Below are 115,343 nucleotides of genomic sequence, written 5' to 3'. Positions count from 1 at the left end.
CATGGCCTCAACCAGCCTGTGAGCACGGTATCCGGCCCTCTCCCCCGGCTGCTCCCCCACCCCACGGCGAGATTCGTAGACCAGTCCGGAGACTGCGGCTGCCAGTTCGGCGGGCTCCAGATCATTGAGGATGCCCCGATCAAGGATCTCTGCAAGACTCAGATCCTGCTCGCTGTAAATGCGCCGGAGCAGCTGGCCCTTCCGGGTCAGTCGGCAGACGTCTGGGTCCATAGGCCGGGTGTAGCACAGGTCAGCCAGAATCTGGCAGATCCTGTCGAACTGTCGTGAGACTGACCCTGTTTTGGACTCGTACTGTTCCCGGGTGCGCTGCAGCTCCTTATCCATGCGGATCCATCGGTTCCCCCAGCGCAGATGCTTGGGCAGGTCAGGGCACTGGCGGCAGGGATGGTTGCGCTCCTGCTCACGCAGCTGGTCGATATGCCGGTCAAGGTTGCAGAATGCCCGGTCGCGGGCCTTCTCGCTGGTGAATCGTTGCCGTTTCAGTCGGCGGCGATCGTTTTTCTGGGCCGAAGAGAGGGCCGCACGGATACGCATGAACTCGATCAGATCGCCACGGTTGCATTGAGCAGCTTTCCGGTAGTCCTCCAGGCCGCTGGTCAGGGTCTCGATGCGCTCCTCCAGCTCGGAGGCTGATCGGTTGGCCTCCCACTGGGCAAAGGAGTGGTCCAGGGTGTCCCGGGCACGCGTGTAGCTGGATGAGTTGAGCAGGTTGACGGCCATGTTGAAGGTGGGCCGGAAGCTGGAGTGCAGCGGGTAGACCCTCCGGCTGGACAGCGCACCCATGGTCTTGGGGCTGAAGTCCCGGTGGTCGACCACCACTACATGACCAATGTCGTCGATGCCGCGCCGGCCGGCTCGACCGGTCAGCTGGGTGAACTCGCCAGGCGTAAGAGCTACATGGCCTGTCCCGTCGAATTTCTCCAGCTTCTCGACCACCACGCAACGGGCGGGCATATTGATGCCCAAGGCCAGGGTCTCGGTGGCGAAGACCACCTTGAGAAGTCCTAACTCGAACAAGTGTTCGACTATCTGCCGAAAGAGAGTGACGACGCCGGCATGATGGGCGGCGAAGCCCTGCTCCAGAGCGAAGCGGAACTGGGCGAATCCCAGCGCTTTGAGATCCTCCTTGCTGAGCTGGCCGGCTGCCATGGAGTCCACGATGTGCCGTATGCGGCGGGCTTCCTCATCGGTGGTCAGCTGCAGCCCTGCTCGGATGCACTGCTGGACGGCCTGGTCGCAGCCGGTGCGCGAGAAGATGAAGTAGATGCCGGGCAGCATATCCATGAAGTCCAGCTCATCGACCACATCGGCCCGGCTTGGTCGATACCGCTCCCCCGTTCGCCGCTCCGGTCTGCCGCCCCGGCCATGACGGTGGTGGTGCCCCTGGTCGCGGGCCTGGGCGCGCTCCTGCCCAGCCTTGTCCAGCTGGGCCAGCCTGGAGACCAGACGCGGGTTGATCTTTGGGGTCTGCCGTCCTGAACCGTCATGCCGATACAAGTCCAAGATCTCGGGCTCGGTGTGCCTGTCGGCCTGGACCAGGACATGCTGTTCCAGCGGTACGGGCCGTCGCTCGGAGACCACCAGATGGGTGCGTCCGCGCACTGAGGAGATCCAGTCGGAGAACTCCTCCACGTTGGACACGGTGGCCGACAACCCCACGATTCGGGTTGAAGCCGGAAGATGGATGATGACCTCTTCCCAGACGGGCCCCCGGAAACGGTCGGCCAGATAGTGGACCTCATCCAGGATCACGTATTTCAGGGCCATCAGGGTAGAGGACTGCTCGTAGAGCATGTTGCGCAGGACCTCGGTGGTCATGACCACGATGTCCGCCTCGGAGTTGATGGAGGTGTCGCCGGTCAGCAGCCCCACCCGGTCCTCGCCGTATCGGTCGACCAGGTCATGGTATTTCTGGTTGCTCAGCGCCTTGATGGGGGTGGTGTAGAAGGTCTTGACGTTCTGTTCCTGGGCCAAAAATACTGCGAAGTCAGCCACGATGGTCTTGCCGGCGCCGGTCGGAGCGGCCACCAGGACGTTGTCGCCATCCTCAAGAGCGGTGATGGCCTCCAGCTGGAAGTCATCCAGGGGGAAGGGCAGCTTGGACTGAAAGCGTGCGGGAGCCCCGGTCATGCGCTTGCGGTGACGACTGAAACGGGCGTAGCGTTCCGCCGGCCCCGGTTCGGATGCTGTTGAATCCTGTCCGTGGTGACGATGACCTGACATGTTCCTCCAAGAACTACTTATTGAACTGCTTCCACCGCCGCCAGGTGCGGCCGTGGTTCCTCCTGCGCTGCTCCTTGCGCTGCAGGACCAGAGCATGGGCCTGGCTGTATCGCTCGGTTGACTGCGACAGGGGCAGGGCGAAGGCCGGACCCTCGGTCCTATCCGTTGCTTGGGACCGCCCTGCTGCCGGGGGTTGCGGCATGTGACGGTTCAGATCGTCCGAGACCCGCCCTATGGAGCGGCTGGCTGCCATGGCGTGGCGGATGGCGTAGACGGCTCCCCCGATCAGCATGGCCAGCATGAAGATCACCAAAGGGATCCAGATCCATCCAGGCATGTGACTCCTCTCCGACCGGGGCTAGTGCCGGTCCTGCTCCTTGTCGTGGGCGTCACTGATGGTGATCTCGCGTTGGGCGCGGGCCAGGATCATGGTGCGCAGGGTCTTGGGCGCCACTGCGGTGATGTGCTTGGCGTGGGCGATGCAGAAGGCTACGAACCAGGAGTCCGAGGAGACAGTCAGGTGGACTTTCTGCCCGGATCCGCAGGGCTCCACCGAGGCGCCCGGCAGCGACTTGATGTAGGGCAGATCCGGCCGGTCGGTAATGAAGACCGCAGCCGTGCCGTTGTCGAAGGACCACTTGCGTAGCTCGCCGACCGGCACATCCGGGAACTCCACCTTGTGGCTGGGCTTGACGATGGTCGCATGTTCGATTCTGGCTATTCGCAGAACCTGCCACTGCCGGTTGCGCCCGGTGCCCTGCTTGAGGTGACGGCTGGAATCCGAGGGAGCGTCTGCAGCCTCGGTGCCCTCTGCTGCATCGCCGATATCGGTCCAGGCGGCGACATAGTAGACGCCCTCATCCACAAAGATCTTGGCAGGGGCCACAACCTTGCGGCGGGTCCTGCCGGCAGCGTCCGTGTACTCCATGTCCAACAGGGACTCGGTCTTGATCGCCCGGCGGACCACCGAGAAACTCTTGGGTTCGGTCTCATACCCGGTAAGGGAGAGCCAGGGTGTCTCGCCTGGTCCAACATGCGTGCGCAGACGCTGATAGAGCGACTCGGCCTGGCTGCGGGACTGCTCGGGCAACAGGGGCGAATGGGCCAGGTAGTTGAGCGAGGCGGTCAGCATGCTCAGGTATTGGGGTGAAATGCCGGCCAGTCGCTCCAAGCCTAGTGAGTTGGTGGCCGAAACGATGCCGCTATCGTCCAGCAGGGACCAATCGATGTCGAAGAACTGGCTACCAGCCATCTCACCGTCGTCCGAGACCGTGGTCAGAGTGTTGATGTCCTTGTGGATGGTGTTGACATACTTGCGCAACTCTTCCTTGCTGTTGGGGTGGCCGATGAAGCGCTCAGCCAACTCGGCCAGGGAGAACTCCTCGCCCAGGTGTGCGGACAGGAAGAGCATGAGCCGCAGGCGGCGGTCCACCTCAGACCCGGTCTGGAAGGAGGATGCGCTGGCTCGGCGGGCGTGACGAAGGTCGGTATCGTCGTCGCTTAGGTCGGTGGCGAAATGCTCAACGCTGGTCCGAGCAATCTCCGGGGAGATGACCGTCGCCGCGCCGGGGCTCTGCGACTCGTCGGCCAGCTTGAAGCGGGCGGCTGCATCCAGACGGCGCCGGAAGGCATCTGCGGCCTCCTGCGGGCTGACAATGGAGGCATCGGGGTGCTCCAGGACGAACATGGCCAAATCGTCAGAATCGGCATAGGCTACATTCAGGTTCTCTCCGTCCACGTCCACCGTGGCGGCGAAGCGTCGCGAATCGATGACCTTGACCAAATCGTCGGGAATGCGCTGGGTACCCAGTCCCGGAGCTATGGAGTCCAGACCCAAGCCAGGGATGGGCACTTGCGGCACGCGGGGCGTGGTGCGTGAGACCGGTCGGGTCGGCTCCTCACAGGCCTCCTGGGACATGGCAATGGATCGCGCAAGGTAGTTGGCCGCGGCCAACACCGGCATGTCCTCCTGGTTGAAGTGCATGCGGATGCGCGGTTCATCCCCCAGCTGCAGACGGTAGGAGGCGAAATCCTGCCCCTCGGACTTGGAGGAATACTCCGGCTGCCGGGATTCGATGGCTATGCCCATGGCCGCCAGCTTGGCCCGGTCACGCTGGAACTGCTTGGCAAACGCGGCCTTGGCAGCCTGATCTGCCAGCTCGCCATAGGAGTCGGCATAGGCCTTGACCCGCTGTGCTATCTGTCGTGAGGTAAGCCATTGCGGAAAAGCGGACGATAAGACGGCTAGGACATCAAGTTCATGCTTGCCCCACTTATCCGAAAAACGCCGTCTTCCGTTCGTGCCTTCTGCCATCAGTCCTCGCGTATCGTTAAAATTTTGCATATCAGTGCGCCTAACGCACATCTAACTATCATAGATTGATTTTGGGGGCTGTGGGAGCCAAACATCCAAATACGGTACCATTTCTTGACAGGCTGAACGCTGCTGCACCTGGCCCTAGATCCACTCGTCGGGTTCGATCCCCTGAGGCCCCACATACTGGCCGTTGGGCACGTATGATGAGCGTCCCTGGTCGCGCAGATGGGCATCCGCATACAAGGCCACATCCCTGCCAAAGGTCCAGTCCCCTTCGATGGTGACCGAGTTGGCAGCCGCCAGGCTGGGAACCCCGTAGGGGAATCGTTCGTCGAAGTCGGCGATGTACTTGTAATAGCGCTCATCCAGCTGGACGTTGGGGAAGTCGTAGTTGCCGTCCTCCATCTCGTAGGAGTCGGTCAGATGGAAACGGTCGGAGCGCATGATGAACAGGTCGTCAGTGGTCTTGACCGGCAGGAAGCGCATGCGGTCCACCTGCACGCAGATGGCTCCTTCGAAGAGCGAGGCGGCAGAGCCCATGGCAGTTTCCAACTGCACCACGGGACGGGTGGAAGGATCGGTGGGATCGACGGTCTTGCGGTTCTCAATGATGGGCAGGGGCAGCACGCCCTTGTATTGGGCCAGCTTGTCGCGAAGGGCGTCGACCCTGACCCAGATGCTGTTGGTGTTGAAGTAGGGGTGTTTGCGGATGGACATGGCCGAGCTGCGGTCATGTGGATCCACCTGGGACATCTCCCGTAGGATGAGGTGCCCAGTAGCCTTGTCGATGACGATGTGGCCGCCTTTACGGTCGGCGTCGGTCCGCTTGGCTACCTCGATCATGAAGGGCGCTCCAGACTGTGCGAAATAGCCGGCCAGGGTCCTTGAAGGCCGGGCGCCTAGGTTGTCAGAGTTGGAGATGAACAGGTAGTCGATCCCCTGCTCCTTGAGTATGTCCAGCAGTCCGGTCTCCCAGATGGTCGAGAAGATGTCGCCGTGGCCGGGAGGGCACCATTCCAGATCGGGCTTGGCTGGGAAGTCGACCGGGCGGCCGGTGTCGGCGTCGATCTTGGGCTCGATGTGCTGAATGATCTCCATGGGCACATCATTCTGGACGAAGCGGCGGTCCTGCCTGACGACCCGCATAGTGTCTCGCGAGGTGCGGAAGGAGTTCATGAAAATCAGCGGCAGCGGCACCCCCAGGCGTTTTCGGGCCGTCAGCACCTGGCCCATGATGATGTCCAGGAAGCGCATCCGACGGGCCTTGTGGCGGCGGATGGGCAGCAGGGACTTGGCCTTCTCCAGGCCCATAGAGGTGCCCAGCCCACCGTTGAGCTTGATGAAAGCGGTGCGGGAGAACGCGTCCAAGGCCATGTCCATGTCCATGGAGTCGTGGATATCTTTGGTGCGGGGCACGTCCTTGAGCGGGGCGACGTCCTTCTCGCGCACACAGGCCTTGGCATCTCCCCGTTCCCAGGTTTCGTAGAGGTGCTGGAACTGGCTGATGGAGACTTCGCTCATGCCCCTCTCGCGCATCTTCGCGGCCGAAAGGTCGAAAACGTCTGTGCTCATGAAACCCCTTCCGGGCTGGGACGACTTGCGGCCGACGCGGGTTGCGCCGACCGTCCAAGATCATGATAGCAAGTTGATCATGTGGCCTGGCTTGTCTGGACTCGTCTGCCGGGACTCGCCGGACCGTTGTCGACCCCGCTACCCTGTGCTACTATCTCTACTCGGTGCTGATGCACCGTCGGGCCGTAGCGCAGTTTGGTAGCGCACTTGACTGGGGGTCAAGGGGTCGCGGGTTCAAATCCCGCCGGCCCGACGAGATAGCAACAATTCCAAGGCTTTCGGGCATTGGAATTTTTTGTATGCCCCCAATCGGGCACATTTCGGGCACATCGTATTGGTCTTATGTGCCCGACGGGCTCATTGCGGCCTCACCATGTTGGTCTCGATTAGGGCCAATACATCCTCCTGCCGGTACCTCACCAGACGCCCTATCCGCACATATGGAAGCTCGATTCTCTGCGCCCTCCAGGCGTTCAGGGTGCTCACCGGAATCACCAGAATCTCCGCTGCCTCGGCCGGCGTCAACAGCTTGGCCGGCACCGGGACCGGATTCCCGCCCGTCATCTCCGTCATTTCGCTCATACCTGCTCCTATGCGTCAGCGCGGGCCGCCGTGAGCCTGTGCTGGTCAGTACTAATCGGAACGAGTTGTTATGCGACGCATAGAGGTTGATATGGCAAAGGCATGGATACACGATAGATGGCTGAAAAGCGCGCAGGTCGCCATCACGGAAGGTCATCACACGAAGGTCGAACCGCCTTCGTCGGCGAAGCATTCTCTGGCTATGCACGCCGACTAACCCGACAAGGCGAAAGTGCCCGAAAGATTCAAATCGAAGGACTTCGGGAAGGGGGCGCGCTGGGAGGTGCGCTGGCGGGCCGACGGCGCCGGGAGGCGCAAGCTGTTCGGTTACCGGTCCGACGCGGAGGCGTTCATGGCCGAGATCGAGGACCGGATACGCTCGAACCGGTACATGGACCCCAAGGACTCCTGCAGACCCTTACGGCAGGCGGCCGACCTCTGGCAGCAGGGCTTGGCAGGCACAATCAAGGGCTCGACCGAGGGGCGTTACAGGCGTGAGCTGCGCGTCTGGGTCCTGCCTCAATGGGGGGACGTGGCCTTGAAGGACATCACCACGGTGCGGATCCAGCACTGGTATGTCAGCCTGGCGGAGGGTAAAGCGCCTTACGGCGGTGAACGGGGCTGCGGCTCCGCGCTGTCCGCCTCCTCGATCCGTTCGGTGGGCAAGATCGTGTTGGGCTCGATTCTGGATGTGGCGGTGGAGAACCGCTGGATTGACGCGAATCCGGTGGCGAAGGCCAAGGTGCCGCACAACAGGGCGGTTCAACGGAGGATATATCTGGCCCCTCAGGAGATCAAGGTCATCGCGGGGCAGATGGACGAGGCCAGCGCCACGGCCGTCTACCTGCTCGCGTACACGGGGCTGCGAATCGGCGAGGCCCTGGCCTTGCGGTGCGGGGACGTGGACCTGAGCAGGAACAGGATCAACGTCCTGCGCACGCAGTCGGTGGATGCAGGTTCACGCTTGGTCGAGACGTTGCCGAAGGGCAACAGGACCCGTGTCGCGCCTATTCCCAGCCAACTGCTGCCCAGAGTCAAGACCTTGTTGGAAGACCATGGCCCGGAGGACTACCTGCTGCGAGGACCGCGCGGCGGCAGGCAGAGCACCACCAACTGGAGGAACCGGGTGTGGGCACCGGCCCTGCGGGATGCTGGCACGCAGGATATCGAGGGCCTGGTCATCCACTCCCTACGCCACACCTATGCCTCGCTGACCATCAAGGCCGGGGCGGATGTGAAGACCCTGCAGGCTGTCCTGGGCCACGCCTCGGCCACCGAGACCCTGGACACCTACGCGGATCTGTGGCCCAACCGCACCGGCGAAGTGGCGGAAGTCATCGGCCAGGATATCCAAATCTGACCGGATGCGCATTTTGTCTTTGCTACGCACATTCTGGTAGACAGCCTGTCTTCAAAAGGCACCAAAACCCAGATGGTGCTTGTGCTCTTTACTCAGTATAAGCGCCATCTGAGTTACGGTTCGTCAGGCATCAGGCAAACTGGAAAAGCGCCCAGGAGGGCCTGATCTGAATAATCCAGAGGGACGATGATAGCTGGAGGTTGAGAAGAACTGCTGTCAGCTGACCCTAACTCCTGGCAACGCCGGCGTGTTCTATGTGCGGACTGCTACGAGCCGAAACAGGTACATTAGTGTATCAATGTGCCCGAAATGTGCCCGATTGAATCGGTAAAAAGAGTCCGGTCTTCGAATTGTTTACCTAATCCCTCGATATTGACAGGCACGTTGAGTCTTTCCTTGTTGGACCGCGCGTTTCCTCCGTATTAGTTTGTACAGCAGATGCCCCATAGCCAGCACCAGTGGCTTGGGATGCATCTTCTTCCGGGCGCACCAATTCAGTCAAATCAATTTTACTGGTGGGCTGGTTTGTTGGGCTGATTTTTCCCTATTTGTTTCACTCCCCTCATCTTTATCGCTAAAAAGGTGAGCAACTTGCTCAACTGAAAGGGAGCCTTGCAATCTTGTGGGTATGCGGCTGGAACACGTAGTGACTTCATCTAAGACCTGGAGGAACACCGCCTTATCTGGCTTGCTCGAAGATTCGGTCCTCCTGGCCCATTCCAGCATAAGTTCAATGGCAAGCTCCACCATGCTTGTGGAGGACAGGATCGCGTTCAAAGATTCGGGCTGCTCAAATACTGCATGCCGAAGAGTGCTCGACCATGTGGGTATTTTTGCGTAGAGAGCGTGAAGCAGGGTCTCGTTCTCCAGTATCAGATGCAGTCGTTGGACGATGGTCCCAACGTCTTCGATTGTGGCCATATCTGTAAGACCGGTGATTGCACGCGAGAAAAAGGCAATCGGCTCTGCTTCCGTATTCGCTGCATCAAGCAGCTGAGCTGCGAAAAGATCCCATGCCTGTATGTCACGAGGCAAACGCAAGATGATATCTTCTTTTTGTGGGAAATAGCGAAAAAGAGTGATGGGTGTCACTCCGGCTTTATCAGCGATTTGTTTGACTGTAACCTCGTCATATCCATACTCCGCAAAGAGCTTCAATGCACATTCACGGATATAACGGCGGGTCGATGCCTTTTTGGATACCTGCCATTTCTTCCGAGCTATAACTGCTGCCGTCGAAATGCCTCGCATGTCAGTTTCCGTCACCAATTCCTCCAACTCATTTTTTGTCTCATACCGGCATTTTATCCGCTTGCGAGGTGAACACGGCCGCGCCTCCCCTTGGCGGCTGCCGATGAGAAAAGTGGTCCAGCATTGACCCTATAGTTCATATGTAGTTGTGTTACATTTTAATTTTAGCAGATACCTTGCACATCAGGAGCGACAAGCAAGAAAACCTGTTACAGGAAATCAAACGGATTCTGGGTATAACCGCGGAACCGAGAGAGGTGCAAACATGGAGATTTTTCAGGTAATCTGTGACGGAATCGGCGACGATAAGAAATTTCTGCCGGTGCATACAGGTCGGGGAGAGGACTTGTCCCCAGGTTTCCATTTGTCGTCTCTGCCTCAAGGTACTGAGACCCTTGCGATTGTATTGAGGGATGAGAGCCATCCACTCTTCGGATCCATGACGCATTGGCTGATCTGGGATTTGCCAGCTAGCTGCGACATTGAAATGAACATTCCTAAAAAGGGCAATCCAGGCAGAGGAGAAGCAAGGCAAGGGATCGCCTATGGGTGGCATCGGTATCGTGGGCCTAAACCACCAAGGGGAACAACCCATAAGTATATCTTCACTGTATTTGCGGTGTCACAGAAGCTTGATTTAGGTGGGCTGACAACATATAAACGGCTTCTTGAATCCCTGCAAGACAAGGTGCTAGGCAAAGGCAGTGTCGAGGGTTTCTACGAATGAGTGACGCAGAGGAGGCATCTCCCACTGCCCTCCATGCTGCGTCACAGTTGTTTGCAATTCTGCCAATTCTCCCGCGATTGGCATTGATGTGGAACTCAATGAACGGCTTCCATGTGAAGCATTGGAACTTACTGGTTCTCAAAAAACGAGATGAGATGAGTCGCCAGTTCAGCGGGACCGGAACCCATGCCCCTGATGAATCAGCTTAGTTGGGATTGCACGTACCTATTCAGGACCGATGGAGATAATTGTAAAAGTAGAGGTGTGAAGTGAAAAAACTCAATAAGGAATGGCTGATGCTTGTCGGCCTCTATGTAACTGAAGCCGTATTGTTTGTCAACACGACTGCATTCAACCTAGCTCTTCCCTCAGTAGCGAGATCATTTAATGCGTCCACTGCCGAGCAGCAATGGGTTGTATCTGTTTATCCATTATGCTTCGTGGCGGTGCTGCTTATCGCTGGTTTCTTTGGTGACCTAATCGGGTACAGACATGTTCTCCTAACAGGATTGACTTTAAACGCTGCTGCTTCAGTTCTGGGAGTCGTGGCCGCCAATATGGCAATGCTCATCGCTGCGCGAGCCTTGCTCGGTGTAGCTGCTGGAATGTTCATACCCATGGGCCTTGCTTTGATTACCACCTCATTCTCTGCGAACAATAGGAGCAGGGCGGTGACGATTTGGACGGTGGCTGGGACACTTGGCATTCCCCTGGGGCCGATCATCGGTGGCGGGATGACCCTTGTCATGGGGTGGAAAGGTTTGTTCATCTTTGACGTCATAGCCATGGTAGTTGCGTTAGTGCTCAACTGGACCTTTCTGCCCAAAAATCGGTCTCAGGGACGGGCTAAGACTAAATTCCCTCTGCTTCAATCTTTGCTTATGATCGCGGGAGTCAGCTTATTGTCAGCGGGACTTATCAATGCGCAAAAGGTGCTGTTGTCGTGGACGACGTTGCTGCCATTTCTCTTCGGCCTTACTCTCGCAGCGCTTTTTGTATTTGTCGTTGGCCGCTCGGATACGCAGCTCACAGATTTAAGTCTTATTTAAGTCTTATGCAGTTCACCTCATTTAAAGTCAGTTCCGCTGCTTTGCTGCTATCACCAGCGACTACCAGTGGTCGTCGCTGCCCCAGCTGCGACATTTCAGAGCCACGTATTCCGATCCCCTGCCGCCCATCTGGATGCTGGTGGACTGCCTGTCCTACGGCGATTTCAAGAAGATCTTCTACAAGGGCGTCGACCCCTCAATCAAACGGTAGTTGGCATTGCAGCTGGGCATCATGTCCAACAAGCCCGGCGTCAGCAACGAGAAACTGCTGCGCGATTGGCTTGAGAACATTCGGATCGCCCGCAACAAGACCGCCCATTACGACCGCTTCTGGAACTGCATCGACCCCAAGATGACACCCATCAAGCCCAAGCTCTACCCTAACGACGCCACCTGGTGGGGCAACCAATGGGAGCCCTTCCGCCGGCCGGAGTCAAAAGGTCCGGCGGGATTCCTGACCATTGAGCACTACCTGCTGAACCAGCTGGGCATCACCTACTGGCGCAACAACTTCGTGGGACTGATGAACCGTTACCCCAGCATCCCTCTGAAACACATGGGCTTCCCGGACAACTGGCAGACACTGCCCATCTGGCAATAACGCTACACCCTTTTCACCCAACAATACTGCGACTAGAACAGGCAGGCAGTTTTGGCGCATAGCCTTATTCCAGGCTCGTATTGAGGGGCAAGCTGTTTGCGGTTGCGCAGCGATCGCAAACAGTGCGGCAGCGGAATGGTCGAGCTGATCCAGCTCGGCGGGGTTTCGGGGCGGCATCCCCAATACAAGCTTTGCTGCCCACACAAGTCAGATAGCTTTCTCACAGAAAGCAAGACATACCCGAACCACAAGATCGCAGGCCCCCACCATTTGGGCAGCGCACGATTCCATAGTGTTATCCCTGGCCACGTCTCAATAATGCAAGATTCACCGATACTCATCTCAAAGAAGATTCCATCAGAACCTCAACCAGTCTCCAACTCCTCTGCTCGTTCTCATGTCTGGCTCGTCAAGGCTCTCCCCTGCCGAGCAAACCACCAACCCTGCGATGTGCGACCGCTTCACCAGGCTTGGCCTCGACTCCGTGCTGTCCGATTAGAATGACGAGGAAGACTCCCGACATGAAAAGAAGCCCTCCGACTTTTCCCTGTATGCGCCGGAGACCTCTGATTCCAAGGCAATAACATGAAACAACTCGCTGTCAGTTCTTGTATTTGACGAGAACAAAACACTGTCCCAGATTATCTCCATGACTATGTGCCTGTCGAAGTGTCCGAGGTTTTCAGAGACTTCCTACACGGGAAACTCGGTTGCATATGCGACAATTGTCTTAAGTCTTTGGACTCTCAGACAATTGGTCTGAGCCCTTGAGTACCACGCATCAGACATTAGGGATTGCCATAAATCAGATAGAGACCTTGCACCTGAACGGTGTCGATCAGCGGTATTGCGTTCTTGGCGAGAAGCCCGAGAACCCCGTCCTACTCTATCTGCATGGCGGGCCTGGAGACTCCTGCCTGCCACTTGTCAAAAAGTACAACTCGGCTCTTGCCCGGCACTTCAATCTGGTGGTCTGGGATCAGCGGGGTGCGGGACTCTCCTACTATCCCTTCACCGAAGAGAACCATCCCAGCATCGACACCTACGTCGAAGACACTTACCAGCTGAGCCGGTATCTGCTGGAACGCTTCCACCAGGACAAGCTCTACCTGATGGGCCATTCCTGGGGCAGTGCCTTGGGGGTCAAGTTCATCCAGGTGCATCCGGAGCTCGTGCATCACTACATAGACAGCGGCCAGGTGGTCAATATGCAGGCCATCACCAGGGAACAGATCGCCTTCGTGCGCTCCCATACCAGCGATGCCAAGGCCCTGGCCTTCCTGGACAGCTACTCGGAAGCAATCGCAGGGCAGGACTGGGTGAAGGCCCTGCTGAAACTCACCAAGCTGGTGGTCAAGCACGGCGGCTCCCTCTACGGCCGCTCCAATATGAGCAACCTGATCTGGCCCTTCCTCACCTCCGGCCGTTACTCCATCAAGGAGCTGTTGAATCGCCAGAAGGGCTCCATGCAGTCCGTCACCTATCTCTGGCATGAACTGATGGACACGGATTTCACCGACATCCACCACTTCGAGGTGCCGGTCACTTTCTGTGAGGGCAGACAGGACCACCACGTCTCCTCCGCCATCGCCCACGACTGGTACGTGGCAATCGACAGTCCCAAAAGCTGGTACTGGTTCGACCACTCCGGCCACTTCCCCAAATGGGAGGAACCCGACCATTTCCTGGGATGTGTGTTGCAAGACTTAAGTCGATAACTGATCGCAAAACCAGAATCCTTTTTCTTGCCAGTAAAGCACTTCCGCAATATGCTTTACTGCTGCTCTACTACAAGCTGTCAGCTACTGTAAACTCGTCTATATGCTCCAAGTAATTACAGGCAACCCCATGGAAGATACGGGCGCAGTACAATACCGTCAGCCGGTGAGGGTGGGACACAAACGACTGAATGTCGCGGTGTTCGGGGACACGCATGGTAGCGTCCTGAAACTGGTGCTGCTTTCAGGGTGTGGGACCCTTCCCCTCTGTATGACTTCAAGGCTCTCATTACTGAACTGCAAAACTCATACTGTCTGATTGTTGTGGAGAAGTCCGGGTATGGGTTGAGTGACTGATCTCGGGATCCCAGGGATATCGACACGATGTTGGACGAGACCAAGGCGGCGCTGCAGGGGGCTGGAGTGACTGGGCCTTATGTGTTTTTCCCGCTCAGTGTCTGGGCTTGAAGCACTTTATTGGGCCAAAGCAGTACCCTGACGAGGTGGAGGCCATCATCGGATTGGATATCCATGCCACAGGCTTATGAGACGCGCAATCTGGTGCCTCCCGCCACAGCCACGGCACTGTTGGGTGCCCTTTGCCGGACAGGACTTCCCTGTCTCCTGCTCAGATTGACTGCGAACCAGTCACCCGCCATCAAAGCAGGAAGTTTGTTTGCTGGAGATAAGGCGGCCTACCGTACCCTCTTCTTCAAGAACTTTGTAGATCCGGACATTCAGCGAGAAATCAACACGGTCAAACGCCAACGCCCGCAAGGTCATGGGAGTTGGATTGCCGCAGGTCAGGATGCTGCAATTGGTTTCCAACGGGAAAGGCACTGGCTTCCGCAAGGATGAGTGGCGTTCGATGCAGGAATCCTTCAAAGCGCAGCAAGGTAACTCACAGATACGGTATTTCGATGCCCCCTGATTACCCACGACTATGTGCCTGAACAATTGTCCGGGGCCATCAGGGACTTTATAGGCGGAAAAGCTGACCGATTCAGCAAGGTTATCCGGCATACACTTACATCTAATCCCTGAACCAGTTCCAAGCAATCTCATTTTATATAGTCAGACGATTTCTGTGCCAATGTCAGCATACGGCTCCTCCGGGCTAATCCAATCGGGTACATTTCTGGATATATGCATGAAGCGGACCGCTGTATTGCGGTCCGCTTCCCATCCCGATACAGCTTTCAGGGGAACAAGACTGAATGTCTAGGCTTTCTGGGCAACCAGGAACTGCTCTGCAATCTGCCGCCACATCTCCGAGGGCTTGATTCCCCTCTGCCGTGCCTGCCGCTCAACGCCCTCCTTCAAGGCAGGAGGGGCAACGAAGCGCACCACCGGCGACCTTCCATGCTTTTCCTCTCCCACACGAGGCCGCCCAAGGGCAATGCGTTGGGCCTCTTCAACCGTTGCCGTTCCAGTCGCCTTCATCAGGTACCGCGCACCGCCTCCAGGACGACGGTTGGGGCGTCCGCTGCCCTTCACTTCACCTGCCGTGACCTTACGGTCCAGTTCCTCAAGCTCCGTCAGCTGCTTCTGCGTCAATTCGCTCATGATTCCTCCTCGTCATCTTCATACAGCAAATACCGCCAGTTGTCGGTCAAAGGCATGGCATGGAACACCACCACATTCTGTGGGTACTCCCGGCATCCCACCTCCAGCCAATCGTCATCCAGCGCTCCGGCATGTGGATGACCGACGAACATGGTCACGTCGGGGTCATCCCCCTGCTGGTCGTCGCCGACAGAATGGGCGATCGCATAGATCGCCTCTTCTGTCGTGACTCCATGCTTGAACGCCGACGGCGCGAATTTCATCCCCATACGTTTAGTGTAGCATAAATATGTGGCATTGATAATGTGGCAACTAATAATGCGATGACCGATACCTTTATGTCACCTCTGCTCATGGGCACATTCCTGCGTATTTGAGAAAGCGTTTAGCCATCGAGCCGACGAGCCAGGTCAGACGGGATTGGCCTTCATCCCTTTGGCGCCAACCCCGAAAGACAGCATTAGAGGCAAGCTGTTTCCGGTCGCCACGCGACCGGAAACAGTGCGGCAGCAGGATGGTCGAGCTGATCCAGCTCGGCGGAGTTCGGGGCGGCAGCCCCGTAAGAACAGCCAAGGTCAAAAAGGTCATGCTATGGATGCCTGGCTAGCGTCAAAACTCATCCTCCCATCAATATAAGAGTACGTTGATTTTTAGACGGATTTTGGAACACCTAACTCGACGAAACGACTCCCGGAATCCACATCTCGCAGCCCGTGTCAAAAACGACCGTTTAGGAAACATACGTTAGATGCCTTCACCAAGCAGAATTGCACATCATTGCTACTCCTCACAACTCCACTTTACCGTGCGCCTGAGCCTCTATTAATCTCCTGTAGTACTCACAACGATTCAAAAGATCCGAATGCTTACCCTTATCGAGCACTACGCCATTTTTAATAACTACAATCCAATCGGCTTCAAGGATGAGGGAGAGTCGGTGAGCGGAATAAACAACGGTTGTATCTTGGAACCTGTTTCGTATGAGTTCAGCCACTTCTTCTTCAGCGAGACCGTCTAAATTAGATGTTGGTTCATCCATCAGCAATAGCTTAGGATCTCTAATCAGAGCTCGCGCAAGAGCTATTCGCTGTTTTTGCCCACCAGACAATGATAAGCCTGACTCCCCCACATAGAGATCCAGCAGATTCTCTTGTCCGATACCGGTAATGGATAAACCGACCTGAGTCAGCACGAATATCATGTCATCATCTGTCGCTGTTTTCCTTCCTAACTTTAGGTTATCTCTGATGGTGCCGGTGAGAATGCATGGCTCTTGCTCAACGAACGCAACTCGTTCTCGTAACTCTGAAATATCAAGGTCAGAAAGATTGTGTCCATCGATAGTGATTTTCCCACCAATAGGCATAAAGAATCGTTCCATCAGGCCAAGGCATGTCGTTTTCCCTCCGCCAGATTCTCCGACAAGTGCGGTAATTTTCTTTGCTGGCACAGCAAAACTCACTTCAGACAAAGAGTGTTTTTGCTCAGGTGGATATTGATGATACACCTCATCAAAAACAACAACCGGAGCGTCTGCGAGCTTCAGAACTCCCGTTTTCTCCGCGTTTTCCTCCTCTGGCACCGCCATGAATTCGTCAATTCTCTGTACTCCAACCAAAGCCTGCTGAAATTGACCTACTGCAGAGGCTATCGCTGTAGTTGCTGACGAAAAATAGGAGAAGTACATCAAAAACATGACAAGGGCAGTAAATTCCATATTGCCGAGAGCGACCTGATATGCACCGTAAAGAATGGCGAGGATATTGCCAACTTGCGACAGAATTTGAGTAATCGATCCTAAACCACTGTAGAGATAGATTAATTTTTTCCCAGATTGGAATGCCCGCGATATCACATTATAAAGTTTCCTTTTTTCTCCGTCTATAGCGTTATATGCTTTTAGTACTCTCATTGCAGAGGCAGACTCTTGTACGCTTAGAGTCATCCCCATCGATGCATCCTGAATTTCATTTTGCCATTTCTTAATGGGTCTAGACACAGCCATTACAAACAAAATTGAGATGATCGATGGAACGATTACTATGACAAAAAACAGCAGATTTATCCTGATTAAGGCCACTCCAGACCCTACTAGTAGAATCGCAGCCTGTACAAGACCGAGAAACTGCGTGGGAATTGACTTTATCAATGTAGCATCACCGGTAATTCTCTGGGAATACCAAGCAGGAGGATTGGCTTCACGATCCAGTACTCCCATACGGAAGAACTTTTCCACCATTCGATGTCGAATTGAATATACCTTTTGTTCCCCTATTTTACCGATTAAAGCCTGCTGAATGGCAGTTAACACCGCCCCTAAAATAACGAGGACTCCCAGCATCACTGTAATACGTGTTACCGGAGACTTCTGTTGCACCCCAGCAATCAGATCTCCACTTAGCCTGGGCTGCATAAGTGTCACAGCTTGAGTCAACACACCCAAAATCAAAGAGACAGCATATACACCTGTGTGACCTTTAAGGTATTGCCATATAAATTGATGCTGCTTCAATACATGCTCCTGATGCTAATGTCTCATATTCCAGCGAGAACATAATGTCGTAACCGATATACACCCCATGATATCTAGTACCCGTATCTTATGTAAACCACGCATATGTTCATTTTTTCTATCGAGATTTTGTTCAGTTCTATAAGAAGTCACAGCCCATAAACTGCAACATAACTTGCGCATGCAACTGAAACCAAAAGATGAACAATTTCATTCTTCTCATGAAGTGTTACACCTACTGCATTAAGCCCAAATTGTTATAGCCAAGAACGTCTCGATCCAGGCGAAGACAGTCATTTAGAACTCATAAACGTTTTGCTTACCACATGGCACTTCTTCAACTGACAGCATACAATGGCACATAGGTTTATACGCTCAAGAACAAGGTGGTTTAGCTCGATGAAATTAAAAGTCCAAGATGATAAAAATCTCAACCGTAAGATGCCGGAGAGTGTCGATCAGGACACCTTAACCGACAGAAACAGACGAACGTTATGGATTTTCCGTATTATTATGTGGAGCATTTCAATTTTTGTGATTGCGATTGCTGCGATCATTGCCCCAATGATGCCGGACACTATTCCAATTCATTTCGATATTCACGGCCACGCAGATAGATGGGGCAGTGGATCTAATGTTTTTCTGATACCTTTCGAAACGAATATTACATTCGCAGGAATATGGTTCCTTATGGAGCTATTTGTAAGACGATTCCATGGAATCGGAAATGACTCTAACATGTCTCTGTACACATCCCTAAAGATTTTATTGATAGGAGGCATTTGGGTGCAATTCCTCCTATCTCTAATTACCGCTGATTTATTGTACGGAGGGTTTAAGCAAATATCATCTTTTTCAGACAATGACATAATTATTCGGCTTTCAGGAGTAGCCATAGGAGTTTGCTCTTGTATCGCAGGAATGGCGATGCCTTTGGTGAAAGGAATGCATATTAGTGGACTCCCTAAAGATTCTAAGCCCTGGAAAGTATTGCAATATCAAGGTTCAGCAGTTTTTCTCGCAACTGGGGTGCTAATGCTTCTGCTGAGTGTATTGTTGCGCGGAATATGGATTATTTGGGGTTTCTTTTTTGCAGCGTCAATAGAAGCTGCGGTTCTTACCCTGTTATCGTTTAGGGCCCGAAGAATGCAATATACAAAAAAAGAAAACTGAGAGGTTTTATATGCTCGATTTTACAAATTCTGTAAGCGCTATTGCATCTTCAAAAGAGCGTCAAAGGCATTATATTAAAGCTTTATCCGAATTGCGATATTGAGGTAACTAGGATATTGTAATTATAGAGTTACAAATATTGTAAGGAAGCAATAACAATTGGAGTGTGAAGAAATGAATAACTGCATCCAGAGAGAGTCGCTACATGCATTGATGCTTTTCCGTAAAGATCTCCAGGACAATCTTGTATTGAGAGAAAAATTCGAAAAAGATCCACAATCTGTATTACCCACTGAGTGTAAGCTCATTACCATAGGCACAGATAATCAAAATGGAATGACCTTTTCAGAGAGCCTTAAAGACACCCCGCTAGGCTTGAGATATGTAACGTTAGACAGATTAGTCAGAGTCATTGCAGCCCAGGCGGATATCAAGATTGACGATGCTGAAGCAGTGCCATTTGTGGTCTGGGCCGGTTTTAATGCTCTTGTTGCATACAATGGGGCAGCAATAGGCACCGTGGTCATTTACCACGACGGGGCGGTAAACACAGAAGCCTTCATCAATGCGGTCGTGAGATTCAATGTTAAATTAAAAGGGAACAGTGGCTCAACTCTTCAGTCAGTAAAAACAGAATTAATCAACAAGCCACATGTCATTTTGAGCAACACTTATTTGAATTCGGGCACTCATGATTTCCTTGTTAAATCTGGCATTAGTGCAATAAGAGAGAAAATGTTACTAAGAACAATTTTGAACGAAAAAATGACCAACACTGACAGACCCTCAAAACTCACTAAAGACTACACGTACAACGGTGTCAATTTCACTGTAGACTACCAGGCACATGGCAAGGATTACAAAGTTTCTGATTCTTCTCTGCTTTGACTACTCATCTTTAACGTAAACGGAGAGAATCATGTACGAAGAAATAACTGTTGACAAATACCTGCAAGATAAAGATATCCGTGAAATTGCGATCGTCACGACGGATCGCTGCGAGGCGCGATGTGCCCATTGCCTTATGGAATCTTCGCCTGACCGCACAGAACAGTTGTCTGTAAAACAGATAACCGATTACATAGATTACTTCTCTGCAAAGGAAGAACTGCAGCTGGTCTGTTTTACTGGCGGTGAGTCAACTTTACTCGGAGATGATCTGCTCGAAGCGATCGCATATTGTTCCGAGCATGATATACCGACACGACTTGTCACTAATGCAACATGGGCCGACAATGAAGTTTCTGCACAAAAAACGGTATCAGCGTTATGCGAAGTAGGGCTTACAGAAATTAACATTTCAACCGATGATTTTCATGCTGTTTGGATTCCACTTGAAAACGTAAAGACCGCTTGGGGAGCTTGTAAAGGAAAAGGGTTTAAAACTGTTCTAATAGCAACATGCAGCGGACCAAGAAGCAAGGTAACCCCTACATCAGTTAGGGACTTTATAGGGGAGCCTGAAGTAAAAATCTACAAAGACATTGAATTGCGAGGTGACTTACCGTCTGCGTCCGATGGAACTTTCTACGGGATATCCGATAATAATATAACTAGCCTAGGCCGAGCAACCCATCTGAGAAAGGACTATTTTCGCAAGGTGAATTCAACCACGGTAGGTGGAGAGGTTTATGGGGCATGCCCCGCTCAGTACCGTCCATTAACAATAACTGCAGATGGATCTATTGGCATATGCTGTGGCGTGAATTGTGAGTATAGCAAGATTCTCTCACTTGGCCCCTTGAGGGATAACGATGGAAATCCCAAAATTATTGGACGTTTCCAGCAACTAATGATTGATGCTATTTCCATATTGGGTCCTGCAGCACTGTACAGTTTAGCTTCTGAAGGTAGCTCTGCAGTAGAAGCTTTTTCTCCGCAAACGTGTTGTGAGGTTTGTTCAAGATTGCTTACTTCGAAGAAGCTCATGACAAAATTAGAAGAAAAGGCAGATATTATCGAAGAACGTGTGAAACTTGCACGCACTCCGTTTTTGGTGCGGGATAGACATGATATTTTTTAATTCAAAGCCGCTATCGTTAGAAGTCGGTAAAAAACTTTTTACTATGCTTGCTAGAGTTGGGTATATCGATTTACTAGCGAACCTAAGTCCGCTGGGTTACCCGCATCCCGCCATTCGTCATGTGCTAAATGATCTGAACCAGCATTTACAGGATGTTTGCAAGCTTTTTTTCTTAGGCAATAGTGTGCCTGTAAAAAACTTTGAACCTGAAATGAGTGCTGTTTTAGATGTGCTGTGCGAAGCTGGTTTGTGTAATAAATCGGGAAAATCTTACGTATTAAATGGATTATCGTTATATTTAGTTAATGGTTTATTGTACTTCGTTGAAGAGCCCGCACCACTAACTACGTTGTATTATGGGAGAGACTCTTGGGCAATGGCTTCACGTATTCAGCTTTATCCCAAGCTTGCAGGTGAAGTTTTAGACTTTTGCTCAGGTCCAGGAATTCAAAGCTTGCTATCTGCCCAGAGTGGTTCCAGGGTAACATCTATCGAAATTAATCCAATAGCTGCCTCGCTAGAAAAATGTAATGCCACTTTGAACGGATACAGCGAAGAGATTACAATAAGGTGTTGTCCGGTTAAAGATGCATTCACCCCGGAAGATCGAGGACAATTTGATAGAATCATTGCGAATCCTCCTCTTGTTCCAATACCTCAAGGTATTGATTACCCGTTACCTGGTGATGGTGGTAACGATGGGTTGAAGGTAACCCAAGAGATTCTGGAAACAGGTCTTCCCCGACTCTCGGAAAATGGTAGTTTAAGCACAATTGGGATGTGTACAGGAGACGTGAGCGGTCCTGCTGTGGCAGATTTGTTACAGATCTACAAGCATGATTACGATATTCAATTATGCATTCTTAATAAACATGAGCTAAGTCAAGATAGCGAATGGATTTTGGCTATCGCGCAAACAATCACGCTGCACTCAGGAAAGAGAATTAGTGATATATGTGAGCAGCTGTACGAGAAATACCTAACCACTGGAAGTTCTGCTTTATTTATGTACGCTGTAACCCTTCGACCAAAACTGCCTAATTCTCAACATCCTTTTACAGACATAGTTGACTTTTCTGACTCCCAATTTTCCGCAAACAATTGGTGGATTGAATGAGCGGCTTTTAGTAGCACTTCAGAAGAAGTCTAGCTTCCTGAATTTTGCCCCTACTTTGCTCTGCCCTGAAACTTGAGTTTTGGACAGAGAATCATTTTATACTACTTAACTGTCACCAAAGTTATATCTGTTTGAGAGGAAGAGTTAAGGTTTATTAGATATTTTTGTACTGTTAAATGGTTGAGAGAGTGCATGTAAAAGTAACATCCAACGCACCACATTTAGCTCCCATACCATCTTGACCTAACGAGAAGAATCCTGGCATATCTTCTTCTACTCATCATCCGGTCTAGTTGATCATTATGGGTTATGTAGCAAAACGTGTGTCTAATGGTTGTCTGTTTTCAGGTATGTTGCGGGTTCAGGTGCTTCGTCCTGCCCATCCTTTTCTCGTGGAGTCCCTTCTCAGCGATCGTGGCGGTCCCGTGGAGAGATGGTGTCTGTGGCGGTGGACCAGCAGTCTTGGGTCTGGATCCTTTGGCGATGATGGCCTGCGGTCAGGGAGGGGTCGGTGAAGACGAAGAGGGATCCCTGTCTGTTGAGTTGTCTGAGCCTGAGATAGGTGTTGAGGCGGACCCGCTCATGAGTGTACCTCCACTTCCTGCCGGCCAGGGCCGCGGGGTTGTCCAGGGCCCTGGCCGGCAGGGTACTCTCCTTTTACAAAGAGAAAACAAGCCTACTCAGTGTGATCTCCTGAATGCATCATAACTATTTAGGCTTGATAGAAAGGCATCTCCAACAACGAAGCAATATTCCTCTTATAGAAAGCTGACTACATATTGGGCTCGCCGTGATTCGGGCCATTTTGCTTAGGAATGCTGTCTCCCCCCCCCCCCATCACATAATGCTTCTCTTCCCCGCCGTTGTTTGGCGGTGTAGGATTGGGTGGGGCGCCTCCTGAACCCGGTGCCGGACTAGGGGCACCGTAAGACCTATACTACCACCAGGCGGCCCACGGGGCATAGCCGGCGCCGACTGAGCTTGCAGGGCTGCCTGAGAGGCCTCCTGAGCCTCACGATCAGCCCTAGCCTGAACGGCCACCGCTTACCCTGCCCATCGCATCACTCAACGCCTGGGCGGTCTCCTCCAAGTCCTTCACCCCAGCTTTGGCGTCATCGCGCACCTTCGATGCCTCATCAATGGCCGCTGATAGATCCACGCGCACCTGCTCATCATCGACCCGACCATCTCTGGAAGCCAACAGACCGGAAGCCTCACCAACACGAAATACCACAACACAGAATCCACAGCCCCCAGACAACCCATGGCTGCGCACATCAAACCAACTGATATCACGACGTAGACTCTCATCATGAGCTCGTAATTCATTGACACTAGCCACGTCGCAGGATACAGAATACGGTGCTTTAGCAGCATTTTCATCAGCCATTTTCATACTGCCTTGACATCATTGACCTGGTTAGATGTTATTTTCTTCGCTTCGTGGTTTTGCTGCTTGTCAGCAGATCATCGTTTTCCCGCTCTCTCTCTTCCCTCTCATTGAAGACATTTCCGCAAGATTGTTGAGCCAGTTTGTACTGCCTGTCTCTCAAATATACAAAGCAGGTCGGTATCACCAAAGCAGTCACCACTGCGAGTACCACCACGATTCTGCCTTTCGCCGAAATCCTCGACAATCGAGAACTATGAAGAATACTGTCAAAAAGTCATTGTGAAACACCTTCCTATTACTGACTACAAGATAAGGAGGGTGCGGCGAATTCGCTGCCTTTCGCCTGCTTCTCAAAACATGCTCTCGGCTCGTTCGTCTGAGACTTGAGAGTTCACTGCTGCCAGCCGTATCTTGTCAGCACTAGTCGGCGCTTCTTGGGCTGCAACAAGCCTGTGCATAATATTAGCGGATTGGCACGTGCTTTTGACATTTTATATAAACATTCTTCCTCAAGAAACGACAGCTGTTGAGAAGCAATGTCTAATCTAGGAGCAGCTTCATAGACATGTTGATGATTAAGATCTTCAATGATAAGACCGGCAAATGGTGCGCTGTCTGACAGCAGTTCGTAGGCGAGGACCCCGAACGAATACATGTCGGTTGCACCACTTTTCCACTGTTCAGGCGCAGCATAGCAACAGGTAAAACTGCCTTTTCTCGTTACGTTTCAGTAAGCTCCTCTGCGTCACGCGATATGCCAAAGTCGGTAAGATGCCAATGTCTATTGAGCAGAAAACGTTGGCGGGTTTCATATCCCTATGCACGACATTACCTTCTATGCTCACTAATATGACTACGATATCTTTAATAAAGGGAGTCGATTCACCCGTCATTATGCCTTTCTGATACCGTTGTATAAAGTACGCTAAAAAACGCTGTGCTATCAGACATGAGTAGCGCCCAAAACATTTTGCCATCTATGGTGTCTGTGCCTTCATACCACCCCGGCATCACATTTTCAAGTTCATGCTCTTGTTGTATCCGAGCAATACTAAATTCTCTTATCGCCCCACTCTCAGCCTGTATAAGTTTAGCCGCCGCTACTCGACCGTGACTATCGGTAGCTGATATACCGAACTAGAGCAACCCCTGCGAATTGGACCACAAAGAGTCACGTATGCATACCGCACACGCGAAACAGGGCGATGTTTCTGATAATCCCGGAGCCCTCCTGCTTACACTGCCAGCAACCTGGCTGACTGAGCCGGATTGACCGGCACACCTCTCCCAATCCCTAAGCCAGTTCCGTCTGTGCGAGTGTCATGCGGCAGTTCTTTCAGCCTAATCCAATCGGGCACATTTCGGGCACATCACCACTCATAAGTACCCGTATCAGCTCGTATCAGTTAGTACTTGGAATCTGCTAGAATCGACAGTATTCCTTGAGTATTTAGCAGCAGTTAAAGGCAGCTCACATGTACCAGAACAGCGGCTTATCTTACAAGGGGTCGCGGGTTCAAATCCCGCCGGCCCGACGAAGATATTGGGGTTGCTGTCTCTCGGAGTTCCTTTATCGTTTATCTTGCTCGGGGTCGCTAGGGAATATCACTGCTTCTTCTATTACTCACACATCCGGTGTGACAAATTGTGTCGCTAAGCATTGTTGGTATTTTGGATATTAAGTTGTGGTATCTCACAATCTTGCAGAGTCGGGTATATAATAGTCATCGCTTCTCCCTCCATCTGCGTGCCAAAGGCAGCATTTAATGGGCATGAAACCAGCAATTTGTAACCATTATTCACGAAATCCGAATTCATCCCAAATGGCGAAGCCGACAGTTGCGAAGGATAGTGTCCTGCGTACTCGCTCGACAGATAGCTTTAGGACACATGTCCGGTGAAATTCCCGCATTATTGCGAAAGATTCCATAGAGGCGAAAACGGGTTCCTGCGTGGGGATTATGTTGCTAGCTTGGTTTGTGGATTGGTGTTTTCTTGAATAGTCGTCGGGTTCCTCGGTCAAAACGGGCCTGCAGGTCCGGAGCCGTGTCGATCCTTCTTGCAGAACCGTCCTGATTTCCTGGTTTTGGGCAGGGGGGGGGCTGTTCGGCGATGCGGGCAGATCCTGTATCTGGTGATGATGGCGTCCTCCGCATGCGTCGCGTTGTGCCAGGGTAAAAAGAGGTGTCTGGTAAATCTGGTTTGACAATGCGAAACCAGCCTCTAATAATGTAGCAAGCTACATTATGAAAGGTGGGCCATGGCAACTTTTGCCCTATCGGAGCACAGACCTGAAGGTCTGATAAAGATCGCCAACACATTGTTGGAGAAGCAGATGAACGAACTCATTTCAGCTATCCTGCCTGAACTCACCGGACCGCAGTTCGTCATCGTCTACTACCTCTATGAGCATCCCGAATGGACGATACGGCAGAAGGACGTAGCGGACAGGTTCTATCTGAGCCACCCGACGGTCAGAGGTATGGTGAAACGGCTGATCAGCGCAGGTTGGTTGACCGTCGGAAACGCGCAGGGTGACCGTCGTCATGTGGTCCTCAACCTTACAGACAAGGCCAGATGCTCCATACGTCAGCAGGAAAGACGGATTCTTCGGGCCCTGGACACCACTACGGACATGGCCCTCAGCGGATTCAGCGTCCGCGAACGACAGACTCTGGAAGCACTGCTGAGGCGAGTCATTGACAATATGAGCGAAATGAGCAGGCATGGAGGAGATGCATGATCAGCATGAGGACAAGCACAGACGGTGCTGGCGAATCCGAAGCAGGCAGGAACGGCAAACGCACTCGGATGATGGCCGTCCTGCTTGCCGGGGCCTTTCTCTCGCTGATGGCCGAGACCTTCCTGAACAATGCGCTGCCAACCATCATGAAAGATTTCGCAGTCTCCCAGTCCACGGCCCAGTGGCTCAGCACTGCCTATCTGCTGGTCGTGGGCCTGATGATCCCCATATCGGCTTGGATATTCTCCAGCTTTCAGTCCAGAACCACCTATATGGCCATGATGGCCGTTTTTCTGCTGGGTTCCCTGGTCTGCGTCTTTTCCACAGGGCATTTCGCGCTCCTGCTGACGGGCAGGATCATCCAGGCCGCCGCAGCAGGCTCGCTCATGCCCTTCATCCAGAATGTGGTGCTCTTGCTTTTCCCGCCCGAGCGTCGCGGACTGGCGCTGGGGGTGGTCGGCCTGGTCGTGGCCCTGGGCCCCACCGTGGGTCCCACCTTGTCCGGTTTCATTCTGCAGCATTGGTCCTGGCGCGCTCTGTTCATCCTTCTGGCTACGGTCAGCATGCTCGTGCTGCTCGCCGCCTTCTTCTTCGTATACACGGTCAACCAGCCGCGGAAGGCAGAGCTTGATCTGGTTTCGGTAATCCTCTCCTGCCTGGGATTCGGCTGTCTGCTCTATGCCCTGTCGGCCATCGGCGACACGGGCCGGGTCTCCCCCATCACCATCGCACTGCTCCTGGCCGGCCTGGTCGTCATCTGGCTCTTCTGCCGCCGTCAGCTCTCCATGGAGCACCCACTTGTGGACCTGCGCGTGTTCAGTTCGGGCGTCTTCACGCTGACGACCCTGCTCACCACCTTGAGCAACATCTCCATGGTGGGAATCGAGCTGGTACTCCCCCTCTATCTGCAGAACAGCAGAGGGTCAAGCGCCCTGACATCTGGCCTGGTTATGCTTCCCGGCGCCATCGTCATGGGCATTTTCAATCCGCTTTCAGGCGGACTCTATGAGCGCATAGGCGTCAGGCGCATATCCCTGTTGGGCTACGCGGTCCTGGCCATCGGAACCCTGCCCATGGCCTGGTTCAGCACCAATACCGGGCTTATCGAGATCGCAGCCTGCTATGCCGTGCGGATGGCAGGCATCTCCCTGGTCATGATGACCACCTTTACCGAAGGCATCAATGCCCTGCCCCCAAGACTGACCGCAGACGGCAACGCAGTGGCCTCCACGGTAAGACAGATCGGCAGTTCTCTGGGGACGGCAGCCGCCATGATGATCGTCACCCTGGCAAGTGCCCGCCCTGCCGATGGGGCGGGCAGGGCGGTCGCCTTGGGTCAGGGATATCACTGGGCCTTCGTCTGTATGATCGCTGTGGCTCTGATCGGACTATGCTCCTCCTTCGCCCTGCGACGGAGGCGATCAATAGCTTGAGCGCCGTGGAATCTGGAGACAAGGGGCCTGTCTCTTGCCAGACCATCATCGCCGCTCTTAAGTGATCTGAGTGTTGTGGCTCGGTTAGTTGATGCGGTGACCAGATGCGCGGAAAGTAACTGCTGATGTCGATGGGGACCGTGACAATGCGTGAGCATGCTCCGGCTGCGATGAATGATTTGGAGGAGCGTGTCTAGCGATGGATGATGCGATGTGTGTGGGGGGGGGGAGGGATGACGTTGTTGTGCAGGTGAGGACTTGTGGAGGCTCAGCTGATCTCTCAGACTGCCCAGCGGATCCAGTCAGCACCGAGAGGGTGTTGTGGGGTGCTGCAAGATACCCTGGAAAAGGAGAGACACTGCCGTCTTCTTGGATAAAGCTGTCATCCATGCAAAACAATAAACTGCTGTTAGCGTCGCCAAAAAGATTTCCTTCATGTTTTGAGTGTTTTGAATGCTTCGGCTGATAACCTTCTCTGTTCTCCGAGACTGTATCATTATGCATGCAGACAACGAGATGTCTATGAGGGAGTGGGATGTCCGAAAATCCAGGCGGGGCAAAGCCTAAACGCAAATGGAGGCGGGTCCTTGTTGCCCTGGCAATAGCACTTGTTCTTGTCCTTGGAGTCATTCTGCCGGGAGCGGTCGTTTTGGTCTATGAGGACACCTTTGGAAAACGGTATGCCACGCCCGGGTGGATGCGTTATGCGCTCGCAGACTTTCCCGGATTGCGCATGAAGCGTTGCACCTTCCGTTCCAAGGACGGTCAGAAACTGGCTGGGTATCAGTATTCAAGAGACGAACCGAACCAGCGTGGAGGCGAGGCTGATGGCCTCGTCGTCATTGCTCATGGTTTCGGCGGCGGCGGGCAGAACACCTACATGGATGTTGCCGACTATTTCACCTCTCAGGGCTTTCTGGTCTTTGCTTATGACGCCACCGGCAACGATGAAAGCGCCGGAAGGTCTGTCAAGGGCCTTCCTCAAGGGGTCGAGGATCTGGACCAAGCTCTGCGTTTCGTAGAGGGAGAGAAAACATATGACAATCTCCCTGTTTTCCTGTTCGGACAGAGCTGGGGAGGGTATGCTGTCGGCGCTGTTCTCAACCTTCATCCAGAGGTCAAGGCTGCAGTTATGGTCTCTGGATTCAATCGTTCGATTGATATGATGAGTCAGCCAGGCAGGAAAATCGCTGGCCCTGCCGTCTCGCTTATCCTGCCTTGTGTGGGCATCTATGAGCATATGAAGTTCGGGAAGTTTGCAGGTTACACTGCTTTGGATGGGTTGAAGAAATCCAAGGCGGGAATTTTCATCGCTCAGAGCCGGGACGACCAGGTGGTGCCGGTCAGATATAGCTATGACTTCTTCCATGAGGCATTGCAGGCCAACCCACGATTCCGTTTTCGTGAATACCAGGATCGCGGGCACGCCTATGTCTACTATTCACAGAATTCGGTGGGATACCGCAAGCAATTCGACCAGGATTACAAGGAGCATATGAAGCGACTGGGTCAAAAACCGTCCAACGAAAGCTATAACGCATATGCGGCCAAACACTTCGACAAGTCAAAGGGCTTCGAGCTTGATCTGTCCCTGATGAACCAAATGGCGGACCTCTATCGCCAATATATGGATTGAGACGCAAAAAAACAGCCGGTTGTGGTCTTCTTCCGTCGACCAATGAGCGAGACCGCATTTGGTGTTGCTTATCGGTTTGACATGTCGGCCTGATACCAGAGAACGGCGATGTTGATCCGGTCCCTGACCTTGAGTTTGGCCAGTATGCGGCTGACGGTCTTTTTGACTGAGTCAGGCTGCAGCTGGAGGCGCTCGGCAATCTCCGCATTCGACAGACCTTGGCTGACCAGCGATGCGACCTCAAGCTCTCGTTTGCCCAGCTGATCGAATTGTTCGCGAGCCTCAGACTCATCATTGGCTCTTGGCCTCGGGACTCCTTTTCTGATCACTTCGGCCGTGATGCGCGGGGTGAGAATGGCATCGCCGGCATGAACCGCATGGATGGCTCTGTTCAGGTCAACTGTCTTGACGTCTTTGAGCAGGAATCCGGATGCGCCCGTCCCTAAAGCCGTAAAGGCATAGTCGTCCTCGTCGTAGGTGGTCAGAATGAGAACACTGATTTCAGGATAGAGTTTCTTGATATGGCTGGTGGCGTCCAGCCCGTCCATGACCGGCATGCGCACATCCATCAGAATCACATCTGGCAGAGGCTGCTGATGCATAGCGGCTGTAGCCAGCTGATCCAGAGCCTCTTGGCCGTTGGCCGCCTGTGCTACGACATGCAAGGCCGGATCCTTGGCGACCATCAGTGCCAGTCCCATGCGGGTCGGACGCTGGTCATCGACGATCATGACGCCGATCATGCGTGCTCTTCCTTGCTTGTATTGTTGGCTGCTGGTCCCGCTAGGGAGGGTATGCGTGCCTGTAATGTCCAACCGTCAGGACCAGGACCTGAGCTGAAGCTGCCGCAGTGCGCTTGCACTTCGGCTCTTAACCTGGCAAGGCCGGTACCGTTGCCATTGGCATTGTCGACATCATTGTTCAAGAGTCGGCCATCATCCCGAACGGTGATGTCAATGCCGCCCTGGCTGTTGTGATAATACGGTTGACCTCCTGCCCGTGGCGGAGGGCGTTGGTGACAGCCTCCCTGGTAACGGTAAAAGCGAGGTTGGCCTGCCCGGGATCCTGTGGTCGACGGCCTGTCTCCGTCAGGGCAGTACTGATGCCAACATGTCGAGCATGGTCGAGGACGGGTGTGATGTCTTCCCAGCTATGCCTCTCCCCTACGGACTGCAGTGGGTCGTTTTTCGGATCTTTCTCTGATCGCAGGGCTTTGACAGCAGTTCGGGTGTCTTTCAATCCCTGCCGTGCCAGATCGCTGATCATCGAGATGGCCTCATCCATTTCCGGCTTTCCGCTGGCATGATCCAGTCCCTCCGATAGGGCGATGATGGCGGTCAAGTCGTGACCCACGCTGTCATGCAGCTCGGCGGCAATCCTGGACTGACGCATGGCCTGGTCTCGCTCTCGGGTCAGGGTCAGGGCATGCGAGCGTTCCTCTTTCAATGCCTGCTCTGACATGCGTGACTGCCTCACGGAGCGTGAGAGAAAGGCAATTGTCAGGCAGAGAGCAAAAGCCAATCCAGTCGGATACAGAAGGTCGGTGAAGTGGACATCATGATGCCAACTGGCAGAGAATGCAATGCTGAGCAGGCCTAGCATGGCCGAACTGCCCAGCCCAGATGCCAAAGTCGCCATGCTCTTGGCTTCTACAGCGCAGACATAAAGGCTGACAATCCAAGGAATGACCAGGTAGGTGCATCCCGAGCCGTAAATTGCGGCAGATAGGGCAAGCAGGCCGCTGATCGTCAGGAGGATGGCCAACGGGTGCAGGCGACGCAGGCAGAGGGCCAGCACAGCCATAAGCATAATGACCACGAACAGAGGCAAGCCCCAGCCTGTATTCCTTAGGACTTGGTAGAGGGTCCCATTGGCACTGCTCGGGGCGAGAATCAGCCTGGTCAGCAAAGGCCGCGACCAGGACGGGGATGAAGACCATGCTTGGAAGAAGGATCGCCTGCCCCCAGACCGCAGCCCAGGTCACCCCCTGAGCCTGAAAGTCCGGCTTGCAGCTCTGATACTGGTCCCAACCGTTGAAGATGCCTATGGCATTGAAGAGCACGATGGCCAGCCAGTACCAAAGATTGCCTGCCTTGCGGATCTCCCATTTAAAGGCGGCAGCGATCGATGGCCTGGGGCGATGAATCGTGGTGATGGTTGTAGCGTTTGTTGGGTATTGCCTGGTCATCGGCGTGACTCCTTGACCGTAATGATGGATGCTGATATTCCCGACCAGACAATGCAGGCCAGAAAGCTGGTCAGGACCTTCTGCCATGGATCAGCGACCAAGGCCATTCTGGCAAAGCCGTCAGAGCTGGCTGAAGACATGAAGGGGCTGGCTGCGGAACTGATGCCGGCCGGAAAGAGCCAGCCCAGGCTTGGCATATTCATTGGACCCAGTCCAGTCCCGATTAGACCGGTTATCACACCCATACCCAGTCCTATGGCTTGTCTATCGATTGCCATAGAGAGGGCGAGTTGTATGGCTGTGACAGCCGTGGATGAAAAGCAGGCGATCAGTGCCGGAATGAGCATGTATGCGGCCAGACTACCATCGAGACGGAACCCTTGTGCTGAAGCCGCCAGCGGTATCCAAGTCAGAGGAATCACGAAGCAAAGTGCAAGCGCGCATCCAGCAACTATGAGTTTGGCAAGAAACCTCCCAGCCGCACTCTGACCCAGTGAACGCCATTTGAGATCCATGCGCTCGCTGCTTTCCAGGACGGCAAGCCGGCTCGTCAGCAGGGCTGCAAGGATGGGTGCCAGCAGACCGACGGTCTGGAAGATCTCACCTTGGGCAAGAGCAATGGTGCGAGTGGCGAGGTTCGCAGATTCGGCTCGTTTCATGAATGCCAAACCCGACCATGCAGAAACTAGAGCAATCATGCCTAAGGTCATCCACCAAAATGAGGAGCCTTTCAACTTGCGAAGCTCCATCGAAAGCAGAACTAGTCGGCCTCTAGGATGGAGTAAACTTGGCAACTTTTCCGATAGGAATTCTCCTGGCCTTGTGGGAATTGATTCCATGGCGCTCATCGTATGCTCCTCTGTTTATGACCAGACGGGTTCATAGGGCACTGCGCTGCATTGTTCTGCAAGACACCGCTCTGTGGAATATGGTTCTGCGGTTTTTCCACCAATTCGAGGAAGGCCTCCTCCAAGCTCTTGCGTTCGGAAGCGACACGGTACACCTGCAGACCTTGCGATACCAGCTGAGTCACCAGCACCCCGATTTGCGAATCAGGTATCTCGGGAATGCGCAGGGAAGCGCTTTTCCTGACATATTCACAGTGAATGCCCCGGGCTTTGAGTGTCTCTGCCGCCAACTCTGGGTCGGACACCCGCAGACGGATATGCCGCCTCTCGCGCAGGTCCTCCAAAGACCCTTGGTAGAGCATATGACCGTCGGCAATGATGCCAACCACCGGAGCCATCTTTTCGATTTCGGAGAGGATATGGCTGCTGATAATGACGGTGACTCCCTCGGAAGCGTCCAGGTCCATGATCATCTGCCGCACTTCGACAACCGCCTCAGCATCCAAGCCATTGGTCGGCTCATCCAGGAGCAGGAGCTCCGGCTGCGAGATCACTGCCATGGCGATGCCCAGCCGTTGCTTCATCCCCAGGGAGTAGGTACCCGCCTTCTTTTTCTCGCATCCCTGCAATCCCATCTTTGCCAGTGCCCCTGTGGCAGTCGAAACTGGCAGACCCAGATAGTCGGCCACCATGCGGCAGTTGTCCAGGCCCGACAGGCTTGGGTAAAAGCTGGGTCCTTCAATCATGGAGCCCACACGTCCCGGCTGGATCGGGCTATCGTTTCCAACCTGTTGACCCAGCAGCCACATGCTTCCTGCAGTTGGTTTTGTCAAACCAAGAAGGAGCTTCATGGTGGTCGATTTTCCGGCTCCGTTTGGTCCCAGCAGTCCGTAGATCCCGCCATCCGGCACCTGTAAATTCAGGCTATCCACGGCTTTGAAACCACCATAGGCCTTGACCAGCCCCTGTGTGCGCACAGCCAGCTGCGAGTGATTGTGTCCGTCTGTATATGCCATTGTGCTTCCTCTTCCAATCGGAGTTCAACTGATTCCTATGAAAGTTCGGAGCGCACAGGCCTTCAACGCCGGAAAGGAAAATGTCCCATGCAGGAGACATATCGATGCTGACGAGGCGAATTTGTATCCGCAGGAAAGACACCTGACTGGATTTAGTCATCTTCATGATTAGATAAGGAATAGTTTGCAAACAAGCAGAACCAAAAGCAACTTCTTTAAGAACCTGTCATTGGGATGCCTTAGACCGGTTTGCGTATGCACTCCCCCACCCCACCTTCACGAAACAATCGATTTGACCTTGACATAATGGCAGGGTTTAAGGTCAAGGCATGACAGGAGAGAGTAAGCGCAGTGGCAAGGGCTATAAGGACGGCTTGAACATCGGTCAGGTCTCTGAGCTGACCGGGGTCAGCCGGAGAATGCTGCGCCATTGGGAAAGGGAAGGACTGATTTCTCCCATTCGTAGTCAGTCAAATTACCGGCAATATATGCAAGAAGATGTCGCACGGCTGGAGCGAATTGTGATCTATAGGGAGATTGGATTCAACGCCCGACAAATCAAGGCAGTGCTCAATTACACGACACCCCGAGCACTGGACGAGTTGCTGGGCGAGCGCTTGCGCATTGAGGAAAAAGTTCAGCTTCTTAGGAAAGCTGTAGATCGTTTGGACCGTCTCATAGCCCTCACCGAGGGGAAGTCGGGTAATGATTCAGCTGCTGCAAAAAACAATCGAGAAAATCAGTACTTTTCAGAAGCGCACGAACGCTGGGGGTCCAGCAGGCAGTGGCTTGAGTATGCGGAGCGAAAAGCTTCGCGCTCCGAGCAAGAGCAGAAAAAGGACATGGCCCGGCTCAGGGACGTGGAAAGCAAGCTTGCACAAGCCAAACGGAAAGGTCTGGCACCCACCTCGGATGAGGTTCTCAAGCAGATTGATGAGCATCGGCAGGCTCTCTCATGGTTCCACGTGACCCCGTCCATGCACGTCATTATGGGGCGTATGTATATGGCCGACGCGCGTTTCAGGCGCCATTACGAACGATTGGAACCCGGATTGGCGCAATGGATGCTGACCGCTATTGAATCTGCAGCGGATGCAAACGGGATAGATCCGGCCACCGCCAAATGGGAATAAGACAGGTCAGCATGTTCCATCTGAGCATCAGATTCTGTTTCACAACCCAATCGGAAGTCCCTCACTAAGAGACGAGGCAACCATGCATAGTCATAACCAGTCCAAAGCTTCTGCTTATGCAGGCGTAAGCATTAGTCCTGTGCCGGAGCCGGGGAAGGGTACGGAACCGCCTGAGCCTTACAGGGGCATCTATCTCATGCCCATGTTCATGTGCTTGTACAGCCACGATCTAGAAGAATCAGAGGTTTTCTGGACGCAGGGACTGGGCTTCATCAATCTCTGCACCATGCCAGGCATGATGATTCACTTGAGGCGCTGGGCCTTTCAAGATGTGCTGATCCGCAAGAGTGGTTCCAATGTAGGCGGCGCTTATTCGGACATGGAGTCCATAGGAAGCCTAAGCATAGCAGTCACCGAACAGCAGATCGGCAAGATTGTGGAAATATGCGAGCACCTCCGTCCGGGCTCTACTTCAGCACCTGCTCGTAAGCCGTGGAACTCGCTTGAAGCTACGATTCTAACTCCGGAGGGTCTGGCCCTTACCCTCACAGCCGCCATGGCTTTCGACAAACAGCGGACTGACGCTTATCTGAACAGGCGCGCTCAATGAGCAAAGATCACCCCCCCCCCCCCTGAACTATGATTCGATTCCACGGGCAACGATTCAATGTCGCGAACGGCGGACGGGGAAATCAATATATTCTCAGTGCCGGTTTACCCCCTGAATCTAAAAGTTGCTTCGAAGATGTATAGGTGCCCTGCAATTTGCCGATTGGCAGTGCCTTTCGCAGCCAAGCGCAGAACACGTGTCTCTTGTTCAGATAATGCAGGTGTGATTACTGGGCGTCATGCCTTGCTGACTGCTTCCGCGGAGGTCGTGTTCATAACAATGGATCCAGCAACAGCTTCGTTGATAACTGGAGCAAGGCATGAGGCTCCTACGTCTCTCCGCAGATAATCATGACCTTCGGCCCCTGATGTCGGCAGAACAGGGAGGGTGCTCTAGTTGCATTGCCAGTCGGGTGGGCAGCACGGTGATAGAAAATGCAAGTGCACACATCCTAGATACGGTTTTAAATATTGCTATCACGAATATGTTGAGAGATTGCTTTTTGGGTCGCCTATCCTGTGGATCTGGTCGCAAGGCAACCTATTACCGTCTGTTTATGAAACAGCTCCTTATCAGATGTCCGAGCGCTTATTTTAGCCCCTTCAAGTACTTACGTATCTTCTTCAGGGCCCAGTTATAATGGCTGGAGGTCGAGGAGATGAAGGCAGAGCCCAAGGTAGAGTTTCCGGTCCATGGGAGGACGCCGTTGGTGAACAGCTGCTCATTGGTGAACGATTGCGCCAGGGCCATGACCTTCTTATGGGATTCGACGAACAGATCCAGAGCCTGATCGCAGGTGGTGTCATTGTGTTTGTCCCGCAGTTTCACATTCAATTCGCCGTAATTACGCCAGTTGTAGCCGTCAGGAAGAAAGGCATGGGTCCTGCCCTGCTGGTTGTCCTCCACCCAATTCAAAAGAAGCTGATGCCACTCGTGGAGATGGACGAGCACATCTTTGATGTTCCTGTCGCGTGCCCAGTGGGCCCCCTTCTCCTTGCTTAGGTCGAAGGAAAAGCGGCCATTGCGTTCTTCAGGTGTCAGCGGCTCAAGCAACGCCATGAGTGTGTCAAAGCCCCCTTCGGCCGCCTCGATGAGTTCTTCCTTGGTAGTAGGTCGTGCCATGACGGTCCTCCATTGTTATGTTGGCTCTACTTGACGCGTAGCAGATTATGCTTAACTATTGCGGTTTTGCCATTTCATTTCAAATGTGATTGTTTATCTATTCTATGATGTATGGTCGGTTGTGCAAAAGCAAGTAAGATATCATTTCCTGTTGAAGTTAATTCAATTTAATTGAAATCTGCCGAATGCTGAACATAAAATATGGACTATGGCTCTTGTCAGGGATTTTCATTCATCATGTTTGATTTCATGCGCAAAACATATCGTAGCTTTGAGAATAAGAAAGATTAGTTGATTAAACTAAGTTGATATCTTACAAAAATGCGGTTTACCTATATTTGGATTTGTCAGTATCTGCTTTCTTGCATTTGTTATGGAAATTGCCCATTTCTATTTATATATGTGTGTACGAAATCGCTGTGTTTGAATCATAATTAAAATGTTTCTGAATCAGCGTCTTCAGTGTTATTTTAACGATGTAATTGTCGTGAAGCATCTATAAAGATATCAAGGGGGCTCAGATCTATGCCAGATGACAAGGGTGCTGAAGAGAGCAACGAATTAAAGGGACCCTTTTACAATGTTGAAAGAGGGGGATTTAATAAATCGGAGCATTATTCGAAACAACAAATTCGCATATTGGTTCAATCCGTATTAGCTAACTCTGTAAATCTCTCTACACTTATCGGTTCAGGAGCTTCTATGCCGACAGTCCCCTTAATGGGTAGGGTTTTCAGTGACTACCGAAAGTCTAAAGAGGGCGATGACAAAAAGAAGCTGGATCATAAGATTGAAACTTTCCTTAAACAAAAAGATAGAGACAGTCAGACGACCTTAAGCAAAAGTACTGACACGGGAAATAGGGAATTAAATAAAGAAATTGAAAATTTCAAAGATATTGAGCCATTCCTCTCTTGGCTTGATTACCGCGTCTTGGGGGGAGTGGACGAAGTAGAAGACAGCGATTTGTATAAGGAAATTGTGGCGTTTCTGCTAAAAAAGATCCGGGAAGGAGACGAAAAAGAGCAGCAAGAGGATTCAGGAAAAGGAAAGGATCCGGACAAAGACAATGTCTGCAATGTAAGCAATAACTATCGAAAGGTGATTCAGGGGTTAGGAGACTCAAGAAGAATTGTAAACGCTCAAAGCAATGGTCACTATGATGTCGTCAATCTATTCACTACTAACTACGATCTGTGTCATGAACGTGCCTTGGAATCCAGCAGATATGCTTATACTGACGGCTTTACGAACGGTATAAAAAGCACATTTTCAATGACTGAGTTCCATAGAAGGCCAGCTGATCTAGAAAATCGATTTAAAGATCACCTAGAATTAGTTAATCCATTTTTCAGACTTGTCAAATTACACGGTTCTATCAATTGGAAAAGCGATAGTGAAAATTCACAAATAATCAGAACGCAAATTCTAAATGATATTGATGATAAAGCAGATTGGCAAGATGTTTTGATATCGCCAACGTCTTCCAAGTATGCGCTAACCCAAAATGAGCCTTACTCTGACTTGTTCAGAGAATTCGTTAATACGCTAGCTGTGCCTAACACAGTGCTGTTTACTGCTGGTTTTAGCTTTGGTGACGATCATATTGCTAAATTAATACTGGATGCACTCGCCAGACCAGACTTTACACTCTACGCTTTTGTTTCGAAGCCTATAGTTTCAGATGCCAACCACAATGGGTTATCAGCATTTTACGCAAAAGCAAAATCTGCTAATGCCTATTTTATATACCCCTATAAAAATGTAGAAGGTAAGGAAACTGATGAGGATGCCCCACTACAGTTCTCTGACGTTGCCGACTTCTTTGCTCCTACAATATTTACGCATAAAGATCCTGAAGATTCAGACACAACACTTCATAACGCTATGGATGTCAAAAGAGGCGGGAAAGAATGATCGATACCAGAAGAAGCAAGCTCAACGAGTGGCGAATAGGCACGATAATCTATGTTGATCAAAGACAAATCCGATTTCGCGCAGTCTCAAGCGATATTACTGATCGATTGTTGTGGGGTAAATTCCGACATATAAATAGCCTCAACCAGTATCTGTTCGCTTATTTGAATACCGATGTAAAAGTAATATTCAAGGTTGTTGCAATAGCAGAGTATGAAAAGCCATACGGTCACGAAGCATCAAATAGATTCTTGGATAGCTATGTTTTTTCCGCAATTCCCTTAGGTTCAATCAATTCAGATGGATACAGGCCTGGTGTTGCGGATATTCCAATGGTTGGTTCGGATATATATGCTTGCGACGAAAGTGAGCTGACTGTTTTGTTCGACTGTGCCGAAAGATATTCGATCGGGCAATTAGCGGGTTATCGCAATATTCGGCCTTCTTTGGAACTTGACGATCTTTTCGGTGGACACACAGCAGTACTAGGCAATACAGGGTCAGGAAAATCAACCACCGTGCGGCTGCTACTCAGCAAGTTAATGGAAGAACTCGTTAATCGGGATTCAATACCTTATATAAAGAAGGACGCATTATTCGTTGTGTTTGATCTTCATGGAGATTACAAAAACATGACGAAAAAGTATGCAGAAAAAGATCCAAAAAAAGTTACTTATTACGAAAAAGGCGACTATCATTTATGTCCCGGCGAACTGACAATTGACGATTGGTCATCGATTCTAAATCCATCTCAACGAATTCAGAAACCCTTACTCGAACGTACAATTCGCTATTCGTCTTTAAACGATGATGGAATGAAGAAACTATATGCTGGATTAGCTTATCAGGCTTTAGAAGATACCAATGCAGATGGTCATGCTACAAGACGAATTCTTATTTCGAAATATGTAGATTTACTTGGAGATGATATAAACTATCCATTTGAAGAAGAAGGGTTACTAACAAAGTTTATTTTAAATGTGCCAAGGTCTAAACCAAAGTGTAAAAAGCCTGAAAATTTCAAGGAATTGTTTGATCTATATAATTTGTACTATGGAAATTTGCCTGATGGCCTGCAGGTCACGCTGCAGAGATGCTTCTGTCACTATCTCACTAAGTCATATATGAGTGCAGGTAGGCCTGACATCAATAAAGTTCTTGATGAGAAGCAGTTCTTAAAGGAACCTAGGGATATATCAATGGATGATATTAGCAGATCTTTGGATTTTGTATTTGCGGAAGAGGAAGTAAGGGGCAATAAGCAGGCCCGCTCTTACTCAGAGGGACTCGTAACCCAACTTTATAATCTCAAGGAAAAATATGCTGATAATATTCTTAGAAATTCAAGCAGTAACACTGTTTCGTCTATTTTGAACAGAGAAACTGCTGGATGCATTATCTTTGATGTCTCTGGGATGCCTGATTCCGATGGGCTCAAACTATTTTCTAATTATGTAGCAAGAACCCTGTTCGAGAGAAATAGACAAGATGATGATTATGACGAAGAACCGGTTTATCTTATATTCGATGAAGCCCATAGATATATCCGTCAGAGTGATCTCACTGACGATAGTATTTTCAATCAAATTGCCCGCGAGGGTAGAAAATTTGGCGTTCATTTAACGATAATCAGTCAAATTCCAAGTGAATTATCGAAGATTGTGCTATCACAGACTGGTGCCTTTATCATTCATAGAATTCAAAATGCTATCGATCTGGATTACATAAAAAGGAATGTTCCGACCATCACGGCTGATCAAGTCAGTCGATTACCCAGTTTCGCCCCTGGTACTGCAGTCGTCCTTGGAAGCGCCTTCCAAATACCAATGGAGCTTGAGATAGACGGTATCTATAAGGATGAAACTCCTGGCGTTTCTATGTACGAAAGCTTATAAATGTAATTGTTGGCTGATGCGGCCATCGCGCACGGCAAACAGCCGATCGCACTGACCTGCCACTTCATTGTTATGCGTCACCAGTACGATGGTTTTCTCTTCGTGATTGGCGAGTTCCTTCAGCACTGATATGACCTTTTCTCCGGATTCCTGATCCAGAGCACCGGTTGGTTCGTCCGCGAATACTACATCTGCGTCGGATAGCAGGACGCGGGCCAGGGCAACACGTTGCTGCTCGCCGCCCGACAGCAGGGTGACGCTTTTCTTTTTCTGATCGATTAGGCCAAAATACTTCAAGAGGGAATCCGCCGTCTTTCTGGGAAAGCGGGATCCGCGAAGGGTGAATGGCAGAGCCAGATTCTGTTCGACCGTCATGCTGGTGATCAGGTTGTAGGACTGGAATACGAAGCCCAGATGTTGGCGTCTGAACTTGGTCATGGCCGACAGTCTCAGACGGGTTATGTCCTTGCCAAGCAGCCGCACGGTTCCGCCGGTGGCCTTTTCCAGCCCGGCCAGGCAGTACAGCAATGTTGATTTGCCGCTGCCTGACGGCCCGATGATGCCGGTCATCTCCCCCGGATATGCGGTGAAGGCGATGTCATTGAGAATAGTCAGGGAATCACCGCGGCGCGGGGAGACCACCATGGACAGCCCTGTAGCTTCAACCGTTGGCGCAGGGCCTCTGCTCTTGCCCACGTTGGCGTCATTCATAGTTGCATCTTTCCCTTGGATGATAATCGCTGGCCTTCCAGGTCAGAGCCTCTACGCTCAGCAATGTAGATTCGCCTTGTTGGTGTCATATGCCCTCGTACATCACTTGAACCTGTATGACGGTCATCCTTGTCGCCATCTTTCAATTCCATTAATATCAGCGCAAGAGGGGATGAAACACCCTGAGTTACCCTGATTCGTCCCGGATTTTTTTGGAATAACGGCATGTTCATGCAGGCATGCTTACTCGGCATCACTAGCAGAGCCGGCAGTGCCGAGTATCAGCTGATTATTGTCGCAGTCTCATTCGCTCACAAGCAGCAGAGATTTGATGGCGGTGCGCTGGTCCATGGCCTCATAGGCCTCCTGGATGTGATCCAGGGCAAAGCGCTCGGTGAAAACTTTGCCTGGCTGGATGCCGCCCTTGAGCACTTGGTCAAGCAGCAGATGCTTGTCATATGTGGTGACTGCGGCTATGCCTCCTCGAAGACCGATATTGCGCCAGAACAGCTTAGAGGTATCCATGCTGACCTGCTGTGGCACGCCGACCCTGCCGACTACTGCGCCGGGTCGGGTCGCCCTGATGGCGGTTTCGGTGGACAGTTCGGTGCCTACGCATTCCAGGACGGCATCGGCTCCGGCTCCGTCAGTGAGCGCCATGACCTGCTCTATAGCAGCTTCGCCGCGTTCAGGCACGATGTCGGTGGCCCCGAATTCGCGCGCCAACTTCTGGCGGTCCTCATGCCGGCTCATGGCGATTATGCGCTCGGCCCCACGCAGTTTGGCCGCTATGACTCCGCACAGACCCACGGCTCCATCGCCCATGACCACGACCGTGTCGCCCTCCTTGACTTGGGCGGTGGCGGCTGCATGATAACCGGTGGCCATCACGTCGGAGAGGGTGAGCAGGGAGTCGAGCATGTCGTCGCTGTAGTCCTCAGGCTGGCCTGGAATCTGCACCAAGGCCCAGTCTGCGTTGGTGAACCGCAGATACTCGCTCTGGTAGCCGCCACTCCCCTGCCTGTTCGGGTCAAGGCAGTCTCCGTCGAAGCCAGCCCTGCAGGCAGCGCAGTGCCCGCAGCCATGGGTGAAGGGCGCTATCACGAAGTCGCCCGGCTTGACATGGGTGACATCGGAGCCAACCTTCTCGACCAGGCCGATGGCTTCATGCCCTACATGACTGCCTGAGGGCATTGAGGAAATCCCCCGGTACCACCACAGGTCGGACCCGCACACGCAGGCGCGGACGACCCGAATCACGGCATCTCCAGGCTTTCCGATGGTCGGCATCGGCGCTTCCTCCAGCTCGATGCGGCCTGGCTTCACAAACTTTGCTGCCTTCATACTCATGCTCCCCATTCTTCACTACCTGGCGTATCCGTTTGCCAAGTATGCGGACGAAACATAGTCTACGGAGTTCAATCCGCTTGAAGTCAAGTCAAATTCTTACTGTGCGCGATTCACAGGGGTGCAGAGAAGATTGTCAGGTGAAGATGCGGTCATAAGAGCCACCATGTCAGGGTGCTGCATAGAAGTGGTATATAGGAAGTATCTCATATGCCTTGTGACAGATCGCATGCATCTCTGCACGCACGTCATGGATCGAATCACAAGGAATCAACTTACTTGGAGGAGCTTTCAGGACCGCCAAGTTCCTTAAGGAAGGCGGCATAGACTTGGGGATTGCGATGGTTTTTGCCTGCTTGGACGATCAGCCCGTGAAATTCGCGTAGATCGTTGAGCGGCCATTGATCAATCTGAATAAAATCCGCCTCGTACTCCTCACCCTCCTGGTATGACCGCAAGCAGGCCCACCCCAGGCCGTCCAGCATCCGGCGTGCGTAGGCGTCCCAGATGAAGCAGGGCTGGCCGAAGGCATAGAGCCGTATAACATCCGCCGTCTCGCGCCCGACACCAGGAATGGTGAGCAGACTGTCACGCAGACCTTCATCCGCGCATTCCTCCACGTCGGCTGTGCAGATGCCATGGGCCAGCAGCCACTGAGCCAGGGCCTTGCATGTGCGCGCCTTGGCCGTCATGAAGCCGCTGGACTTGATTAAGGTTGTCAGTCTCGCCCGGTCGACGTCGGCCATGTTGCATGGGTCAAGCAGACCGGCCTTGCGCAGCTGCTGGATGGACATGGCTGCGTTCCCCCAGGCTGTATGTTGGACCAGCACCGCTCCAATCATCATTTCGAAGTCGGTCTCTGCTGGCCACCAATTCTGCAATCCCAGACGAGCGAGCAAACGTGAGTACAGCCACTGTGAGCAACCGGCATTTATCCTGCCTGAATCGCCCATAACGCCTCCACCAAATTCTTGACGCTTTCATGGTAACAGCTGGCTAGAGTCGGTGCTGAGCGAGTCAGAGAATGGCAGGCGCCTGAGCGAAGTCTGTGATAGTGCCATCGGCTTCAGAGCGAATGGAGTCCCAATCCATGTCCGAGGACTGGTCGTACATGGCCCAGACTTTCATTCCAGCGCGCTTGGCAGAATCGACGGCGACCAGAAGATCTTCGAAAACCGTGCAGTGGTCAGGCGCAACGCCCAGCATCCGCGAAGCCAGCAGGTAGATTTCCGGCTCCTCCTTGCCGATGCTTTTGACGTCATCCACACTGCAGACCTGGTCGAAACAATCGGTCATCCCAGCGTGTTTCAGGGCAGCCCGTCGTAGGCGCGGCGGGAGGCTAGTTGCCACAGCCAGGGAGGCGCCGCTGACCCTCAGCGCATTCAGGTAGTCGAGTGCGTGTGGCTTGGGTTGCACAGCTGTGGCGTAAAGCAGGAGTGCGTCCTCGTTCCACTCCTTCACAAGCTCGTCTGGGCACTCGTCAAGGTGGAAGCGGTCGATGGTGTATCTAGCGATGGCATCGGTCTGCATGGAGGCCACTACAGATGCGTAATCGTCCGGCATAGGAATGTTGCGGCGAGCAAAGAAACGTTGGTCGATTTCCTTCCAGACTCCCATGGAATCCAGAAGCGTGCCGTCGAGATCGAAGATGGCAGCCTTGTCATTGTTGACTTTTATTCCATTTTCGTCCATCCCGAAGTTCTCCCATTCATTGAGGTTTTCATAGTAGCATGACCTCAGATGAGCTCTGGCCCAGCGGCCTAGGGCCAATCTTCTCCCCGATCAGCCTCAGCTTCAGAAGAGTAGTTATGTTCAACAGTCTAATGTTGCCGCGCAAGGCATCAATCCAGGAGATTGTCAATTATTTTGCGCTCAGTGATAGAAAAGCATATAAAAATTGAAGAAAATATACAATATTGGTTGAAACAATGTTAGCATGCAAATACTAGAGAAAATCATCGAAAAGGAGACTTATGGCTATTCAAGAAACAACAGCGGCTCTGGCTGATCCCCTGCGTCGTAGTGTGCTAGATCTCTTAGAGCAAGGTGGCATGGAGGCTGGGCGCCTGGCCGAAAAGCTGGGAATGACCCCGTCCAAGCTGTCCTATCATCTGAGGAAGTTGAAAGAAGCTGATCTGATTGTTGGACACAAACAGGGCACCAGGGTCATTTATGAACTCAATCTGAGCGTGCTGGACAGCACCATTCAGTGGCTTTACCGTCTGCGGACCAGCGCCAGCGACAAGAGAAGTCTGCCCGCGCAGCAGACAGTGAGCGACGCTGGTCCGACGGCGGTTTCGGAGTTTTAGAGGAGACTCTCATGGCTGATGGAGAGAGGACCGAAGCAGCCAAGAGCGACAAAACAGGTCGGTTCGTCCCGACCCTGGTCGTGGCTCAGTGGTTGCCAGGGCTGATCATGCTCGGCATAAGCCGCTTAGTGGTCAATCGTCTGCCCAATGAAAAGGTTCCGCTTCATTGGAACGCCCAGAATCAAGTGGACAGCTGGGGCTCTCCCCAGGAGCTGGTCTGGATGCCCTGCATCTTTCTGGTCATTGCGCTGATTTGGACCATTATTATGCTCTTCCTGCGCGCAAACTTGATTAAACGTGGTGATGAAGCGGGGCATACTTTGACCGTTTTTCTGCTGGGTGGGCTATGCATGCAGATTATTCTCGCGGTTATAGATATGTTCGCCATAGTTGCTGCTGATCCTCATTGGGACTGGTGGCCGACGAATTTCGGCATCGATAAAGTGGCCATGCTATTGACCGGTCTGACTCTCATGGTCATCGGCAACTTCGCTCCTAAAATCAGACCCAACGGTGTCAGCGGTTTCCGAGTGCCAGGTGCATATGCCAGCCGCGAGGCCTGGCGCCGCTGTCAGCAGTTTGGCGGCGTGCTCTTCATGATTCTGGGTGTGGTCATGATCTTGGCTGCTCTGGCTTATGGCGGATTCAGACTCTACTGGATCTGTGGAACAGCTTTGGCAGTCGTCCTTGTGCTCATATTTGCCTATGGTTCATACGCGGGCAGAAAGTATGCCGAGCAGGGAGAACCTGTTTCCCGCCGCTAGTTCTTGTATGCAACCAGTGGTTTGAAGGAGGCTGTAAATGAAGGATCGGGATACAAGTAAGAACTTCCTGAATTCGCTGGAAGGATTCGAAGCTGATTTGGACCAAACCAAGTACCAGGCCGGCAACACGGTCCTTCATCAGCAGCATCATTTCACGAGTCAAGCTGCAACAGTCTGGACAGGCGTCGGCTTTCACCCTGGAAACTGTATTAGCAGACACAGCACAAACCTTGTACTTCATTGAAACAAGGTTGAAAGCTAGTACATTCCTATCGGGGATCGTTGGGGATATGAGAGCATCCCCGGTATCTTTCTCATCTGACTAAACCGATAATGACTGGCTGCATATCCAGCAATCGTCTGCGTTCACATTCTTGAATCTGTATAGCTATTGGGTCGGGTTAGGTCTTGTGAAGGTATGTTCTTCGTTATTAGCAATCCTCAGTTTTGCTTAAATTGATGAATTCGTATATGCCATCATTCGATTTTTGCAATTTCGAACCATCTACTCTAAACCCTGCTCTCTGATAGACTTTAATCGCACGTTTATTGAAGCTGGCTACTGAAAGAACTATAACTTTATAATTAAAATTATCCTGTATAAATGCTTCGATTCCTTTGACGAAATTGAATCCCAACCCCTGTCCGGTCAAATCCGGTCTCAATCCTAAACCGACTTCCACCTTTTTCTCTGATAACCTTTCCAGGCAAAAATAACCGACCAGTTCATCTTTATCATTCAAAACCTGGTAATACTTATTGTCCCGTAACGCTGGAGTGATTATCTCTTCAAAATCCTCTGGATCATTCTCCATGTCATAAAAACTATATCTGTCCTTATAATGCCATTTTCTGGCAATCTGGTCTGCATTTGCCTGAGTTAAGTGTGTTATTTTCTTAAACTTCATATTGAATCCTTACTCAATCTGCAGACTCAGAATTAATATCGGTTGCAATGACACAAAGACTTCGCTTAAGTATCCCCACAGTTAATCAATAAAACCTGAATTGTGGGATAGACACAAATCCCACTATGCATTGCGCTGCGACCGGAGTGTGATGGTCGGGGTGCCGCTCACGAGCTGCAGGGTTATGGAAAGGTCCCTGGGCCGACTAAGGAGCCAGGCCGGGGACCTTTTTCATTTACGCTTCTTCTTCTCGCGGATATGCACGGAGATCTGGATGGGAGTGCCCTCGAAGCCGAACTCCTCGCGCAGGCAGCGTTCCAGATAGCGGCGGTAGCCGTGCTCCAGGAAGCCGGTGGCGAAGATCACGAAACGCGGCGGCCTGGTGGAGGCCTGGGTGGCGAAGAGGATCCTCGGTTGTTTGCCGCCTCGCAGCGGATGCGGGTGCGCGGCCTGAACCTTGCCCAGGAAGGAGTTGAGCTTGCCGGTCGGTATGCGCTTGTCCCATGATTCCAAAGCGGTGCGCATGGCCCTGGCCAGCCGGTTGGTGTGCCAGCCGGTCTTGGCAGACAGATTGACCCGCTCAGCCCAGGTGACCCGGTCGAACTCGGTCTGCCAGAGCCGCTCGAGACGCTGACGGCCAAAGTCGTCCAGCAGATCCCACTTGTTGAAGACCAGGACAATGGCCCGGCCCGCATCCACGGCCTGGCTCATGACCTTGAGATCCTGGTCCGCAATGGGCTGGGATGCGTCAAAGAGGATGAGGGCCAGCTCCGAACGTTCGATGGCCGCCTGGGTGCGCAGACTGGAGTAGTACTCGGCTCCCGAAATCTTGTGCAGGCGGCGTTTGATGCCTGCAGTGTCGATGAAGAGCCAGTCTTCGCCCTCCACCTGGACGACCTCGTCGACCGGGTCACGGGTGGTGCCGGCCAGATCGTGGACCACTGCCCGCTCCTCATGGGCCAGCTGGTTGAGCAGGGAGGATTTGCCCACGTTGGGCCGGCCGACCAAGGCCACGCGGCGCAAGCCCTCGGGGGTGAGGAATCCCGAAGTTTTGTCGGCTTTCCTGAGTTGTTCCAGTGCTGCGTCCAGCAGATCGCCTATCCCCCGACCGTGCATGGCGGAGATGGCATAGGGTTCGCCCAGGCCCAGCTTCCAGAATTCGGAGGCGGTGTAGTCGGCCATCCGATCATCCAGCTTATTCACAGCCAGAACCACCGGCTTGCCGGCGGCCCGCAGCATGGTGACGATCCGCTCGTCGCTGGCGGTCAGCCCCACTTGGCCGTCCACGACCAGAATGACGGCATCAGCCAGCGATACGGCCACCTGGGCTTGGGAGGCAATGGCGGATTCGATACCCTCCACATCGCTCTCCCATCCGCCGGTGTCCACCAGTTTGAATCGGGTGCCGGCCCACTCGGCCTCATAGCTGACTCGGTCCCGTGTCACGCCAGGGGTGTCCTCGACTACGGCGGCACGGCGGCCGAGAATCCTGTTGACCAGGGTGGACTTGCCTACGTTGGGCCTTCCGACCACAGCCAGCACGCCTACGGCCTTGGGGCCTTGGTCCTGGTCATCCCGGTTCTCGGAGCCGCCCTCCAAAAGGGCACGGTCCTCTTCATCCAGCTCATAGCCGTCCAGATTGCGGGCGTACTCGTCGTGGGAGTCTTTCTCCATGGCCGAAGAGACCAGGTCGATCAGGACCTGCAGTGTTTGCTCGAAGGTCAGATCGGAGTTGTCCAAGGTGGTCACACCATCGGCGGCGTCCAAGAAAGAGGTGACCTTAGAATCTCGGGCATCCCGTGCGGCCAGATCCTCAGCGCCGACTGACCCTGACTGGGCCTGGCCGCTGCGGCGGGCCTGGCGGACCTCCTCACGTGCTGTCAGCAGCACGCGGACCTGGGCATCCGGGGCCACCACCGTTGTGATGTCTCGCCCCTCGGCCACTACTCCGCGCTCCTGGTCGGCCATGATGGCCCGCTGGGCGGCGATGAGTACACGGCGCACGGCTGGAATTGAGGAAACCACAGAGACGTGCTCGGAAACCCTGGTGGAGCGTATATCCTGATCCACGTCCTGGTGGTCCAGACTGACACTGGGATGCTCCGGGTCCAGCCCCATGACCAGATGGCCGCCGGTGATGGAATCGGCTACGACCTCGGTGATGGTCTCCTTATCGGGCTGGTCCGCGTCCAGGTCTAGCCCGCGTTCCATGCACCAGAGGGTGACCGCGCGGTACATGGCGCCCGTGTCCAGGTAGGCCAGTCCAAAATGCTTGGCCAGGGCCCGCGAAGTGGAGGACTTGCCCACTCCCGCAGGGCCATCGATGGCGACAGTGATCACAGTCCGACCTCCTTATCCAGGGCCTTGATCTCAGCCGCCGAGAGCACCCTGTAGGAGCCCGGCCGAATCTCGCCCAGTCGGATGGGGCCGATCTGGGTGCGCACCAGCCGGGTCACCGGGTAACCGATGGCTCCGAAAATGCGCCGTACTATCCGGTTCTTGCCCGAATGCAGGGCCACCTTGACGATGGTGTGCTCGCGGTTGTGGTCGATGATGGCGCAATGGTCCAGGCGGATCAACCCGTCGTCCAGCTCCACCCCTTGGCTGACCAGCCTTCGGCAAACATTGCCGCCAATGTGGCCGCTGAGCGTAGCTATATAGGTCTTCTCCACCTCGTAACGCGGATGCATGACATGCTGGGCCAGCTCCCCGTCGTCGGTCATGAGAATGAGGCCTTCGGAGTCATAGTCCAGCCTGCCCATGTGGAAGACGCGCTCGTAGCGGTCCCCGATGATGTCGCGCAGGGTGAACCGGCCCTTGGGATCGTCCATGGTCGAAAGAACCTTGCGGGGCTTGTTCAGCGCCAGCGTGACGTGCTTGTCGTTCAGGTGGATGCGGGATCCATCCACGCGAATCCGCTGATGTGAAGGGTCCACCCGGCTGCCCAGGGCGGTGACCAGCTCACCGTCGACCTCGACCCTGCCCTGGGTGATGATCTGTTCGCATTTGCGACGAGAGCCGAATCCGGCCTGGGCCAGCACCTTCTGGAGGCGGATGCCCTCCTCCCCCTGTTCGCGCGCTCTGATCGCCTGTGTGTATGGATGTGGCATCGTTCTCCCAACGTGGCCTGATAGATATGCAACTGATACCGTTCTGAACGACCGCAGCCGCCGAAGAGGTCATATCATACTATATCGGAGCCTAGGGAAGTGTTGTTGGCTTGCCCTAAGCTAGAAACTGTCGTTGTTCATTGTCGTCGAAGGGATTGCAAGGTGGGGAACATGACTATGGAAGCAAGTGCTGAGCCGGTCCTCGAACAGGCGGAGGGGAAGGTTGCTGCAAAGCCGGTCCGCAGGCGGATCAGGCCCCGTGATGTTCGCTGGATTCGTGCGGCCGCCGAGCTGGCGGGCACCTTCCTGATCTGCGCGGTCATCTACTTGTCATACAGCTTCGGCCAGTTAGTCATGGGCCAGCCCAGCGTGGCGCTGCCGGTTCTGGGAACCGCCCTGACCTACCTGGTTGTGACGGCCATGCTGGGAGGCGTCTCCGGTGGGCACTTCAACCCCGCCGTGACCGTGGCTGCCATGTTCACCTCGCAGATCAGCATGGTGGACGGGCTGATTTACATCGTCGCCCAGGTGATCGGTGCTATTGGCGCCGGTGCGGTCGCTATCGCCCTTATTCCTGTCAGCAAGTCCGTGCCTGACAGGACCTGGCTCATGTTCTCGGTCAACGGCTTTTCCGGCGGTTCGCCCGCTGCAGCCACCCTGAGCCAGCAGCACATCGCATTCGGGGCGCCCATGGCCATCGTGACTGAGCTCATTGGCTGTATAATCGTGGTGGCTGCAGCCATCACCACCCTGCGCTCTGACGGACGCGCCCGTCGCAACCATGCTCTCTATACCGGGCTGGCCTATGGTGTCGGCGCACTGGTCACCTACCCCATCACCTGCTCGGGACTGAACCCCGCTCGTTCCACCGGCATCGCCATCTTCGCGCAGTCCAAGCACATGTCTGTCAGCCCGATCTCACAGCTCTGGCTCTTCTGGATCTGCCCGCTGCTGGCTGCCTCTCTGGTCGCCCTGGTCATTATCATGACCAGCATCATCACCGACAACATGGCTATGCGTGCCATTGGTGCCGCCACTGACGCTCAGCCGGAAGCGCAGGCACAAGTAGATGCTTTTGCTCCCGGTGCCCAGACTCAGGCAGGCGAGGATACGCAGGCCTCCGTTCCGGTTCAAAACCCCGCTGCTGCCGGCACGGCCACCCCTGCAGACGCCAAAGCCCAGACTGTCGATGTATCGGCGCTATCCGATGTTGATGCTGACGAGGATGCCGTTGCCCCTGTCGAAGCAGGAACCATTCCCGATCTGCAAGTCAAACCCCTTCACACTGCTTCCGAAAAAGAAGACGGTGACGAGGAGCCCACAGGCAAACCCGCTGAAGAATGAACTATTGAGGACTGAAAGCCTGAAAGGGGTCACAGAAGCAGCTGAATGCTGAAGTAAGTGACCAGAAGGCCAATGCCCAAGCCGAAGCTGATGAAAGCGTCAAAGGGTACTGACCGCACCTTCCAAGGACTGCGATCCTTGAGAATCAGGCGCAGGGCGCCGCAAACCAGAGCCGCGATGGACACCAGTCCAGTCGCGGCCCAGGTGTACCCGTAGAAAGCAACGAGCGCGGCGACCAACACGACCAGAAAGATGATGCCCTCGCAGACTGGACGGCCCTCTTGAGCCTCTGAGACGAATGGATGGCCTCTACCGGATGTCTTGGGCGGCTGTGAGGGCGCGAGGTCCGGGTTTTCGGCATTATCTGTGTCTGCCATGTTCCCCAGTTTCCGCATTCTCGAGGACCTCCATCTGCCCACTGCACTTGCTCTGCCGGTTCGAGCCTACCAGCGCTGTTGACGCAAAGCGACCGTACCGCCATCGTACTTGGACGATGATGGCACGGTCGCTGTTTCAACAAGGAGTCAGAGCAGCCTGATCAGTTGTTGTGTTGGAAGATCAGATGCTCGTTGGCGAAGGTGTCGAAGCCCAGGCTGTAGAGCTCGCGGCCATAGCCGGAGTTCTTGACGCCGCCGAAAGGCAGCTCTGGCATGGTCACCCAACTGCCATTGATGAAGGTCATGCCGGTTTCGATGCGACTGGCCAGGGCATCAGCGTGGTCGGAGTCTTGGGAGAAGATTACGCCGCCCAGGCCGTAGCTAGAGTCATTGGCCAGATCCACGGCCTCGTCCTCGCTGGCCACCTTGTAGATGGTGGCCACAGGACCGAACATCTCCTGGTCATAGGCAGGGTTGTCACGGTCGATGTCCGTCAGGATAGTGGGGGTGAAAAAGGCCCCAGGCGAATCATAGGGCTTGCTGCCGCAGGCGACCTTGGCTCCGGCTGCCACGGCCCGGTCGACCTGCTTAGCCAGATTGTCACGCGCCGAAACCGTGCACATGGGGGCCAGCGTGGTGTCGGGGTTGTTGGGATCGCCCAGAACCATATGCGAGAAGGCGTCGACCATGAGCGAAACGAAGTCGTCGTAACGGTCCTCCATGACGATGAAGCGCTTGGAGGCGCAGCAGACCTGTCCGGCATTCATGAGCCTGGCCCCGGGTGCCACTTGCTTGAGGGCATTCCAATCAGCATCATCCAGGATGATGAAGGCGTCGTTGCCGCCCAGCTCCATGGAGGACTTCTTCAGGTGGGCGCCGGCCGACTTGGCCACGGAGGCGCCGCCGCGCTCCGACCCGGTCAAAGCCACGCCAGAGACACGCGGATCGGCGATGGCACGGTCCACCTGGTCATAGTTGATGAAGAGGTTGGTCAGGCTGCCCTCGGGGGCTCCTGCCTTGGTCACGGTCTCTTCGAAAGCCACAGCCGAGCTAGGCACGTTGGAGGCATGCTTGAGGATCATGGGGTTGCCCAGAATGAAGTTGGGGGCAAACACGCGCATGATCTGGTAGTAGGGAAAGTTCCAGGGCTCAACCATGACCAGGACGCCGGTGGCCTGCTTGACATAGTAGGCTTTGCCAGCAGGGTTGTCCAGGGGGACGGGAGCCAGCAGCTCCTCGGCCTGGTCGGCGAAGTAGTCTGCGATGTCCGCGCACAGCTCCACCTCGGCACGAGCCTCACCCACCAGCTTGCCCATGTCCCTGGTCATGTTGGTTGCCAGGGCGTCTTCATCCTGGCGAAAGAGCTTGGCCACCTGGCGCAGTTGCGCTGGACGGTCGCCGGGGCCCTCCTGCTTGCGCCAGGTCTTGTAGAGGTCATGGCCGCGGGCCAGTGCGTTCTCCAGGTCGTCGTCGGTGGCATCTGGATAGGTCTTGATCAGTTGGTTGTTAAAAGGATTGACTGTCTGATAGGTCACAATATCTCCTTCGATTTATGGATGCCCAGTCAGCATCATCGCTGGTCAGTTCATTCAGCATATCACCGCATTGGACCCCGCAGTCAAGGTATTTGTCACAAAACGACATTCGACCGCGAGGTCAGGTTTTATCAGTGGAAGAAGTGGCGGGTTCCTGTCAGATACATGGTCAGATCGGCATCCTGGGCGGCCTTGATCACCTCGGGATCGCGGATGGATCCTCCCGGCTGCACCACGGCCCTGATGCCAGCCTGGATCAGGTACTCCAGACCATCTGCGAAGGGGAAGAAGGCGTCGGACGCGGCCACCGAGCCCTCGGCGCGCTTACGGCCCTCATCCAGGGTATTGGCCCTCTCGACCGCCAGGTGGCTGGAGTCCACCCTGTTGACCTGGCCCATGCCGATACCCACGGTAGCTCCCTGCTTGGCCAGGAGCACGGCGTTTGACTTGACCGAGCGGATAGCCCGCCAGGCAAAGGTGAGATCATCCATGGTCACCTGGTCGGCGGGGTTTCCGGAGACCAGACGCCAGGTGGACGGGTCGTCTCCCGGGGCGTCGATCAGGTCGGGTGTCTGCACCAGGGCTCCCCCGTCGATGGGACGGATGACCGGACGAGGACGTGGACGGCGTTCCACAGAAAGGATGCGCAGGTTCTTCTTGGTTCGTAGCAGGTCCAGGGCCTCCGGCTCATAGCCTGGTGCCACGATCACCTCGGTAAAGACCGGCTTGATCTGCTGGGCCATGGTCAGGGTGACCGTGCGGTTGGCGGCGATGACCCCGCCATAGGCGCTCATGGGGTCGCAGGCATGGGCGCGGCGGTGGGCCTGGGCGATGTCCGCCCCTACGGCCAGACCGCAGGGGTTGGAGTGCTTGACCACGGCCACCGCGGGCAGATCGGCAAAGTCCCATACCGACCGCCAAGCCGCGTCCGCATCCACATAGTTGTTGTAGCTCATTGCCTTGGCTCCGCCTAGGTGCTCTGCCGCGGCGAAGCCGTCCCGGTCCAGCGGATCCAGGTAGAGGGCTGCCTTTTGGTGGGGGTTCTCCCCGTAGCGCAGCTGGCTGGCCAGGCGCCAGGTGCGAGTCAACGCCTGAGCTGGGCCCGGATCGTCAGCTTTGTCCTGCTTGTTGTCAACCCATGTGCGCGCTGTCCACTCGGCGATGGCCGCGTCATAGGAGGCGGTCACCGCGAAGGCTTTGGCAGCCAGACGTCCGCGCTCAGCCAGGCTGAAACCGGTGCCGGAAGCGGTGCGCTCGGCGGCCAGGGCATAGTCGTCCGGGTCGGTGATCACAGCCACGCTAGCGTGGTTCTTGGCAGCGGCCCGGATCATGGCGGGTCCGCCGATGTCGATGCGTTCCAGGCACTGATCAGCATCGGCGTCCTCAAGGACGGTCTGTTCAAAGGGGTAGAGGTTGACCACCACGAGGTCGAAGGGGGCTATGCCGAGATCCTTGAGTTGCTGGGCATGGTCAGGGTCGGTCATGTCGGCCAGCAGCCCGGCGTGGATGTGTGGATCCAGGGTCTTGACCCGGCCGTCAAGGCTCTCGGGAAAACCGGTGACCTTTTCCACCGGAGTGACCTGGACACCCAGATCCTGCAGTGTTTTGGCCGTACTGCCGGTGGAGACGACCTCGGTGCCTGCCTGCCGGAAGGCCGATGCCAAGGCCTCAAGGCCCTGCTTGTGGTAGACCGAGACAAGCGCTCGGTTGATGGTTCGATTCGTGGTGACCATGGAAACTCCTACTCCTATGCTTGAATGCCGAGGCGCCCCGCCACCTTCGGACCTACTTGCCTGGTCTGCGGGTGGACGAAACCTGTCGTGGTGTGTCTGCTCGGTCGGTTGCCTTGGGCTCCTTTCCCACCTGCAGGCGTGATTGGTTGTGTTTTTCCTCGTTCTCCGCCTTGGCGGAAGTTTTTTTGTCAACTGCCTGGCGCAAATAGTTGATCAGAGCGTCCTTGATGATGGCCAGCGCAGCAATGACAAGGGACAGCAACCATACTCCCAGCAGGCCGACCCCCAGGGAGGTCCCGATCATGCGCACGGAGGAGGCTATGGGCACGCCCACCCCGGCCAGTCGCTGACGGCCCAAGGCCCCGTTGGATAGCTGGAAAAGCAGGGCAAGTCCAAGCAGGGTGACCAGCCAGACCAGGACCATGGCCAGGGTTGCCATAAGGAAGCAGACTGCTGTATCTCGGGATCTCAGTCCTGCTTGTCGCACGGCAGCGAGTATTCTGACCCCCCAAGGCCCCGTCAGCAAGAGAACACCTGCGACTACGCCGAACAGCAGGGGTAGGTTGAGCAGAAGCATGCGAACCTCCTGCCTGGAGACCGGCTCTGGGAAAAGCCCAAAGATTGGCAGAGAGGGTAGACTTGATGCGTGGCCGGACCAGAGGGTGAAGGTGGCCAGCTGGCCTATCTTGAAACCGTCCCCGAAGAGCCAGGAGGCAGCCCAGATAATCAGATTGGGCAGCCATGCCAGGGACGCCAGGCTAGTCGTTACAGCCGAGGCAGTGCCCATACGCGTCAGTTTGAACAGGCGGCCCACGTCTGCGTGATAGAGGGCGATCCAGACAATCAGGGCGATCAAGCCTGCGGCCAGCATGGCAGCCAGGAGCATCAAACCGGCCGTGAGCCCGAGCCGAATGGTCCTGCGGACCTGGATTGGCAGAGCCTCTTTGATTCGTCTGGCAAAAGCCTGTCGGAATGGTTCAGAGCGGGCCCAGGCCCAGCCATAACCCAACAGGAAAACCAGGCTGGTCCGCAAAAGAATGACCGGGGAGGTGTCCGCCTGGATGGTCTGGCTGCCTTGCATGAGGATGAGGCTGCACAGCATCCAGACGACCAGGCCGGCGATGCAGCCGCCGACGGACATGCCCATGCGGCCGACCAGGGTGCGGATCACCCATATCAGCAGGCCAGTCAGCAGCAGCGGGATGATGGTTAGGGTCAGGGCTCCGGCTGTGAATCCACAGCCTTGGGTGAGCAGGGTGATGGTTTCTGTCAGGGCCACGGTGGCCATGGACAGTGATGGCCCGCCCTCCTCAATGGAAATCATGAGCAGGAGCAGTGCCATGCAGGCACCGAGGGCGACGGTGTAAATGAGTATGGCTAGAAAGGCCTCTAGGGCTCCCCGGAGCCATGCTTTCACACTGTCGGTCATATGATGGCATGCTCCCGCAGCAGGTCGCGGGTCAACCGGGCAGTTTCGCCCGGTGTGGTGCCCACCTTGATGCCGACGGACTCGAGCATTTCCTTCTTGTCTGCAGCCGTGCCCTTGCCGCCCGAGATGATGGCTCCGGCGTGGCCCATCTGCTTGCCCTCGGGTGCGGTGAAGCCGGCGATATAGGCCACGATGGGCTTGGTCATGTGGGTGGAGGCCCAGTGGGCGGCCTCCTGTTCGGCCGACCCGCCTATCTCGCCGATCATGATGCAAGCCTTGGTTTCAGGATCGCGGTTGAAAGCGTGCAGAGCCTCCAGCATGGTGGTGCCCACAATAGGGTCGCCGCCGATGCCCAGGCAGGCGGTGAAACCGATGGAGGACAGCTCCCCCATGAGCTGATAGGTCAAGGTGCCGGACTTGGAGACCAGTCCCAGCGGGCCGCGACCGGCGATGCCCTGCGGGATGATGCCCAGATCCACGCCGACGCCGTTGGGCCGGTCGGACATGGTCATCAGCCCCGGGCAGTTGGGGCCTACGATGCGGCAGCCGCGTTCCCTGGCCAGGGCCACGCAGTAGGCGGTATCGGCCACGGGAATGCCTTCGGTGACGACCACGATCAGGGTGATGCCGGCCTCGATGGCCTCGATCATGGCATCTTTGGCGAATCTGGGCGGAACGAAGACCACGGAGGTACGAGCCCCGGTCGCCTGACGGGCGGCTGCACAGTCGGCGTATACGGGTACATGCCGTGCCTGGCCGTCCGGACCGTCGAAGTCAATTGTCGTTCCAGCCTTGCGGGCATTGACCCCAGCCAGGATATTGGTGCCGGCCGCCATCATGCGGGCTGTGTGGACCATGCCCTGGTGACCGGTCATGCCCTGGACCATGACGGGGGCAGCGTCTTCGATGAAGAGGGTCATCGTCCCGTCTCCTTTCCTGCTTGATCGGCCAGGGCCACAACCTGGTCTGCCGCCTCCTCCATGGTGCGGGCCACCCTGAGCCTAGGTTGCTGGGCCTTGGCCAGGAGGTTCAGTCCCTCGGCAGCCTCATTTCCGTCGAATCGGACCACGATGGGTCGCTCGTCGTCCTGATCTTGCTCGCCCGCAGCGTTTACGGCGGACAGGATGCCCTGGGCCACCTGCTGGCAGGAGGTGATGCCTCCATAGACATTGACCATTACCGAACGGACCTGAGGGTCAGAGAGGACCACGTCCAGGCTGCTGCGCATGACCTCAGGCGAGGCGCCGCCGCCAATGTCGAGGAAGTTTGCGGGTCCAATACGAACGCCCTGTCGGCGTCCTGACCCGGCGACCGCATCCAGGGAGCTCATGACCAGTCCTGCGCCGTTGCCGATGACGCCCACCTGGCCGTTCAGATGGACGTAGTGCAGGCCTGCAGCCTTGGCTTTGGCTTCCAGGGGGTCGACCTGCGCCGGGTCTGCGAACCTCTTCCAGCCGTCGTGCCGGAAGGCCGCATTTCCGTCCAGGGAGATTTTGGCATCGAGGGCGTCCAGGTGCTTGGTGGCCTCGTCATCCGGGTCGCCCACCTTGGCCAAAGGGTTAATCTCGACCAGGGTCGCGTCGCTGTCCTGGAAGGTGTGCCACATGCCTAGAAGTATCTGCGTAGCCTGCTCCAGATCCGCATGGTAGAAGCCGATGCGCTCGGCCATGGTGCGGGCAGCCTGCCTGTCGAAATCCTCCAACGGGCCGATGTGCAGGCGCCGGACTGATTCGGGGTGCTCGCGGGCGATGGTCTCCACCTCGGTGCCGCCGCTGGCTGTGGCCAGGACGTCATAGTCCCGGGAGGTGCGGTCCACTGAGATGGACAGGTAGTACTCGTGCAGGATGTTGCGGGCTTCGGTTACCAGGATTCCGCTGACCGGATGGCCGTCGATGTTCATGGGCAGGATGGCCTCGGCCAAGGCCACAGCCTGCTCGTGATTCTCGGCTCGTTTGACGGCTCCCGCCTGTCCCCTGTGACCGATGGTGGCCTGGCCCTTGATCATGCAGGGGTAGCCGATAACGTCGGCTGCCTGGCCGGCCTCTTTTGCAGTTGAGGCATAGACGGCCCTGGGCTGGGAGATCCCATGCTCAGCGAGCAGCTGCCTGGCCTGGTATTCGTACAAATCCATGGTGAAGGTCCCCCCAATCGTGCTCAGGCGGGCATGTTCATCAGGCAGCTGACCGGGTAGGCGCCCAGGGCCTTGCGACCGTCCAGACCGTTGAGTTCCATAACGAAGCTGAAACCAGCCACTTGGCCTCCAGCCTGCTCCACCAGACGAGCCGCTGCCTGGGCGGAACCGCCGGTGGCGATCAGGTCGTCGACAATCAGGACTCGCTGGCCAGGGCGCAGTGAGCCCTGCTCGATTTCGATACGGGCGCTGCCGTATTCAAGGGCGTATTCCTGGCTGTAGGTGGGCTCAGGGAGCTTGCCGGCCTTGCGCATGGGCAGGAAGCCCTTGCCTAGATCGCAGGCCAGCTGGGGGCCGATCAGAAAGCCGCGCGCCTCAAGCCCGGCTACCAGGTCGAAGTCCTCTGGCTTGACGGGCAGAGTGCGTTTCATGGCATCGAGGATGATGGACAATCCTCTGGGATCCGACATGGCGGGGATGAAGTCCCTGAAAAGGATCCCCTTCTTGGGAAAGTCCGGAATGGTACGGATCAATGAGATCAGATAAGCGGCGTCATCATCGCCCACCTGCTCAAGTTCTCCAACCTTGATATCGTCCGATTGAGCCATGATCTTCTTTCTGTTTTGCTCCTTGAAAGCGGTTGCCGGGGCCATCATACGCGCGCCGGGTTTCCGCTCAGAGTCAGCCTGACGGAAGGTGTGGCGCGCGTATAAGTTTCAGGACTTGGCGGAAGCCGAATCCGAAGCCTCGGAGGCAACGGACTCTTTAGAGGGGTCAGGATCCTTGGACGCATCCGATTCGTCAGCGTCATCTGGCTTCTCAGCATTCTTGGCCCTGTCCGATTCGTCTTCAGGCTCCGACTTGGATTCGGCCTCACTCTTGGGCTCTTGCTCGGCGGATTCCTTGCCCTCTGAGGCGGCAAAGCTCTGTGCGGCCGTATTGTCGGCGGCGGTGTCTTCACCATCGGCATTATCATCGTCTTCAGCGTCAGTGACCTCGGCGGGGGCATCCGCATCTTCGGACTGGCCCTCCACCTGCGTGGGCAGGGGGTTGCCGTTTTCGTCAACCTCGTCATCGTGGATGTAGGCCGGGACGATGGGCGGCTTGGTGATGGCCTGAATGCGCCAGCGGGACTGCGAACCCTCGGAGTCGATGACTACCTGCTCCTTCTCCAAATCAACGGAGACGACCTTGCCCAGAAGACCGGTTGTGGTGGCTACCTCGTCACCGGGCTGCAGGGACTGGCGGAAGTCCTGGACGGCGGCCTGCTGTTGCTTGCTCTTCCGGGAGCTTCCCCACATCATGGCGATCATCAGGGCAATGATGACGATCATGAAAAGCATGGATCCCATGGTTGTTTCCACTCCTTGTTTTGACGGGCATTAAACGGCGATGTGCATTACTGTGAAGTCAACAGTCTAGAACAGCTTCATGACATCCTCAGGCGGTTTGCGGCCCAGATGCTCCCAGGCCTTGGAGGTGGCCACACGCCCCTTTGGCGTGCGTATCAGGAAGCCTTCGCGCACCAAGTAGGGCTCACAGACTGTCTCGACCGTCTCCGCCTCCTCGCCCACCATGGCGGCCAGGTTGTTCAGGCCCACGGGTCCGCCGTCGAAACTGTTGACGATGGCCTTGAGTACAGCCAGATCCAGGCGGTCCAGTCCCTCGGAGTCTATCTGGTAGAGGGCCAGGGCCTGCTTGACATCGTCAGGGCCGACCTCGGGAAGATCGTGGACTATGGCCCAGTCGCGCACACGGCGCAGCAGGCGGTTGGCAATCCTGGGCGTGCCACGTGAGCGCAGGGCCAGCTGATGGGCAGCGTCATCCTGCAGAACGATGCCTAAGACCTTGGCTGAGCGCTCGACCAGCTTCTCCAGCTCCTCCTCCGGGTAAAAATCCAGGTGAGCAGTGAAACCGAAACGGGCCCGCAGGGGCGAGGGCAACATGCCCTCGCGGGTGGTGGCGCCAATGACCGTGAATCTGGGCAGGGTCAGCGGAATGGAAGAGGCACCGGGGCCCTTGCCGACCATGACATCCACCCGGAAGTCCTCCATGGCGATGTAGAGCAGCTCCTCGGCGGCCCTGGGCAGGCGGTGGATCTCGTCGATGAAGAGCACCTCACCGGCCTCCAGGGAGCTCAGAATAGAGGCCAGGTCGCCGGCGTGCTGAACTGCCGGCCCCGAGGTAACACGGATGGGCACCTCCAGCTCGTGGGCGACGATCATGGCCAGGGTGGTCTTGCCTAGGCCTGGAGGACCTGCCAGCAGGATGTGATCCGGAGCCACGTCCCGCTTTTTGGCGGCCTTCAGAAAGAGGCCCAGCTGGGCCTTGAGCCGAGGCTGTCCGATGAATCCGTCCAGGGTTTCCGGACGCAGCTCCTCGTCGCTGACCGGTTCGCCTTCGATGGGCTGGGCCGAGACCATCCGCAGGGATTCCTCCTGAGCGTCGGCATTTTGGGAATCGATGTACCCCGTAGACAGCTGCTTGTCAGCCATGGGTCAGCGCCCCCTGTCCAGCCGGGTCAGGGCCTGTTTGAGCACCTTGGGAATGTCGGTTGACTGCAGTGGCAGGGTGTAGCCGCCCTCGCTGCAGGTCTGTTCCACGGCCTGCTCGGCATCATGCTGTAACCAACCTAGGGAGAGCAGTCCCTCGACCACCTGGTGGGCGCCATCGTCAGTCCGGGTGGGTCCCTGTTCGCCCCTGCCTGTGTCCAGATCCAGCTTGCCGGAGAGTTCGAGGATGATCTTCTGAGCGCCCTTTTTGCCCAGGCCCGGCGCCCGGGACAGGGCTGCAGCATCGCCATCGGCCACAGCCTGGGCCAGCTGGTCCGAGTTCAGAGTGGCGAGAATGGACAGGGCCACGCGGGGACCGATGCCGCTGACCTTCTGCAACTGGGCGAAGAGGGATTTGGAGGTGCGGCTGAGGAATCCGTAGAGGGTCAGCGCGTCCTGGGTCAGAGAAAGGGCGGTGTAGACGGTGACTGTGGACTCGGCCCGCATGGAGGCCAGGTCCGACTGGGGCATGCGCACCTCGAAACCCACCCCCGAAACATCGATCACGGCAGAGCCCGTTTCGATGGCGGCCACCCGCCCGGTCAGCATTGCCAGCATTTGATCACCCCTTGACGGAATCGAACGTCTGTTCGAATCAGCTTACATGTCTCGCTGGACTCCCCGGTGCTTGCCATACTTGGCGGAAGCCTGTGCCCACTGGCGCTGGGCCTGGGTCAGATGCTCTTCGCGCTCCCCGCCCTGAATGGCTCCGGCGGGCCTTAGGGCGTGGCAGATGGCCTGGGCCAGAGCGTCGGCGGCATCTGCGGGTTTGGGCAGCTGGTTAAGACTAAGAATTCGGGCCACCATCCGCTGCACCTGGATCTTGTCGGCTTGGCCGTTGCCGGTCACGGCCATCTTGGCTTCGGTGGGTGTGTGCAGGGCCACGGGGATCCCTCGCTGTGCCGCACCCAGCATGGCCAGTCCGGCTGCCTGTGCGGTTCCCAGCACGGTGTTGTGATTGGACTGGGCGAAGACCCGCTCGATGGATACCACGTCGGGGCTGTAACGGTCCAGTGCGGCCGTCAGCCCCTGGTAGATGGTCAGCAGCCGCAGGTCCTGGCTCTGTTCGGGGTCTGAGCGCACGACGTCCACATGAACAAAGGAAAGCCGGCGCGATGCACCGGCTTCAATGATGCCAACGCCGCATCGGGTGAGCCCCGGGTCGACGCCGAGAACAATCATAAGGTCACTCGTCGTCCAGCTGGGCCATGACCTCGTCGGGCGCTGTCCAGTTGCTGTAGATCTCCTGCACGTCGTCCAGGTCGTCCAGGTTGTCGATCAGCTTGGAGACCTTGCGGGCGGAGTCCAAGTCCAAGGTGACCTCGCTCTTGGGATTGAGGACCAGGTCGGCGGAGTCATAGTCCATGCCCGCCTCCTGCAAGGCCTTGCGGACGTTGACCATGTCGCCGGGGGCAGTCAGCACGGTGTAGCTCTCGCCGTTGTCCTGCACGTCCTCGGCCCCGGCCTCGGCGGCCTTCTCGAAAACCGTGTCGTATTCCAGGCCCTCCGAGGGGACGATAATCTGACCCTTGCGCTCGAAGTTGAAGCTGACTGACCCGTTCTGGGCCAAGGATCCGCCGCCCTTGGTCAGGGTGGAACGGACCTCGGCGGCCGCACGGTTGCGGTTGTCGGTCAGGCATTCGATGATGATGCCCACGCCGGCGGGAGCGTAGCCCTCGTAGACGATAGTCTCGTAGTTGGCTGCTCCGGCCTCCTCGCCCGAGCCGCGTTTGACGGCCCTGGTGATGTTGTCTGCGGGTACGGAGGACTTCTTGGCCTTGACGATGGCGTCGTAGAGTGTGGGGTTGCCGTCGGGGTCACCGCCGCCGGTACGGGCAGCGATCTCGATGTTCTTGATCAGCTTGGCGAAGAGCTTGCCACGCTTGGCGTCGATGGCTGCTTTCTTGTGCTTGGTGGTCGCCCACTTCGAATGCCCTGACATATGTCTCCTGACGGTACGAATGCGTAAACGAATGGAATTCTAGTTCCGCTCTTCGACAATTTTACGAGTTTTCAGGCCCTTCCGTAGGGGCTTCATCGTAAAGAGAACCAGCCTTCCGGCCTACCAGTCTGCCCAGCAGGCCACGGCGATGATCAGGCCGGGCTGCCAGGGCACGAGCATAGACATTTAGAACCTGGTCGGTGACCCGCTCCCAATCGTAGTCGCTGGCCCGACGCATTCCGTGCGAGGCCAGATCCAGGCGGACACTTCGGTCGTCCAGCAGTCCAAGGACCACCCGGGCGCAGTCCAAGGGGTCTCCGTTGGCGAACAGACGCGCGTTGTGGCCGTTCTGGGAGACATCCTTGAATGCTGGCAGGTCCGAGGCCACCACCGGGCAGCCTGCAGCCATGGCCTCGACCAACACGATGCCAAAGCTCTCTCCCCCGGTCTGCGGGGCTACATACAGGTTCAGGCTGTGGTAGAAGGAGGCCTTGTCCTCGTCGCTGATCCGACCCAGGAAGGTGAAGTGCTGGGCCAGTCCGGGATCGACAGCCTCGAGTATTTTCCGGGCATCCCCTTGGCCGTCTCCCGCACATAGGAAACGGGCTCCCGGCACGCGCTGCAGAATGGCAGGTGCTGCCTGGGCCAGAATCTTGAAACCCTTGCGCTCCTCCTTCATCCGTCCCAGGAATCCGATGGTGGGTTCCTGCTCGCTCCCCTGCCATTCCGGGCGCGGCCGGGCATTGCGCAGGACTTTGGTCTCGATGCCGTTGGGGATGATCTGGCTGGGTATGCCCGGCTCCAGCAGATTCTGGGCAGTCTGCATGGCCGATGGGCTGACGAAGATGGCCTGGCTGATGCTGGCCAGGTACCTCCGCAGGTAGCGCCTGGTCAGCCTCAGGGCCAGAGGCGTCGAATCGAAGGCTGCATGGAAGGTGGCCACATAGGGGCAGGGAACAAATCCGGGCCTCAGAGGCTTGTGGCTCAGGGATGGCACCTCGGGCTCGTGCAGGTGCAGGATGTCGAAGTGGCCCTGTCTGACCCACTGCCGGGTCTTGTGGCCGGCTGCGCCGAAGTAGCTCAGGTTGGCCACGGATCCGTTGTATGGAATGGAGAAGGAGGAGCCGGTGGTGTGCACCCAGAGGGGCATGTCCTGGGTGCGTCGGCCCGGGGCCAGAACCTGCACCTGGTGGCCACGGTCCATAAGATGCCTGGCGAAGTCGCGGATGTGCAGTTGGACGCCGCCCGGGGTCTCGAAGGAGTAGGGCGAGATAATCCCCACCCGCAGAGGCGCCTTGATGGCGGCTCGCTCTGGCTCCTGTTCAGGTCTTTGTTCGGGTGCCTTCATGCCCGTCACCTCCCTTGTTCTTGGATGCCTGGGCCAGGATGAAGTCCGGCAGGTCGTGCATCCGAGAAAGATCCAGATCCTCGAGGAAAATCGGCTGGAGCATGTGCCAGTCCTCGGGATGCTCACGAATGCCCTGGGCCCACTGATCCACCCAGGCCTGTGTCAGAGAGTTGATCGCCTGCTCCCGGGGCATGTCCAAGTAGGGCTCTATGGCGATGGGCCCGTCCACCTGGCATATATAGCCATAGGGGGACTTGGCCTGCCGGCGACGCTCCCTCGTCAGCCTTTCCCTGTGCATGTTGACGGTATACAGGGGCAGACGGGCGTCCAAGGCAATGACGGCAGGACCTGCGGCCACGCGAATCCAGGAGTCGAAGGCCTTGGCGAAGACGCCTCGGCGGCTCAGATCACGGTCGGCAAGCAGGGGCACCACCTGGTCCGGCTCCCGCAGCACGGTTGTCAGACGGCCGGTGATGTCCGGCTCGCCGGTCAGCAGGATGTTCATGCCCAAGCGACGGCGGATGTCTGCGAAGGTGTTCAACATCTCCTGGTCCCGCAGTCGCTCGGCAACCGTGGTGACCTGGCCGACCGTGGAGCTGGCCCAGAATCCGGCATAGTCCCAGTTGCCCTGGTGGCCCATGCCGATGGGCAGGGAGCACAGGCCGATGTCGCGCTTGGCCGGATCAGGATATGCGCTGCCGCCTCCGTGTATGCGTGCCAGCAATTGCTCCTTGGTGCGGGCACCCACTGTCAGGGCCTCGACGAAGTAGACGAAGTAGGAGCGCATGCCCTGGCGCGAGGTGTGTCGCAGGCTACGACGGTCGGCCTCTGGCATGACATGGGCCAGATTGCGCTCCAGCTGTCTGACGCCGCCCATCCGCAATAGCCAGCAGAGGTCGGCTGCTGCCAGGAAGAGGCCGCGCACCAGCCGCTCGGGCACCAGACGCGCGTGCTGCGCCAGAAAGATGAGCAGTCGGTCCGGCATAGGCTCACTCGTGGTTGGGGTTGGCGGGCTGTGGGTTGCGGCTCATGTCCTTGCCGACGTGGCTGATCCGCTGCCAGACGGTGATGATGCCCAACAAGGCCAGCAGGACCAGGAAGCAGCTGAGCACAGCTAGGGGCAGCCCGGCTCCAGTCAGGGCCATGCCAACCAGGATGATGACCAGCCGATCCGACCTGGTGGCAATGCCATTCTTAGCCTCGAACCCCTCGGCCTCGGCCCGGGCCCGGGCGTAGGAGGTGACGAAGGAGGTCATGATGGCGAAGAGCGCTGCAGCCATGCCAACCTGGGCCCAGATGTCTGGACCCTGGTGGCTGCCATCTGCCACCCAGGCCAGCTCGTGGCGGCGCAGGTAGATGATGACCCCGGTCAGGACGGCCCAGTCGGCTATCCGGTCAAGGGTGGAGTCCAGAAAGCCTCCGAACTGGGTGCCCCCGCCGGTCAGCGCGGCCACGGAACCATCCAGGGAGTCGAAGGCCACCAGGATGGCCAGGACGATGGCCCCGGGCAGGAGCCAACCGGTGAACCCGGTCACGATGGCGACCAAAGTGGTGCCTACGGCTCCGCTGATCGTGACACCGTTGGCACTCACGCCCAGACGAACCAGGCCGCGGGCGATGGGGGCGATGATGCGCTTCCAGGGGCGCCGTAGATGCTCGAACATCGGTCAGTCCTGACTGCAGGAGGTGTTCGCTCGGAAGTCGTCTGCCGAGTTGATCTGGGCACGGACCTTGATGGCCTCGTTGATCCAGGCGCGGGCCTGCTCCACGGGCACGCCGTTGAGCTGACTGCCGTCGCGGAAACGGAAGGAGACCGCGTTCTTGGAGACATCCTCCTCGCCGGCGATCAGGATGAAGGGGGCCTTGGACTTGGCCGCGTTGCGAATTTTCTTGCCGAAACGGTCATCGGAGCGGTCGATCTCGCAACGGACCATGTCATCGCGCAGCTCGTCCAGCAGATGCTCTAAGTGGGGGGCGAATTCGTCGGCCACGGGCACGGCTTGCACCTGGACCGGGGCCAGCCAGGCTGGGAAGGCGCCGGCGTAGTGTTCCAGCAGGATGGCGAAGAAGCGCTCAATGGATCCGAAGAGGGCCCGGTGGATCATGACCGGCCGCTGGTGGGAGCCGTCGGCGGCGATGTACTCCAGCTGGAAGCGCTCGGGCAGGTTGAAGTCCAGCTGGATGGTGGAGACCTGCCAGGTGCGCCCGATGGCATCACGTGCCTGGACGGAGATCTTGGGCCCGTAGAAGGCGGCGCCCTCGGGGTCGTCAACCAGTTCCAGCCCGGAGTCCTTGGCCACCTCGGCCAGGGTGTTGGTGGCTTCCTCCCAGACCTCGTCGGATCCGACGAACTTGTTGGGATCCTTGGTGGACAGCTCCAGGTAGAAGTCGTTGAGGCCGAAGTCCTTGAGCACCTTGAGTACGAACTGGAGCAGGTTGGTCAGCTCCCCCTTCATTTGGTCCCGGGTGCAGTAGATGTGGGAGTCGTCCTGGGTCAGGCCGCGCACACGGGTCAGGCCGTGGACTTCGCCGGACTTCTCGTAACGGTAGACGGTGCCAAACTCGAACAACCGCAGGGGCAGCTCCTTGTAGGAGCGCTGGCGGGACTTGAAAATCAGGTTATGCATGGGGCAGTTCATGGGCTTCAGGTAGTAGTCGAAGCCCTGGCGGGTGACCTTGCCGTTGGAGTCCTTTTCCTCGTCCAGGTGCATGGGCGGGTACATGCCGTCCTTGTACCACTGCAGGTGGCCCGAGATCTCGTAGAGGTGGCCTTTGGTGATGTGCGGGGTCTGCACGAAGGAGTATCCGTTGCGCCGGTGCATCTGCCGGGAGTAGTCCTCCATGGCGTTGATGACGGCTGCGCCCTTGGGGTGGAAGACTGGCAGGCCGGGGCCGATTTCATCCGGGAAGGAGAAGAGGTCCATTTCGGCCCCCAGCTTGCGGTGGTCGCGGCGTGCGGCCTCCTCCAGACGGGCGGTATAGGCCTTCATGTCGTCCTTATTGGCCCAGGCGGTGCCGTAGATGCGCTGAAGCATGGGGTTCTTCTCGTCCCCGCGCCAGTAGGCGGCGGCCGTGCGCATGAGCTTGAAGCAGCGGATGTAGCGGGTGTTGGGCAGGTGGGGGCCCCGGCAGAGATCCTTCCAGACCGTGTTGCCCTCGCGGTCCAGGTTGTCGTACATGGTCAGCTCGCCGCCTGTGGCCACCTCGGTGGCCTCTTCGCTGTTGATCTCGGCCTCCTTGGCACCGATCAGCTCCAGCTTGTAGGGCTGGTCGGCCTCCTCCTTGCGGGCCTCCTCCTCGGTGACGACGCGCCTGCGGAAGCTCTGGGAGGACTTGATGATCCGCCTCATCCGCTGTTCGATCTGCTTGAGGTCGTCGGGGGTGAAGGGCTTGTCCACGTCGAAGTCGTAGTAGAAGCCATCCTTGATGACAGGGCCGATGCCCAGCTTGGCGTCCGGGCGGATCTCCTGGACGGCCTGGGCCATGACGTGGGTGGCCGAGTGCCGCATGATGGCCAGTCCCTGGTCGCTCTCCAGGGTGATGGGCTCGACCTTGTCGCCTTCGTGCAGAGGTGTGTAGAGGTCGCGTGGCTGCCCGTTGAGGTCGACGGCAATGATGTCCTTGTCGTCAGCAAAAAGCTGGACGCCAGTCTGATCCGCCGCCACCTCCTTCCGTTCGCCCTTGACGATGATGGAGATGCTCGACTGTGTCATGAATGCCGTCCTTGCTATCGGAGCCCGCGTTACAGGGTGCAGGCTGGACATGGTTATCGAGCCACAGCCTAAGTCGTCACTCAGACAAGGAGGGGCCTTTGTTGCCCATGGAACGCAGGTAGTCCTCGGCTTCCCGGATCAGCTCTTCGGCGGCCGGCTCGTCCATATGGGCCTGGTCGGCATCAATCTCCAGACGGTGGACGTAGTTGGCCAGGTCGTCATTGCAGCGCAACAGCATTCCGGCCTGGGCCTTCCACTCGGCTGCCTTGCGGGGCAGCTCCCCCTCGTCAAGGTGGACCCCAAGCATGGCCGAGAGTCTTTGCAGCAGCTGCAGGGTACCCTGCGCGCACTCGTCGCTGCCCAGGTACTGTGGCACGGAGACCCATATAGACTCGGTGCTGTAGCCGTCCTGGGTGGCAAGAGCATCCAGGACGGTGGGGATGCCTATTGGGCCGGAGTGGCCGTCGGTGTCGGTCTTCGGCTGGTCGCCAGCCAGATCGTCGATGGGCAGGGGCCTGGTGTGGGGGCAGTCGGCGAACATGGCACCCAGGGTGATGATGGCCTCCGCCTCATCGTCTTCGGCCCAATGAATGCTGCGCCGGCAGAAGTCGCTCCAGTGGTAGTTGGGCTCCGGGCCCATCTCCAGCAGGAGGGTGTGGGTGTCATCAATCTGCACACGGTAGATCTTGGTGGAGGGCCAGATAATCCGCCGCCTACCCTGCACATGGCAGAGCATGGGCCTTGACATCTGGTAGTCGTAGAACCCGTCGCCCGGAATGCTGCCGATCTCGTGGGACTCGTAGACGTTCAACAGGTGGCGGATGACGTTGGTCGAGGCTGAGCACGCATCGTTCCAGCCATCGAAGGCGGCCACCATGGTGCTGTGCTGCCTGGCTTCTTCACTCATACCTCTCACCCTACCGGTAGGAAGCCTTGTATTTCGCGGCTTTGCCGTCAGCGGAGGGTGGCTCTATGACGCGGCGACACGCGCTCTTTGCCAAGTGCGAGGGTCTACGCTACAGTAGTGCAACGTGCTTCGGCAGTCACCGCTAGGGTGAAAGTTGAATGTGCGGGCATAGCTTAGTTGGTAAAGCGCGACCTTGCCAAGGTCGAGACCGCGGGTCCGAGTCCCGTTGCCCGCTCGAGGTTTCGAGCAGTTTAACCAATACGGTGGGTTAGCCAAGCGGTTAGGCAGCGGCCTGCAAAGCCGTATAGACGAGTTCGACTCTCGTACCCACCTCTCTCGAAACGAGAATGACCCGGGCGGTTGGCGCAGAGGTAGCGCACTTCCCTGACACGGAAGGGGTCACTGGTTCGAATCCAGTATCGCCCACGAGGATCACTTCGGTGGTCTTTCCCAATCCGGGCGATTGGCGCAGCGGCTAGCGCACTTCGTTCACACCGAAGGGGTCGCAGGTTCGATTCCTGCATCGCCCACCTGGATGCTGAGTCTCTCTCTCCCCCCCCCCCCCATCTTCTCTCTGAAAATCCATTAGCAGGCAGGGATGTTTGATCCGCTTTTTGTCCTATCGGGCTCTTCTGGTCATGGGCTTTTTGGCTAATAATTTATTTGTGGTGGTTCAAACCGGTTTTCTTAATGCTCCGGCACGGCTTTGCCCCCCTGTCTTGGGCGTCTCCCATCGACGGACATCCGATATTCCCCTGTTTGAACCAGATCGTGCGCTCTATTTCCTGCCTGCTGCGAGTTCGGCCGATGAACGTCATTCGTATTAGGGTCAGACTTTGAACCGAACGCTTGGCATGTCCGTGGCTTTGTGATAATTTACTCTTATCTGCAGGTCGGGGGACCTGCCAGAAACAGGAGTAACCCGAGGTGTCCTTAACGAGGTGATAACATGCAGAAAGGCCGGGGCCTATGAGGGCAAGTCGTTGCCGTGGCTGAATCTGTCATTCCCCCCACAGCTTGAGGAAACCGTGGACTCTTTGTTCTACCTATGTGATACTTGCGTGGCCCGCGTGTAGGGTCGCGTTCCGGTTGTCGTGTAATTCACGGCGGCCGTGCTGTAAAGCTCCCCCGGCGGCGCAGAATTATACCCCCCTCTCCTGCCGCCGGGGGTTTTACTTATTAGCTGTTTTGGCCCCTATTTCAGGGCCTGCAGGTACCGGTAGAGAGTGGGAATGGATATCCTGAGTTCGGGTGCCACAATTCCTACCGCGCCCTTGATCAGGAAAATGCCCCGGTCCTTGATGTCGCTGATGATGTTCAGCCTGTCCTGTTTGGTCAGCTTATCCATGGGAATGTTGAACTGGCGGACCGCCTCCCTGGTGATCCTGCGGATGTTCTCCTGAGGCTCTTCAGTCATGTGGCTGCGGGAGGCCTCTGTGGAGATCTGCACATCGTCGGAGTCGGTTTCGGTCAGAGTCTGCAGCACATGGGCCGCCTGCTGCAGCTCGGTGATGTTGATGCTGATGCAGAGCAGGCCGATGACGGTTTGCTGCCTGTCGTGTATCAGGTATGAGGAGACGCGGAACTCGTGCATGTTCAGGCGGCGCCCGCGGTAGTCGGAGACGAAGTCGGCCCCATCACGTTCGGCCCGCATGGCCAGTTGGCGGGTCTGGTTGGTCACGGTGTCGCCCAGGGTGCGTCCGGAAAGCTGACCATTGCGAATAAACACTATGGTATTCTCGAGGCGAGTGATGTCATGCACGGCGATCTCGGCCATGGGGCCGAAGGAATCGGCCATGAATTCTGCAAGGGGAAAAATCTCTTCAAGGTTGTCAACTGTGAAATGCATGGCTGATCCTCAACATCCTAACAGGGCGGTTTGTAGCCGCCGGTTGGTGCTGCGGGAAGCGAAAGGCTTGGGAGGGAGTGATATGTTCCATTACTTCTATACCTGCCAGACGGCTTCCTCTAGTTCCGTATACTAGACCTTCTCTTTTGCCCTTCGGTTCCCGGTCCGCCGTCCATGGCCCAGCTGATCCACGGGGGTAACCAAGCGCCGAGGGATTTTCATGTTAACGCAAGATGATGGTTAAAAGCTGCTTTTGCTGCCCGGCTGGTCGTCCGGGGCGGGTGCCCTTTATGACCGATATTCCTGAATCGGGCATGTGGAGTAAGCACAGATTCCCAAAAATCCCGGGAAAGTCAATGATTCCGGAAGCTGATTGCTGGTCCTCGTTATGGATTTCAGGCAGGATGTGAACTCAATGTGAGCCTGATCACGTGTGTCGATGTCAGAAGGCCCTGAAGCCTGCCATGCCCTGGATGGCCTTGTTTGCCATTTACTATGAGGAGGGGCATCAGCACCAGTGCCGTCATGAGCTATTACAGGCCAAACCTATATGGCACAACCGTTGCAAATCTCCCAGAAAAAATCGGGATCCCCCGTTGGCCGCGCAATGCATGCAGGTCTGTGTGCTGACTCCACTGCCGCGAAACCACGGGCAGTACATGAAAGAATGCTGTCACGCGGCATTGGGATCGTCTGATCCTCGGCGAAGTTCTTCATCAGGGGTCAGCTGGCTGCAACGCCGCCCACAGCAGGCAGGGCGCCGACCATGAGCATGATGGCCACGAAGATTGCCAGGCCGATTCGGTAGATGACAAATCCCCGGTAGGAGAAGCGTGAAACGATCTTCAAAAAGGCGATGATAACGATGTAGCCCAACAGAAAGCTGACTACGGTGGCGCAGATGGTGGCCCCCCAGCCGGGGAAAGCAGCATCTGCATTGATGTTTTTCAAGGACTTGACCGTCTCTAGGATTCCGGCGCCGAAGACGGCGGGAATGGCCATGAGGAAGCTGACCCGGGTTGCGGCCTCGCGGGTATAGCCCAAGCCGCGGCCGAAGGTCATGGTGCCGCCCGAACGGGATACGCCGGGGATCAGGGCCAGCATTTGCCCGATGCCGAAGAGCAGGGCGTCACGGGCGTTCATCTGCCGGATCTCCTTGGTCTGACGGCCATGGCGGTCGAAGTAGTCCAGCAGCAGGCCAAAGACGATCAGTACCACCACGGTAATCCAGAGATTGCGCAGCTTGGTCTCGATTATCTTCTGGAAGAGCAGTCCCGCCACGACGATGGGCAGGGTTCCCAGAATGATGTACCAGCCCAATGCTGCGTCATGGTCCTTGGAGCCCATCCGCTCCCGCCAGGAGGAGCCGTCCTTGCCAGCCAGGCAACGGAACCAGTGGGTCAATATGCGGACAATGTCATGCCGAAAGTAGAGCAGAACCGCCAGCTCGGTGCCGAATTGGATGATGGCTGTGAAGGCCGCGCCCGGGTCCTGGCCCAGCAGGCCGCCCACGATGCGGATATGGGCGCTGGATGAGACGGGAAAATACTCCGTCAGGGCCTGCACCAGGCCGAACAGAATGGCTTCGAAGAAATTCATGGACCCCTCTTGCTATGTCGGACAACAATGGCAAGCATAGCCACCGCGCAGGGCAGGAAGAGCCAAGGGGCGGGCATGTCTCGCAGAATGCCCACAATGGATCTTGTCGGAATCGACGACTCGACGATTAGGGGTGTGGATCATCATGGCCAAGACCTACAGAAAATCCAGGGGCGGGGCCCCGGCGGGATTCTTCGAGTGCGAAGGGCGCGGTCTGCAATGGCTGGGCCAGGCTCAGGCGCAGGGCGGTCCCCGAGTGGTGGATGTCTACGACTGGGGCCCGGACTATTTGGACATTGAGGAGGTAACCTCCGCCTCCCCCACGTCTGGCGCGGCCTACCGCTTTGGCGCCCAGCTGGCCCATATGCATGATGCCGGGGCCGACCACTTCGGCTCTGCGCCCGAGGGCTACACGGGCACCTGCTACTTCGGGCCCCTGCAGGATCCGCTGCCCATGGACGTGGGCGCCTGGGACGACCCGGCCACCTATTGGGCCAAGGGACGGCTGGAGCCCATGGTGGGCATGGCCATGGATCGGCGGGCGCTGAACCGCGAGGACATGAAGATGACCCAAGAAGTGATCCAGGCCCTGCCGGAACTGCTGGGTGCCGCCGCCGATGACAAGCCCGCCAGGGTCCACGGGGACCTGTGGAGCGGCAACGTCATGTGGGCCAGGAAAGACGGGCAGACACAGGCTGTCCTGATCGACCCTGCGGCCCACGGAGGCCATCGTGAGGAAGACCTGGCCATGCTGCAGCTGTTCGGCATCCCCTACCTAGGGCAGATCCTGGACGGCTACCAGAGCGTGCATCCCCTGGTGGCCGGCTACCAGAACCGGACTACGCTCTGGCAACTCTACGCCATCGCCGGGCACTGCGCCTTCTTCGGCGGCGGCTATGTGAGCGAATATCGGTCCATGTGCCGGTCGCTGCTGGGATGACTCAGCTGAAGATGTCCTTGAGCTTGCCGAATATTCCCTTGCGGCCTCCGGCTCCGGCAGGCTTGGCGCTCTGCGGGACCTGCTTGGCTTCGGAGTCGTGGCTGTCGGCGAAGTCCTCAATCAGGCGGCGCTGATTGTCGTCCAGCTTGGTGGGGATCTGGACCAGCACGTGGACAATGATGTCGCCGCGCTCCTCCCGGTTGCCCAGTCTGGTGACACCCAGGCCCTTGATGGTGATCTCCTGGTCGGGCTGGCAGCCGACGGGAATCTCCACCTGTCGCTGGCCGTCGAATGTCTCCAGGTCCACCTGGTGGCCCAGCACGGCCCAGGTCATGGGCACGGCGATCCAGCAGTGCAGGTCCTGGCCACTGCGAGTGTAGTGCTTGTCGGGCTTGATGGCGATGTCCACGTACAGGTCGCCGGCCGCTCCGCCGCCTTCGCCCACCTCGCCTTGGGAGGCCAACCGCAGGCGTGAGCCGTCGGCCACGCCTGCCGGCACGTTGACGCCCACCTCGCGGCGGGTGCGTACACGGCCGTGGCCGTTGCAGACCGGGCAGGGGTGCTCGATGACGGTGCCGTGGCCCTCACACCGCTCGCAGGGAGCCTGGCTCATCATCTGCCCCAGCAGGGTCCGCACCACCTTCTGGGCATAGCCCTTGCCATGGCATACAGGGCAGGTCACCGGTGAGGTCCCCTTCTGGGCCCCCGATCCGCCGCACTCCTGACAGAGGCCATAGGTGCTGATGGGGGTGCGTACCACGCCGCCGAAGATGGCGGTCTTCATGTCCACAGAGACCTGGGCCAGGGCATCCCGTCCGGGTTGGGTGCGCGGAATGGGCCCCTGGGTCGTGCCACCGAAGCCGCCGCCGAAGAACTGGTTGAAGACGTCGCCCATGTCGAAGGGGCCGGCTCCCTGGGAGGCCTGGGGGTCATTGGGGTCCACGCCCGCGTCGTACATGCGCCGCTTCTCAGGATCCGAGAGCACCTCGTAGGCGCTGTTGACCTCCTTGAACTTGTCCTCGTATTCACGCCCGGCGATGTCCGGGTGGTACTTGCGGCTCATTTTGCGATAGGCACGCTTGATGTCCTGATCGCTCGCGCCGCGCTCGACTCCCAAAACCTCGTAGTAATCTGCCACCGATCATCCTTTTCGTTTGATGCCCTTTCGACCCATAGTTGCATGGGCCCACGATACCTATGACTTATGCCGCTGCCTTAACGGTCATGGCTCCCCGTCGCCGGCCAGGAAACCGGTCAAATACGAGGCCACGGCACGAACCGCGCTCATGGTCGCCGGATAGTCCATATGGGTCGGGCCGATGGAGCCTACGAAGGCCACTGGCTCGTCGGCTTCTGAGCCGTCGGTCTGCCTGGACCTGGCATGTCCGTATCCACTAGTGACTACCGAGGCGTGGACTAGCTCGGGAGTCCGGGTCTCGGTGCCGATTGCCACGCTGACCCCGTTGCTCTCGCGCGAAAGCTCGCTCTGGGCCCGCATGAGCCGCATGAGCACCACCTGCTCCTCCAAGGCGTCCAGCAGCGAGCCCAAGTCCCCCAAGGAGACGGCCTGGCTGTGGGTCAGCTGGGAGGTGCCGGCCATGTAGAGGCCACTGGTCTGCTCTCGGGTGGCCATCTCGTCGAAGACTGCAGCCACCAGGCGCAGCGTGGACTTGTCGCGGCCCTCGGTAAGGGAGTCGGCCAGTATGCGGCAGCGGTCGGCTGCACGGTCCAGGGGCAGGTCCTGGCACTGCCGGTTGATCTGGTCGGACAGGTCCGCCAAGGCGTTCGGGTCCTCCTGCAGGGGCCCGTGCAGGGTGCGCTGGACCACCCGGCCGGTATCGGTGATTACCACCATAAGTACGGTCCCCCGGCTCAGTCCTATAAGCTCGGCCCGGCGCAGGTTCGAGCTGGCCAGGGAGGGCGAGGCCACCACGGCGATCTGCCCGGTGATCTGAGCCAGAAGCTGAGCGGCGTGCTGCAGGGTGTCCTCCAGGTTGACCGACCCAGACAGAAAAGCGTTGATGCCCCGGCGCTGGGCTGCGGACAGAGGCACGATGGTGGCCAACTTGTCGACGAAGTAACGGTAGCCCTTCTGGGTGGGGATGCGGCCGGCCGAGGTGTGGGGTTGAACCAGGTAGCCCTCGCTCTCCAGGGCCGCCATGTCGTTGCGCACGGTGGCGGAGCTGACTCCAAGCTGATGACTTCTGGTGAGCGAACCCGACCCTACCGGCTCACGAGAACGAATGTAGTCCTCGACGACCGCGCGCAGCACCAGCATGCGTCTGGTATTAGGCAATGTCGCTCCTTCCGTCATGATTTCATTATTAGCACTCGGGCCATGAGAGTGCCAAAACGTCGCGCGAAGAGCCGAATTGTGTCGTCTCAAACCGATACGATGGAAACGCATTGTGAAGGTAATCGAACATTTTCGACACAAGTCGAACATGAAGACCTCTAGATTGGAAGGAAAGCAGCACCATATGGCAGATTTCACATGGTCCGAACTTGATGAGCGGGCTGTCAAGATGGCCAAGGTCCTCTCGGCCGACGCGGTCGAGAAGGCCGGAAGCGGCCACCCCGGTTCCCCTATTTCGTTGGCGCCCATCGCCTACGCGCTCTACCAGCACTTCATCCGTCACGATCCCAACGACCCCGACTGGGTTGGGCGTGATCGGTTCATTCTTTCCGGCGGCCACGCCTCGCTGACCCAGTACGTGCAGCTCTACTTCTCCGGATACGGACTGACCCTGGACGATCTGAAGCGCTTCCGCACCGCAGGCACCCGGACCCCCGGCCACCCCGAGTACGGCCTGACCCCCGGCATCGAGATGACCACCGGCCCGTTGGGCCAGGGTCTGGCCTCGGCTGTGGGCTTCGCCTATGGTCAGCGTTACGAGCGTGGTCTGCTGGATCCTGACGCACCTGAGGGGCAGTCCCCCTTCGACCATAAGGTCTGGGTCATCTGCGGCGAGGGCGACGTCGAGGAGGGCGTCTCCTCCGAGGCCAGCTCCCTGGCCGGCGACCAGCGCCTGGGCAACCTGACCGTCATCTTCGACGCCAACCACATCCAGATCGAGGGCGACACCCGCATCTCCCTGGGCGAGGACATCCTCAAACGCTACCAGGCCTACGGCTGGTACACCGACGAGTTCAGCTTCATCCAGCCCGACGGCTCTTACAAGGAGGATGTCGAGGGCCTGGCTGCCGTCCTGGAGAAGGCCGAGCAGGTCACCGACCGGCCCAAGTTCATCAAGGTGGACACCCTGATGGCCTGGCCGACCCCCGGTAAGACCAACGATCCTTCAGCCCACGGCTCTGCCCTGGGCCCCGAGGCCGTCGCCGCCCTGAAGAAAACCCTGGGTTACGACCCTGAGCAGAGCTTCCAGATCGACGAGGAGGCCCTGGCTCACGCACGCGAGGTCGCTCAGCGCGGCCTAGCCGCCCACAAGGACTGGGACGAGAAGTTCCAGGCTTGGCGCAAGGCCAACCCCGACAAGGCTGCCCTCTACGACCGCATCCATGCCGGCAAGCTGCCCGAGGGCTTCGACAAGGCCTTGGACGACTTGGAGGCTGGCTTCGAGCCCGGCTCAAAGGTGGCCACCCGCAAGGCTTCCGGCGCAGCCATCAACGCCCTGGCCCCCATCATGCCCGAGCTTTGGGGGGGATCCGCTGATCTGGGCGGCTCCAACAACACCAACATCAACGGTGCTGTCTCCTTCGCTCCTGAGGCCGACGAAACCGTCCAGTGGCCCAAGGCCAGCAAGTACGGCCGCCAGCTGCACTTTGGCGTGCGCGAGTTCGCCATGGGCGCCATCACCAACGGCATCCTGCTGGGTTCGGACACCAGGCCCTACAACGGGACCTTCTTCCAGTTCAGCGACTATGAGCGCCCCTCGGTGCGTCTGGCGGCTCTGATGGACATCCCCAACTTGTATGTGTGGACCCACGACTCCGTGGCCCTGGGCGAGGATGGCCCCACCCACCAGCCCATCGAGCACCTGACCGTCATGCGTGCCATCCCTCAGATGGAGGTTGTGCGCCCGGCCGACCAGTACGAGACCGCTGAGGCTTACCGCGCCTTCTTCGAGAAGGGCAACACCCACCCCACAGCCATGATTCTCACCAGGCAGGGCGTGCCCACCTTGAAGGAGACCAAGGCCAAGGCCCGTGAAGGCGTTCGTAAGGGCGCCTACGTGCTGGTCGACACCGAGGGCCAGCCGGATGCACTGATCATGGCCACCGGCTCCGAGGTGCAGCTCGCTGTGGCTGCCTCCAAGACCCTGGCTGAGCAGGGCGTCAAGGCCCGCGTCATTTCCGTGCCCTCGCTTGAGTGGTTCGAGGAACAGGACGACGAGTACAAGGAAGCTGTTCTGCCCGCCTCCGTCAAGGCCCGCGTCTCCGTTGAAGCTGGCCTGGCCACGCCCTGGTACAAGTACCTGGGCAGCTATGGCAAGCCCGTCTCCATAGAGCAGTTCGGTCTGCAGGGCAGCGGCGACGAGAACATGCGCGACCTGGGCATCACCGCCGATCATGTGGTCGAAGCAGCACAGGCCTCCCTGGAGGAAGTCCGTCGGGCACGCTGAACCCGGCATCGTGATTAATCGGGGGCCGTCCGCGACGCCGGCCCCCTCCCCTGCAGAGCACGTCCGAAACGCGGGCCTGGGGAATACAGAAATAGACTTCCCGGTAGAGCATAGTGAATGTGATTCCATCGGGAACCCAAATAAGGAGTGACAAGATGGCAGAAAATGCAAACACCCAGCGCACCAGCGATTCAGGTGTCTCGATCTGGCTGGACGACCTGAGCCGCACCCGCATCGAGTCGGGCAATCTGCAGCAGCTGATCGCCGAGCGCAATGTGGTGGGCGTGACCACCAACCCCTCGATTTTCCAGAAGGCCTTGAGCCAGGTGGGCCCCTATGACGAACAGCTCAAGCAACTGGGTCGCATACCTGTTGAGGAGGCCGTCCGCGAGCTAACCACAACCGACGTGCGTAACGCCACCGACATCTTCCGCGAGGTTGCCGAAAAGACCGATTACGTGGATGGACGCGTCTCTATCGAGGTCGATCCTCGTCTGGCCCACAACACAGAAGAGACCGAGAAGCAGGCCGAAGAGCTCTGGAACAAGGTCGACCGGCCCAACGCCATGATCAAGATTCCCGCTACCCTGGAGGGCCTACCCGCCATCACCGCCACCCTGGCCAAGGGCATCTCAGTCAACGTGACCCTGATCTTCTCCCTGGAGCGCTACAAGCAGGTCATCGACGCCTTCATAGAGGGTATGGTCCAGGCTGACAAGAACGGCCATGACCTGAAGCACATGGGCTCGGTCGCTTCCTTCTTCGTCTCCCGCGTGGATACTGCGGTTGACAAACTGTTGGAGGCCAACGGATCTGACGAGGCCAAGTCCCTGGAGGGCAAGGCCGCTGTGGCCAATGCCCGCCTGGCCTATGAACTCTTCGAGAGGGCTTTTGACAGCGATCCTCGCTGGGCTGGCCTGGAAGCCAAAGGCGCCAAACGTCAGCGTCCGCTCTGGGCCTCCACCGGCACTAAGAACGCCGCCTACTCCGACTGCAAGTACGTGGACGAGCTGGTGGCCCCTGACGTGGTCAACACCATGCCAGAGAAGACCCTGAATGCTCTGGCTGATCACGGCAATGGCGCTCCCTCGGTCAAAGGCACCTATCAGGAGAGCCACCAGGTGATGCAGAAGCTGGCTGACCTGGGCATCAGCATCAAGGACGTGACCGACAAGCTGGAGGCCGATGGCGTCGCCGCCTTCATCGACTCCTGGGATTCGGTCCTCTCCGACGTACAGAAGGGCATCGATCGCGTCAACGGCTGAGCGCCTGACTGACAGCCGTCGCGAACGACTATCGATTGTGCCCCGCCGGTTTGAACCGGCGGGGCACAATCGATATCTCAACAAAAATCCAAGTAGATATGTGACTACTCTTATACGACTACTCTGTCTTGGTCTCTTCGACCACCTGCTGCAGGGCGGCAATCAGGGCGGGGCTGTCGTTGGGCAAGTTCAACCTGGTCAGGGTGCCGCCGGCTGATTCAATGGCCTTGGTCAGCTCAATGTCCACGTCATAACAGATTTCCAGGTTGTCGGCGATGAAGCCGATGGAGGCGGAGACGATGGTCTTCATGCCGCTCTTGGTGATCAGATCCTTGGCCACCTCGACGAAATCAGGACCGATCCAAGGCTCTTGGGTGCGGCCTGCAGACTGCCAAGCCAGTATGTACTGCTCCTCATTGAGGCCGGCGGCCCGAGCCACGGCATTGGATAGGCCGATGACCTCATCCTTGTAGGGGTCCCCTCCCTGGATGATGCGTAGGGGCAGGGAGTGGGCGCTGAAAATCACCTTAGCGTCTGGCCGGTCGGTCAGATGCTTCTTGGCCACCAGCTGATCGCTCCAGAAGTGGATCAGTGCCTGGTGGTTCCACCAGGACCGCACCGGCAGATATTCCATGCTCGGATGGGCCTCGATGGCCTTGCGGGCGCGGTTGTGGTAGTCCTCGCTCGAATAGGAGGAATACTGAGGGGCCAGCGGCAGGCCAATCACCCTGGTGATGCCTTCGGCGGCAATCTGGTCGACTGCATCCTTGATGAAGGGTGCGATGTATTTCAAACCTTCGTAGACCTTGTAGGCGCCGGGATGGGCCTTGTCCAGCGCAGCCTGAAGACCGTCGCGCTGGGCTCTGGTGATCCTGGCCAGGGGCGAGGGCAGGCCGATGGCCTTGTAGCGGCCGATCAGCTGGTCCATGAGCGGCTTGGGTGGCTCCTGCCCGTGGCGGATGTTGGTGTAGTACCCCTTGATGTCTGACTCCTGGTAGGGGGTGCCGTACGCCATGAGGAGGACAGCTGTAGGTTCAGTCATCAGCGACTTCTTTCTGTGAAAATGGAATGCAGTTTGTCAGGCCGATATTGACCAGGGCTATGACGATGACCACCAGGAACATGTTCCTGTAGGAGGCCAGACCAGCCTGTCCGCCCACCTTGCCAAGTTCAATGGCCGAGGCGAAGAGCAGGGGGGCGATGGTGGTGCCGATCTTCTTGCAAGCGGACAACCCGCCTATGGCCTGCATACGGTTCTCGAGCCCGGCCAGCCTTCCGGCGATGACCTGGAGCGGCGAGGACATCATCGAGCCCATGCCGACCCCCATCAGGAAGGACAGGAGCATGAAGAGCTGCAGGTCATGAAGGGTCAGTGTGATCACCAAGGCCATCAGGCCTATCAGCGACGATGAGAAGACGAGCGTCGTCCGGAAGCCGAACTTGTCGACCAGGAGCCCGCCCAGCCAGGATCCGACCACGGAGCCTAGCCCGACGCCGACCATGACCATGCCGGCTGAGCGGACCGGAAGCCCGAATACGGAGTGTACATAGGTTGGGATGTAGACGAAGAGGGAGAAGAACATGCCTCCCAGCGTTCCCAGCAGCAGGGTGATCCCATAGGAGGGCAGCTTCAGCAGGTGGATGGGCAGGAAGGGCATGGTCTCCTTGGAATCGCCCAGATTACGTTCATGCACAAGGAAGACCGCGCCGGCCGCCACTGCGACCAGGAGGCATCCGATGATCAGGGCCAGATAGGTGGTTCCGTACTGGAGGAAAGTGATCGCCACCATCAGCAGAGCCAAAGCGATGCTGAAGGAGCCCAGGCCCAAGTAGTCGATCTTCCAGTCACGGTCAGTCTGGGAGTCGCCCATCATGAACCAGGCCAGAATAAACAAAATGGCCAGGAAGGGCAGCATCATGAAGTAGTAGGCCCGCCATCCGTGGGTGATGCCCAGGAGCCCGCCAGACAGGACCGGGCTGACCATGGCGGAAAGACCGGCGATGATGCCCACCGTGGATACCCTCCTGCCTTGGTCGTTCCTGCGGGCGCGCTGCAGAAGGACGTTCATGGACAGGACCATGATGCCGCTGTCTCCCAGCGACTGGATGAACCGGCCCAGCAGCATGACCGCATAGTTGGGCGAGACCGCAGTCATCAGACATCCAAGGAACCAGAAGGCCAGCTCCCAGAGGAAGACCTTCCTGGTCCCGTGGGCATCGGAGAGGTTGGAGGTGATGGGGGTGCCCACCACCAGGCCCAGGGTGTAAAGTCCGACCACCCAAGAGGAGCCCATGGTGGTCAGGCCGAAGGTCCGGGTGATGGACGGCAGCATGGTCGGCACCGCTCCCCCATCCAGCTGGGTGATGAAGACGATGACCATGAAGAACCATATGGGCGTGGAAAGGATCGATCTTCTCTCCCCTGTCGGCATGGTGTTACTGTCCAATCTGGTCCGTGAACAGTCTGTCAATGCACTCAGGATCAGCCCGAGTGCCTACCAGGAAGTAAGGGAATTCGCCGTATATGGAGCTGGCTTCGATGTAGCGCATCTCAGTGACAATTTTCTTGAACTCGAGGGGATCGTCAGCGAACAGGGTGACGCCCCACTCGTAGTCGTCCAGGCCGATGGATCCTGTCAGGATGATGGAGACCTTGCCGGCGTAGGAGCGGCCGATCTTGCCGTGGTCATGCATGTAGGCCTTGCGCTGGTTGTAGGGCAGCGTGTACCAGTTGGCGCCGGGGACGCGGGTCTTCGACATTGGGTAGAAGCAGATGTAGTGCTTGTCGGGAGTCCTGGGGTGAAGGCTGGCATTGACGTAGGACCAGCCTCGGTCTGTGGTTGGCTTGCCCGAGTAGAGGCCCACCTCAGTGACGGACACATAGGAGATGGTCGGCTCCAGATAATCGGACAGGCGCAGCTTCTCCAGGGAGGTCTCGACCCCCTGCAGCTGGTCCAGGGTCTCCCTGAGGACCATCAGGCCCAGGTCGGCCTTTTGCCCGTTGACCTGGAACCAGTAGTGGCTTCCCTGGCCCTGGGACTGGACCGCTTCCAGCTGTGCGGCCAGGGCTTTGAACTCTTTCAGACATTCCCGGCGTTCGTCCTGCGGCACTCGACGCCACTTGGCCCAATCGATTTTCCAGAAGAGGTGGAGACAGAACCAGCCCTCCAGGCTCGGTGCAGCTTGCTCAGCCATGAGCACTTCCTTTCGCTTGCTTAGCTTGCACGACATTGTGTGATGCGCCGCTCGTCGGGCACACCATTGTTCTTTACTCTATCCTTCAGGCGGCTGATTCGTTGGATTATCGGTGCATTGTGAATGACATATTGTGGTAATAGTCAAGGACTATGAGCCTCGCGCTATTGCTGGAGAAAACAGTTATAAAAAAGCAGTTAAAAAGGAGCAGTCATAGGGATAGGACACCCGGATAAGGAAAAACCCCGGTCACTGCCGGGGTCAGGTATTTCATGTATTGGTTGCTGAAATCAGGCCAACTTGTACTTGGAAATGAGGTCCAAGGCGATGATGATGGCCACCCAGATCAGAGCCACAATAATGGTCAGCCGGTTCAGGTTCTTCTCGGCTGCGCCCGAGGTGCCGGCGTTGGAGCCGATTCCGCCGCCGAACATATCGGACAGGCCGCCGCCCTTGCCCTTGTGCAGCAGAATCAGCATGGTCAGCAATATGCTGGCGATGATGACGACGACTTGAAGCACAATCTTGACAATGGTCACGGCACATACCTCCATGTAAGGAACTGGAGATTAGTATACATACACCCGAGGAAAAACGCATCAGCCCTTAGCTGCCAGTCGCACAATCCGCGCGAACTCCTCCACATCCAGGGAGGCGCCACCCACCAGAAAGCCGTCCACGTCCGGCTGGGTGATCATCTGGGAGGCGTTCTTGGAGGTGACCGAGCCGCCGTAGAGGATATGTACGGCCTGGCCGGCAGGCTCTCCAAATTTGCTTGAGATATGGTCGCGAATCGCCCGGGCGGCCTGCTGGGCCGTGTCCGGAGTGGCCACCATGCCGGTGCCAATGGCCCAGACCGGTTCGTAGGCCACGATCAGGTTTTCCATGTCTTCCTTGGCCAGGTCACGGGTGACGTCGTTGACCTGACCAACGGCGAAGTCAAGTTGGATGCCCTGACGGCGCTCCTCGTAGCTCTCCCCCACGCAGAGGATGGGCTTCATGCCTGCAGCCAGAACGGCTCGGACCTGGTCGACGATGTTGGCATCGTCCTCGGGATGGTACTTGCGCCGCTCTGAATGGCCCACGATGACATAGTTGCAACCCAACTGAGCCAGCATGTCGGCGGACACATCCCCGGTGAAGGCCCCTTGGGCAGTGACGGAGACAGCCTGGGCCCCATACTCGATGGGCAGGTTATCGGCCTCAACCAGCACCTGCACGGAACGCAGGGCGGTAAAGGCGGGCATCAGAGCCACCTGGCAACGCCTGCGGTCGAAGTGGGCGTCGCGCAGGAGCCAGGCCAGCTTCTGCACGAAATAGGTGGCTTCCAGGTGGTCGAAATTCATCTTCCAATTGCCGGCCACCAGGGGAATGCGTGCCATACCAGACCTTTCCATCCGCGTACCAACAGCAATGCCGGGTCGCCGGATGCGAAACCCGGTGACCCGGCATTGCCCGCCTGTCTGCCGATTTTACTCCAGCACCTTCAGACCCGGAAGCTCCTTGCCCTCAAGGAACTCCAGCGAGGCACCGCCACCGGTGGAAATGTGCGAGAAGCCGTCCTCAGGGAAGCCGAGGTTGCGCACGGCCGAGGCAGAGTCGCCGCCACCGACGATGGTGAAGGCTCCAGCCTTAGTGGCATCGACCAGGCCCTGGGCCACAGCCCGGGTGCCATCGGCGAATGCCGGGAACTCGAAGACGCCCATGGGTCCATTCCAGACCACGGTCTTGGAGTCCACGATCTTGTCATGGAAGAGCTTCTGGGAGTCAGGGCCGATGTCCAGACCCATCTTGTCTGCAGGGATGCCATCGGCGGGAACCACCTGGTGGGGTGAATCCGCCTTGAACTCGTCAGCCACCACGATGTCGGTGGGCAGGACCAGCTCCACGCCTTTCTCGCGTGCAGTGGCAATGTAGCCCTTGACAGTGTCGACCTGATCCTCTTCCAGCAGTGAGGAGCCGACCTCATAGCCTTCAGCTTTGAGGAAGGTGAAGACCATGCCGCCACCGATGACCAGACGGTCGGCCTTGCTGAGCAGGTTCTCGATGACGCCCAGCTTGTCAGAGACCTTGGAGCCGCCCAAGACCACAGTGAAGGGCCGGTCGGGGTTCTCGGTCGCCTTGGATAGTGCCTTGACTTCCTTCTCGACCAGCAGGCCTGCTGCGGAGGGCAGGAATTTGGCCACGGAGTAGTTTGAGCCCTGGGCGCGGTGGACTACGCCGAAGCCGTCTGAGACGAAGACGTCGCCCAGGTCGGCGATCTTGCGGGCGTAGGCGTCACGCTCGGCCTCGTCCTTGCTGGTCTCCTCGGGGTTGTAGCGCACGTTCTGCAGCAGAACCACGTCACCGTCGTTCATGGCGGCCACCTTGGCATGGGCATCTGGGCCATAGGTGTCCTCAGCCAGAGGAACCTGCACGCCCAGCAGCTCGCTGAGGCGAGCGGCCACGGGGGCCAAGCTCAGCTCGGGAACGACCTTGCCCTTGGGCCGACCCAGGTGGGCCATGAGGATAACCTTGGCGCCCTGGTCACGAAGCTGCTTGATTGTTGGCAAGGCGGCGCGGATGCGGCCGTCGTCCGTAATGGTGGTGCCGTCCAGCGGCACGTTAAAGTCCGCGCGGACGAGCACGCGCTTGCCCTTGAGATCACCGAGGCTCTTCAGTGTTTTCATGCGTATCCTTTCTGACCGCGGGTCAATGCGCCCGCTCCCCTGCCATGGTACTCAGGCAGACCGACCTGTGTGAGCTATCTCACTCTTGTTTGGCCAGTTCCTCGGTCTTCTTCTTTTCGACTTTGGTGGCCAGCTGCAGCAGACGGCGGATACGTCCGGCGATGGCATCCTTGGTGACCGGTGGGTCGGCAAGGCGGCCCAACTCTTCGAGGGAGGCCTCTCGGTGATCCAGACGAAGCTGGCCGGCCGCACGCAGATTCTCAGGTATGTCGTCGCCAAGGATTTCGAAAGCTTTGGTGACCTTGGCGCTGGCCTCGACGGCAGCCTTGGCCGACCGGCGCATATTGGCATCGTCGAAGTTGGCCAGGCGGTTGGCCTTGCCTCGGGACTCCCCATCGCTGCGCTTGCCGGTCCACTCCCTGGAGGACTTGGGGGCGCCCATCAGGTTGAGCATGCGCTCGATGACGTCCGGGTCGCGCAGGGTGACGCGCTCGGAGCTGCGCACCTGACGGGCCTTGGCGTTGATGCCCAGGCGGCGGGCGGCGCCCACCAGGGCCAAGGCGGCCTCGGATCCAGGGCAGACGATCTCCAAATAGGAGGCCTTGCCCGGGTCGGACAGCTCCCCGTGGGCCAGAAAAGCTCCTCTCCACGCGGCCTTGACCTGGGCGATGTTGCCGGAGACGATGTCGGCGGGAAGACCACGAACCGGATGCTTGCGGCGGTCCAGCAGTCCGGTCTGCAGGGCCAAGGCGCCGCCCGCCCGTAGCACACGGACCGAGTAGCGGGTCAGGTTGCCGGTAGGGGCCTGCCTCTTGACCTGGATCAGATCGGAATCATGGCCGTAGACGTCCCTGATGGTGTTCTGCAACCACTGCGCTGCCAGCAGGGAGTCGAATTGCGCTTCCACCACAATGTGGCGTTGAATGATGTGCAGACCGCCACCGAAGCGGATCATGGCCGCCGATTGTGCTTTCTTGGCAGAGGGGGGTTCGTTGTCAATCGCGGCCAGCTCGCTTTTGACATCATCAAGTAGGGCCAAGAGCCGTCCTCCTACGAAAAAATACTAAAAAATGAATACTTCTTGGCCGCGCGACACACCTGCCACGCCGACCACCGGATTACTGTGATACCGAATATCTTGGACAAATTGCGCCTTTGGCTATCCGCGGGAACGGTGCGGCAGCTCGCGGGCCGAGACGGTCACCTCCATTCCGCAGGACCGCAGACGGGCGGCCAGAGCGTCGGCCATGGCCACTGAGCGGTGCTGTCCGCCAGTGCAGCCAAAGGCGATGGTCACATAGTGTTTGTCCTCGCGTGCATAGCCTCCGAGTGCGGTCAGAATGGCGGTGGTGTAGGCAGCCAGGAACTCCTTGGCGCCCTTGCTGGCCATCACATAGTCCCGAACCGGGCCGTCATGACCGTTCAAGTCCCGCAGTTCAGGGACCCAGTAGGGGTTGGGCAGGAAACGTACGTCGGCCACAAAGTCGGCATCGATGGGTAAGCCGTACTTGAACCCGAAGCTCATGATGTGCACGCCCACGGTGGTCGGGCCGGAGCCCAGGACCATTTCGTACAGGCGGGTGGAAAGCTGATGGATGCTCAAGTTGGAGGTGTCGATGACCATGTCGGCACGCTCCTTGAGCCCGCTCAGCAGGCGGCGCTCCTCCTGGATGCCGTCGATCAGGCGGCCCGAGCCCTGCAGGGGGTGGGGTCGACGGACGGACTCATAGCGCTTGACCAGCACCTGGTCGGAGGCATCCAAAAAGAGGATGCGGCAGCGCACGCCTAGGTCGTCCAGATGGCTGAGCACGGCCGACAGGTCGTCGAAGTAAGAGCGGGAACGGACGTCGATAACCGCAGCCAGGCGGTGCAGGGAGCTTCTGGCCGAGGTCATCATGTCGACCAGGGGCACCAGCAGGCGTGGGGGCATGTTGTCGACCACATACCAGCCCATGTCCTCCATGGAGTCGGCAGCGCGGGAGCGGCCTGCGCCGGACATGCCCGTGATCAGCAGTACCTCGAAGCCTGCGAAAGGCGGTTTTTCCGTCGTCACCGTCATGCCTCCCTCAAGGCTTGGTCCATAGCGGACACCGGAATAGTGGCCAGAGGTCTGTCGGTCATCAGTGCCACCTGACGCACGGCTTGATAGAGCAGCATTCGTTCACCGCTGATGGTCCGGGCGCCAGGCCGGCGGCAGAAGGCCTTCATAAGCGGGGTGGGCCGAGGATCATAGACCACATCCAGCAGGACCGGACCCAAGCGTCCGCCATCATCAGCTTCCTTGGCCTCGGGAGCTTCAGCTGTACTGAGCAAATCGGCCAGGGGGTCTGCTGCACCCGAGGGCAGGGTGGAGACGACAATGTCGGCCCTGGTCAGGCCCTTGTCGGCTGCCTCAGCCTGGCCCATGGCGATGACGGTTGGTTTGGGCAGTTCCAGTCGTGAGGCAAGGTCGAGCAAGTGGTCGCAGTGTTCTGGGTTGCGAGCCAATAGATCTACACGTTCGACCCCCAGCACCTTCAAGGCGCAGAAAGCGGACTCGGCTGTGTTCCCGTTGCCGATGACCAGGGCCTGCGCTCTCCCGTACGGTTGGCCGGGAAGCTGGCCCTGCCGACCCTGACCGGCTGCCTCCAGCAGGGCGGCCAGACCCTCAGGGTCTTCATCGGCCCGGCAGCGGTCGGCAACTTCCAGCAGGGCGGCCACGATTCCCTCCACGTCGGTGTTGTAGAGGGACAAGCCCTTGGCGTGGCCGCCCTGCTGGAAGACTGCTGTGTTGGCTACTCCTAGGGTCTTAGACCAGCAGTCGCAAAAGCCGCCCAAGGGGCCGACAGCACTCTTCAAGGGCATGGTCAGGCTGAGACCGGCCCAGGACGGGTCAAGGCCGTGGATAAAATCTGCCAGGTCGTCAGCGTCCATGCGCACACGGTCGTAGCGCCAGCCGTCCAGGCCTAGCGCCGCATAAGCTGAACGATGCAGGAGAGGCGAAAGGGAGTGGCTGATGGGGTCGCCCAGGACGGCACAACGGTGATCAGGCCCATTCATATCTGCAATCACGCACCAATCAGGATCAGGGCACGGCTCTTTGCCAGCCTCTTGAGCCATTTTATCGCCGGCTGCCCCCGGCCTGATCCTGGTCACTGTGCAAGGCCTGGTAGATGGCCTCGGCCTTGGCTGAACCGATGCCCTTGACGGCCTCCAACTCCTCCTGGGAGGCCTGACGCATGCGTTTGACTGAGCCGAAGTGATTGAGCAGCTTCTTCTGGTAGGCGGGGCCGATGCCCGTAATCTCATCCAGGGCCGACCGCAGGGCACCCTTGCGCCGGGTCTGCCGGTGGTAGGTGATGGCGAAGCGGTGGGACTCATCCCGCACCCGCTGCAGCAGGTACATGCCCTCGGACTGACGCTTGAGGATGATGGGATAGTCGTCGTCAGGCACCCAAACCTCCTCCAGGCGCTTGGCCAAGCCGCACAGAGCCACATCGTCCACACCACAGTCGTGCAGGGCCCGGGCTGCAGCGGTCACCTGGGGCTTGCCACCGTCGACCACGACCAGGTTGGGCTTGTAGGCGAAGTGGCGGGCGGCGGCGTTCTGCTGGACGATGGCCCCCTCCTCCTGCTCCACCAACTCGGGTGCCTTGCCGCTGGCTTTTCGCTCAGCCTCCATGCTGTCGCCGCTGTCGCCCGCGATGTTGCCGTGACGGAAGCGCCGGGTCAAGGTCTCGTAGATGGCGCTCATATCGTCCACAGCGCCCCTGCCGTCTTCGCCGCGGATGGCGAATCGACGGTATTCGGACTTCTTGGGGACGGCATCCTCGAAGACCACCATGGAGGCCACCTGGAACTGGCCGCCTACGGTGTTGGAGATGTCGTAGCACTCGATGCGCAGCGGGGCTCGGTCCAGGCCCAGTGCCTTGGCCACGTCGTTCATGGCCTGGGTGCGGGTGCCCATGTCGCTCATGCGGCTGAGCTTGCTGCGCTGCAGGGCCTGACGGGCGTTGGCGTTGGCCCGGTCCATCAGTGACTTCTTCTCGCCCCGGCTGGCCACTCGGATGGTCACTGCTGACCCGCGCAACTGACGCAGCCACTCCTGCAGGTCGCCGGTCCGGTCGGGCTGGACTGGGACAATGACCTCGGGAGGCACTGGCGAGATGGGGGCCAGCAGGTCGGCACGTCCGGTCAGGTCCTGATGGCGGTGTCGGCTCCTGGTGGCCTTGGCCCGTGACTCGGCATCCAGGGCTGTGACCTTCTGGGTGGACCCCATGGCATCCCTGTCCTGGCTGATGGAGACGGGCGTATCGGAATTCCCGGGTAGCTTGTGCAGCTCGCTGTCGTTCTCATTCATCAGGTCCGAGTAGACCTGCACCAGCAGGTCGCTGATCAGCTCGCTGTCAGAGACGTCCTCGACCCGCTCCACGCTCCAGTTGCGTTCGCCGCGGATGGCTCCAGAGCGCACGAAGAAAGCATGGACCGAGGCCTCAAGTTCGTCCGAGGCCACGCCGAAAACGTCTACATCCACGTTGGATGCGAAGGCCACGGCGTTCTGCTCAATGACCGTGTCCAGCATGGCGATCTGGTCGCGCAGGCGGGCGGCCTTCTCGAAGTCCAGATCCTTGCTGGCCTTCTGCATGCTTCTGGTCAGCCCGGCCCGGTAGCTCTTACCCAGTCTGCCGGTGATGACCCCGGTCAGCTCCGTGCACAGACGACGGTGATCGCTGGCGCTGATCCGGCCCACACAAGGGGCCGAGCACTTGCCGATGGAGGCCAGCAGGCAGGGACGACCGCTGAGCTTGGCCCTGCGGAAGACGCCGGGGGTGCAGGTGCGCACCGGATAGGTCTTGAGCAGAGCGTCCAGGGTGTGCTTCATATCCCAGACCTTGGCGTAGGGGCCGAAGTAGCGGGTGTCGTGCCGCTTGCGCACACGGGTCATCCAGACCCGGGGGAACTCCTCCCCCACGGAGACGGCCAGGTAGGGGTAGGTCTTGTCGTCGCGCAGCTTGACGTTGAAACGGGGGTCGAACTCCTTGATCCAGGTGTATTCCAGGGTCAGGGATTCCAGGTCAGTGCCCACCACGGTCCACTCCAGGCTCCGGGCCGTCAGCACCATGGTTTGGGTGCGCGGATGCAGGTTTTCCAGGGGCTGGAAGTAGTTGGTCAGACGGTTGCGCAGGTTCTTGGCCTTGCCCACGTAGATGACCCGGCCGTCGCCGTCCCTCCACTTATAGACGCCCGGCTGGGCGGGAATGTCCGAGGTCTTAGGGCGGAAGAGGTCCCGACTGTCGCCCAGCAGGGGTGCGCCGTTCCTGTTGACGCCGGTCGTGGTGCCGGTGGCGGACTCCTCCTCCAGGGCTTGGGCGGTGCGTCGCCATACCTGCGGCGTGTGCCGCTCGAAGCAGCTGCGGGTCATGATCGTGTGGCCTTGGCTACCTTGGCTGGATCCAGCATGGGCTTCAGGTACTTGCCGGTCCAGCTGTTCGGATTGGCGGCCACCTGCTCGGGAGTGCCCTTGGCCACCACGGTGCCGCCGCCGTCGCCGCCCTCGGGTCCCAGGTCGATGATCCAGTCGGCGGTCTTGATCACGTCCAGGTTGTGTTCGATGACGATGACCGTATTGCCCTTGTCGACCAAGCCGTGAAGAACCTTGAGCAGCTTGCGGACATCCTCGAAGTGCAGGCCCGTAGTGGGTTCGTCCAGAATGTAGACGGTCTTGCCGTCGGAGCGCCGCTGCAACTCGGTGGCCAGCTTGACCCGCTGGGACTCGCCTCCGGACAGGGTGGGCGCCGGCTGGCCCAGGCGGATGTAGCCCAGGCCTACGTCCACCAGGGTGTCCAGGTAGCGGGCGATGGAGGGATAGGCCTTGAAGAAGCGCGCGGCCTCCTCGATGGGCATATCCAGCACATCCGAGACGGTCTTGCCGTTGTAGGTTACCTCCAGGGTCTCCCTGTTGTAGCGCTTGCCGTGGCAGGTCTCGCACTGCACGTAGACGTCGGGCAGGAAGTTCATCTCGATCTTGATGGTTCCGTCACCGTGGCAGGTCTCGCAGCGGCCGCCCTTGACATTGAAGGAGAAGCGGCCAGGACCATAGCCGCGCACCTGGGCCTCCGGGGTCTTGGCGAAGAGCTGGCGGATCTTGTCCCAGACGCCGGTGTAGGTGGCCGGGTTGGATCGCGGGGTGCGGCCGATCGGGTTCTGGTCCACATGGATGACCTTGCGCACCTGGTCCACCCCCTCCACTCGGGTGTGCTTGCCGGGCACGATGCGGGCATTGTTGAGCTGGTCAGCCAGGACGGGGTAGAGGATGGAGTTGACAAGGGTGGACTTGCCGGAGCCGGAGACACCGGTTACCAGGGTCATGACCCCCAAGGGGAAGGAGACCTTGAGGTTCTTCAGGTTATTCTCCCGAGCCCCCACCACGGTCAGCTGGCGGGTGCGGCTGGTCTTGCGACGGCGCTTGGGCACCTCGATGGAACGGCGACCGGCGATGTAGTCAGCGGTGATTGAGCGGGAGGCTTTGGCCAGATCTTGCGAGCGCCCGGAAAAGATGACTTCACCGCCATGTTCGCCGGCTCCCGGGCCGATGTCGACCAGCCAGTCGGCCTGGCGGATGGTGTCCTCGTCGTGTTCGACCACAATCAGTGTGTTGCCCAGGTCGCGCAGCCGCTGCAGGGTTTTGATTAGCCGGTCGTTATCCCGCTGGTGCAAGCCAATGGAAGGCTCGTCCAGCACGTACATAACGCCCACCAGGCCCGAGCCGATCTGAGTGGCCAGACGGATGCGCTGGGCTTCACCGCCGGAGAGGGTGGCTGCCGCCCGGGACAAGGTCAGGTAGTTCAGTCCCACGTCGTTGAGGAAGCGCAAGCGGGCGCGGATCTCCTTGAGGACCTCCCCGGCGATCTTGGCCTGGGCGCCCTCCATGTGCAGGCTCTCAATCCACTTCAGACTGACGGACACGGCCATGTCGCAGACCTGGGCTATGGAGAGCCCGTCCACAGTCACGGCCAGGACCTCGGGCTTCAGACGCTTGCCTTGGCAGACCTGGCAGGGCACCTCGCGCATATAGGACTCGTAATACTGCTTCATAGGCTGCGAGTCGGTCTCGTCATGGCGACGCATCAGGGTGCGGACCACGCCCTCGAACCCGGTGGTGTATTCGCGCAGCCGGCCCCAGCGGTTCCGGTAGGAGACGTCCACCTTGAAGTCATGCCCGTACATGACGGCGTGACGAACGTCCTCGGGCAGGTCCTTCCAGGGAGTCGAGGTGGCGAAGCCCATCTCTTTGGCCAGGCCGTCCAGCAGGTGGCCGTAGAAGCGCTGCTGGCTCTTGGTGCCGCTCCAGGGCTCCACAGCACCGTCTTTGAGGCTCTTCTCCGGGTCGGGCACCACCAGCTCAGGGTCGATCTCCAGGTTGAATCCCAGACCGGTGCAGGCCGGGCAGGCTCCGTAGGGGGCGTTGAAGGAGAAGGTCCGAGGCTCGATCTCGTCCAATTCCAGCTCGTGGCCGTTGGGGCAGGACCGCTTCTCTGAGAAGGGCTGGCGACGCTCGGGATCCTTGGCATCCAAATCCACGAAGTCGGCCACCACAGTGCCCTTGGCCAGTCGCAGGGCGGTCTCCACGGAGTCGGTCAGCCGCTGGCGCATGCCTTCCCGAATAACCAGCCTGTCCACTACCACCTCAATGGTGTGCTTTTTCTGCTTGGTCAGCTTGATGGAGTCGGACAGCTGGTGCATTTCTCCGTCGATGACGGCCCGGGAGTAACCGTCGGAGCGCAGAAGCTCCAGAGTCTCCACAAACTCGCCCTTGCGGCCCTTGACGATTGGGGCTAGCAGCTGGAAGCGGGTCCCCACGGGTCTGGACATGAGGGTGTCGACGATCTGCTGCGGCGACTGGGCGCGCACCTCGGCCCCGCAGACCGGGCAGTGGGGAATGCCTGTCCTGGCGAAGAGCAGACGCAGGTAGTCGTAGACCTCGGTAATGGTGCCTACGGTGGACCGGGGGTTGCGGTTGGTGGTCTTCTGGTCGATGGAGACCGCCGGGCTCAGGCCCTCGATGAAGTCCACGTCAGGCTTGTCCATTTGGCCCAGGAACTGGCGGGCATAGGCAGAGAGGGACTCCACATAGCGGCGCTGGCCCTCGGCGAAGAGGGTGTCGAAGGCCAGGGAGGACTTGCCGGAGCCCGACAGGCCGGTGAAGACCACCATCCGGTTGCGGGGTATGGACAGGTTGACGTTCTTGAGGTTGTGCGCCCGGGCGCCTTGGATGACTATTTTGCGGTCGTTGGGCACCATGGACAGGTCCGCTACCAGGGACCCCTTGGATTCGATCATGCGCGGGTTCTCGATGGCCGCGTCCACTGTCGATTTAGGCTTGTTCTGCTGCTTCACGTGCTTCCCATCCGCTTCCCTGAAGACCCATGGCCAAGGCTGAGGCCAAAGCCTGACCATGATATCGCCGGGACCGAATAATTCGAACAGGTGTTCGATGACGGCTTAGATGGCAGGCGCAGGCGCATCCAGGGGCGGTCGACCACAGCCGTTGAGGAAGCAGCCATGTTGATGGTCGTTGATCATGCCGGCCGCTTGGAGGAACGAATGGACCGTCACCGGACCCAGGAAACGCAGCCCCTGGTCGCGCATATCCTTGCAGACGATGACTGACAGGTGGTCGTAGCGCGGTATGGACGGATCGTCCGGGTAGTCGTGGTTGATGGTCAGCCCGCCGGTGAAGGACCAGCAGTAGCGGTCGAATGCCTCCCCGGGAAATTGGCGGGCGATCAGGGCGGCATTGGCGACCGTGGCTTCGATTTTCCCTCTATTGCGGATGATGGCCGGATCGGCCATGAGTCGGTCGATATGGTCGGCGTCGAAAGCGGAGACCGCTTGAATATCGAAGTTCTCGAAATCTTTGAAGAGGGCCCGGCGACGGCGCAGGACCAGCTGCCAGCTGAGTCCGCACTGGAATATCTCTAGGGAGAGCATGGCGAAAAGCCTCTGGGAGCCGTGCAGGGGGCGGCCCCACTCATGGTCGTGGTAGCTGCGCATAAGCGGATCGTTCACCTGAGCCCAGTCGCATCGACATAAAGGTTCGGCCATCTCGCACTCCTCTCTCCAATATTTGGCCTCAGGCTAGCACCGGCGGACGCCCGGACCGGGTGGTCAATACCACCGGGCCAGGCTGGCCGATTTAGAGTTGGAACAAAGGCCGGTCGGCCCATGCCCGGGGCAATCCCCACGGCGACAGCAGGCTGCGGCCGGCAAGGAGAGGAAGCATGTGCCATGACTGACAAGGACAATCCGCGCAGACTCTGGACCGACGATGAGGACCCGGCCGAAAGGGCCAAGCGCACCTCCCCGGCCATGCAGGGCCGCCAATCAACGTCAGGCTCGTCATCAGCAACCAGGAATTCGAGGAATGGAAGTTCGGCATCTTCTACCGCGTCGACTTCGAATTCATCCAGCTCAGGCCCGTCGCCTTCGGGTACCGCAGCCAAACAGTCTGAAAAAACCAGTGCCGATGGGACCGCCAATGGAGGCAAGAGTCGCTCCGATCGCAGCGGCAATGAAACGGCGCAGGGATCAAATCAGACAAAGCAGGGTCAGTCCGAAAAGGAGCAGGAACCCTCCAAGGGTCGCGGCTGGAAGCTGTTTGAGGATATCCTGCTCTGGGTGGCCTGGGTGGCCATGGTGGGCTTCAACGGCTATGCGGAGGTCTACCGCTTCAATGGCACGACCGTAGGCGGCCTGGCCCGCAAGGTCGACCTGTGGATCATGCCCGCTGGCTATGTCTTCGCCATCTGGGGGGTCATCTACATCGCTCTGGCCATCTGGCTCTTCCGCTTCTGCCTGGCAGGCCCCAGCCGCAAACGCCTGGGATTCCTGCCCTTCACACTGAGCGGGCTGCTCTTCGTGGCCACCTGTTGCCTGAACATCGCCTGGCTGGCCCTCTGGCACATGGAGCGCAACTTCTGGGCTCTGGTCATCATCCTCATTCTGACCGTGCTGGCTTGGATGCTCTACGCCCTGGTGCGCAGGGATGCCACCAAGGCCGGAACTCCAACCGCCGCTAAGGCTCTTGATTGGATTCCTCTATCCATCTACGCCAGCTGGCTGAGCGTGGCCACCCTGGTCAACGCCGGATACATGGTGGTCGCGGGGCACAGGGTCGGCAATGCCGTTCAGGGATTCGCCACCATCATCGTGGTCGGCGCCCTCTTGGCCGTCGCATACCTGATGAACAGACATGGCAATGACTGGGTCTTCGGCCTGGTGGTCATCTGGGCCTGCCTGGGCATCGGCATCAGGATCTTCTCCTTCGCGGCCGCCATGGGCGTGCTGGTCATCGCTCTGACCGCTGTGGGCGCCTTCCTGGTCTACTTCCCCTGGAGCAAATTCAGGCTGGTTCGTCGCTGATCCATCCATGATTCATCCGTTGCCCCGTCAGCCGAGACGCACTGGCGGGGCTTGCTTCTTGCTACCATGATTCCTTGCAAGTTTTGAATCCACGAGGAAAGCGGGGTCGGAGGCGGCATGGCTATTGAGGCGCAGGGACTTGAGATCCGAATAGGTGCCCGACTACTGCTGCAAGCCACCGACTTCCATGTGACCAAGGGCGACAGGATAGGCCTGGTGGGCCGCAACGGTGCCGGCAAAACCACGCTGACACGGGTCATCACGGGCGACATGCTCCCCTCGGCGGGCAAGGTGCGGGTGACCGGACAGCTGGGATACCTGCCCCAGTCCACCCATGCGGGCGACTCCGAGCAGAGCGCCTTGGACCGGGTCATGAGCGCCAGGGACATTGCCTCCATCATCCAGCGGATGCGCAAGGCCGAGACCGAGATGACCAGTCCAGACCCCAAAATCATGGAAAAGGCCATGAAACGCTATGACAAGGCGCAGCAGGACTTCGAGAACGCGGGTGGCTATGCGGCCCAATCGCAGGCCATCATCATGGGCGAGAGCCTGGGACTGAGCCAGGAGACACTGCAGCAGGCACTAGGCACCCTTTCCGGCGGTCAGCGCCGACGGGTCGAACTGGCCAGGATCCTTTTCTCTGACGCTGACACCCTGATTCTGGACGAGCCCACCAACCATTTGGATGCCGACTCCATCGAGTGGCTCAAGGGCTACCTGCGCCGGTTCGAGGGCGGTTTCCTGGTCATCTCCCATTCCACCGAGCTGCTGGACGAGACCGTCAACCGCATCTGGCACCTGGATGCCCAGCGCTCCTGCATCGACATGTACGCCATGGGATGGAAGGCCTACCTGCGCCAGCGGGTGGTGGACGAGGAGCGCCGCCGCCGCGAACGCGAGGTAGCGGAGAAAAAGGCCGACCGGCTGATGCGGCAGGGCATCCGCTTGCACGCCAAAGCCACCAAGGCTGTGGCTGCCCAGAACATGATGCGCCGCGCTCAGCGTCTGCTGGCCGACACCCAGGAGGCGGAAAAGGCTGAAAAGGTGGCCGACCTGCGTTTCCCGGATCCCGCCCCCTGCGGCCGCACGCCCATCATGGCCGAGGACCTGTCCAAGGCCTACGGCTCCAACATCGTTTTCGCCGGCATCAACCTAGCCATCGACAAAGGCTCCCGGGTGGTCATCCTGGGATACAACGGCGCTGGCAAGACCACCACCCTGCGGCTGCTGGCCGGCATCGAACAGCCTGATACAGGCAAGGTGACCCTGGGGCACGGGGCCAAGATCGGCTACTTCGCCCAGGAGCACGACACCTTGGATAACGAGATTACCGTTCTGGAGAACCTGCAGCATGTGGCCCCTGACCTGGACAACACCCAGGCACGGACCATCCTGGGCTCCTTCCTCTTCTCAGGGGACGACGCCATGAAGCCCACCAAGGTGCTTTCGGGCGGAGAGAAGACCCGTCTGGCCTTGGCCACCCTAGTGACCAGTCGGGCCAACGTCCTGCTGCTGGATGAGCCCACCAACAACCTGGATCCTGCTTCGCGCGACGAAATACTCAAGGCCATCGCCAAGTACGAAGGGGCCATCGTGCTGGTCACCCATGACGAGGGTGCCGTCAAGGCGCTCAATCCAGAGCGGGTGTTGCTCATGCCCGACGGTGATGAGGACCTTTGGAGCGACGACTACCTGGATCTGGTGGCCGAAGAGTAAGTAGCCACCGGTTGGCCCGCGCCTGTGGGTAGTCTGTCGTCAGCGGGTCAGTCGTCTTCCCCCAGGACCTCTACGCCCTTGACCCCTGGAGTCTGGCCAATGGATTCGACCAGCTCGGTCACGTCCCCCTTGCCCAGCAGATTGACGGTGACATCGGCGCCCTTCCAGGCATCCCGGTGCAGCTCGTGGATCGTCAGCACCCGGGACTCGAAGCCCATACGGGTGGCCAGCAGCAGGGATTCGCGCAGGCAGCCGTGACCGTCCTGATATACGATGCGCAGAACCGTGTTCTGACGGTTGCGCAGGAACCACTTGAGAATGGGCGCGATGACCAGGACGGCCAGAAAGTAGAAGACGACCGCCAGGATGGCGATGGCGAAGAGCTGGACCCCACAGGCCATACCCACGGCGGCGGCCACCCAGATGGCGCTGGCCGTGGTCAGACCCTTGACTGAATCATGGTTGAAGAAGATGACTCCAGCGCCGATGAAACCGATGCCCGAGGCCACTCCGGCCGCAATTCGCGATGCATCCCAGGAGTAGTTGCCCACAGCAGCCTGGATGCCGTAGAGGGAGACCATGGTGAACAGGCAGCTGCCCAGGCCCACCAGAATATGGGTGCGGATGCCAGCGTCATGCTTGAGGAACTCGCGCTCGAAGCCGATAAGGCCACAGAGGACCACCGTCAGGACCACCGCCATGATCTGGCCCTGGTTCGGCATTGCGAATCCCTGCATGATTTCCTTCCTGCCCTCGTAAGTAGGCAGACCTTATAACGCTTGCAGGACAAGGCCATCGGATAGAGTGGAGTGAGCACGTGGCCGGCTGTGCCGCCGCACGTGGACCTGTTGAATGAGGGGTGTGATGCCATGAAGCCGTCACCAGATGAACGCCGCGAAGCCCGCCGGATCCTGGCCACCAGCGCTTATTCCGCCGACATGATCCGATCTCTGGAACAGCCGTTTTTGGACGACGGGGTGCCCCTGATGCGCATCGCCGCCGGGTCCTTGGCCTCCGTGGCCGACGTCATGCTGACCCATGCCGGGCTGGAGCCGACAGGAGCCAGGATCGTCCTGTTGGCAGGGGCCGGCAATAACGGCGGAGACGGGCTCTATGCCTCGGCTGACCTGGCCAGACACGGGGCCGACGTGACTGTGGTGGCGGCCGGACGAAGCCTGCACCAGGGTGGGCTGGATGCACTTCTGCGCGCCGGCGGAGTGGTCACGGCCCTGGATCCTCAGGCAGCCATCCCTGGCTGCGAGGCACCGGTTGGACCGAACCAGGCTACCGAGGAGCTGGACCAAGCCCTGGAACTATGCCGGCAGGCGGATCTGATCATCGATGCTATGACGGGAATCGGCCTCAAGGGGGCGCTGCGCGGCATTCCAGCCGCACTGGCCTCAGAACTGGGCATGGAGAGCGGTCTGCCCGACAGACCCGCCTGGCACGACCCCGCCGAACAAGACGGGCCCCTGGTGCTGGCCGTGGACACTCCCTCCGGCGTGGACATCGATGAAGGCACCCTGCCCGGTGCCTACATCCCGGCTGACGTGACCGTGACCATGGGAGCCATGAAGCCCTGCCTGATGCTGCCCCCAGCCGCCTACGTCTGCGGCAGAATCGTCCTGGTTGACTTCGGTTTCGACACATCGGCCCTGGCCCCCAGCGTTTCCTGCATGAACGCCGAGGACTGCGCCGGGCTTTTGCGGGCGCCCCGGGTGGATGACACCAAGTACAGCCGAGGCGTGGTCGGCCTAGTCACCGGATCCGCCCTCTACCATGGCGCGGGGCTGCTCTCCAGCAGGGCTGCGGCCAGCGGCAACGCGGGCATGATCCGCTACTGCGGCCCCGGACAGGTGGGTGATCTGATCCTGCAGGAGCTGCCCGAAACGGTACTAGGCCGTGGACGTGTCGAGTCCTGGGTGCTGGGCTCGGGCGTGCCCACCCGGCAGGCTCAGAAGGCCGCCGGGCCTGAAGGCCAAGACGGTCAGCGGGATCTGATCGCCGACATACTCAGTCAACAGGCCGCTGACCTGGACGAGGACGAGGCAGCGGCCGATCCGCCGGTGGTGGCAGATGCCGGGGCCTTGGATCTGCTGCCGGACCGGCTGGGCCCTCGCACTGTGTTAACTCCGCATGCTGGCGAGATGGCCGCCCTGCTCAACTCGCATGGCGAGAATGTGGACGGCGAACAGGTCATGGCCGAACCCTTGCACTGGGCTGTACGCGCCTGCCAGCTGACCGGAGCCACGATTCTGCTCAAGGGTGCCATTACGCTGATTGTCGGCGATGACGGTACCGACCGCCCCCGGGTCATGACCACCGGCTTCGGCCCAGCTTGGCTGTCCACGGCGGGGTCAGGGGACGTGCTCTCCGGAGCCATCGGGGCCATGCTGGCCCAGAACGCCGGACCGATCCAGGACGATGCCACGCTGATGGTGGATCTGACTGCGGCTGCGGCCTTCCTGCATGGGCTGGCCGGTTCCCTGGCCAGCGGCGGCAGGCAGACCGGTTGGGAACAGCCGTTGATCTTCGATCCCCGCAAGCCCCAGGACTTTGCGGATCTGGTAGCCGAGGGCAACCAACCGGCGGGCCAGGGGACCGTTACAGGACGCATGGGACAGCCGATCCGTGCCGGGCAGGTGGCCGATGCCCTGCCCAGGGCTATAGGACTGGTCATGTCCAGAGCCGTGAGGGCCGCTGAACAGATTGACCAACCCATCCAAGACGGAGAGGATGCCTCTCTTTTCTTCGAGAACAGTTCGCTTTGGTTCTAAGCACATCATTAGAAAAGGAGTCGATTCGATGACCTCGCAACTCATCGTCATGCGTCACGGAGAAAGCGTCTGGACCCAAAAGTCCGTCAACCGTTTTGCCGGTTGGGTGGACGTGCCCCTGACGGATCGCGGACTGGAACAGGCCCGCCATGCCGGACAGCTGCTCAAGGAATCAGGCCTGCTGCCCGACATGGTCTTCACCTCACTGCTGACCCGCAGCATCGTCACGGCTAACACGGTCCTGGACCTGGTAGATCGAGCCTGGATTCCGGTGGAGCGCACCTGGAGGCTGAACGAGCGCCACTACGGTGCCTTCCAGGGACAGACGCGACCGGCCATGCTGAAACGATACGGCCAGCAGCAATTTAATATCTACCGACGTTCCTACGATGTTCGGCCGCCGGCCATCGAAACCGATTCAGCCTACTTTCAGGGACAGGATCCACGCTATGCCCCGGCCTTGGCCGACGGGCTGGACAGCCAGAATCCGGCCGGGATCCGTGCCGAGTGCCTCAAAGACCTGCTGCTTCGTCTGCATCCCTACTGGGGCAGCCGGATAGCCCCCAATCTGGTGCAAGACCGGACTGTGCTCGTCGTTACCCATGGTTCCGTGGTCCGCAGTCTGATCAAGGTTCTTGAGAAAGTGGACGACAAGGACATAAAATCCATCAATGTGCCCACCGGTGTGCCCATGGTCTTCAGCTTCGAGACGAATCGGCACGGCAACCCCCAGGTCCAGGGTCCGGGTCGCTATCTGGATCAGAAGGCCGCGAATCAGGGCATGGCTGAAACCGAGGCCCTAGGCCGATAGGGCCTCGGGTATAGATTGGCCTATATGACACTGCTCCAACTGCGCTACATCGTCAAGATTGTCGAATGCGGCTCTATGAACGAGGCCTCGCATGAGCTCTACATCTCTCAGCCGGCCCTGAGTTCATCGGTCAAGGAGCTGGAGAACGAGCTGGGCATCGAGATCTTCACTCGCCACTCCCAAGGGATTGCTCTGACCGTGGACGGGGCGGAATTCCTGACCTACGCGCGTCAGATTCTGGATCAGACCGATCTGCTGGAGGCCCGCTACAGGCAGGTCAGGCCCCGCAAGCAGCTCTGCCGGGTCTCCACCCAGCACTACATGTTCGCAGTGGAAGCTTTCGTGGAGATGATTAACTCCATCGATTCCGACGAATACGAATTCACCATACGGGAGACGCGCACCAGGGACATCATCGACCAGGTGGCCACCCTCCAGTCGGAGATCGGCATCATCTACGAGTCCGACTTCAACAAACGGGTCCTGTCCAAGATGCTTCGCGAGAAGCATCTTGACTTCCATCCGCTCTTCCGGGCGGACCTGCATGTCTTCATCGCACGGACCAACCCCTTGGCCGATCGGGCCATGGTGACCATGAAAGATTTGGAGCCCTACCCCTTCCTGCAGTACGAGCAGGGTGAAGAGGGCTCCTTCTACTTTGCCGAGGAGGCGGTCTGGCCCGACTACTCCCCCAAGCAGATCACCGTGAGCGACCGGGCCACCATGCTCAACTTCATCGTGGGGCTGAACGCCTACACGGTCTGCACCGGCATCGACAACGAGGACCTGAACAACGAGAAGATCGTCAGCGTCCCCCTAGAGTCGGACGAATCCATGCTGGTAGGCTGGATCGTCAATAGCCGGACCAAGCTGTCCAATGCCGCTGAACTCTATTTGGACAAACTGCGCCAGGTGGTGTCCAACCATGGATACTCGCTGATTGAACAGGAGTCAGGCGAGTAACAACCGAGCAAACAACAATCGAGCAAGTATCAGCGGAACAGACATCGAATTCCACAGGCTACGGTTCATCTTCCAGCGGCGATAAGCGAAAATCGCCGCTGGTCAGTAGCCTTGGGTTACATTGCTTTCAGCGCTTTTCCCTGGGCTCCGATGGATGGCATCCTCCCCTGATGGCCTATATCCTGCGATTTGAGTCCCAGGGCCTTGAGCAGGGCCCGATCCAGATGTTCCAGTCCGCCCTGGCTCTTTGCCGCTGCAGTCAGGTCCCAGACCTTGCCGTTGATCATGATGGTGGGCGTCGAGAACTCCCCCTTGGTGTCCTTGGCATCCTTCCTGGTGATGGCGTAGGCATTGACCTTGTCAACCCATGGCCTGTAGGTACCTTGGACGAAACGGTCTGCCAGGGACCTGGGCACCCCCGCTCCCACGGCCTGGTCGGCCAGTCGGGCATCGGAGACCGCCTGATAGGAGCTTTCATCGGGCTGGAAGTCGGCTGCGAAGACGGCGGCTGCAAAGGCTGGCAGATGATCTGGATCCTCCTGGGCCACCATGGCCAGGGCGTTGTCCACGCGGCTGGAGTACTGGTCGCTGGATGCCGAATCCAGGAAATTCAAAAAGTTGTAGGTGACGTTGATCTGACCGGCGCTGATCATGCGCTGCAACTGGGGATCGATAACCCGGCCCACCTTGCCGCACCAGGGGCACATGGGATCCATGAAGATCTCAAGGGTCGGTGCGTCGGCAACCTTCTTCTTGCTGCCGACCCCCCTGGCTGAAACGGTCAACCCTCCTTGGTCGTTGGCCACCGAAGGCTTGGCATTGACCTCTTGCAAAGCCTTGTAGGCCTTGGCATCCCCGTTGGGGCCATTTCTGACTTGCGCGTTCGGTGCTCCTGATGAAGTCTTTTGGGCTGACAGGTTGCCTGCTGAATGATCAACCCACAGCATGTATATGCCTGCTGCAAGCACCAGCACAAGAGCCACCGCGACCAGTATCAGCGACAGCCTCAGCGACCGCCGTTCGGTAATACGTTCTTCAGGCTCGCTCTCTCGCGACTGGCCTGTCTTCCCCGGTTTCTCTTCAGTCGACATTCGTCCATCCACGGGCTCTGCAGCCTTCGGAGATTTCACAGTGCCAGCTGTTGTGGCCGAGACGGCAGGCTTGGTCGCCTTCACTGCGTCGACCCCAGTCTGGTCAGGTTCCTCATGACCGTTCTGCTCCAGCGGTTTCGTCATGATCCATGGCCTTCCCTTGCGACGATGATCCGTCGGCCTGCCCGTCGGACACCTACCAATCTACACGAGGGTCGGCCGACAGATTGGCCGTCCGAAGAATGTGCGTCAATGGCGGTCTGCATGCACAAGTTGGCTGCCCGTATGAGCCCGACATTTGCTCAGGCCCCGTAACGCTCCAGGTAGTCCCTGGCGGCATCGGCGGTGCGCTGGTCCAGAATGGGCGACCCGCCCGGGCCCTTCATGTTGGCGGCGGCATCGAAGATCTGACGGACGTTGACGATGCTGATGACCGGGAAGTGGAACTCGTCCATGATGGATTCGACAGCTGAGCCCTGACCCTGGCCCGTGCGCTCCATCCGGTCCACGGAGAGCACCAGGCCGACGATGGTCACCTTGGCCTGGGACATGATCTTGGGCACCACCTGGCGGACGGCGGTCCCGGCCGTCATGACATCATCCACCAGCAGCACCCTCATGCCGTCCCTGAGCTGGGTACCGACCATGAGCCCTCCATCGCCATGGTCCTTGACCTCCTTGCGGTCAAAGGTGAAGCCGACCGGCATCCCATGCGCCCCGCTCAGCGCGATGGCAGTGGAGACGGCCAGAGGAATCCCCTTGTAGGCCGGGCCGAATACCGTGTCGATGTCTGCGGGCAGGGTTCCCTGCTTCACGGCCTGCACGATGGTCCGGGCGTAGAACTCCCCCAACAGAGCGATCAGCCGTCCGTCGTTGAAGGCCCCGGCGTTGATGAAGTAGGGCGAGCGCCGCCCCGACTTCAGGGTGAAGTCACCGAACTTAAGCGCTCCGCTCCGGAGCAGGAAGCTGGTGAAACCCTCCTGGATGCGGCGGGTCCGCTTCTGGGCATCCCCGTCATGCTTGGACTTGTTTTCTGCTTCGGATGCGCTCATCGCCAGCACTCCCCTTTCTTGAGTAAATCAGCCAGATCAGGCCGCTCGTCCAACAGATCGTCCAGCTCCCGGGCCACCCGCATGGGCGCCACAGGATCCACTAGGGCCGCAGCCCCCACCTCGACGGCGTTGGCACCCGCATAGAGAAATTCCAAGGCCGTGCGTCCCGAGTCGATGCCACCGATGCCGATGATGGGAATGTCGGGCAGTGCCCGGCGTACCCGCCAGACGAAGGACAAGGCTATGGGCAGGATGCAGGGGCCCGAGACACCGCCGGTGCCCTGGGCCAGTATGGGCCTGCCGTCATTGATGTCGATGCGCATGCCTACCAGGGTGTTAATCAGACTGAGGGCATCCGCTCCCCCATCGGCGGCAGCCCTTGCCACCTCCACGATGTCGGTGACGTTGGGGGTCAGCTTGACCACCATGGGCTTGTCGGTCAGACCCCGCAGCCGGGTGATCAGCCGGTTCAGAGCCTTGGCGTCGGTGCCCACGGACATCCCTCCATGGGAGACGTTGGGACAGGAGACGTTGATTTCCAGCATGTCCGCCGGGGAGTCGGCCAACCGTTCCACGACCGTGGCATAGTCCTCGTCGCTGTGACCAGCCACATTGGTGATCACATTGGCTCCCAGGGCCTTGAGTCTGGGCAGCTCATCCACCAGGTAATGGTCCACGCCCGGGTTCTGCAGGCCCACGGAGTTGACCATGCCGGCTGGGCTTTCGGCGGTCCTGGGCGTGGGGTTGCCTTCCCAGGGAACCGGCGAAACCCCCTTGGTGGAGATGGCGCCCATCTGGGAGACGTCATAATAGCCCCCGCAGGCATCCAGGTTGAAGGTGCCCGAGGCCGTGCCCACCGGGTTCTTCCAGAGCGTTCCGGCCACAACGGTTCCATGCCGCCAGGCGTGCGGCTCCAAAGGATCCATGATTGTCAGCCCGCTCATCGTGTCTCCTTCTTGTCCTCGTCTGCATTCCAGATCAGACGGTCGGCAGCAAAGACCGGGCCGTCCTTGCAGACCTTGAGCCTGCCGTCCACGGTGTCGATCACGCAGGCCACGCAGGTGCCATAGCCGCAGCCCATACGGGACTCCATGCAGCACTGGGTCGGCAGGCCGACTTTACGGGCCCAGGCGGCAACGGCCCGCATCATGGGTAAGGGGCCGCAGGTCAGGATGATGGTTTGCTCGGGGTTGATGTCTTCGCGAACCCGGTCCAAAAGGGTTATGACATCCCCTGAGGCGTTGTCGATGGACTCAAGCCGGTCGGTCAGCGAGCCCATAATGGCATCGGCGAACCGATGATCCCGGTAGCCCAGCAGGGCGGTGGTGCGCGCTCCAGACCGGTCTTGGAGGCACTGGGCTGCGCGAATAAGCGGAGGGACGCCCAGGCCGCCGCCCACCAACAGATAGTGAGCGGGCTTCTCCAGGTCGAAGCCATGGCCCAGAGGCCCCAGCAGGTCCACAGCCATGCCTGGCCGCAGTCGGGAGAATTCAGAAGTCCCCTGGCCCACCACGGCGAAGATGATCTCGATTTGCTCGCCATCCAGAACTCGGCTGATGCCGAAAGGTCTGGGCATCATGGTTATACGGTCTGCCGAGTAGAGATTGATGAAGGCTCCTGCCGGGGCGTGGGATGCCAGGTAGGGGTCGCGGATGGCCATCCGCCAGACTTGCCTGTCCAGGGGCTCCATGCCGGTGACCAGGGCGGTGCGCCGTCCGGGTAGCCGGCCTGCCTGTTGGGCCTGCTCCTCCACCTGGCTGGTGGATATGAAGAGGTTGGGTTTCATCGGACCTCCTTGATCGCCTGATTGAGATCGTCTTTCATGGCCTGCGCGGCCTGGCGGGCATCGCGGGTGACCATGCCTAGGGCCGCTTGAACGCTGAGCTGCGGGCTGTAGCCCGGATCCTTCCGCCAGGCTCCGATGATTCCCCGTGAGGAGTTGACTACAGCGCCGCCTCCGAACCGGTCGAACATGGGCGCCACATCGGCCCCCGAACCGCCCTGGGCTCCGTAGCCAGGGACCAGGAAGAAGGTGTGGGGCATGGCCCGGCGCAGAAGGGCGCCGTCTTCGGAGTGGGTGGCGCCGACCACGGCTCCGAGCCTGGAATAGCCCGACTGACCGATGGAGGGCTGCCCCCAGGATTCGACAAGGTCGCCCAGGCGCTGATAGATGGTGCCGCCGCCCGAGTCCCTATCCAGGCCCAGTTCCTGAATCTGGCCGCCTGAAGGGTTGGAGGTGCGCACCAGGGCGAAGAGGTCACCATGGATGTGCTCCGCCGCCTGCAGAAAGGGTTCCACCCCGTCGGAACCCAGGTAGACGTTGATGGTCAGCGCATCCTCGTACCAGGGGAATCTCCCGCCTGTTCGGGCCGGGCCATCTACTGCCTGCCTTGGTGCGAAGGGCAGGGGAAGCCCATCCAGATGGGCAGCGTAGGCTTCGGCCGTGGAGCCGATGTCCCCGCGTTTGACATCCCCGATGACGTAGAGGCCACGGTCGGCTGCAGCCCGGCAGGTGCCGGTGTAGGCCCTGATGCCCCAGGGTCCCAAGGCCTCATACATGGCGATCTGGGGTTTGACTGCGGGCACTAGGCCGGCCACGCCCTCCAGGATGGCCAGGTTGAAGCGCAGATAGGCCCGGGCCAGATGGTCTGCCCAGACGGCCTGGGCCTGCTCGTCCTGGGTCTGTTGCGGATCCTTGGGGTCCAGGCCCATCTCTGTCATGCTTCCGGCGGTACGCTGCCTGGCCTGTTCAATCAGTTGGCTGGGCAGCAGTTCCGGTCGCGGATCCAGACCAACCACGGTCGGATTGTGCTTGTCCTCGATGAGCGCGGTCAGTCGGTCCATGCTCAGATCCTTTCCCTGGTGATGACGCGGTTTGCGGGCAGACGGGAAAAAACCAGACGCCCCTCCTTGATGGTGGCCAGGACCCGTCCGGCCAGTTCCGCCCCGGCGAAGGGGGTGTTCCTCGCCTTGGAGTGGAAACGGCTGGGATCCACCTTCCACTTGGCTGCAGGGTCCAAGATGACCAAGTCGACAGGCGGCTGGCCGGAATCGCTGTGCTGGTCGACCTCCAGCTGAAGATGACCGGTGCCGGCCTTATTGACCTTGTCAGCTGTGTGCGAGGGCAGGTCTTCGGGCAGTAGCCGATGCATGCCCATGAGCTCGGCCGGAGCCAGGGACATGAGCTCGATCAGACGGTCATGGCCGATGAGCCCGCTCTTGACCAGGACCTGGTTGCAGACCGCATAGGCAGTTTCCAGGCCGATGATGCCGTTGGGGGCGTCTTTGATCCCCAGGGCTTTCTCAGCGGTGGTGTGCGGCGCGTGGTCGGTGGCGATCATGTCCACAGTGCCGTCAGCCACCGCCTCAAGGGCTGCCTGCTGGTCGGCGCGGGAGCGCAGCGGAGGGTTCATCTTGGCCATGCTGCCGCAGCGCAGCAGGTCCTCGTCGCAGAGGGCCAGATAGTGGGGCGCGGTCTCGCAGGTGACTGGCAGTCCACGGGCCTTGGCCCGTCTGACGGCCTCGAATCCGCCGGCGGTGCTGACATGCTGCAGATGCACCCGGGTGCCGGTGCGCTCCGCCAGGTCGATGTCGCGATTGATGACGGCGGTCTCGGTTGAGGCGGGAATCCCCTCCAGCCCCAGTTGGCGACTGACTGATCCGAGGTTGACCTGACCGTGCTCGTGGTGCTCACAGTGATCCAAAACGGGCAGGTCGAAAGACCGGGCATTGGCGGCCACAGCCTCCAGGGTTTGGTCGGTCACTGCCGAGCCGTCGTCGCTGATGGCCACTACAGGATGTGTCCATCCGTGGCCGGCCAGGTGCTTCGACCAGTCGTCTGGGTTTGAGGCCTGGCGGCCAGTCCGGTCCACGGTGGCAGCCACACAGAGGGCGTAGTCCACCGGCAGGCTCAGCCTACGGTCCCGCTCGTAGGACTCCAGATAGTCGATAACTGTGCGCCCGTCGGCCATCCTGGTGCGGCCGTCCATGGCGGGCTGGGTGTTGGGCATGAGCAGTATCAGCCCGTAGCCTCCGGCCGCTGCGGCAGCTGTACCGCTGACCATGTCCTCCTTGTCGGTCTGCCCGGGGTCGCGCAGGTGGACGTGGGGGTCAACCAGAGCAGGAGCCAGCACCAACCCCCGGGCGTCTATCTGATCCACCTCTGTCGACATGGCACCGGTCTCGTCAACCAGCGTACTGTCAATGGTCTGGGGAAGTATCAGATCGACCGCCCGGCTGCTGCGCCAATCAGTCAACCCCAGCAGCCGCATGTCAGTCTTCAGCCTTCTCGTCGCAGTAGTCGCAACGGTAGACCCCAGCATCATCCAGGTGGAAGCGTTGGTCCACGCCGGTCTCCACCGTGGTGACGCAACGAGGGTTGACGCAGGTGATGACGTTGACCAGGCGGCTGGGGCGGTCCGGCTGATGCTTGCTGACGATCCTGCCCTGCCGGACCACATTGACGGTGGCCTCGGGGGCGATGAACCCCAGGGCGGTCAGGTCCAGGTCCCCGGTCTGCTCGATCTTGATGATGTCCTTGGATCCGTACTTGAGGCTGTCCGTATTCATGATCAGGGCGAGCCGGGTCTTCGACGGGTCCACACGCAGGTAATGCAAGACCTTCAGGGCTGTGCCCGCACGAACGTGGTCGATGATGATTCCGTCAACAATGCTGGTGACCTTCATGCCGCCACCTCCTTCTGCTTGCGGTAACCGGGCAGCTCGTCGCCCAGCAGGGCGCTCTCCAGGGCCATCCTGACCAGCATGCCGTTGCGGACCTGCTGGAAGTAGGCCGCACGCGGATCATCGTCCACCTCCACGGCGATCTCGTTGACCCTGGGCAGGGGGTGGAGGATGGCCATGTCGGAGCGCGCAGCCCGAAGCTTGTCAGTATCCAAAATGTAGGTGTCGCGCAGCCGCAGGTAGTCGTCCTCGTTGAAGAAACGCTCTTGCTGGACACGGGTCATATAGAGCACGTCCAGGTCGCCGATGACCCCGTTCAGGTCTCCGGTCTCCCGGTAGGTGCAATCGGACGAGGAACGAATCCTCTCCAGGACGTATTCGGGGGTGCGCAGCTCGTCGGGGCTGATCAGAACAAAATCCACGTGGCCCAGGCGGCAGAGGGTGGTGATCAGAGAGTGGACGGTGCGTCCGAAGGTCAGGTCCCCGCACAGGCCGATAGTCAGGTGGTTCAGCCGACCCTTGCGGGCGCGGATGGTGGCCAGGTCGGTAAGGGTCTGGGTGGGATGCATGTGCCCGCCGTCGCCAGCATTGATGACAGGGACCGTGGCCGCTTGGGAGGCCACCAGGGCGGCACCCTCCTTGGGATGGCGGATGGCCACGATGTCAGCGTAGTTGGAGACGGTCTTCAGGGTGTCGCTGATGGACTCCCCCTTGGAGACGCTGGCCAGTTGGGCGCCGGCGAATCCGATGACCTGGCCGCCCAGACGGAGCATGGCCGTCTCGAAGCTGAGCCTGGTTCGAGTGCTGGGCTCATAGAAGAGCGTAGCCAGAACCCGGCCGTCGCAGGTGTGGGCCACCTGACGACGATGATTGTCGATGTAGGCCGCCCGGTCCAGCAGATCCAGGATCTGGGTCATGGGAATGTCGTCGAGGGTTACCACACTTCGCCCACGAAGCGGAAAGACGGCGGAAGAGGTGTTGGATGCGTGATCAACTTGTTGGGACAACGGCTCACCTTCCTCAAGGTGGCCACCTTATGTGACCTGAACAAGCATACGACCGCGGATGGACCCAGGGTCAGCCCCCGTAGAAGAGCCGTTCCATGACCTGCCTGCAGCGGCGCATGGCAGCCAGCAGCTCGTTGACAAAGTGCTGTCCTCGGCGGGCCGGGTAGCCCAGACAGACTGCGATGCCCCCCAGAACCTGACCATCGTCAGGTAGGATGTCCGCCTGGGATACCCTTCCAGACCAAAGGAAATTGGCGTTGCGGGCTGCGGTGCACAGCACCCAGCCGCGGCGCAGGGCCTTGGCATCCTTGGCTTCTATGAATCCCGCAGCCTCCAGGGCGTCCAGGGCGGTCATCGTTCCGGTGACCTGCAGCTCAGGCAGATCGTGGGCGTGACGCAGTTGGAGAAGCTGGACCGTCCACTCCACGTCAGACAGCCCTCCCCGGCCCAGTTTCAGATGCCGGTCCCGACGCACCCCGCGCGGCAGCCGCTCCGCCTCCATCCTGGCCTTGAGACGGCGAATCTGCCCCAGCTCCTCCTCGTTGGGCGGCTGCTGAGGGTAGCGAAGCGGATTGGCTATGCCCACCAGAAAGTCCTTGGCCAGGCCGGCATTCCCGGCTGCGAATCTGGCCCGGATCAGGGCCTGATGTTCCCAGGTTTCAGACCAGTCGCGGTAGTAGCGCTGGTAGGAGTCCAGGGAACGCACCAGAGGCCCCTGGCGTCCTTCGGGGCGCAGGTCGAAATCCAGGTCAATGCCTGGCTCCAGACTGGCCCTTCCAGCCAGGACGGCCCGCAGGTCGGCGGTCACTCCACGCGCGAATTCCGCCGCCCGGTTCTGGTCGACGCCTGACACGGGACGGTAGACCAGCATGATGTCGGCGTCCGAGTTGAAGTTGACCTCTCTGCCCCCGTAGCGACCCATGCCGATCACGGCCAGATCGGCTGGTGCGCTAGCCTGTTCCAGACGGTGGTCCACGGCCCAGTCCAAGGCTGCATTGATGGCTGCATCGTAGACATCCGACATGCCTGCCAGGCAGGCCTGCTGATCGTCCACCCCGCTCATCCAGCCCAGCCCGATCCGCTCGATCTCCTGGCGACGCATGGCCCGGACCGCAGTGGCGAACTCCTCCAGCGAATCCGCATGCCGGGTTCGATAGGCCGCGGCGCGCTTGTCCAAGGTGGCCCGATCACGGGGAATCATGTCCTGGTCATGGCCCAGCCAGGTCACCGACTGAACGGACCGGGCCAGGGCGCCGGACAAATAGCGGGAGTTGGACAGGACGTGGCAGAGGCGACGGGCGGCCGAGGTGGAGTCCCGCAGGAAGCCCAAGTAGGTGCTCTTGCCGCCGAAGTGCTCCTCAAGGGTTCGCCAGCCCAAAAGCCCCATGTCGGGGTCCTGCCCCTCACCCAGCCACTGGAGGACAGCGGGCATGAGAATACGGTTGATCCGCGCCGACCTGGTAACTCCTGTGGTCAGGGCCGTAACGTGGCGGATGGCCGCATCGGGATCGGCAAAGCCGATGGATGCGAACCGAGCAAGGGCTGCCTGGGGGCGCAGGCTGACCTCGTCCTCGTCCACCTGGGCGTTGATGGGCAGCATGGGACGGAAGTAGATGGCCCGGTGAAGATTGCGGACCTCAATCTTGGTGGCCTGATATTGGGCCAGCATCTGGTCGGCGTGCAGACCGAATGCCCGGGCCAGCCGCCTCAGATCGCGGTTGTTCTCCAGCTCCTGCAGGCTGGGCGGCCGCCGGCCGGAAGTGCCTGAACGGTTGGTTTTCGGAAAGAGATGGGTGCGACGCAGTTGCCACATCTGCAGTCGATGCTCCATGACCCGCTCGAATCGGTAGTCGTGGTCCAGCTGGTCGCCGTGCTTGCGTGAAATGTAGCCGCCGCGGGACAGGGCCTGCAGAGCATCCAGGGTTGCAGGACAACGCAGATCCTGGTCGCTGGAGCCATGGACCAGCTGGAGCATCTGGACGGTGAATTCCACGTCCCGCAATCCGCCCTGGCCCAGCTTGATCTCCCGATCCCTGAGTTTTTCGGGTATGTTCCGTTCCACTCTGGCCCGCATGGCCTGGCAATCATAGACGAAGTTCCTGCGTTGGGATGCCCCCCAGACGAATTGTTGGGCCATGTCGTGGTATGCAGATCCCAGCACGGCATCGCCGGCAACTGGACGTGCTTTCAACAGGGCCTGGAACTCCCAGCTTTCGGCCCAGGACCGGTAGTAGTCGGCGTGAGACTCCAGACGGCGCACCAGGGGCCCGTCCTTCCCCTCGGGCCGCAAGGCGGTATCAACCTTCCACAGGGGCGGCTCGGTAGATCCGGGGATGATGGACTGGCAGACCTTCTGCAAAAGGATGGCAATCTTGGTGCCGATGCCGGTCAGGTCCTGATCGGCAATCTCTCCGGATGGTTCAACTACGTAGATCAGGTCGACGTCGGACACGTAATTCAGCTCCCTGGCACCCAGTTTGCCCATTCCGATGACGGAGAAACGGCAATGCTCCGACGATGGAACCTGCTTCCTGGCAATGGTCAGCGCCCCTTCCAAGGTGGCCTCGGCCAGATCCGACAGGGACAGGCTGATCTCCGGTTGCACGGTTTCGGGATCCGCGGCGGCCAGGTCGCGAGCCATGACTGCGACCAGCTGTGTCCGATATTCGGCGCGAAGGGCATCGACCTCTTCGGCCAGGGTCCCTTCCCCTGCTGGTTCACCCCCGTCGGCATCCAGTGCCTTGGCGATCCTTTTCTTTCGGACTTGAAGAGGGCAGTCGCTCAGATGAAAGGGATCACAGGCCGCTGTCTCGACCAGGGCGGGGCGCGAGCGCATCAATCTGCCCATGGCCTCAGAAGCCCCCAGGACGCGAACGAGTGATCTGATGGCCGGGCAGGCCAGCTCTGCCTGTCCTCGGAGAAAGCCTGGGGGTCCACCGGAGGAACGCTGGTCAAGAATCATCACCAATGAAGACAGGGCGACATCCGGATCGCAGGCCGATTCCAGGGCACCGATCAGGGCATCCTTGATCCGTCCGTCCAGGCCCAACCCGTCCAGGCGGATCAGATCGACCCTGGCCCGGTCCAGGTCCTGCAGACCCAGCCGGATCAAGTCCGATGTCTTGAGCTGCCGCTGCTCACCTTCCGCCATGCCGCCTCCACCCGATACTTGTAAGGAGATCCCCGGTCATTATAGGTAAAAATCGAAACCGACCGCCGGAGTCAAGGCGCCCGGCGGACGTCCGACCTGCTCCTGGACGCATGTCCTACCTGATGCTCTCGTCTCCATCTTCCGCTGGTCGGTATTCCAGGATATCCCCCGGCTGGCAGTGCAGTTCCCGACAAATACCAGCCAGGGTGGTGAAGCGAATGGCCGAGACACGGTTGTTCTTGATCTTGGACAGGTTGACCGGGGTGATGCCCACCCTGGCGGCCAGTTCCTTTAAGGTCATCCGCCGCTCCGCTATGATCCTGTCCAGCCTCAGGACGATCCGACCTTGAGGAATGTGTTCCGTGCGCTGAGAGGGTCCGGCCTTCTCCTGTTCAGATGAGACCATCATCCTCCCTCTGCAGCGTGATTCCGTATGCAAGAATTCGAGCCAGGGCATAGACGACGATAGCGGCCAAAACCAACAGCGCAACGACCGTAAAGTTGTCTTCCATCGTAATGTGAATCGGGCTTTCGTATCCAGCAAGGCCGGATTCCCGCATCGGCCCGTACCGATCGGCGGAGGCCCCTGTGGCCGTATATTCGGCAGTTGCTTCCATGGCTCCTTCAGCAAATCCAATGACCATAGGCACGCCTGAAAAAATCACGGCCAGAGCAATCAGACAGCGGCCCATGCCATGGAGATGACGCAGGTTGGCCTGGTTGAAGGGGGTCACGGGTGTGCGCTCCTCACTATCGGATTTCGCATAGGTCGACATGGCGGCAAGGTCATGGAAGAACGATGCCAGCAGGACCAATATGATGGCGGCAAGAAGATAGGAGATTACCGCCTGGATCCGGATACTGGGCCCGTTCGACCGTGTAACGTTCAGCCCTACGCTATAGACGTTGGGCAGGAGGGCATCGGTACACCCCAGCAACCTGAAGGGGAGATTGGACCAGGGAAGAACGGTCATTCCCACAACGACCACCAATGCCCCTGCCCAGTGCAGGTACTCCAGACCACGTGTCAGATTGTGCAGGAAACGATCCATCGGCTGCGGTTTATACATGTTGGCATCCTCGTCATCGAATATAGAAGCAACGTAACGTCAGCGACAGTATAACATATCGTTTATCGATATGCGATCAGTAGGATACGAGACGCGCCGCAAACAGTCTTCACCGAGGCACAGCACGAACCTACGCCAATTCTCGACATTTCGAACCCGCCGATCGTTCCAATGGATCAACGACCATGACCCCGGATCCTCCGGGGTTCATGCCGGCGTGGCATCCGTACCGCCCTCACCCCTAGTCGACGAAACGGGAAGACGGCTATGCGCGTACCCCGAGATTCTCGCGAACGATTCAACGGGCACTCCGGCCTCCACCAGACCATTTCGCCGCAGGACATACCGGGAACCATCCATACTGCCGAACCTCGGCAGGGTGCCCGCTGTGGCATCATCGTGGTTAATGTGTAGGGGTATCATCCGATTGCTCTTGGACGAGGACCGTAATCCCCCAGCTCCATGAAGATGCAGACGGGCAGCCGCTCGGACGATTTCGGACTTCCTCATTCCTGCACTCGACTTGGACAAGGTCGGAATGAAGAATTCCGAACCCGTTATTTCCGTTTGTGCATGGTACTCATCGTCAGGTCGGAAGCTGTTCGCTCAAGACGCCTCAGTTCCGCGACCGCGAATCCCGATTGTCCCGGCCCCCGTTTTCCTTCCCCGCCTTCCGGCCCTCCTTCCAGGCGCAAACCGCGCAATACAGGGTTACAACCGTTAGGCAGAGCGAAAAAACGATGGTGGGCCAGCTCAGCAGGCTACCATCCCTCGAAGCCTCGCTCAGGGACTGAATCAGCCAGAGGGCACACGCCGCCGCAGTCAGACCGTACAGTCTTGAACGACCCTTTTCATCGATTTTCATATGACACTCCTTGGTGGTTGCGCTGATAGTGACCTGCCGTGTGCCCCGGGCCGATGACCGTTGGCCCGACCCGGGGACTTGCATCTGGTTGAGGTCTCCCGACCGGCGGTTAGCTCTTGCGGCGCTTGGACATGACATCAATAGCCACGGCCAGCAGGAGGACCAGCCCCTTGATGGTCTTGACGATGGCCGTGTCCACGCCCATGATGGACAGTCCTTGGTTGATCACGCCCATGACGAAGGCTCCGACGACTGCCCCAGGAATGGTTCCGATGCCGCCGGTGACAGCCGTACCGCCTATAAAGCAGGATGCGATGGCGTCCATTTCGAACTCCATGCCAGCCTGGGCGGTGGCCGAGGCCAGTCGTGAAAGCATGCAGATGGCTGCCACAGCCGACAGGAAGCCCATGTGGACGAAGAGCGTGAAGTCCACCCGTTTGGCGTTGATGCCCGAGAGCACGGCAGCCTTGCGGTTGCCGCCCACTGCGTAGACATGCCGGCCGAAGACGGTCCTGGTGAGGATGAAGTTGTAGATCAGGACCAATACGGCCACAATGACCAGCATTATGGGCGTCCCGCCCTGGTCCTCATTGCCGGAGGAAGCCAGCAGGTAGGTCACGAAAAGGATGACGGCTGCAGCCACGATGATCTTGCCGGTCATCAAGGCCTTAGGTTCGGGAACCAGACCTACAGCCAGGGTCTTGCGGCGGCGGGCAATCTGGGACCAGGCGTAGGCAAGGATGCAGATCAGGCCCAGCACCACGGTCAGGCCGTCGAAGGGGCCCCACCACCCCAGGATGTTTGGCAGGTAGTCACGGGCGATCCCCCTGAACTGCGCGGAGGTGATAGGCACAGACTCGCCGACGATGACAGTGGCCAGGCCACGGAAGATCAGCATGCCAGCCAGGGTGGTGATGAATCCTGGAATGCCGATGACGGCGACCCAGAACCCCTGCCAGATGCCGATCAGCAGACCCACGATCAGGGACAGGCCAATGGCCACGATCCAATTGACTCCCATATGCTCCATGAGGATGGCGCATACGCCTCCGATGAAGGCCACCAGGGAGCCCACCGACAGATCAATGTGGGTGGCGATGATGACCATGACCATGCCGATGGCCAGGATGATCACGTAGGCGTTCTGTTGGATCAGCGAGACAAAACTGTTGGGTTTGAGCAACACCCCCTTGGTCAGTATTTCGAAGACGACCACGATGACCACCAGGGCGCCGACGATGCCATACTGGCGGGCGTTGCTGGCCAGAGAGGCCAGAATACCAGGTCCTGCCTGTTCTTGTTCCACCGCCTGGGCGGTGCTCTTGTTGCTGTTGGGCGAGCTCATCTGGCTGCCACTCCCTTCTTTTCCTGGGTCATGCCCTTCATCAGATATTTCTGCGAGAAATCCCGGCGCTCCACGTCGTTGGTGATGACCCCCTGGCTGACCGTATAGATCCGGTCACAGATGCCGATCAGCTCAGGCAATTCCGAGGAGATGACCACCACAGCCTTGCCCTGGTCGACCAGCCGGTCGATGATCTCGTAGATCTCATACTTGGCTCCCACATCAATGCCTCGAGTGGGCTCGTCCAGGATGAGCACATCAGGATCCGAGATCACCCACTTGGCCAGCACGACCTTTTGCTGGTTGCCTCCGGAAAGGGTGGAGACGGGCACGTCGATGTCGGTGCACTTGATGTTGAAGTCCTTGCGGTACTCCTCCACCCGTGCCCTCTCCAGGTTCTCA

100 protein-coding genes, 5 tRNA genes and 2 pseudogenes (2 of these 107 only partly in view) are annotated in these 115,343 nt (G+C 58.4%); 33 read left to right on the top strand and 74 right to left on the bottom strand.

Annotated elements, in window-relative coordinates:
* The 5 genes and pseudogenes from J3T95_RS02460 to J3T95_RS02445 form a co-directional block, all read right to left on the bottom strand.
* Window positions 1-2,244, bottom strand: the 5' portion of a protein-coding gene (locus J3T95_RS02460) for a DEAD/DEAH box helicase (RefSeq protein WP_267450280.1). Its footprint begins 321 nt before the window's first position; only the first 2,244 of its 2,565 coding nucleotides appear in the window; the start codon lies at window positions 2,242-2,244; its stop codon lies beyond the left edge, outside the window.
* A 13-nt stretch (window positions 2,245-2,257) separates the two neighbouring features.
* Complete coding sequence (locus J3T95_RS02455) at window positions 2,258-2,581, bottom strand: hypothetical protein (RefSeq protein WP_267444957.1); 324 nt, start codon at window positions 2,579-2,581, stop codon at window positions 2,258-2,260.
* 21 nt (window positions 2,582-2,602) lie between these two features.
* A pseudogene (locus J3T95_RS09185) lies at window positions 2,603-3,700 on the bottom strand (helix-turn-helix transcriptional regulator); the annotation flags it as partial.
* Window positions 3,701-3,774: 74 nt separating this feature from the next.
* A pseudogene (locus J3T95_RS09180) lies at window positions 3,775-4,558 on the bottom strand (helix-turn-helix transcriptional regulator); the annotation flags it as partial.
* Window positions 4,559-4,702: 144 nt separating this feature from the next.
* Entirely contained in the window at window positions 4,703-6,133 is a 1,431-nt protein-coding gene (locus tag J3T95_RS02445; RefSeq protein ID WP_220237296.1) for a UTP--glucose-1-phosphate uridylyltransferase, read from the bottom strand.
* A 179-nt stretch (window positions 6,134-6,312) separates the two neighbouring features.
* On the opposite strand from J3T95_RS02445, the gene J3T95_RS02440 reads away from it, so the two are divergent.
* Window positions 6,313-6,386: transfer RNA gene (locus tag J3T95_RS02440), tRNA-Pro, on the top strand.
* Between the two features lie 104 nt (window positions 6,387-6,490).
* Here J3T95_RS02440 and J3T95_RS02435 read toward each other — a convergent pair.
* A complete protein-coding gene (locus tag J3T95_RS02435) occupies window positions 6,491-6,715 on the bottom strand; it encodes a helix-turn-helix domain-containing protein (RefSeq protein WP_267431218.1) in 225 nt (74 codons plus the stop codon).
* Window positions 6,716-6,947: 232 nt separating this feature from the next.
* Here J3T95_RS02435 and J3T95_RS02430 point away from each other — a divergent pair, with 232 nt between their 5' ends.
* The gene (locus J3T95_RS02430) at window positions 6,948-8,075 is read left to right on the top strand and encodes a tyrosine-type recombinase/integrase (protein WP_267450279.1); all 1,128 of its coding nucleotides are present in this window, start codon (window positions 6,948-6,950) and stop codon (window positions 8,073-8,075) included.
* Window positions 8,076-8,573: 498 nt separating this feature from the next.
* Here J3T95_RS02430 and J3T95_RS02425 read toward each other — a convergent pair whose 3' ends face one another.
* The gene (locus J3T95_RS02425) at window positions 8,574-9,341 is read right to left on the bottom strand and encodes a TetR/AcrR family transcriptional regulator (RefSeq protein ID WP_267450278.1); all 768 of its coding nucleotides are present in this window, start codon (window positions 9,339-9,341) and stop codon (window positions 8,574-8,576) included.
* 250 nt (window positions 9,342-9,591) lie between these two features.
* Between J3T95_RS02425 and J3T95_RS02420 the strand changes: the two genes are divergently transcribed.
* The 4 genes from J3T95_RS02420 to J3T95_RS02405 all read left to right on the top strand — a co-directional run bounded on the left by J3T95_RS02420 (window position 9,592) and on the right by J3T95_RS02405 (window position 13,421).
* Window positions 9,592-10,053 (top strand): YbhB/YbcL family Raf kinase inhibitor-like protein, encoded by a 462-nt coding sequence (locus tag J3T95_RS02420; RefSeq protein WP_267450277.1) that lies wholly within the window; start codon window positions 9,592-9,594, stop codon window positions 10,051-10,053.
* Window positions 10,054-10,322: 269 nt separating this feature from the next.
* Complete coding sequence (locus J3T95_RS02415) at window positions 10,323-11,102, top strand: MFS transporter (protein ID WP_267450276.1); 780 nt, start codon at window positions 10,323-10,325, stop codon at window positions 11,100-11,102.
* Window positions 11,103-11,313: 211 nt separating this feature from the next.
* Window positions 11,314-11,703, top strand: a complete 390-nt coding sequence (locus J3T95_RS02410; RefSeq protein WP_267450275.1) for a hypothetical protein — start codon at window positions 11,314-11,316, stop codon at window positions 11,701-11,703.
* Window positions 11,704-12,521: 818 nt separating this feature from the next.
* Window positions 12,522-13,421, top strand: coding sequence for an alpha/beta fold hydrolase (locus J3T95_RS02405; RefSeq protein ID WP_267450274.1), 900 nt, complete (start codon window positions 12,522-12,524; stop codon window positions 13,419-13,421).
* 648 nt (window positions 13,422-14,069) lie between these two features.
* Here the strand turns inward: J3T95_RS02405 and J3T95_RS02400 are convergent.
* From J3T95_RS02400 to J3T95_RS02385, 4 genes are all read right to left on the bottom strand, one after another.
* Complete coding sequence (locus tag J3T95_RS02400; RefSeq protein WP_267450273.1) at window positions 14,070-14,444, bottom strand: hypothetical protein; 375 nt, start codon at window positions 14,442-14,444, stop codon at window positions 14,070-14,072.
* 198 nt (window positions 14,445-14,642) lie between these two features.
* Window positions 14,643-14,987 (bottom strand): hypothetical protein, encoded by a 345-nt coding sequence (locus tag J3T95_RS02395; RefSeq protein ID WP_267450272.1) that lies wholly within the window; start codon window positions 14,985-14,987, stop codon window positions 14,643-14,645.
* Window positions 14,984-15,256: a hypothetical protein gene (locus J3T95_RS02390; RefSeq protein ID WP_267450271.1), complete on the bottom strand. Its 273-nt coding sequence runs from the start codon at window positions 15,254-15,256 to the stop codon at window positions 14,984-14,986. Before J3T95_RS02390 ends, J3T95_RS02395 begins: the two co-directional genes overlap by 4 nt.
* 518 nt (window positions 15,257-15,774) lie before the next feature.
* Window positions 15,775-17,499 carry an ABC transporter ATP-binding protein gene (locus J3T95_RS02385; protein ID WP_267450270.1) on the bottom strand — a complete coding sequence of 575 codons (1,725 nt, stop codon included), beginning with the start codon at window positions 17,497-17,499 and terminating at the stop codon, window positions 15,775-15,777.
* Between the two features lie 399 nt (window positions 17,500-17,898).
* Here J3T95_RS02385 and J3T95_RS02380 point away from each other — a divergent pair, with 399 nt between their 5' ends.
* The 4 genes from J3T95_RS02380 (at window position 17,899) to J3T95_RS02365 (ending at window position 21,812) form a co-directional block, all read left to right on the top strand.
* Window positions 17,899-18,672, top strand: a complete 774-nt coding sequence (locus J3T95_RS02380; protein WP_267450269.1) for a DUF1648 domain-containing protein — start codon at window positions 17,899-17,901, stop codon at window positions 18,670-18,672.
* Window positions 18,673-18,831: 159 nt separating this feature from the next.
* Entirely contained in the window at window positions 18,832-19,560 is a 729-nt protein-coding gene (locus J3T95_RS02375) for a hypothetical protein (protein WP_267450268.1), read from the top strand.
* Window positions 19,561-19,591: 31 nt separating this feature from the next.
* Complete coding sequence (locus tag J3T95_RS02370; RefSeq protein ID WP_267450267.1) at window positions 19,592-20,695, top strand: radical SAM protein; 1,104 nt, start codon at window positions 19,592-19,594, stop codon at window positions 20,693-20,695.
* Window positions 20,682-21,812: a methyltransferase gene (locus J3T95_RS02365; RefSeq protein ID WP_267450266.1), complete on the top strand. Its 1,131-nt coding sequence runs from the start codon at window positions 20,682-20,684 to the stop codon at window positions 21,810-21,812. The genes J3T95_RS02370 and J3T95_RS02365 overlap by 14 nt, the downstream gene beginning before the upstream one ends.
* Window positions 21,813-22,836: 1,024 nt before the next feature.
* Here J3T95_RS02365 and J3T95_RS02360 read toward each other — a convergent pair.
* Together J3T95_RS02360 and J3T95_RS02355 are read right to left on the bottom strand one after the other, a co-directional pair.
* Window positions 22,837-23,208, bottom strand: a complete 372-nt coding sequence (locus tag J3T95_RS02360; protein WP_267450265.1) for a hypothetical protein — start codon at window positions 23,206-23,208, stop codon at window positions 22,837-22,839.
* A gap of 388 nt (window positions 23,209-23,596) precedes the next feature.
* On the bottom strand, window positions 23,597-23,860 hold the full coding sequence (locus J3T95_RS02355; protein ID WP_267450264.1) for a hypothetical protein: 264 nt from the start codon (window positions 23,858-23,860) through the stop codon (window positions 23,597-23,599).
* Window positions 23,861-25,540: 1,680 nt separating this feature from the next.
* On the opposite strand from J3T95_RS02355, the gene J3T95_RS02350 reads away from it, so the two are divergent.
* From J3T95_RS02350 to J3T95_RS02340, 3 genes are all read left to right on the top strand, one after another.
* The gene (locus J3T95_RS02350; protein ID WP_267450263.1) at window positions 25,541-25,948 is read left to right on the top strand and encodes a MarR family winged helix-turn-helix transcriptional regulator; all 408 of its coding nucleotides are present in this window, start codon (window positions 25,541-25,543) and stop codon (window positions 25,946-25,948) included.
* Window positions 25,949-25,953: 5 nt separating this feature from the next.
* Complete coding sequence (locus J3T95_RS02345) at window positions 25,954-27,381, top strand: MDR family MFS transporter (RefSeq protein WP_267450262.1); 1,428 nt, start codon at window positions 25,954-25,956, stop codon at window positions 27,379-27,381.
* Between the two features lie 535 nt (window positions 27,382-27,916).
* Window positions 27,917-29,017 (top strand): alpha/beta hydrolase family protein, encoded by a 1,101-nt coding sequence (locus J3T95_RS02340; RefSeq protein ID WP_267450261.1) that lies wholly within the window; start codon window positions 27,917-27,919, stop codon window positions 29,015-29,017.
* Between the two features lie 68 nt (window positions 29,018-29,085).
* Here J3T95_RS02340 and J3T95_RS02335 read toward each other — a convergent pair whose 3' ends face one another.
* The 4 genes from J3T95_RS02335 to J3T95_RS02320 all read right to left on the bottom strand — a co-directional run bounded on the left by J3T95_RS02335 (window position 29,086) and on the right by J3T95_RS02320 (window position 33,069).
* Window positions 29,086-29,760, bottom strand: coding sequence for a response regulator transcription factor (locus J3T95_RS02335; protein ID WP_267450260.1), 675 nt, complete (start codon window positions 29,758-29,760; stop codon window positions 29,086-29,088).
* 178 nt (window positions 29,761-29,938) lie between these two features.
* On the bottom strand, window positions 29,939-30,847 hold the full coding sequence (locus J3T95_RS02330; RefSeq protein ID WP_267450259.1) for a sensor histidine kinase: 909 nt from the start codon (window positions 30,845-30,847) through the stop codon (window positions 29,939-29,941).
* A 354-nt stretch (window positions 30,848-31,201) separates the two neighbouring features.
* Complete coding sequence (locus J3T95_RS02325) at window positions 31,202-32,053, bottom strand: ABC transporter permease (protein WP_267450258.1); 852 nt, start codon at window positions 32,051-32,053, stop codon at window positions 31,202-31,204.
* The gene (locus tag J3T95_RS02320; RefSeq protein ID WP_267450257.1) at window positions 32,050-33,069 is read right to left on the bottom strand and encodes an ABC transporter ATP-binding protein; all 1,020 of its coding nucleotides are present in this window, start codon (window positions 33,067-33,069) and stop codon (window positions 32,050-32,052) included. Before J3T95_RS02320 ends, J3T95_RS02325 begins: the two co-directional genes overlap by 4 nt.
* A gap of 329 nt (window positions 33,070-33,398) precedes the next feature.
* Here J3T95_RS02320 and J3T95_RS02315 point away from each other — a divergent pair, with 329 nt between their 5' ends.
* Window positions 33,399-34,202, top strand: coding sequence for a MerR family transcriptional regulator (locus J3T95_RS02315; RefSeq protein WP_267450256.1), 804 nt, complete (start codon window positions 33,399-33,401; stop codon window positions 34,200-34,202).
* A 196-nt stretch (window positions 34,203-34,398) separates the two neighbouring features.
* Window positions 34,399-34,812 carry a hypothetical protein gene (locus J3T95_RS02310; protein ID WP_267450255.1) on the top strand — a complete coding sequence of 138 codons (414 nt, stop codon included), beginning with the start codon at window positions 34,399-34,401 and terminating at the stop codon, window positions 34,810-34,812.
* Window positions 34,813-34,916: 104 nt separating this feature from the next.
* On the opposite strand, the gene J3T95_RS09175 is transcribed toward J3T95_RS02310, so the two are convergent.
* Together J3T95_RS09175 and J3T95_RS02305 are read right to left on the bottom strand one after the other, a co-directional pair.
* Window positions 34,917-35,039 (bottom strand): LuxR C-terminal-related transcriptional regulator, encoded by a 123-nt coding sequence (locus J3T95_RS09175; protein ID WP_416378741.1) that lies wholly within the window; start codon window positions 35,037-35,039, stop codon window positions 34,917-34,919.
* A 361-nt stretch (window positions 35,040-35,400) separates the two neighbouring features.
* Complete coding sequence (locus tag J3T95_RS02305) at window positions 35,401-35,934, bottom strand: ClbS/DfsB family four-helix bundle protein (protein ID WP_267450254.1); 534 nt, start codon at window positions 35,932-35,934, stop codon at window positions 35,401-35,403.
* Window positions 35,935-36,459: 525 nt separating this feature from the next.
* Between J3T95_RS02305 and J3T95_RS02300 the strand changes: the two genes are divergently transcribed.
* Window positions 36,460-37,851: an SIR2 family protein gene (locus tag J3T95_RS02300; protein WP_267450253.1), complete on the top strand. Its 1,392-nt coding sequence runs from the start codon at window positions 36,460-36,462 to the stop codon at window positions 37,849-37,851.
* A complete protein-coding gene (locus J3T95_RS02295; RefSeq protein ID WP_267450252.1) occupies window positions 37,848-39,746 on the top strand; it encodes an ATP-binding protein in 1,899 nt (632 codons plus the stop codon). Before J3T95_RS02300 ends, J3T95_RS02295 begins: the two co-directional genes overlap by 4 nt.
* Here J3T95_RS02295 and J3T95_RS02290 read toward each other — a convergent pair.
* The 4 genes from J3T95_RS02290 to J3T95_RS02275 form a co-directional block, all read right to left on the bottom strand.
* Window positions 39,741-40,391, bottom strand: coding sequence for an ABC transporter ATP-binding protein (locus J3T95_RS02290; protein ID WP_267450571.1), 651 nt, complete (start codon window positions 40,389-40,391; stop codon window positions 39,741-39,743). The two genes, J3T95_RS02295 and J3T95_RS02290, sit on opposite strands and share 6 nt — an antisense overlap.
* A 369-nt stretch (window positions 40,392-40,760) precedes the next feature.
* On the bottom strand, window positions 40,761-41,801 hold the full coding sequence (locus J3T95_RS02285; RefSeq protein ID WP_416378731.1) for a zinc-dependent alcohol dehydrogenase family protein: 1,041 nt from the start codon (window positions 41,799-41,801) through the stop codon (window positions 40,761-40,763).
* Between the two features lie 278 nt (window positions 41,802-42,079).
* Window positions 42,080-42,646 (bottom strand): endonuclease III domain-containing protein, encoded by a 567-nt coding sequence (locus J3T95_RS02280; protein WP_267450570.1) that lies wholly within the window; start codon window positions 42,644-42,646, stop codon window positions 42,080-42,082.
* A gap of 175 nt (window positions 42,647-42,821) precedes the next feature.
* The gene (locus tag J3T95_RS02275) at window positions 42,822-43,496 is read right to left on the bottom strand and encodes an HAD family hydrolase (protein WP_267450250.1); all 675 of its coding nucleotides are present in this window, start codon (window positions 43,494-43,496) and stop codon (window positions 42,822-42,824) included.
* A 281-nt stretch (window positions 43,497-43,777) separates the two neighbouring features.
* Between J3T95_RS02275 and J3T95_RS02270 the strand changes: the two genes are divergently transcribed.
* The 3 genes from J3T95_RS02270 to J3T95_RS02260 are packed head-to-tail and all read left to right on the top strand — an operon-like array spanning window position 43,778 to window position 45,121.
* Window positions 43,778-44,113 (top strand): metalloregulator ArsR/SmtB family transcription factor, encoded by a 336-nt coding sequence (locus J3T95_RS02270; RefSeq protein ID WP_220237310.1) that lies wholly within the window; start codon window positions 43,778-43,780, stop codon window positions 44,111-44,113.
* Window positions 44,114-44,124: 11 nt separating this feature from the next.
* Window positions 44,125-44,877 carry an SdpI family protein gene (locus tag J3T95_RS02265; protein ID WP_267450249.1) on the top strand — a complete coding sequence of 251 codons (753 nt, stop codon included), beginning with the start codon at window positions 44,125-44,127 and terminating at the stop codon, window positions 44,875-44,877.
* 37 nt (window positions 44,878-44,914) lie between these two features.
* Entirely contained in the window at window positions 44,915-45,121 is a 207-nt protein-coding gene (locus J3T95_RS02260; RefSeq protein WP_267450248.1) for a hypothetical protein, read from the top strand.
* Between the two features lie 187 nt (window positions 45,122-45,308).
* Here J3T95_RS02260 and J3T95_RS02255 read toward each other — a convergent pair whose 3' ends face one another.
* The 3 genes from J3T95_RS02255 to J3T95_RS02245 all read right to left on the bottom strand — a co-directional run bounded on the left by J3T95_RS02255 (window position 45,309) and on the right by J3T95_RS02245 (window position 48,895).
* A complete protein-coding gene (locus J3T95_RS02255; protein WP_267450247.1) occupies window positions 45,309-45,785 on the bottom strand; it encodes a GNAT family N-acetyltransferase in 477 nt (158 codons plus the stop codon).
* Window positions 45,786-46,016: 231 nt separating this feature from the next.
* Window positions 46,017-48,125 carry a bifunctional cytidylate kinase/GTPase Der gene (gene der / locus J3T95_RS02250; RefSeq protein ID WP_267450246.1) on the bottom strand — a complete coding sequence of 703 codons (2,109 nt, stop codon included), beginning with the start codon at window positions 48,123-48,125 and terminating at the stop codon, window positions 46,017-46,019.
* Window positions 48,122-48,895 carry a pseudouridine synthase gene (locus J3T95_RS02245; protein WP_267450245.1) on the bottom strand — a complete coding sequence of 258 codons (774 nt, stop codon included), beginning with the start codon at window positions 48,893-48,895 and terminating at the stop codon, window positions 48,122-48,124. The genes der and J3T95_RS02245 overlap by 4 nt, the downstream gene beginning before the upstream one ends.
* A 171-nt stretch (window positions 48,896-49,066) precedes the next feature.
* Between J3T95_RS02245 and J3T95_RS02240 the strand changes: the two genes are divergently transcribed.
* Window positions 49,067-50,239, top strand: coding sequence for an MIP/aquaporin family protein (locus tag J3T95_RS02240; protein ID WP_267450244.1), 1,173 nt, complete (start codon window positions 49,067-49,069; stop codon window positions 50,237-50,239).
* A 29-nt stretch (window positions 50,240-50,268) separates the two neighbouring features.
* Here J3T95_RS02240 and J3T95_RS02235 read toward each other — a convergent pair whose 3' ends face one another.
* From J3T95_RS02235 to J3T95_RS02155, 17 genes are all read right to left on the bottom strand, one after another.
* Window positions 50,269-50,616: a DUF3017 domain-containing protein gene (locus tag J3T95_RS02235; protein WP_258561578.1), complete on the bottom strand. Its 348-nt coding sequence runs from the start codon at window positions 50,614-50,616 to the stop codon at window positions 50,269-50,271.
* Window positions 50,617-50,777: 161 nt separating this feature from the next.
* On the bottom strand, window positions 50,778-52,151 hold the full coding sequence (locus tag J3T95_RS02230) for an NAD-dependent succinate-semialdehyde dehydrogenase (protein ID WP_220237317.1): 1,374 nt from the start codon (window positions 52,149-52,151) through the stop codon (window positions 50,778-50,780).
* A 131-nt stretch (window positions 52,152-52,282) separates the two neighbouring features.
* The gene (gene purH, locus J3T95_RS02225; protein WP_267450243.1) at window positions 52,283-53,884 is read right to left on the bottom strand and encodes a bifunctional phosphoribosylaminoimidazolecarboxamide formyltransferase/IMP cyclohydrolase; all 1,602 of its coding nucleotides are present in this window, start codon (window positions 53,882-53,884) and stop codon (window positions 52,283-52,285) included.
* A gap of 52 nt (window positions 53,885-53,936) precedes the next feature.
* Window positions 53,937-55,313: a cell division protein PerM gene (locus J3T95_RS02220; RefSeq protein WP_267450242.1), complete on the bottom strand. Its 1,377-nt coding sequence runs from the start codon at window positions 55,311-55,313 to the stop codon at window positions 53,937-53,939.
* Entirely contained in the window at window positions 55,310-56,233 is a 924-nt protein-coding gene (gene sucD, locus J3T95_RS02215; RefSeq protein WP_267450241.1) for a succinate--CoA ligase subunit alpha, read from the bottom strand. Before sucD ends, J3T95_RS02220 begins: the two co-directional genes overlap by 4 nt.
* The gene (gene sucC / locus J3T95_RS02210; protein ID WP_267450240.1) at window positions 56,230-57,444 is read right to left on the bottom strand and encodes an ADP-forming succinate--CoA ligase subunit beta; all 1,215 of its coding nucleotides are present in this window, start codon (window positions 57,442-57,444) and stop codon (window positions 56,230-56,232) included. Before sucC ends, sucD begins: the two co-directional genes overlap by 4 nt.
* A 23-nt stretch (window positions 57,445-57,467) precedes the next feature.
* Entirely contained in the window at window positions 57,468-58,052 is a 585-nt protein-coding gene (locus J3T95_RS02205; protein WP_267450239.1) for an adenine phosphoribosyltransferase, read from the bottom strand.
* A gap of 108 nt (window positions 58,053-58,160) precedes the next feature.
* Window positions 58,161-58,796, bottom strand: coding sequence for a preprotein translocase subunit YajC (locus J3T95_RS02200; protein WP_220235823.1), 636 nt, complete (start codon window positions 58,794-58,796; stop codon window positions 58,161-58,163).
* A gap of 66 nt (window positions 58,797-58,862) precedes the next feature.
* Complete coding sequence (gene ruvB, locus J3T95_RS02195; protein WP_220235824.1) at window positions 58,863-59,939, bottom strand: Holliday junction branch migration DNA helicase RuvB; 1,077 nt, start codon at window positions 59,937-59,939, stop codon at window positions 58,863-58,865.
* Between the two features lie 3 nt (window positions 59,940-59,942).
* Window positions 59,943-60,554, bottom strand: coding sequence for a Holliday junction branch migration protein RuvA (ruvA, locus tag J3T95_RS02190; protein WP_220235825.1), 612 nt, complete (start codon window positions 60,552-60,554; stop codon window positions 59,943-59,945).
* A 42-nt stretch (window positions 60,555-60,596) separates the two neighbouring features.
* On the bottom strand, window positions 60,597-61,178 hold the full coding sequence (ruvC, locus tag J3T95_RS02185) for a crossover junction endodeoxyribonuclease RuvC (protein ID WP_220235826.1): 582 nt from the start codon (window positions 61,176-61,178) through the stop codon (window positions 60,597-60,599).
* A gap of 4 nt (window positions 61,179-61,182) precedes the next feature.
* Window positions 61,183-61,938 (bottom strand): YebC/PmpR family DNA-binding transcriptional regulator, encoded by a 756-nt coding sequence (locus J3T95_RS02180; protein ID WP_267450238.1) that lies wholly within the window; start codon window positions 61,936-61,938, stop codon window positions 61,183-61,185.
* Window positions 61,939-61,999: 61 nt separating this feature from the next.
* A complete protein-coding gene (locus J3T95_RS02175; RefSeq protein WP_267450237.1) occupies window positions 62,000-63,286 on the bottom strand; it encodes a glycosyltransferase family 4 protein in 1,287 nt (428 codons plus the stop codon).
* Window positions 63,261-64,271 carry a phosphatidylinositol mannoside acyltransferase gene (locus J3T95_RS02170; protein ID WP_220235829.1) on the bottom strand — a complete coding sequence of 337 codons (1,011 nt, stop codon included), beginning with the start codon at window positions 64,269-64,271 and terminating at the stop codon, window positions 63,261-63,263. Before J3T95_RS02170 ends, J3T95_RS02175 begins: the two co-directional genes overlap by 26 nt.
* Window positions 64,272-64,275: 4 nt before the next feature.
* Window positions 64,276-64,950, bottom strand: coding sequence for a phosphatidylinositol phosphate synthase (gene pgsA, locus J3T95_RS02165; protein WP_267450236.1), 675 nt, complete (start codon window positions 64,948-64,950; stop codon window positions 64,276-64,278).
* Window positions 64,951-64,953: 3 nt separating this feature from the next.
* A complete protein-coding gene (gene thrS / locus J3T95_RS02160; RefSeq protein ID WP_267450235.1) occupies window positions 64,954-66,999 on the bottom strand; it encodes a threonine--tRNA ligase in 2,046 nt (681 codons plus the stop codon).
* 76 nt (window positions 67,000-67,075) lie between these two features.
* Window positions 67,076-67,906 (bottom strand): PAC2 family protein, encoded by an 831-nt coding sequence (locus J3T95_RS02155; protein WP_220235832.1) that lies wholly within the window; start codon window positions 67,904-67,906, stop codon window positions 67,076-67,078.
* Between the two features lie 162 nt (window positions 67,907-68,068).
* On the opposite strand from J3T95_RS02155, the gene J3T95_RS02150 reads away from it, so the two are divergent.
* The 4 genes from J3T95_RS02150 (at window position 68,069) to J3T95_RS02135 (ending at window position 68,436) form a co-directional block, all read left to right on the top strand.
* Window positions 68,069-68,141 (top strand) — tRNA-Gly (locus J3T95_RS02150).
* A 27-nt stretch (window positions 68,142-68,168) separates the two neighbouring features.
* Window positions 68,169-68,239, top strand: a tRNA-Cys gene (locus J3T95_RS02145).
* 21 nt (window positions 68,240-68,260) lie between these two features.
* Window positions 68,261-68,332 (top strand) — tRNA-Val (locus tag J3T95_RS02140).
* Between the two features lie 31 nt (window positions 68,333-68,363).
* Window positions 68,364-68,436 (top strand) — tRNA-Val (locus J3T95_RS02135).
* Window positions 68,437-69,101: 665 nt separating this feature from the next.
* Here J3T95_RS02135 and J3T95_RS02130 read toward each other — a convergent pair.
* Together J3T95_RS02130 and J3T95_RS02125 are read right to left on the bottom strand one after the other, a co-directional pair.
* Complete coding sequence (locus tag J3T95_RS02130) at window positions 69,102-69,755, bottom strand: helix-turn-helix transcriptional regulator (protein WP_267399957.1); 654 nt, start codon at window positions 69,753-69,755, stop codon at window positions 69,102-69,104.
* Window positions 69,756-70,478: 723 nt separating this feature from the next.
* The gene (locus tag J3T95_RS02125) at window positions 70,479-71,354 is read right to left on the bottom strand and encodes an undecaprenyl-diphosphate phosphatase (RefSeq protein WP_220235834.1); all 876 of its coding nucleotides are present in this window, start codon (window positions 71,352-71,354) and stop codon (window positions 70,479-70,481) included.
* A 145-nt stretch (window positions 71,355-71,499) separates the two neighbouring features.
* Here J3T95_RS02125 and J3T95_RS02120 point away from each other — a divergent pair, with 145 nt between their 5' ends.
* Complete coding sequence (locus tag J3T95_RS02120; protein ID WP_267450234.1) at window positions 71,500-72,294, top strand: fructosamine kinase family protein; 795 nt, start codon at window positions 71,500-71,502, stop codon at window positions 72,292-72,294.
* A gap of 1 nt (window position 72,295) precedes the next feature.
* Here the strand turns inward: J3T95_RS02120 and dnaJ are convergent, their stop codons facing one another.
* Together dnaJ and hrcA are read right to left on the bottom strand one after the other, a co-directional pair.
* Complete coding sequence (gene dnaJ, locus J3T95_RS02115) at window positions 72,296-73,432, bottom strand: molecular chaperone DnaJ (protein ID WP_220235836.1); 1,137 nt, start codon at window positions 73,430-73,432, stop codon at window positions 72,296-72,298.
* Window positions 73,433-73,516: 84 nt separating this feature from the next.
* Window positions 73,517-74,590: a heat-inducible transcriptional repressor HrcA gene (gene hrcA, locus J3T95_RS02110; RefSeq protein ID WP_220235837.1), complete on the bottom strand. Its 1,074-nt coding sequence runs from the start codon at window positions 74,588-74,590 to the stop codon at window positions 73,517-73,519.
* A 184-nt stretch (window positions 74,591-74,774) separates the two neighbouring features.
* On the opposite strand from hrcA, the gene tkt reads away from it, so the two are divergent.
* Complete coding sequence (gene tkt, locus J3T95_RS02105; protein ID WP_267450233.1) at window positions 74,775-76,877, top strand: transketolase; 2,103 nt, start codon at window positions 74,775-74,777, stop codon at window positions 76,875-76,877.
* A gap of 155 nt (window positions 76,878-77,032) precedes the next feature.
* Window positions 77,033-78,142 carry a transaldolase gene (gene tal, locus J3T95_RS02100; protein WP_220235839.1) on the top strand — a complete coding sequence of 370 codons (1,110 nt, stop codon included), beginning with the start codon at window positions 77,033-77,035 and terminating at the stop codon, window positions 78,140-78,142.
* A 118-nt stretch (window positions 78,143-78,260) separates the two neighbouring features.
* On the opposite strand, the gene hemH is transcribed toward tal, so the two are convergent.
* From hemH to J3T95_RS02040, 12 genes are all read right to left on the bottom strand, one after another.
* Window positions 78,261-79,184, bottom strand: a complete 924-nt coding sequence (gene hemH, locus J3T95_RS02095; protein WP_267450232.1) for a ferrochelatase — start codon at window positions 79,182-79,184, stop codon at window positions 78,261-78,263.
* The gene (locus J3T95_RS02090; protein ID WP_267450231.1) at window positions 79,177-80,574 is read right to left on the bottom strand and encodes an MFS transporter; all 1,398 of its coding nucleotides are present in this window, start codon (window positions 80,572-80,574) and stop codon (window positions 79,177-79,179) included. Before J3T95_RS02090 ends, hemH begins: the two co-directional genes overlap by 8 nt.
* A 4-nt stretch (window positions 80,575-80,578) precedes the next feature.
* Window positions 80,579-81,337 carry a hydrogen peroxide-dependent heme synthase gene (hemQ, locus tag J3T95_RS02085; RefSeq protein WP_267450230.1) on the bottom strand — a complete coding sequence of 253 codons (759 nt, stop codon included), beginning with the start codon at window positions 81,335-81,337 and terminating at the stop codon, window positions 80,579-80,581.
* A 290-nt stretch (window positions 81,338-81,627) separates the two neighbouring features.
* Complete coding sequence (secG, locus tag J3T95_RS02080; protein WP_220235843.1) at window positions 81,628-81,876, bottom strand: preprotein translocase subunit SecG; 249 nt, start codon at window positions 81,874-81,876, stop codon at window positions 81,628-81,630.
* 60 nt (window positions 81,877-81,936) lie between these two features.
* A complete protein-coding gene (gene tpiA, locus J3T95_RS02075; RefSeq protein WP_267450229.1) occupies window positions 81,937-82,719 on the bottom strand; it encodes a triose-phosphate isomerase in 783 nt (260 codons plus the stop codon).
* Between the two features lie 90 nt (window positions 82,720-82,809).
* Window positions 82,810-84,006, bottom strand: coding sequence for a phosphoglycerate kinase (locus tag J3T95_RS02070; protein ID WP_220235845.1), 1,197 nt, complete (start codon window positions 84,004-84,006; stop codon window positions 82,810-82,812).
* Between the two features lie 79 nt (window positions 84,007-84,085).
* A complete protein-coding gene (whiA, locus tag J3T95_RS02065; protein ID WP_220235846.1) occupies window positions 84,086-85,045 on the bottom strand; it encodes a DNA-binding protein WhiA in 960 nt (319 codons plus the stop codon).
* A gap of 120 nt (window positions 85,046-85,165) precedes the next feature.
* Complete coding sequence (rapZ, locus tag J3T95_RS02060) at window positions 85,166-86,065, bottom strand: RNase adapter RapZ (RefSeq protein WP_396019979.1); 900 nt, start codon at window positions 86,063-86,065, stop codon at window positions 85,166-85,168.
* Entirely contained in the window at window positions 86,062-87,045 is a 984-nt protein-coding gene (locus tag J3T95_RS02055) for a shikimate dehydrogenase family protein (RefSeq protein ID WP_267450228.1), read from the bottom strand. Before J3T95_RS02055 ends, rapZ begins: the two co-directional genes overlap by 4 nt.
* Window positions 87,046-87,106: 61 nt before the next feature.
* Window positions 87,107-89,407 carry an excinuclease ABC subunit UvrC gene (uvrC, locus tag J3T95_RS02050; RefSeq protein ID WP_267450227.1) on the bottom strand — a complete coding sequence of 767 codons (2,301 nt, stop codon included), beginning with the start codon at window positions 89,405-89,407 and terminating at the stop codon, window positions 87,107-87,109.
* On the bottom strand, window positions 89,404-92,325 hold the full coding sequence (uvrA, locus tag J3T95_RS02045; protein WP_267450569.1) for an excinuclease ABC subunit UvrA: 2,922 nt from the start codon (window positions 92,323-92,325) through the stop codon (window positions 89,404-89,406). Before uvrA ends, uvrC begins: the two co-directional genes overlap by 4 nt.
* Before the next feature lie 162 nt (window positions 92,326-92,487).
* Window positions 92,488-93,090, bottom strand: a complete 603-nt coding sequence (locus J3T95_RS02040; RefSeq protein ID WP_267450226.1) for a DNA-3-methyladenine glycosylase I — start codon at window positions 93,088-93,090, stop codon at window positions 92,488-92,490.
* Window positions 93,091-93,273: 183 nt separating this feature from the next.
* Between J3T95_RS02040 and J3T95_RS02035 the strand changes: the two genes are divergently transcribed.
* On the top strand, window positions 93,274-94,407 hold the full coding sequence (locus tag J3T95_RS02035; RefSeq protein ID WP_267450225.1) for a TspO/MBR family protein: 1,134 nt from the start codon (window positions 93,274-93,276) through the stop codon (window positions 94,405-94,407).
* 117 nt (window positions 94,408-94,524) lie between these two features.
* Entirely contained in the window at window positions 94,525-96,126 is a 1,602-nt protein-coding gene (locus J3T95_RS02030; protein WP_267450224.1) for an ABC-F family ATP-binding cassette domain-containing protein, read from the top strand.
* Between the two features lie 47 nt (window positions 96,127-96,173).
* Here J3T95_RS02030 and J3T95_RS02025 read toward each other — a convergent pair whose 3' ends face one another.
* Window positions 96,174-96,863, bottom strand: a complete 690-nt coding sequence (locus J3T95_RS02025; RefSeq protein ID WP_015021846.1) for an MgtC/SapB family protein — start codon at window positions 96,861-96,863, stop codon at window positions 96,174-96,176.
* Between the two features lie 132 nt (window positions 96,864-96,995).
* Between J3T95_RS02025 and J3T95_RS02020 the strand changes: the two genes are divergently transcribed.
* Genes J3T95_RS02020 through J3T95_RS02010 form a run of 3 tightly spaced genes read left to right on the top strand, consistent with a single transcriptional unit; the run spans window position 96,996 to window position 100,677 of the window.
* Complete coding sequence (locus J3T95_RS02020) at window positions 96,996-98,903, top strand: bifunctional ADP-dependent NAD(P)H-hydrate dehydratase/NAD(P)H-hydrate epimerase (protein ID WP_267450223.1); 1,908 nt, start codon at window positions 96,996-96,998, stop codon at window positions 98,901-98,903.
* Window positions 98,904-98,931: 28 nt separating this feature from the next.
* Window positions 98,932-99,714, top strand: a complete 783-nt coding sequence (locus tag J3T95_RS02015) for a 2,3-bisphosphoglycerate-dependent phosphoglycerate mutase (RefSeq protein ID WP_267450222.1) — start codon at window positions 98,932-98,934, stop codon at window positions 99,712-99,714.
* Window positions 99,715-99,738: 24 nt separating this feature from the next.
* Window positions 99,739-100,677 carry a LysR family transcriptional regulator gene (locus J3T95_RS02010; protein WP_220235854.1) on the top strand — a complete coding sequence of 313 codons (939 nt, stop codon included), beginning with the start codon at window positions 99,739-99,741 and terminating at the stop codon, window positions 100,675-100,677.
* Between the two features lie 116 nt (window positions 100,678-100,793).
* Here the strand turns inward: J3T95_RS02010 and J3T95_RS02005 are convergent, their stop codons facing one another.
* The 14 genes from J3T95_RS02005 to J3T95_RS01940 form a co-directional block, all read right to left on the bottom strand.
* On the bottom strand, window positions 100,794-101,912 hold the full coding sequence (locus J3T95_RS02005; protein ID WP_267450221.1) for a DsbA family protein: 1,119 nt from the start codon (window positions 101,910-101,912) through the stop codon (window positions 100,794-100,796).
* A gap of 158 nt (window positions 101,913-102,070) precedes the next feature.
* Window positions 102,071-102,820, bottom strand: coding sequence for an orotate phosphoribosyltransferase (gene pyrE / locus J3T95_RS02000; RefSeq protein WP_267450220.1), 750 nt, complete (start codon window positions 102,818-102,820; stop codon window positions 102,071-102,073).
* On the bottom strand, window positions 102,817-103,764 hold the full coding sequence (locus J3T95_RS01995; protein WP_220235856.1) for a dihydroorotate dehydrogenase: 948 nt from the start codon (window positions 103,762-103,764) through the stop codon (window positions 102,817-102,819). Before J3T95_RS01995 ends, pyrE begins: the two co-directional genes overlap by 4 nt.
* Window positions 103,761-104,606 carry an iron-sulfur cluster-binding protein gene (locus J3T95_RS01990; RefSeq protein WP_267399925.1) on the bottom strand — a complete coding sequence of 282 codons (846 nt, stop codon included), beginning with the start codon at window positions 104,604-104,606 and terminating at the stop codon, window positions 103,761-103,763. Before J3T95_RS01990 ends, J3T95_RS01995 begins: the two co-directional genes overlap by 4 nt.
* Window positions 104,603-105,664 (bottom strand): orotidine-5'-phosphate decarboxylase, encoded by a 1,062-nt coding sequence (gene pyrF / locus J3T95_RS01985; RefSeq protein ID WP_267450219.1) that lies wholly within the window; start codon window positions 105,662-105,664, stop codon window positions 104,603-104,605. Before pyrF ends, J3T95_RS01990 begins: the two co-directional genes overlap by 4 nt.
* A gap of 2 nt (window positions 105,665-105,666) precedes the next feature.
* Window positions 105,667-107,091 carry a dihydroorotase gene (locus J3T95_RS01980; RefSeq protein WP_267450218.1) on the bottom strand — a complete coding sequence of 475 codons (1,425 nt, stop codon included), beginning with the start codon at window positions 107,089-107,091 and terminating at the stop codon, window positions 105,667-105,669.
* Window position 107,092: 1 nt separating this feature from the next.
* Window positions 107,093-107,506 (bottom strand): aspartate carbamoyltransferase regulatory subunit, encoded by a 414-nt coding sequence (locus J3T95_RS01975; protein WP_220235859.1) that lies wholly within the window; start codon window positions 107,504-107,506, stop codon window positions 107,093-107,095.
* Window positions 107,503-108,510 (bottom strand): aspartate carbamoyltransferase, encoded by a 1,008-nt coding sequence (gene pyrB, locus J3T95_RS01970; protein ID WP_220235860.1) that lies wholly within the window; start codon window positions 108,508-108,510, stop codon window positions 107,503-107,505. Before pyrB ends, J3T95_RS01975 begins: the two co-directional genes overlap by 4 nt.
* Before the next feature lie 70 nt (window positions 108,511-108,580).
* Window positions 108,581-111,661, bottom strand: coding sequence for a bifunctional [glutamine synthetase] adenylyltransferase/[glutamine synthetase]-adenylyl-L-tyrosine phosphorylase (locus J3T95_RS01965; protein ID WP_267450217.1), 3,081 nt, complete (start codon window positions 111,659-111,661; stop codon window positions 108,581-108,583).
* A gap of 115 nt (window positions 111,662-111,776) precedes the next feature.
* Complete coding sequence (locus J3T95_RS01960; protein ID WP_366800339.1) at window positions 111,777-112,067, bottom strand: helix-turn-helix domain-containing protein; 291 nt, start codon at window positions 112,065-112,067, stop codon at window positions 111,777-111,779.
* Entirely contained in the window at window positions 112,054-112,731 is a 678-nt protein-coding gene (locus J3T95_RS01955) for a hypothetical protein (RefSeq protein WP_220235862.1), read from the bottom strand. The genes J3T95_RS01960 and J3T95_RS01955 overlap by 14 nt, the downstream gene beginning before the upstream one ends.
* Before the next feature lie 616 nt (window positions 112,732-113,347).
* The gene (locus J3T95_RS01950; protein ID WP_258561442.1) at window positions 113,348-113,596 is read right to left on the bottom strand and encodes a carbon starvation protein; all 249 of its coding nucleotides are present in this window, start codon (window positions 113,594-113,596) and stop codon (window positions 113,348-113,350) included.
* Window positions 113,597-113,705: 109 nt separating this feature from the next.
* On the bottom strand, window positions 113,706-114,941 hold the full coding sequence (gene mmsB / locus J3T95_RS01945) for a multiple monosaccharide ABC transporter permease (RefSeq protein ID WP_267450216.1): 1,236 nt from the start codon (window positions 114,939-114,941) through the stop codon (window positions 113,706-113,708).
* Window positions 114,938-115,343: the final stretch of a sugar ABC transporter ATP-binding protein gene (locus J3T95_RS01940; protein ID WP_267450215.1), read on the bottom strand. It continues 1,151 nt past the right edge of the window; 406 of the gene's 1,557 nt are visible here — the last part of the coding sequence; the start codon falls outside the window, past its right edge — the gene reads right to left on this strand; the stop codon is at window positions 114,938-114,940. The genes mmsB and J3T95_RS01940 overlap by 4 nt, the downstream gene beginning before the upstream one ends.

It is taken from the genome of Bifidobacterium sp. B4079 (assembly GCF_026537385.1).
Classification (GTDB): domain Bacteria; phylum Actinomycetota; class Actinomycetes; order Actinomycetales; family Bifidobacteriaceae; genus Bombiscardovia; species Bombiscardovia asteroides_I.
The sequence above is the reverse complement of the archived record's forward strand: the minus strand, read 5'-3'. Positions and strand labels throughout refer to the sequence as shown.

Coding starts and splice junctions, on each gene's coding strand:
- J3T95_RS01965 (WP_267450217.1), bottom strand. CDS start 111,661: ATGGCGGAAGGTGAGCAGCGGCAGCTCAAGACATCGGACTTGATCCGG.
- pyrF (WP_267450219.1), bottom strand. CDS start 105,664: ATGGACCGACTGACCGCGCTCATCGAGGACAAGCACAATCCGACCGTG.
- J3T95_RS02125 (WP_220235834.1), bottom strand. CDS start 71,354: ATGAATTTCTTCGAAGCCATTCTGTTCGGCCTGGTGCAGGCCCTGACG.
- J3T95_RS02155 (WP_220235832.1), bottom strand. CDS start 67,906: ATGAGTGAAGAAGCCAGGCAGCACAGCACCATGGTGGCCGCCTTCGAT.
- J3T95_RS02005 (WP_267450221.1), bottom strand. CDS start 101,912: ATGACGAAACCGCTGGAGCAGAACGGTCATGAGGAACCTGACCAGACT.
- tal (WP_220235839.1), top strand. CDS start 77,033: ATGGCAGAAAATGCAAACACCCAGCGCACCAGCGATTCAGGTGTCTCG.
- J3T95_RS02170 (WP_220235829.1), bottom strand. CDS start 64,271: ATGCCGGACCGACTGCTCATCTTTCTGGCGCAGCACGCGCGTCTGGTG.
- J3T95_RS02390 (WP_267450271.1), bottom strand. CDS start 15,256: ATGGGGATGAAATTCGCGCCGTCGGCGTTCAAGCATGGAGTCACGACA.
- J3T95_RS02335 (WP_267450260.1), bottom strand. CDS start 29,760: ATGATCGGCGTCATGATCGTCGATGACCAGCGTCCGACCCGCATGGGA.
- J3T95_RS02310 (WP_267450255.1), top strand. CDS start 34,399: ATGCCCATGTTCATGTGCTTGTACAGCCACGATCTAGAAGAATCAGAG.
- J3T95_RS02220 (WP_267450242.1), bottom strand. CDS start 55,313: ATGACCGACAGTGTGAAAGCATGGCTCCGGGGAGCCCTAGAGGCCTTT.
- J3T95_RS01950 (WP_258561442.1), bottom strand. CDS start 113,596: ATGAAAATCGATGAAAAGGGTCGTTCAAGACTGTACGGTCTGACTGCG.
- J3T95_RS02245 (WP_267450245.1), bottom strand. CDS start 48,895: ATGCCACATCCATACACACAGGCGATCAGAGCGCGCGAACAGGGGGAG.
- J3T95_RS02240 (WP_267450244.1), top strand. CDS start 49,067: ATGACTATGGAAGCAAGTGCTGAGCCGGTCCTCGAACAGGCGGAGGGG.
- tkt (WP_267450233.1), top strand. CDS start 74,775: ATGGCAGATTTCACATGGTCCGAACTTGATGAGCGGGCTGTCAAGATG.
- J3T95_RS01960 (WP_366800339.1), bottom strand. CDS start 112,067: ATGGTCTCATCTGAACAGGAGAAGGCCGGACCCTCTCAGCGCACGGAA.
- J3T95_RS01990 (WP_267399925.1), bottom strand. CDS start 104,606: ATGAAACCCAACCTCTTCATATCCACCAGCCAGGTGGAGGAGCAGGCC.
- J3T95_RS02035 (WP_267450225.1), top strand. CDS start 93,274: ATGACTGACAAGGACAATCCGCGCAGACTCTGGACCGACGATGAGGAC.
- J3T95_RS02070 (WP_220235845.1), bottom strand. CDS start 84,006: ATGAAAACACTGAAGAGCCTCGGTGATCTCAAGGGCAAGCGCGTGCTC.
- mmsB (WP_267450216.1), bottom strand. CDS start 114,941: ATGAGCTCGCCCAACAGCAACAAGAGCACCGCCCAGGCGGTGGAACAA.
- J3T95_RS02325 (WP_267450258.1), bottom strand. CDS start 32,053: ATGAGCGCCATGGAATCAATTCCCACAAGGCCAGGAGAATTCCTATCG.
- J3T95_RS02345 (WP_267450262.1), top strand. CDS start 25,954: ATGAGGACAAGCACAGACGGTGCTGGCGAATCCGAAGCAGGCAGGAAC.
- pyrE (WP_267450220.1), bottom strand. CDS start 102,820: ATGAGCGCATCCGAAGCAGAAAACAAGTCCAAGCATGACGGGGATGCC.
- J3T95_RS01980 (WP_267450218.1), bottom strand. CDS start 107,091: ATGCGGCTGCTGGGGTTGACTGATTGGCGCAGCAGCCGGGCGGTCGAT.
- J3T95_RS02350 (WP_267450263.1), top strand. CDS start 25,541: ATGAACGAACTCATTTCAGCTATCCTGCCTGAACTCACCGGACCGCAG.
- thrS (WP_267450235.1), bottom strand. CDS start 66,999: ATGACACAGTCGAGCATCTCCATCATCGTCAAGGGCGAACGGAAGGAG.
- J3T95_RS02205 (WP_267450239.1), bottom strand. CDS start 58,052: ATGGCTCAATCGGACGATATCAAGGTTGGAGAACTTGAGCAGGTGGGC.
- J3T95_RS02355 (WP_267450264.1), bottom strand. CDS start 23,860: ATGTATTCGTTCGGGGTCCTCGCCTACGAACTGCTGTCAGACAGCGCA.
- J3T95_RS02055 (WP_267450228.1), bottom strand. CDS start 87,045: ATGAATGGGCCTGATCACCGTTGTGCCGTCCTGGGCGACCCCATCAGC.
- J3T95_RS02265 (WP_267450249.1), top strand. CDS start 44,125: ATGGCTGATGGAGAGAGGACCGAAGCAGCCAAGAGCGACAAAACAGGT.
- J3T95_RS02200 (WP_220235823.1), bottom strand. CDS start 58,796: ATGGGATCCATGCTTTTCATGATCGTCATCATTGCCCTGATGATCGCC.
- ruvA (WP_220235825.1), bottom strand. CDS start 60,554: ATGCTGGCAATGCTGACCGGGCGGGTGGCCGCCATCGAAACGGGCTCT.
- J3T95_RS02420 (WP_267450277.1), top strand. CDS start 9,592: ATGGAGATTTTTCAGGTAATCTGTGACGGAATCGGCGACGATAAGAAA.
- J3T95_RS02015 (WP_267450222.1), top strand. CDS start 98,932: ATGACCTCGCAACTCATCGTCATGCGTCACGGAGAAAGCGTCTGGACC.
- sucC (WP_267450240.1), bottom strand. CDS start 57,444: ATGGATTTGTACGAATACCAGGCCAGGCAGCTGCTCGCTGAGCATGGG.
- J3T95_RS02445 (WP_220237296.1), bottom strand. CDS start 6,133: ATGAGCACAGACGTTTTCGACCTTTCGGCCGCGAAGATGCGCGAGAGG.
- J3T95_RS02120 (WP_267450234.1), top strand. CDS start 71,500: ATGGCCAAGACCTACAGAAAATCCAGGGGCGGGGCCCCGGCGGGATTC.
- J3T95_RS02260 (WP_267450248.1), top strand. CDS start 44,915: ATGAAGGATCGGGATACAAGTAAGAACTTCCTGAATTCGCTGGAAGGA.
- J3T95_RS02295 (WP_267450252.1), top strand. CDS start 37,848: ATGATCGATACCAGAAGAAGCAAGCTCAACGAGTGGCGAATAGGCACG.
- J3T95_RS02320 (WP_267450257.1), bottom strand. CDS start 33,069: ATGGCATATACAGACGGACACAATCACTCGCAGCTGGCTGTGCGCACA.
- J3T95_RS02285 (WP_416378731.1), bottom strand. CDS start 41,801: ATGAAGGCAGCAAAGTTTGTGAAGCCAGGCCGCATCGAGCTGGAGGAA.
- J3T95_RS02025 (WP_015021846.1), bottom strand. CDS start 96,863: ATGCAGGGATTCGCAATGCCGAACCAGGGCCAGATCATGGCGGTGGTC.
- J3T95_RS02395 (WP_267450272.1), bottom strand. CDS start 14,987: ATGAGCGAATTGACGCAGAAGCAGCTGACGGAGCTTGAGGAACTGGAC.
- rapZ (WP_396019979.1), bottom strand. CDS start 86,065: ATGACGGTGACGACGGAAAAACCGCCTTTCGCAGGCTTCGAGGTACTG.
- J3T95_RS02315 (WP_267450256.1), top strand. CDS start 33,399: ATGACAGGAGAGAGTAAGCGCAGTGGCAAGGGCTATAAGGACGGCTTG.
- ruvB (WP_220235824.1), bottom strand. CDS start 59,939: ATGGCTGACAAGCAGCTGTCTACGGGGTACATCGATTCCCAAAATGCC.
- J3T95_RS02270 (WP_220237310.1), top strand. CDS start 43,778: ATGGCTATTCAAGAAACAACAGCGGCTCTGGCTGATCCCCTGCGTCGT.
- J3T95_RS02305 (WP_267450254.1), bottom strand. CDS start 35,934: ATGGCACGACCTACTACCAAGGAAGAACTCATCGAGGCGGCCGAAGGG.
- J3T95_RS02435 (WP_267431218.1), bottom strand. CDS start 6,715: ATGAGCGAAATGACGGAGATGACGGGCGGGAATCCGGTCCCGGTGCCG.
- J3T95_RS02010 (WP_220235854.1), top strand. CDS start 99,739: ATGACACTGCTCCAACTGCGCTACATCGTCAAGATTGTCGAATGCGGC.
- J3T95_RS02290 (WP_267450571.1), bottom strand. CDS start 40,391: ATGGTGGTCTCCCCGCGCCGCGGTGATTCCCTGACTATTCTCAATGAC.
- J3T95_RS02360 (WP_267450265.1), bottom strand. CDS start 23,208: ATGAAAATGGCTGATGAAAATGCTGCTAAAGCACCGTATTCTGTATCC.
- J3T95_RS02400 (WP_267450273.1), bottom strand. CDS start 14,444: ATGCCGGATAACCTTGCTGAATCGGTCAGCTTTTCCGCCTATAAAGTC.
- J3T95_RS02020 (WP_267450223.1), top strand. CDS start 96,996: ATGAAGCCGTCACCAGATGAACGCCGCGAAGCCCGCCGGATCCTGGCC.
- J3T95_RS01995 (WP_220235856.1), bottom strand. CDS start 103,764: ATGAGCGGGCTGACAATCATGGATCCTTTGGAGCCGCACGCCTGGCGG.
- J3T95_RS02255 (WP_267450247.1), bottom strand. CDS start 45,785: ATGAAGTTTAAGAAAATAACACACTTAACTCAGGCAAATGCAGACCAG.
- J3T95_RS02275 (WP_267450250.1), bottom strand. CDS start 43,496: ATGGACGAAAATGGAATAAAAGTCAACAATGACAAGGCTGCCATCTTC.
- sucD (WP_267450241.1), bottom strand. CDS start 56,233: ATGACCCTCTTCATCGAAGACGCTGCCCCCGTCATGGTCCAGGGCATG.
- J3T95_RS02130 (WP_267399957.1), bottom strand. CDS start 69,755: ATGCATTTCACAGTTGACAACCTTGAAGAGATTTTTCCCCTTGCAGAA.
- J3T95_RS02235 (WP_258561578.1), bottom strand. CDS start 50,616: ATGGCAGACACAGATAATGCCGAAAACCCGGACCTCGCGCCCTCACAG.
- J3T95_RS02455 (WP_267444957.1), bottom strand. CDS start 2,581: ATGCCTGGATGGATCTGGATCCCTTTGGTGATCTTCATGCTGGCCATG.
- J3T95_RS02030 (WP_267450224.1), top strand. CDS start 94,525: ATGGCTATTGAGGCGCAGGGACTTGAGATCCGAATAGGTGCCCGACTA.
- J3T95_RS02340 (WP_267450261.1), top strand. CDS start 27,917: ATGTCCGAAAATCCAGGCGGGGCAAAGCCTAAACGCAAATGGAGGCGG.
- J3T95_RS02175 (WP_267450237.1), bottom strand. CDS start 63,286: ATGAAGGCACCCGAACAAAGACCTGAACAGGAGCCAGAGCGAGCCGCC.
- J3T95_RS01955 (WP_220235862.1), bottom strand. CDS start 112,731: ATGTATAAACCGCAGCCGATGGATCGTTTCCTGCACAATCTGACACGT.
- J3T95_RS02090 (WP_267450231.1), bottom strand. CDS start 80,574: ATGCCGACAGGGGAGAGAAGATCGATCCTTTCCACGCCCATATGGTTC.
- J3T95_RS02180 (WP_267450238.1), bottom strand. CDS start 61,938: ATGTCAGGGCATTCGAAGTGGGCGACCACCAAGCACAAGAAAGCAGCC.
- J3T95_RS02380 (WP_267450269.1), top strand. CDS start 17,899: ATGAAATTAAAAGTCCAAGATGATAAAAATCTCAACCGTAAGATGCCG.
- hemQ (WP_267450230.1), bottom strand. CDS start 81,337: ATGGCTGAGCAAGCTGCACCGAGCCTGGAGGGCTGGTTCTGTCTCCAC.
- J3T95_RS02040 (WP_267450226.1), bottom strand. CDS start 93,090: ATGGCCGAACCTTTATGTCGATGCGACTGGGCTCAGGTGAACGATCCG.
- J3T95_RS02370 (WP_267450267.1), top strand. CDS start 19,592: ATGTACGAAGAAATAACTGTTGACAAATACCTGCAAGATAAAGATATC.
- J3T95_RS02300 (WP_267450253.1), top strand. CDS start 36,460: ATGCCAGATGACAAGGGTGCTGAAGAGAGCAACGAATTAAAGGGACCC.
- J3T95_RS02365 (WP_267450266.1), top strand. CDS start 20,682: ATGATATTTTTTAATTCAAAGCCGCTATCGTTAGAAGTCGGTAAAAAA.
- purH (WP_267450243.1), bottom strand. CDS start 53,884: ATGGTCACCACGAATCGAACCATCAACCGAGCGCTTGTCTCGGTCTAC.
- J3T95_RS01975 (WP_220235859.1), bottom strand. CDS start 107,506: ATGAAGGTCACCAGCATTGTTGACGGAATCATCATCGACCACGTTCGT.
- tpiA (WP_267450229.1), bottom strand. CDS start 82,719: ATGGCACGCATTCCCCTGGTGGCCGGCAATTGGAAGATGAATTTCGAC.
- uvrC (WP_267450227.1), bottom strand. CDS start 89,407: ATGACCCGCAGCTGCTTCGAGCGGCACACGCCGCAGGTATGGCGACGC.
- pgsA (WP_267450236.1), bottom strand. CDS start 64,950: ATGTTCGAGCATCTACGGCGCCCCTGGAAGCGCATCATCGCCCCCATC.
- hemH (WP_267450232.1), bottom strand. CDS start 79,184: ATGACTGAACCTACAGCTGTCCTCCTCATGGCGTACGGCACCCCCTAC.
- ruvC (WP_220235826.1), bottom strand. CDS start 61,178: ATGATTGTTCTCGGCGTCGACCCGGGGCTCACCCGATGCGGCGTTGGC.
- uvrA (WP_267450569.1), bottom strand. CDS start 92,325: ATGATCGAATCCAAGGGGTCCCTGGTAGCGGACCTGTCCATGGTGCCC.
- J3T95_RS02280 (WP_267450570.1), bottom strand. CDS start 42,646: ATGATTGGAGCGGTGCTGGTCCAACATACAGCCTGGGGGAACGCAGCC.